Consider the following 115,343-nt stretch of genomic DNA (forward strand, 5'->3'; position numbering starts at 1 on the left):
CAGCTGATAGTATAATTTCGCGACTTCAATAACTTTTCTGAGCTTATCATCCTCCACTTTATTCCCACCCACCCATTCAAGAAATTATGTACATTTCTTGTTTAACTTAATTTCAGACCTTCTAAATATACCTTATTCTACTGAAAAATGCAACGAACTCCCTGCCGGTTCCGCCCAACAGAAATACCCCCGGGTTCCAACGAACGAACCGCCGAGGGCATTCCTGCATCTCATTATTTCCTAGTATGTCCAAACTATAAACTATTTGTCAAAAATATGAAGATGGCTTTTGCGCAGCTTGTCCTTTTCCTCCGCGCTTATTTTATTGTTATTGTTATAAATCGCGCTTTCCCAGTCGCCGTACATCGGATTCGGGAAAACGATCAGTTTATCGCCGAACTGCTGCCGGACTTCGTCGGCCCGCCGGTCTCTATCCTGCTCCGAATTACCGACAAAGCCGTAAAAATCTTTCAGATTATCGCCGAAAAACAAAACGATTTCGTGAGTTTCGGACACTTGGTTAAAGCGGGCTTCCTTCCCCTTCTCCTCCGGCTGCTTCAGCAGCACGTGCCCGGAGACGGCTTGCGGAGCTTGAATGGCTTGCAAATTTTTGACCGTGGCCTCCGTTTGCGCTGCGCTGCGGTCGGATATATAGTAAATGTCGACTCCTTTGCCGTCCGCATAGTTCAGAAATTCAACGACCCCCGGCACGGCCTTCGCTTCCGCCTTGTTCACCCATTCGTCCCATTTGTACGGATGTCCTTTGCCGGAGGCAATTTCCACGGCGTCGAACGGACTGTTGTCCAATACCGTTTCATCCAAATCCAGCACAATCGCGGGCTTTTTGGCCGTGCCTTGTGCCAAGGCCGCATCCAGCTTCCATTTGCCGATATTGTATCCTTGGTAATATAACGCTTTCGCCTCCGCTGCGGACTGGTACCATAACACAGCCATCACCTTTTGTTCGGCGATCGCATTGAACTTCGCTTCCGCCGCACTCTCCGCACCGCTTGCGGATTGCGGCTGTTCTGCGGCCGCAGCTGCAGGCTGCGCCGCTTCTTTCCCGCCGCCCGGGACTGCCTCCGGCGCGCTGCAGGCTGCGAGCGAAGCCGCCATCACCATTGCGGATACGGCGGTTGTCAACGTCTTCCATGATTTTAACGATGTCATCCGGTTCACCCCTCCTAATTTTCACCATACGAATATGGCGATATACTCCGCATTTCGAAACACGATCGCTATTCGGGAAACAACCCGCAGAAGCTCCTGCCGCTTACGAAGCCGGAATGGCGATTTCCTGCCCGGGATAAATGCGGTGCGGATTGGGCAGCTCGTTATATTCGGCCAGCTTTCTCCATTCCATCCCGTATTTCAGGGCAATCGCCGACAAGACGTCGCCCGGCTGTACGATATAGACTTCCCCCGGGGCGGCTGTCGTTGCGGCGGACTCTCGGCCCTCGCCCAAGATCAGCTCATATTTGGCAAAGCCGGAATCGAGCATGCCCGCATACCGGATGTTGGCGCTGCTCTCGGCAAGAGCCCGGGCAGCGGGAGACGATTCGAACACCAGCGTCGGATTGCCCCGGATCGGCGCCAGCGACCAATTTCCGTCGGCCGAAGGGTTGATCGGAGAATTGTTTCTAATATAGTCGATGAGAATTTCCCTGTTTTCATCCGGAGAATCGACCGCAATATTATCGCCGGTCAGCCCAGGGAAGCTTCCGCCTCCGCTCGCCCGGTAATTGTTCGTGGCGACGAGAAACTTTTGATTCGGATCGATCGGCTTGCCGTCATATTGCAGATGAACGATTCTGTGGGCATCGGGGTTGACGAGCTTGCCGCCGGAGCCGTATCTGGCCGGCTGCGTCACGTCGATCTCATACGTAACGCCGTCGATAATATCGAATTTGTAGGCAGGAAAGCTCGCATTGATCAAATCCTGCTCCCCGGCCTTGTCCGGATCGATCTGGTTGAACTGGAGAGCCGACATCTCTAGCCATTCTTTCACTTCCGCACCCGTCATCAGCACCGCCTTGAGCGTGTTCGGATACACATACAGATCGGCCGCATTGTTCACCGCGATCGTCCCTGCCGGAATATCCGTATAATAGTTCGGTCCGCTTCTGCCGCCGGCCTTGAACGGGGCTCCCTCCGACAACACCGGAATGCCGTCCAGCTCGGTGCCCTCGATATGCTTCTCCACGTACCATTTCTGGGCATTCGTCAATATTTGAATGGACGGATCGTCCTGCACGACCGCAAAATAGCTTGTAATCTGCGCCGTAGTCGCTCCGACAGGCCCGCGAATATACGCCAGCGTCGCTTCGTGATCATCTTTCACGGCGTTCGCCACCTCTTCATCCGCATCCGCAAGCGGTACGATTCGCTTATCCTGCGTCTCGTAAATCGCCCGCGTGTGCGACCGGGAGTCCGCGACCCGCCATGTCCCGCCGCTTTTTTGCAGCGTAAGATCAATGATGCCGAGATGATTGCCCCAAAATCCGGGTTCGACGGCGGGAATGCCGTTGATCGTTCCTTTGTCCGCATCGACGCCCGGAATGCCCTGGAAGCTCTCTGACGGGAAGACGGCATGCGCGTGGCCGAATAAAATGACGTCGATGTCCTTCACTTTGCTGAGCAAAAATGAAGCGTTTTCATCCATCCCTTTGCGTTCCTCGCTGCCAAGTCCGGAGTGAGGAATGGCAATAATAAGATCGGCGCCCCCCGCTTTCATCTTCGGCACGAACGTCTCCGCCGACTCAACAATGTCTTTCACGATCACCTTGCCCTGCAAATTCGCTTTGTCCCATTTCACGATTTGCGGCGGCACGAAGCCGATGACGCCTATTTTCAGCCGTTGCTCCCTGCCGCTTTCATCTACGAAGCCTCTATCCAAAATTTGATACGGCGTGAACAAGTTTCGGTCGTTATCCGGATTTTGATCCTGATCGTCTATGTACACGTTCGAGTTCACATAAGGAAAGTTTGCGCCCTTCAAGCTCTTTTGCAAAAAATCCAAGCCGAAATTAAATTCATGATTCCCGATATTGCCCGCATCGTAATTGAGCAAATTCAACGCTTTATATACCGGATGCGTCTCCCCGTCCTGCAGCGGGCGGACGAGCGCGACGTAATCGCCGAGCGGGTTACCCTGGATAATATCCCCGTTGTCGAACAATAGGCTGTTCTTCGCCTCTTCTCTTGCTTTCTTAATATGAGAGGCGGTTTTGACAAATCCGAACTCTTCCGACTGCTGATCCTGGTAATAATCGTAATTCATAAGATGAGTATGAATATCCGATGTTTCCATAATTCTCAATTTCATCTCGGCCTCCGGACCGTCCGCCCGAACCGCGCCGTCCGGATAAGCCCCGCCGCTGAGCAGCAGACCCGAGATCAATAATCCTTTGGCTAACCTGTGCGTTTTTCTCATAGATATCACTCCCATCATTCATTCCATAAAGTAAGAACGGCTCTGCGTAAAGAGGTAAATCAGGGAAATCGGATTCATTTACATAGATTCACACCTCCGGGAAAAAATGTTCATATCATTTATGACTTTATTGCAAGCGTTGTCATATTATCACATAACTTTCATGTCTTCAACCTCATTTTTTAGAAAAACGGCAAAAAAATCGGTTGCTTTTTAAATATCCCCCATGCTACAATTCACGTAATTTCATGAAGGAGTGATACATTTGTTCAAATCAAAAGCTATTTCTACTATCGCTGTAAGCGCAATCATCTCATCTATGCTCGCCGCATCCGCCTTCGCCGATGCTCCGAAATCCCTCTCGCATCTCGACTGGATGCAGCAGAAAGCGATCGTTGAGGGGGATCAAAGCGGCACCTTGGCTTTGGACCGCAATATTACGCTGTCCGAGCTGGCAACCGTCATTGCCCGATTGAAAGGTCAAACCAAGCTGGCGCCCGACGCTTCGATCCGCCATTGGGCGTCCGGAGCGTTATCCTGGGCGAAGCAGCAAGGCATCGTCTCGGCTTCGGATCTGCTCGCGCCCGACGCGCCGTTACCGGCGGCGAACATCGTAGATATCGCCAAGAAGGCCGGCTACAGCCTTTCCTTGCCGCAGAGCGGCTCTTTCGTCACGCGCCAAGACCTCTTGCAGGCTTTAGGGGACGCGGCCACTTTACATATTACGATTGCCCACACCAACGATGTGCACGGGCACATCGACGAGAACAAGTCTTCTAAAGAATTCGGCTATGCCAAAATTGCCACGCTCATTAAACAAATGCGCGCCGAAAATCCGAATTTCTTGCTGATGGATGCGGGAGATACGTTCCAGGGAACGGTTTTCGCCAATTTGTTTAAAGGAGAATCTATCGTACCGATCCTCAATGCTTTGAAATATAACACGCAGGCGGCTGGCAACCACGACTTCGACTTCGGCTACGAGCAGCTTGTAAAGCTGAAAGGCATGGTCGACCATCCGATCATCAGCTCCAACGTATTTAAAAAAGAGGACGGCACCGAGCTGCTGCAGCCTGTCTACTATACCGAAATCGGCGGCAAAACCTTTGCTTTCCTCGGGTTTACGACCGACGAAACGCCAATCGTCACACATCCGGATAACGTAAAAGCGCTTACGTTCAAAAATCCGATCGAAGTAGCCAAGCAGATGGTTCCCGAATTGAAGAAAAAAGTCGACCATGTCGTCGTCGTATGCCATGACGGCATCGAAGTGGACCGGGAAATGGCCCGCGCCGTGCCGGGAATCGATCTCATCATCGGGGGTCATTCTCATACCAGACTTACCGAGCCCGAGCACATCAACGGCACTTATATCGTGCAAGACTGGGAATACGGCAAATCGCTGGGGCGCGCCGATCTCTACTATTTAAACGATGAGCTTGTAGGCTTTACCGGCGGCTTGCTGGAATACGACGAGAAAGTGCAGGCCGATCCCGAGGTTGAGAAGCTGGTGCAAAATGTCGTGAGTCATATCGATAAAGAATTGGATGCCGTCATCGCTAAATCGGAGGTCAAGCTGGAGGGAGAGCGTACGATCGTCAGAACCCAGGAGACGAATCTCGGCAATCTGATTGCGGATGCTTTGCTGGATAAAACGAAGTCCATCGCAGGATATGAAGCGGATGTCGCGCTGATTAACGGAGGAGGCGTCAGGGCGACGGTCAATGCGGGCGACGTCACGAAGAAGAGTCTGTACGACGTTCTGCCTTTCCCTAACACGCTGGTGGTCACGGAGCTTACCGGCAGCGAGCTGCAAGCCGCGATCGAGAACGGCGTATCCAAGGTCGAAATAGCCGAAGGCCGCTTCCCGCAAATTAGCGGCATGTCGTTCGCCTATTCGAAGAATAAGCCTGCCGGACAACGGGTGCTGGAGCTGAAAGTGAACGGGCAGCCGGTCGATCCGAACAAAACTTACAAAGTGGCCACCAACGATTTCATTGTCGCCGGCGGCGACGGCTATTCGATGATGATGGACAAGAAATCGTTCAACACCGGCTTCACCTTGTACGATGTTTTGGAGGAATTTTTCATGAAGCGCGGTACGCTGAGCCCGTCGGTGGAAGAGCGGATCGTTGAAGTGAACGGATAACAAGTTACCAGGAACATCCCCGAAATAAATACCGCTGTCATTTCGCAAAAGGACCGTCCGGCATCTGAAACCAGCTGCCGGACGGTCCTTTCACGTTCCGTCAATCCAAAATCATTTTGGCTAACGCCGCAAGGTCCTGAATATCGATCGCAATGGAATATTTGGTTTGAAAAGTTGTTTTTTATTAGACTCTTAAATTGAAGATCTCCTATATATTTTAAATCTCTTACGGAATCCGCGGCCGCGTGCCGGACAAGGGCTACCCGCCGGTTTGGCCGTTCAATTACAGAGAAAACGGCCCTTGCGGCGCATAAAGACAGAGCGATGAGCGATCGGGCGTATAAAAACATACGAATATTGATGCGAACCGGCGCATACTCGGGTTATTCACAGCAGCGGGCTTAAGGAAGCTAATTTCCGCGTAATGAAGCGGCTTATGCAGTTCGTCCCCGTCTGCGATTCTGTTTTTATCCGTACCGTGAACGAGCCGGGCGCGGCTTGAAGGCCGACGGCCGGCCTATCCACGATAATCGATCTGTTTTTTTATCCGTTGCAGGTGAAATAAACGCTCGTCTTGCAGCCGGCCAAAGCGGCGCGCGCTCATTCTTGTATAAATATGTGGCAGCATCTGCGGGAAATCGGAACATCGGCGAAGGGGTTATAAAAGGAAGGGAACGGCGAAGAGCCCTCTTTGAACACAATTTCAAAAAAGAGAGCTAGTTGTTCGAGCTTATGCAGTTGACGAGGAAATGTTCCAGCTTGAAGCCGTGCGGAACGTCAGGGGCTCGCTTCCATTTCGGCAGCTGTGCGATTCGGGTTAGCATCCACCGCTTAACCGCAGAGGGGCTTTCCTGCCGGAATTTCTTGAGCGCGTACTCTTCGATAACGCGGTATTCGTCCGGATCGGCCTGCATCTTATAGGCATAGGCGCGAATGTCCCCGGCCTCCTGCCGTCCCACCCGCTGTTCAAGCGCCTCGTTGGCGCGGCGGTAAGCCGCCGGACTGTGCACCGGAGCGGATGTGTAATCCCGGTTCAAGATCGGAAGAGCGGTTTTGCACATCGTCCGGAACGATTTCAGATCGAACCGGCTCACGGCGGCGGCGAATTCGTAAGAACGCTTGCCGATCTCATCGCGGCCACGAGGAGCTATAAACGGATACAATCCCGTCTTCCTGGCAATATCCAGATACAGCGCGATCCCTTGATTGCGAACCTCGTCCTTGACGAATTGCAGCAGATCGAGAGGGAAAATCCGATGCTTCCGGTACAAATCCTTTATTTTCAACAGGACATAGCGAATAAACGAATGGCTTTTCTTTTTCATCAAGGTGACCAGCTGAATCAAGGTTCGGCCCTGGTTGTGCTGCTCCAGCTCGCCGATGCCGAGCTTCTCCAACTGCTCCCGAATGAATCGGGTCATCCGGTAGTACGGCCGCTTCGACCGGACGACATCGTGGTAGGAGGCGCCTTTTTCCTTCTTAATAATATAATAGGGATTGATGGAATAGGACGCTTTATAATAGCCGGTGGCGTTCGGCTTGATCGCCGCGCTTGCGGCAAACAGCGGCTGCCCGTCCATGACCGGCCTCCTGCACAGAAGCTCGAGGAGCCCTCTGATTTGATTCAGATTGGTTTTATGAAGCAGCTTGTACAAACCGCCGTCCTTGCCGTCGTTGCGCAGATTTTTTTCCACCGTTTTATCCGGACGGTCGTTTTGCTGCGCCGCGGCCTCCAGATACCATTTTTGCGCGGCCAACGGCAGCTCGCCGAAGGCTTCGGTATATACGGCGGGAGGCAGCAGAAAGTAATACCCGATCGTCCCCGTATCGGGCTGAAGGTATTGGCTCAGCGTATAATGATAGGTGCCTGTAATCTCCTCGCGGACCGGCTCGATGAGCCCCAGGTCGACGAACTTTTGGAAGGAAACGTAGAATTGATCGTTGGTAACGGGGGTTTCGAATAATTCGGCTTGTTTCTGATAAATCCGGTTGCGGTTGCAAAACTCCAAAGCCCCTTTCGTATTAAAGGCGGCCTGAATCGTAATGAACAGCTGGATATCGGATTTCGTAATGTGATGAACGAGGCGGCCCCTGCCGTCGTTGCGGAACCGGAACCGGTCCTTGTTGTAATCGAAGGGCTCTTCTATATGTTTGAAAGCTTCGTAGAAACGGTGGCTGATGACGACCGGATTCGTAGGCTGGAGAAGCGCTTTGCCTTTCAAATTATTAAGAAACATCAGTTTGTTCACGCAGGGCGCCCTCCTTTCCACCGGCCATCCGCTTGGGCGGCGATCTATACGAATTCATAGATTTTTGCTGCTCGTTTTGATATAATAAGAAAAAGACAACAACGAAATAGGCCTCTGAATGTCCAATTTTTTTGGAAATTCAAGAAGCTTGTCTTCTGGAGTTGCGATCCTTATCGTTGGTAGCGAGCGCGGATCGGACTCGAATGTTTCTTGTCTGCTGAGTACTGGTAATACTCAGTCATCACTGGCATGTTGGTAGCATCCAGTTTGAAAGCTTCCATGAAGATGGAGGCTTTTTTTGTTACTTGCAGAGGCGCTGGCATCGTCTTTATAACGTTATGTAGAATAGACGGTTTTCTTTGGTAGTAGACAACTCGCCTATTTCTTTTATCCACATGTGGATAACTTTCTTTTTTCGACAAGAACCATTATATCAACATTGGTAATATGATGTAAGATGCGATAGAGTACGACGATTTTGTAAAAAGAGCCGTTTTTCCGAGGAAAATCTAGGTACGCGTTTTTGGTAAAAACCCCAAACCCCCTCAACTTACGGGATGTAAGCGGTATATCATGCTGCCGGTAAAAATATTTCGAGGTCTGGTACGCATATTTCGTAAAATGAAGCAAACGAATACGCGTTTCAAGTAAAAAGCGATTAATAAGTACGCGATTCTCGTAAAAAACGATAAATTATAAGATGGATAACTTCCCGCGGCAGCTCAAACAGGATACAATTGACATTTTGAGGTACGTTATTTTCGTAAAAAGCCAATTTTGAGTACGCATTTTTCGTAAAAACCGATACTAGACTACGTGAATCGGGTAAAAAGCTATCGGCAAGTACGCTGTATAGGTTAAAAGCCGGGTATTAAGTACGCATATGTTGTAAAAAGCCATGCCGGGTTATCCACAGAAATGGATAATCCCTATTTCTTCAAGCAGGGTGAAAACCGGGCCGAGATACTATGCCGCCACAGTTCTGAAGTAAAAAGAAAAGCCCTGCACGAATGCAGAGCTTCCTTTTTACGTTGCTGGGTACGCGTATTTTGTAAAAAACGTGGCTTATTGGATGAGCGACGGGGTGGATGTTCCCGTAAAGAAGTCGGCTTTTTCCGATTCGGTGACAGGAGTCAGTATAATCTCAAACCCGTTGCCGACCCGCTTGTAGTCGCTGATCAGGATATTGGCTTCCTTAAACTCCTGCAGCGATGCCTCGATTTGCTTGAGGTTGCTGTCGATCCGTTTGGAGCGGAAGCGGATGCGATCCGAAAAAAACGTATATTCGAAATGGCGCTTCATATTGCGGCCTTGCAGGTAGGCGTCCAGCCGCTCCTTCTGAAACGCGTAAATTAAAATTTTGGACAGCCGATTCTCCAAACGATGAATAAAGTGGCTGTAAATTTGCACCGTCTGCTTCGTAATAAACTGCTGATGCAGCGTATCGGAAAATTTGATCTCCGCATAGCGGCGGCCCGTCGCGTCTTCCTTGGAAACGAGGACGTATTCGAATAAATTGTACAGGAACGTCGTGCGCGTCTCTTTATTCGGCCCGGTCGTTCTCCCTTCCAGACTGAACCGGCCGATCTTCTGCAGTCGCTTCGTGATCAGATCGTACGCCTTCTGGCTGGTATTGCCGTAAATGCGCGTGAGCAGCGGCCGCAGATCAAAGGCGATCGTCTTGTCCGTATAAAAGCGCTCGGCCCGGTGCTCCATCACATGCTCGATAATTTCCGAATCGGTCTCGTCGAGCAAAAACATTTTGTCGATCTGCACTTCCTCATTCTCTTCAATCGAAATAAACGAACGCAGGACGCGGTTATCGCTTAATTTGTAATCGTCGTATAAAATCGTCGCTTTTTGCTCGGAATCGAACAGCACGTTGCCCCGCATCTTGGCTTTGCCGTCGGCGAAGATCGGATTTTCGATCAAATCCTTGAACCGGTGCGTAATCCAGTTGCGGGGCGCATTTTTCAGAAAATCGGCGATGATGTAAACAAAGTCGTTCTCGAACGCCTTCTCGATCTGGTACTGCTGCTTCGAATCGAGATACGGATAATCGGTGAGCCGGGTGTCGACGTCGACGGCCCACGCTTCGATTTCCTCCAGACGGGTTTGCACGAACCGGCTTTCGTCTTTAATGTCTTTGAGCATTTCCTTGAAGCCGTCGTCGGCCGATTTGCTTTCCAGAAACTTGAGCAGCACTTCCCGCTCTTCGTGAATGCTGGAGGCGTTCTTGGTCTCCACTTCTTTCTTCAGCTGCTTAAACCAGTTTTTCTTCGTTAATTGCCGCCTTCTATGATAAGTCGATTTAATCTCCAATAAATCAACGACATCGTCATCATTGAAAAATATATTATTCATAATATTGCGCATATAGGTTTCGATAGAAGGACTTGAATCGTATTCGTCTTGAAGCACCAGCTTCAGAAGCTTCTCCTTCGTCTTCTCCCCGATCAGCACCAGGAGCTCGTCAAATATAAATCGAGGAATTTCCTGTATTTTAACGCTCATCCTATTCCCCCCGGTCATGTTCACTATCTTTATTTTATAGGTTCTAGCAAAAATAAACAATGGAAAGGATAGAGAAAACTGTCTCGCTAATGATTATGTCTGGTTATCGCGGCTTCTATTATAATGAAAACAGCTGCTAGAGAGTATGAAGCGATGCAGCAAAGACCGGTTTAGGAGGATGGCAACGATGTGGAATCCCGACGCATTTCTGGAACATATGCTGTGGAGCAAGCGCCCGGCTTATTCATTCGAAGCAAAGACCACGGAGCAGTGGAGCGAATGGAGAGCGGCGCTGAAGGAAGTGCTGCTGCAAAAGCTGGCCGTTCCGGACGGTATGGGGCAAGCGCTCGCTCCCGTCGTTCTGGAGCGGATCGACTGCGGCGATTATATCCGCGAACGCGTTCAGCTGACGACGCTGCCTCACTTAACGATGCCCGCGTACGTATTGAAGCCGAAGCAAGGCGAGGCGCCGTATCCGGCCGTTATCGCCTGTCCCGGCCACGGCTACGGCAGCAAGGAGCTGGTCGGGCTGCTGCCGGACGGAAGCCCGCGGCTGGGCGAGCCGGGCATCTACCAGGACTATCCGGCCGCCTTGGCGCGCAGAGGCTTCATCGTCATCGTGCCCGAAATGCTCGGGCTCGGCGACCGCAGATTGCAGGCCGACCGGGATAAGGAGCCGAAGGACACGTCCTGCTTCCGGCTGGCCTCGCATCTGCTGATGGCCGGATACACGCTCGCCGGCTGCCGCGTGTACGAGATGATGCGCTGCGTCGATTATTTGCGCACCCGGCCGGATACGGATTCCGACCGGGTCGGGTGCATGGGCTTCTCCGGCGGCGGCCTGATTATGGCATTAACCGCCGCCGTGGACGAGCGGATTCGCGCCACCGTGATCAGCGGCTATACGAACACGTACCGCGACAGCATATTGGCCAAGTCCCACTGTGCCGACAATTATATCCCGGGCCTTCTGAGCGCGGCGGAAATGCCGGACTGGTTCGGGCTGATCGCCCCCCGTCCCCTGTTCATCGAATCCGGACTTGAGGACAGCGGATTTCCGGTTGCGGGGGCGCTCAAGGCGATCGAGCGCATTCGGGCGGTTTACGACGTTCTCGGCTGCGGCGACCGGATGGATCAGTATATTCATCCCGGGAAGCACGAGGTGTCCGGAGCCAAGTCGTACGACTGGCTGCAGCGCCATTTGCAGGCATGAGCCGAGACTTCGCTTCGCGGGAGGCCGTTTCCTGCAATCGCTTTCCGAATCAAGCGGGCCAGTAGCGGAGGCGCGACGGCCCCCGGGCCGGAGCACGGCCTTAAGCGGACAGGACGGGGCAAGGCGCGATGCGCTACTCCCCGTTCTGCTCATTCAGCCACATTCCTCTGTATTGTCCCGGCGTCATCCCGGTCGTCTTTTTAAAATAACGGATGAAATTTTGCGGATTATTATATTGCAGCTTCTGGGAAATATCGGCGATTTTCATCTCGGTTTCCATCAGCCATTTCTTGGCGATTTCCATGCGATAGGAAAGCAAATATTCCGTAAAATTGACGTTCAAGCTTTTTTTCAGCGCTCTGCGCAAATAGCTCGAATGGTAGTTCAAGCGGGAAGCGCATTCTTCCAGCGTCAGATCGCGGTCATATTCGGTTTGAATAATGCGGATGACTTCATTGGAGATTTTCTGGTAAGGCGCTTCCTTGCCGCTCTCCTCCGTCTCGATCATCGGAGCGATAATATGCAGATGGAACCATTGTTCAATTTCCTGAACGGTGTTCAGTCTTTGCAGCTGTTCATACAGCGGAACGGCGTTCGTGTCGAGCGAAGCGAAGGTAGCGGCCGCCTGCTCCGGGATGTACAGCAGATCGAGCAGCAGCTTCATCAGCCAGTTTTGCATTTGATTATGCGTCAGCTCGCGGTTGGACAAAATTTGCAGAAACTCCTTTAACAGCGCATGGGCTCTCTTCTCGTCGGCGAACTTCACCGCTTCTACCAGCTGCTTCTCCAGATGCTCCGGGAAAAACACCATCTGCGTCTCCGGTTCCTCGTTCTCGATGAACAGGATCGTCTCCGACTGCTTCGCAATCCGGTATTTCAACGCGTCCAGCCCCTCGGCATAAGCCTTATAGGTTTGCTCATACTCCTTATAGGGGCGGCTGATTCCGGCGCTGACCGGTATGCCGAGATAGGTAAGCACGTTAGCCTGCACCTGCCGGATCGCATTCGACAGAAACTGTTTAAACTCGTCCTGAGAGTCCTCATTGCCGGCAATGACGGTCATCTGCGCCTGCTCCATAACGATCGGGTACAAGCGCCGGTCCGCCGGTATCGTCTCTTCGACAATATTGCTGATCGCATATAGCAGCAGATCGCGGTCAGGCTCCCCGAACCGGGTCCCCTTCAGCGAATCGATCCGGATCGTCACGACGGCGAGCCAGCTCGGGCGGGCGTTATAGCCGAACAGCGACAGCTGCTCCTGAATTTCATGGGACGAGAGCTCGCCTTGGGCCAGCTTGAACATCATAAACGGTCTAAGCTCCATCCGCAGTCTCTTCACATGGCCGGTGACGTGCAAATAGTTTTGCGACATTTTATCGATCCGCCGTTCAATGACGGTAAATTCGTCCTGCGTATCCTGCAGGCCCCCGCCCGTCTCCTCGGGGTCCGTCGCCTTCTGGTATAACGAACGAACCGGCCGGTATAAATTATTCGTTCCCTGCAGCGACAGCATAATAATGGCGGCGATCATGACCGCGCATGCCCAGAGGGTCGCCCAGCCGATAGACTTGGATTCCCGCGTGATGCTGTCGAGCGATACCATGGAAACATACGTCCAGCCGTTATAGGTCGACTTGCGGAAGGTGAAGCCGAACTCCTCCTGCCCGATCGTGCCCGTGCGATAGCCGCTCAGCTCGGAAGACTGCCGCACTTCCTCGAACACCGGCAGGCTGCGCATAGCAAGCTCACGGCCAGCCTCCATATTCGTCTCCATTATGTCCCCCTTATCGTCCAGTACGATCAGGGAACCCAGCTCGCTGCTGCGCGGAATCGTCTTAAACAGCTGCTGGGTAGACATTTGCGTCACCAAATAAGCGGAAGAAGGGAGCGAGTAATTGGGAAAACGTTTTATTAAATAGACAGACGTCGGCCCCGTTTGACCCGGGCCTGTTTTCGGCGCTTGCGTCATCCACTTGATCGGCTTGTCGAGCTCGGCTAACAGCACGGGGTAATCGGGGTCCAGCGCTTCCTCCAGCTTGGCGTAGCCTTTGTTGTTAATGATCCACTGCTGATCCATATTGATCAGCTCGATATCGCGGATGCCCAGCTCGTAAATTTGAATGCGCTGCATCGATTCCAGCAGCTTGTCGACGAGCGGATAGTTTTTGGCGTTAATCGGCGTTTGCAGCACATCGGTAACCGCTTGCGAATTGCCGAGCTGGAAAATGGAGAAATCGATGATTTTTAAGGTGTTCTCCAATTGCGTCTGCGTCTGCAGCAGCAGCTGATCGTTGCCTTTGAGCACCTTGCTTTCAATGAGACTGGACGATTTCATATATGAAAAGATGCCCAGCACCACAACGGGAACGGCGCCGAGCAGCAGGCATAGCATGAACAGTTTTGTCTGATAGCGGGACAGCTTGAGCTTCATCACATTCTCTCATTCCTTCGTGAAGTATCGTCGTTTCTGACCTTCATTATCGCATTAAGCCCCGTAAAATCAAATAATCATTAGGGATACAATTGCGAGATAAAGCCGTTTTGCGCCGCCCTGGCGGTAATTTCCCGCAACGCAGACCAAATACCGCCCGCTCACGATGCGGACGGCACTCGGTTGTTCCCGCCGGTTATTTCTTTTGCGTTTTCTCGTACTCTCCCTTATATTCTTCCATCACTTGGTCGCCGCCGAGCTTTTGCCAGTTCGTCAGCGCCTGCGCGAAGCCGTTCTCGTCCAGCTCGCCCATAATGAACTTGGTTCTCGCGTCCGTGATCACTTGATCGAGCTGCTTGCCCTTTTCCATGTATGTTTTGGACAGGAGCGGCAGCGCCGGATTCGGCACGGCGAATTTCTCATTTTCCTGAATGAGCCGGTTATATTTCTCCACGCTCGGATCGACTTGGCCCGGAAGCGCCTTGCTGCCGTCGAATACCATCATCTGGAACAGCGTATTGTACACTTCATCCGTGTACACCTTCTCGTCGATGCGAACCGCCTTGCCGTTTTCGATTTTGTAATGCTTGCCTTCGATTCCCCAGTTCATCAGATTTTGCACCTTCTCGTCGCCGAGCTTGTCGATGAACGCAAGCACCTTCTTCAATTCCTCTTCGGTCTTGACGCTTGTCTTAGGGATCATGAAGACGCTGTTATACCCGCTGCCTCCTTGCACCTTGACACCCGTCGGACCGCTGATGGAAGCTACCGTATCGAGCTTGGCGTTCGGATTCGCCTTGAACAGGTCGGTGAACCTGGCGTTCAAATCGTCGAGAGCGCCGATATATACTCCGGCTTTGCCTTGATTCACGAGCACCGTGCGGTCTTTGACGACCGGAAAATCGCTGTTGAACAATTTATCCTTATACATTTGCTGCAGCATTTTCATCGTGTCCATATACGGCTTGGTCATAAAGTCCGGCGTCATCTTGCCGTCTTTATATTCCCAAGTATTCGGCGCGCCCATGACGGAGAGGAAATGATAAATTTGCGCGCTGTTCGAATCGAACGAAATGCCGAATGTATCGTTTTTGCCGTTTTTGTCCGGGTCGTTGTACGTAAACGCCTTCAGTACGGTGAGCAGCTCGTCGATCGTTTTGGGCTCGGACAGCCCGAGATTATCCAGCCAGTCCTTGCGGATAATGATGCCGTTGCGGGCCATCGCTCTCCAGCGGTAAATTCCGTATACTTTGCCGTCGATCGACATGTTGTTCAGACGCGTTGTATCCAGCGATTTCAGATTCGGGTATTGGTCCAAATACGGGCCGAGCTCCCAGAATAAACCGGCGCGGGCCGCTTCGACGATCGCCGGATTGCGGTCGTCCTTCACCAGCAGCAGCTGCGGCAGATCGCCCGCTACGGCGATGGATGCGGTCACCTTCTCGCTGTAGCTGGCGCTCGGCACCCAGGTTACCTTCAGGTTGGTGTTCGTATATTCCTGAAGCAGCTTCATCGGCTCGCTGTCCATCTTCGGAGGCTCGGCGGTCAAGTATTGGTTCATCATCGTAATTTCGACCGGAGCGGAAGCCGCCGAAGCATCTTTATCCTTACCGGCGGGCGCGCCGCCGTTGCCGCAAGCGGATGTAACAAGGAGCGATAACGCTCCCGCCGCCGCCAGGCTGACTTTTACCATACGTTTCGTTGTCATTGCTTTAATGACCTCCCGATATTTGGATTTATCTATAGCTTCTAACGGATAACCTCCAGCGTCGCTTCCATCAGCTCTTCGTCCAGCTCGATGCCCAGACCCGGTTTATGCGGGACGAGCACGCAGCCGTCCTTCACCTCGAACGGCTGCTTCAGATAGCGCTCGCGGGTGCTGTTCTTCTCGATATTGTATTCGTAATAGTTGCTGCATTCCGGCGAGCTGGCGGCCAGATGGATCGCTGCGGCGAAGCCGACGCCTTTGGTCGTATTGTGCGGCACGTAATGAATGCCGAAGGCGCGGCATAACGCTGCGGCGCGTTTGGCGCTGGACAAGCCGCCGCATTTGACCGGATCGGCCGCATACAGGTGGCAGGCGCCTTTGCTGATAAAATCGCGGAACGTATATATATTCCAGTCCTGCTCGCCTACGTGAATCGGCACCGGCAGCGTATGCGCAAGCTTCACGTACGTATCGATGTCATAATACGGGCAGGGCTCTTCGAAATGATGAATGTCGTATTGCTTGATCCGCTCGTACAGCTGAACCGCCTGAATGTACGTATAGGAGCTGTTGCCGTCGATCATCAGCTTGCAATCCGGCCCGATCGCTTCGCGCGCCGCCTTCACCTTCAGCTCGTCGTCCTTCAGATCGACCGGCAGTCCCGTGCCGAAGCGCGGTCCGACTTTAATTTTAACCGCTTTCACTTGAAGCCGCTCGATCGCCTCGCGAATTTTGTCCGCTTCCTCCCTGTGCGTCAGATCGCGGCTCATGCTTGAAGCGTACAACGGAATGCGGTCGCGGTACAACCCCCCGAGCAAATTATATACCGGTTGGTTCAAATAGCGCCCCTTCAAATCCCACAGCGCGATTTCGAGCCCGCTGTAGGCCGAAGCCAGCAGCTGCCCCGATATTTTATAATGTTTGCGCAGCACCGCCTCCTCGATTTTCTCCCCCTGGAACGGGTCCATGCCGATGACCTGCGGCTTGATGACGGTGTTCATAATCTGCATCAGAACGTCCGGCCGCATCGGGCTCGACTCACCGAAGCCGTATACGCCTTCGTCGGTGTCGACCTTGATGTAGAACAGCCCCATTTCTTTTTTGTAGCAGGTGATGTTAGTAATTTTCATAAAATCCTCCTTAAGAAAATTCGCTTGCCGCCGTCATGGGCCTTCAGCCCGCCGGGAGCGGCGCCGCCGGCAGGCGAAGCGGCATCAGCCTTTGACCGAGCCGAGCAGGACGCCCTTGGCGAAATGCTTCTGCAAAAACGGATACACGAGCAAAATCGGCACCGTCGAGACGATGATGACGGCCATCTTGATCACTTCGCCCGGCGGGGCGACATAATCGCTGCCCATCTGCTGCGAGTCGCCGATGCCGCCTTGAGACAGGATGACGATTTGCCGCAGCCACACTTGAATCGGCCATTTCGCATTGTCGTTAATGTACAGCACGGCGTTGAAGAAGGTGTTCCAATGGCCGACCGCGTAAAATAGCGAGAAGGTAGCCATCGCAGGCAGCGAGAGCGGCAGCACCACTTTAAATAAGATTTGGTAGTCGCTGCAGCCGTCGATTTTGGCCGCCTCCTCCAGTCCGTCGGGCAGCTGCTGGAAAAAGTTGCGCAAGATGATAAGGTTAAACGCGCTGATCGCTCCCGGCAGGAGCAGCGACCAATAGCTGTTCAGCAAACCCAGCGATTTGACGACGAGAAACGTCGGGATCATCCCTCCGCTGAACAGCATCGTGAATAGGACGAGCAGCATGATCGGACGGCGTCCGACGAACTCGTTTCTGGCCAAAGGGTAGGCGGTAAGCGTCGTGAACAGCAGATTGATCAGCGTCCCCGCCACCGTAATAAACACGGTCACGCCGAGACTCCAGACGATCGTTTTCGTAGAGAAAATGTACTTGTAGCCGTCGAGCGAGAACTTGGTCGGAAACAGCACGACCCCGCGGTTGACCAGCTCTTCCGAAGCCGTGAAGGAGCCCGACAGCACGAACAGAAACGGGATGACGGTAAATAATGCGAATACGATCAGCAAGACGGCGTTGACCAGATCGAAGATGCGCGAGCCCAGAGATGCTCGAACCATCCGTATCGCCTCCTTTTCATGTTAGTAGACTCCTTGCTCGCCGAGCTTCTTGGCCGCTTGGTTGGCCGCAAGCACCAGGCACAGCCCGATCACCGATTTGAACAGCCCGACCGCGGTGCTGAAGCTGAATTGCCCCTGCTGCACGCCGTTGACATAGACATAGGTGTCGAACACTTCGCCGACTTCGCGGTTCGTCGAATTCAGCATCAGGAAGATTTGCTCGAAGCCTGTGTCGAGAAAGCTGCCGAGCCGCAAAATAAACAAAATGACGATCGTGCTGCGGATGGCGGGAAGCGTAATATGCCACAGCTGGCGAAACCGGCTCGCGCCGTCGATTTTGGCCGCCTCGTACAGCGTAGGATCGACGCCTGACAGCGCTGCGAGGAAGATGATCGTTCCCCAGCCGGATTCCTTCCAGATGACTTCGAGAATGATCATCGGCCGGAACCAGTCGTTCGACATCAGGAAGTTGAACTGCGGCATGCCCGCGTCCGCCATCATTTTCGTGAAAATACCGCCTTCCGAAGAGAAGAACGTATAGACGATCCCGACGACGACGACCCAGGAGACGAAATGCGGAATATAGATGGCCGTCTGGATCGAGCGCTTGAACCATTCCAGCCGCAGCTCGTTAAGCATCAGCGCAACCAGAATCGGGATCGGGAAGAAAAATGCGATATTGTACACCGCCAGCACGAATGTGTTCTTAAACAGCAGCCAGAAGACGGGATCGTGGAAAAACCGGTCGAAATGTTTGAATCCTACCCACGGGCTGCTCCAGAAGCCGCGAAACGGCAAATAATCTTTGAAGGCGATCATGACGCCCCACATCGGCAAATATTTGAATAAGGCGAAATAGAGCAGTCCCGGAGCGATCATAATGTACAGATGCCGGCTTTTCAGTATGCGGTTCCACAGCCCCGTGCGTCGGCTTAAGCCGAACCTGGCCGGTTGCGCCGCCTGCGTTTTCAGCATGTTATCCCTCCTTTCCGCTGTACGCCTCGCCCGGCGAAGCCAGCACCTCGTCCAGACGGACGGGACGGTGATCCTGAACCGACCGCCACACGGCTTCGCCGGTACCGATGGAATAGGCTCCGTCCAGCGATCCGGACAAGATCGGATACGAGCGATGCGGATCGGCTCCGAGGAACAGATCCTCCAGCAGCGCCGGGTCCCCGCCTCCGTGGCCGCCCTCGCGGTGCACTACATGTATCGTTTCCTTCGAACCAAACAACGGGAAATAGTCGATCGTCTGCACCGGCACCGGGAACGGCACGCGGCCGGACGAATGATATTCCATCGTTTCGATGCGGCCTTTCGTGCCGTTGATCGCGAGCCGGTATCCTTCGTACGGCAGCGAGAAGTTGACCGAGTAGGACAGCAGTGCGCCGCCGTCGTACTTGACGTTCACCGAATACGTATCCTCGATGTCGATCTCCGAATCGAAAATACAGGCGTCGGGGCGGTACAGGCTGTAAGGCTCCTGACCGGGCTGCGAGCTGACGGCGCCGATATGATCGTCCTGCACATGCACTTCCTTGCTGCGCGTCGACCAGCGCATAAAGTACCGGCAGTCCGGCTTCACCGCACAGGTGCCGCAGTGCCTCCCGTCTTCCTTAAGCGGGTTCAGTTCCCCGCCGGGACCGTAATAATTCAGCGCGCCGAAGGCAAATACTTCGACCGGGCGCCGGCCGATCCACCAATTGACCAGATCGAAATGATGGGAGCTTTTATGAATGGACAGCCCGCCCGAATGCTCGCGCATCCGGTTCCACCGTTTGAAGTAGCTGGAGCCGTGATATGTGTCGATATACCAGTTCAGATCAACGGATGTCACCCGCCCGACCTTGCCCTCCAGCACTAGCTCCTTGATGCGGCTGTGAACGGGCGCATACCGGTAATTGAACGCGACCGTAACCTTGCCTTTACTTCTTCGTTCCGCTTCGAGAATGCGGCGGCAATCCGCTCCGGTCGTCGCCATCGGCTTCTCGGTGATGACATCGAGATCCCGTTCAAGCGCAAGCAGGATGTACTTAACATGCGTATCGTCCCGGCCCGTTACGACAATAACGTCCGGCTTCGCCTGCTCGACCATCGCCGCGAACTCGTCCGGGCCGTATTCCTTCACTTCGGTCAGCTCGGCGAATTTGCTTTTGCATACCTCGAATCGCCTCGGATCGATGTCCAGCAGCCCGACGATTTCGGTTTGGCTGGCAAAGGTTTTCAGCATCGGGCCGATGAACATCTTCATGCTCCGGTTGCTGACTCCGCATATGGCGTATCTTTTTTTCATGGAAGGTAGGCACCTCGTTTCTTGGTTATCTCCTAATGCAAGTGATGCAAGTTGTCCCGGCACTCGGCATCGCGCTTCGCCGGAACTGACTTCATTATTTGCCAACCGGCGATAAAAGGCTACAATCCGCAAAGCGACAATTCGGACGGAGACGTCCCGGAACATCAGCGCAGGACGGCCGTTAGCTGCCGCCGCCATCGGCATAATCCTCAGCGATCCGCGCAATGATCTTTAGCGACACAAGCGAAACAGACCCCCGGCCGCGCCGCTTAAGGCGAAACCGGAGGTCATCTGGCAATCCGTATTCATCATAGGAAGAACTCGGCTGGGAGAGCGCTAATGATTATTTGACGACGGTTAGCATCGCGTTCATTTTCTCTTCGTCGATGTCGATGCCGAGTCCCGGCCCGTTCGGAACGTAAATCCGGCCTTCCCGAACCTGAAATTCCGATTTGACCATTTGTCCCCGCAGATTATGCTTTTCGATCGAATATTCGTAGTAGCTGTTGCATTCCGGCGTGCTGGCCGCCAGGTGCAGCGCCGCCGCAAAGCCGATGCCCCGCGTCGTGTTATGAGGCACATAATGGATGCCGAAAGCACGGCAGAGCACGGAGGCTCGTTTGGCGCTCAGCAGCCCGCCGCATTTGATCGGGTCGGCCGCATACAGATGGCAGGCGCCCCGCGCGATGAAGTCGCGGAACGTAAACAGATTCCAGTCCTGCTCTCCGACGTGAATCGGCATCGGCAGCGTCTGGGCCAGCTTCACGTACGCCTCGATATCGTAGTACGGGCACGGCTCCTCGAAATGATGAATATCGCAGTCTTTGATTTTTTCGTACAGCTGCACGGCTTGAATGTAAGTGTACGAGCTGTTCCCGTCGATCATGAGACGCACCTTCGGACCGATCGCTTCGCGCACGCGTCTCACCTTCTCCGCGTCGTCGTTCAGATCAACCGGCAGCCCCGTGCCGTACCGGGGACCGACCTTGATCTTGACCGCGCCGAATTGATAGGCGGCGATGCCTTCCTTCAGCTTCTCCGTTTCCTGATCGTGCGTCAGGTCGCGGCTCATGCTGGAGCCGTACAGCGGAACGGTCTCCCGGTAAAGACCGCCCAGCAGATTATATAACGGCTGGTTCAAAAATTTGGCGCGCGCGTCCCATAGCGCGATTTCGACGCCGCTGTAGGCGGCCGCCAGCATTTGCCCGGATATTTTATAATGCTTGCGCAGCACCGTCTCCTCGATCTTCTCGATATTGAACGGATCGCAGCCGATGATTTGCGGCTTGATAATTCGCTGAATAATGTCGACCAAAATTTCCGAACGCATCGGGCTGCTCTCGCCGAACCCGGACACGCCTTCGTCCGTATCCACCTTCACATACAGCAGGCCGCTTGCCGCATAACAAGTCAAACCGGTTACTTTCATCGCGATTCCTCCAGTTGTCCGGACATGCCGCCGGATTATTTATTCGGGTCCTTCGCATACTGCTCGTTCAGCTCTTGGGTCACTTTGTCTCCGCCCGCCTTGCTCCAGCTGTCCACAGCGCTTTTCCAGCCGGCTTCGTCCAATTGGCCCATAATGTACTTGACTCTCGCGTCGTTAATCATTTTGTTTAATTCGGCGCTCTTCTGGTTCAGCGTATCGGAAGTGTACGAGGCCGCCGGATTCGGCACCAGATTGTTCGCTACCGCGTTTTTCGCGTCCTTGTACTTCTTCACATACGGATCGATGACGCCTTCCACCGCACGGGAGCCGTCGGACACTTGAAGCGTCTGCTCCAATTGAATCACTTCGGAATTGTACTTATCCTGCTGCTCCTGGGTGCGCGCCGGCTTGCCGTTTTGCATCGTGTAATGAACGCCCTCGAGGCCCCATTCGAAAATATTTTGCCCCGCATCCTCGGAAATTTTATCGAAGTAGGCCAATATTTGCCGCAGCTGCGCTTCGGTTTTCACGCTCGATTTGGGGAAGACGAATTCTCCGGTATAGCCTGTGTCCATCAGGACGCGGACGCCGTTCTTGCCGTTTAACGTCGACGTGACTTCCAGCTCCGCCTTCGGATTGCTCTTGAACAGCTGGGAATGGCGGGTAATCTGATCCGGATCGCCCATTCTCACGCCGTATTGGCCTTTATCCATATTGTCGATGTTCTGCGGGCGGGTAGCCAGCGCAAAATCCTGATTCATCAACTTTTCCTCGTACAGCTTGCGGTAAAAGTTCAGCGTGTCCAGGTAAGCTTGGCTGTAGTAAACCGATTGCAGCTTGCCGTCCTTCACATCCCATTGGTTGCCGCCGCCGAAGGCCGCGAGCAGGAAGTTGAAGCCGCGCAGCGACATTTCCTCGGCGAAGCCGATCGTGTCGTTTTTCCCGTTTTTGTCCGGATCGTTGAGTGTAAACGCTTTAATCGTATTGTACAGCTCATCGATGTTAGTAGGCGCCTTCATCCCCAGATTATCGAGCCAGTCTTTGCGGAAGATAACTCCGTCCCCGACCAGAGCGCGGCTTCTGAAGATCGAATACAGCTTGCCGTCCAGAGAGACGTTCTTGAGCACCTGCTTGTTGAGCGAACGCTCCAAATTCGGATAATCCTTGAGGTAGGGACCGATCTCCCAAAAGTAGCCCGAGCGTATCGCGTTGATGACCGTCTGCGGCCGGCTCTGCAGCAGCACGACCATCGGCAGCGAGCCGGCGGCGATCGTGGCGTTCAGCTTGTCCGTATAGGTCGTTCCCGGCACCCACTGGATTTCCAGCTTCGTATTGGTGTATTTCTCGATTGCCGCAATGACCGGATCGTCGGGACGAGGCGGCTCGGCGACGATGCTCTGGTTCATCATCGTAATCTTGAACGGCTCCTGGGATTTGCCGGTGTCCGCCGCCTTCTCCTGCCCCGCCGATTTGTCCGTCCCTCCGCTGCAGCCGGCAGCAACCATAAGTCCCGCTACGGTCAGCGACAATACCGGCTTGCGCAGTCTGTTCATTTGGCTTGCCATAGTGAATACCCCCTTGAATGAAATGAATGCTTTTTATAGATACCTCCGCTTGGGAGGATGTCTATCCTGCTTCTTCGCTTTTATCCTTTGACCGAGCCGATTAAAGCTCCCTTGGCAAAATGCCGCTGCAAGAACGGATACACGCACAGGATCGGCAGCGTCGATACGACGATGACGGCCATTTTCACAATTTGCGCGGGCGGGACGATATAAGAGCTGTCGAATGCGGTGGAATCGCCGGCGCCTCCTTGCGACAAGATGACGATCTGCCGCAGCCATACTTGGACAGGCCACTTCATATTATCGTTAATGTAGAGCACCGCATGGAAGAACGAGTTCCAGTGGCCGACGGCGTAAAACAGCGTAAAGGTCGCCAGCGCCGGCAGCGACAGCGGGAGGACGATCTGCCACAGGATGCGCAAATCGTTGCAGCCGTCGATCTTGGCCGCCTCCTCCAGCCCTTCGGGCACCTGCTGGAAAAAGTTGCGCATCACGATCAGATTGAAGGCGCTAATCGCGTTCGGCAGCAGCAGCGCCCAGTACGAATCGAGCAGCCCGAGCCACTTGACGATCAGGAAGGTCGGGATCATCCCGCCGCTGAACAGCATCGAGAAGGTGACGAGCAGCATGATCGTTCTGCGTCCGTCCAGATCTTTGCGCGACAGCGGATACGCCATCAGCGTCGTAAACAACAGATTGACGAACGTTCCGGCGACCGTAATGAAGATCGTGACCAGCAAGCTTTTGAATATAATGTTCGAGGAGAAAATATACTGGTAGCCGGCCAGCGAAAATTTGGTCGGAAACAGCAGCAGCGGATGCGCGAGAAACTCCGCCGGGTCCGTCAGCGAGCCCGAAACGATATAAATGAACGGTAGCAGCGTGCACATCGCGACGATAAATAACAGGACGCAATTTAAAGCATCGAACAATCGGCTTCCGAGCGACTTGTCTTTCATGCCTCAACACCTCTCTTGGAACTTGGAATGGACGTTCACGGTTAATAAATGCCTTCTTCGCCAGCTTTTTTGGCCAAATAGTTGGAGCCGACGACCAGCACAATGCCGATCACCGATTTAAACAGGTTCGAGGCGGTCGCATAGCTGAACTGCCCTTGCTGCAGCCCGCTCGTATATACGAAGGTGTCGAACACTTCGCCGACCTCGCGGTTCATCGGATTCAGCATCAGAAAAATTTGCTCGAAGCCGGAATCCATAAAATTGCCTAGCCTCAAGATAAGCAAAATGACGACGGTGCTCTTGATGGCGGGCAGCGTGACGTGAAGCAGCTGCTGCCAGCGGCTCGCTCCGTCCATCCGGGCGGCTTCATAGAGCTGCGGATCGACGCCTGCAAGCGCTGCCAAAAAAAGAATCGTGCCCCAACCGGTTTCCTTCCACATCACTTCGCCGATGACCATCGTCCGGAACCATTCGTTGCTCAGCAGAAAATCGACTTTGCCGATTCCCAACTGCATCAATATATTGTTGATGATGCCGCCTTCCGGCGTAAACAATATATACGCGATCCCGACGACGACGACCCAGGAAATGAAATGCGGAATGTAGATCATCGTCTGAACAAACCGCTTGTACATTTCCGCCCGCAGCTCGTTCAGCATCAGGGCGATCACGATGGGCAGAGGGAAGAAAAACAGCAGATTGTAGACGGCCAAAATGACGGTGTTGCGGAAAATAAGGCCGAACGACGGGTCCGCGAAAAACGCTTTGAAATGAGCGAAGCCTACCCATTCGCTGCCCCAAAAGCCTTCGAACGGCGAGTAATTTTGGAAGGCGATCATCACGCCCCACATCGGCAAATATTTGAATAACAAAAAATAGATCAGCCCGGGCAGCAGCATAAAATAGAGCCAGCGGTTTTTCAGCATCCGCTTCGTTAATGCCGATCTTGCCCGCATCCATTGCGCGCTTTTTACACTTTTTGCAATTTCGCCTTCGCCGTACAACTTCATCCCCCATCTCGTATGATGTGCTTTGTTTTGCAGATGTTGCTTATGCGGATCGGTCTTGCTGTATTTCACGATATCACGGCCCCGGATGGCTTTCCAGAATCTTTAGCCGCACAATCAAAGAACCCCGTATCTTAAGACACCGGGTTCCGTAATAATCCTTATCCAACCGATCGATAATCACTATCCAACCAAACGCGAGGGACGGCTTCAGGGTTCATTTCGGGTCGTTCGCATGCTGCTCGCGGTATTTCCCCGGCGTGATCCCCTCCATTTTGCGGAAATAGCGGATGAAGTTTTGCGAGTTGTGGTAGCGCAGCTTTTCGGCGATATCGGCGATTTTGGCGTCCGTCTCCACCAGCATTCGCTTGGCCATAAGCAGGCGGTAATGCGCCAAGTAATCGCTGAAGTTCATGCCGGCTTCTTGCTTGAGCACCCGGCTGACGTAATTCGGATGGTAGTGCAGCCGGCTTGAGCACTGCTCCAGCGTAAGATCCGTATCGTACTCCGTCTCGATCATCCGGATCAAGTCCGTTGCCAGCTGCCGCTGGCCGGACTGTTTGCGCGTTTCGAAGCAAGGCAGCATCGGCTCGATCATTCTCGTTTTAAACCAGTCCTTAATCTCATCGACTTTATGAAACGTAAATAATTGCTGGAAGAGCATATGTTCTTCTCCGTACACGGTTTGCAGCTGCAAATCCGATTCGTGAAGCAGGCGGATCAGGTCGGCGAATAAACGCAGGAAGGATGCCTGAAAATCGATATAATTGCCCCCCTGCTTCGTAATCTCCATGAAAAATTGTTCCACCAGCGGCTCGATCTTCTCTCTCTCCGCATATTGGATGGCCGCAAGCAGGCTTCGTTCCGTTTCTCCGGGAAACAAAATCGCCTGATGATTGCTTTGCGCCAAATTATCGTAATACAAAATAGGCGTGTTGCCGGACACAAGCCCGTGCTTCAGCGCTTCTTTCGCTTCCGCAAATGCGGGGCCCGCCGCCGCCAGCTGCCCGTAAGGACGGCTGATGCCGATGCTGACGGGGAGGCCGAGATACCGGTGCAGCTCCCGCTCGATGCGCTCCGCCGTCACGGTCAGAAACTGCCTGAACTCGTCCAAATCCGGCTGGTCGGTATGCACTATGACGATCTGATGATTTTGCAAAATGGTCGGCAGCAGGCAGCGTTTCTTCGGAATGATGTCGCTGACCATATTGTTGACGGCGAACTGCAGCAGCTCGCGGTCTTTCTCATCATAACGCGTCTTCTTAAGGGAATCGATCTGCAGCGCCATGACGCTCATCCACTCCAGCTCCAGCGGAGGGTCGTAGACCATCATCGACAGCTTCTCTTTGATCTCCTTCAGCGGAAATTCGCCCTGCACCAGCTTGAGCACGAACAGCTCCTCCAGCTGGCGGATTTGGCCGTTCAATTGCTGCGTCATCCGGCTCTGCACGTCCTGCAGCTGCGTAATGTTCCGATTGATAACGGCGAATTCGTCGCCCTCCCTCGTCAAGCTACGGGGCGTCTCTTGGGAATTCCGGCCGATATCGGCGAAGCAGATTTCGTACAGCCGCTGAATCGGGGAGTACAGCCGCCGGGAATATTGGATGGAGAAAAAGTTTGCCACGAACAATAGGCCCAGGCAGCCGAGCAGCGTCGTCCAGCTTGTCCGCCAAGCCTCCTTGCGGATCTGGTCGTACGGAATGATCGAAACGTACAGCCAATCGTTATAAGCCGATTTCTGGTACTCTACGCCGACCTTGTGGCTGCCGAGCTCGGCCGATACGTTGCCCGCAGCGCCCGACTCCAGATCGAGGCCGTGAATCAGCGTCTGCAGCTCGCCGACCGGATACGGCGATAGTTCGTTTTGCTTGGCAAGCAGACCGTTAGCCAAGTCGAAAATAAAAATTTCGCCGAGCGAATTGTTTTGCGGCAGCATGCGAAACAGCTCATGCGTGGAAATTTCGGCGATAAGCAGCCCGAGCGGACGATCGGAAATGACCGGAATTTTTTTCACCAAATGAATGAAGCGTTCGTTGGAAATGGTCGTCGCGCGGGCCAGACTGCTCTCCTCGACGGCCCAGTACGAATTGCCGGAAATATTGACGTACTGCGTAATCCAGCCGCGGTTTTTGATAGCGTTTACATCTTGCAGTCCGTAGTTGCTCAATATCCAGCCGTTCTGCAAGCCGACCAGAGCCACGTCGTAGAGACCGAAGTCGAAGCGCTGAATCTGATTCAGATTGGAGGCGATCTCCTGCTCGAACTGAAAGTCCGCGGGCGTCAAATTTTGCGTCATCGACTGCATGATTTCCTTATTGTCGACGAGCCGCTGCAGCGACAAATCCACGCCGTGCAGCACCTGCTCTACGCGCAGCCGCGTCTGCTCCACGATATGCCGGTTGCCTTCATTCACCTTGTCCTGAATCGATTGCGAAGATTTGAAATACAGCAAAAAGCCGAGCAATACGATCGGAATCGTGCTTATGCATGTACTAAACAGCAGCAGCTTCGCTTGGTAACTGTTGAGCCGGTACATTTCACACCCCCTGATCCCCAATAATGAGTCTTATTCTAACCGAAAGTTTCCGTTCCGTCATCAACATTTGTTCAGCCGGCCGGTTCGCCGGTATGCGCATTGACGTTAAGAAGGGGGCGTGCTAAGATCAAATTTAACTATTGTTTATTATAATGAACAGGATGGAAAAGGATGGGATATTATGGAGCAAAAATATGCCGTGCCGGCCTTGGATCGGGCTAACGCCGTTCTCCATCTGCTGGCCGCGGAGCCGCTCAAGTGGAAGCTATCGGATTTGTCCCGGCAGCTCGGCATCAGCAAGAGCACGATGTTCTCGCTGCTTGCCTCGCTGGAACGGCTGGAGTGGATCATACGCGACCGCAACGATACGTATGCGCTCGGTCCGGTGATGGGCAGCTTGGGCAGCGCTTATTTCCGGCAGTACGACGTCATTGAAGAATTCCGCAGGCTGGCCGAGCCGGTGATGCGCAAGCTGATGGAATCCGTGCAGCTCGCCCAGCTGGAGGGCAGCGAGGTTCTGTACTTGTCGAAGATCGAAGCCCCTTCTCCGGTCCAGATGGTTTCGGGCCCGGGCGCGCGCTTCCCGGCTCATGCGACGGGACTCGGCAAAGCGCTCATGTCCGGGATGAGCGACGAACAGGTGCGGCAGATTTGGACCGAGGAGAAGCTGCCGCAGGTGACGGCGCATACGATCGCTTCGCGCGAAACGCTGCTCCGGGAGCTGGAGCAAATCCGCCGGCAAGGCTACGCAACCGATATTCAGGAGGGCGTCATGGGATTTTGCTGTGTTGCCGCGCCGGTGCGTCGCCGCGGCTCAGAGGCGATGGTGGCGGTCAGCTGTTCCATGCCGTTGCATCATTGGGAGCAGAAGCGGTCCGAGGCGGCCCAGGCGATCCTGCATCTGGCCGAGCAAATGTCGCAAACAAGGTAAGCCCCGGAAGCCCGCGCTACTTGTTGCTTGCTGTAAACGATAAGACGTCCTTAAGTCCGAAAGCTTCCTTCCGCCGAACCGCGCGGAAGGGGGCTTTTTCTTTTGCGGTTGTCGGTCAAAATAGGATTGACATCCCGCTTCATGTATAGGAAGATAAGATTATACATTATTTAAAACCATGTTCATAATAATGAACTCGATGAGGTGAGTATATGCAATTTGTACGATTTACTCTAGCCGGCGAAACGGATGTGCGCAGCGGAACCGTAGAATCCGGGATCATCCGCGAATTTGCGGGCGATATGTTCGGCGATCTGGCTTATACCGGCCGGCAGTTTGAGCTGAGCAAGGCCATATTGAAGGCGCCGCTCGCTCCCCGTCATATTATCGGCGTCGGCAAAAATTTCGCCGCCGACGATGCGGTCAAGCCCCCGGCTCCCGAGCTGCCCGTGCTGTTCTTCAAGCCGCAGACCAGCGTGATCGGACCGGGCGAAGCGATCGTTCTCCCGCAAGCTCCCGAGCCGGTCAAATACGAAGCCGAGCTGGCCGTCGTCATCGGCAAGACCGCCAGGAACGTCCCGGCCGAACATGCCGGCAGCGTCATCTTCGGGTTTACCGTATCCAACGACATGAGCGCCTCCGGCTATTATCATCCGGATGGGCATTGGACCGTCGGCAAGTCGTTCGATACGTTCTGCCCGCTCGGCCCGGTGATCGAGACGGATTTCGATTACCGCAGCGCGCGCATTCAATCGAACGTGAACGGCGTGCCGAAGCAGAACAGCCCGATCGAGCGAATGATTACGCCCGTCGATCGGCTCATCGCCTTCATCAGCCGGTTTATGACGCTGTCGCCCGGCGACGTCATCCTGACCGGCACGCCCCCGGGGGCCGTAGCGGTTCAAGGCGGCGATGTCGTCGACTGCTTCATCGACGGCATCGGCCATCTGATCAATCCGGTGCAGGCCGCGGATTGACGGGGCTGCGCGAGCGCTTCGGGCGGTCTCCCGCTCCGGTGGGCCGCCCGGTTGCCACTCGGGCCGCCCGCAATCGCCCGAAGCTGCGCCGAAGAGGGTTGTTCTCCAGGAGAACAACCCTCGGCCTTGCTGCTGTAGTTACGCCTCACGGCCGGGAACGGCCCCGGGATTTCCCGCTTACCGGTCGTTTTCCAGCAACTCGATAATCATTTTGAGCGGCTTCAGCGCATCGATATATGCGTACCTGCCTCCGGTATATTCCCCTTTCTGCAGCAGGGGCATCCGGCTGCGCTCCAGCGTCATCACTTTCTCCTTCATTCCTTCAATAATAAAAGCGATATGATGAGGGCCTTCGCCATGCTCATCCAAATATTCCCGCCAAGTGCTGGGATGCTCATCCGGCTCGATCAGCTCAAGCTGGAGCGAGCCCAAGCGAAAAAAGGCCAGCTTGGCTCGCGCCTCCGTGCGCTGCCCCCGGTATTCGGTCTGCGCGGCGTCCGCCGCTGCCGTAAGGCTCCATCCGGGATTGTCCACGCCGAAAAAATCGGCGTATGCTTGCGACGTCTTCTCGATATCTCGGACTACAATACCGATCTGCGCGATCACCTGCGTTCCGAGCAAGTTGGTATCCATTCGCGTCCTCTCCCTAGCGTCAATATGATGAACGAAGCGGCTTCCTTAACTGAAAAGCCGGTCGTTCGAATATTCCGTGTTCCAATGGTCGGTGGAAGCCCACATATCGGGAAAGCCGGGCATCAAGTGATCCTTGATCACTTCATCGTTAATATCGTCGAAGCCGAGCCCTGGCTTGCCGGAAACGCGGATGAATCCGTTCTGAATCACCTTTCCGCCGAAGCCGGTAATGATATCGTCCCACCAGGGAACATCCGGCGCGTTAAATTCGGTAGCGACGAAATTTTCGGTGGCGACGCCCATATGCGCGGTCGCCAGCGCCGCAACGGGCGTTTCGCACATATGCATCGCCATCGCCACATGATACCGCTGCGCCAAATCGCCGATCTTCTTGGTCTCATAGATGCCGGAAGAGCAGATGTCCGGATGAATGATCGGCACCGCCCGGTTTACGATCAGCTCTTCGAAGCTTTCCAGCGTCGACAAATCTTCTCCGGTCGCCAGAGGCGTCGAGGTCAGCATGCTTAGCCGCTTGTACTCTTCCGTATAGGTGCAGGGCAGCATATCTTCGGCCCACAATAAATTGTATTTCTCCAGACGGCGCAATAGACGCGCGGCATCCTCCACATTCAAGTAGCCCAGATGATCTATCGCCAAAGGCATTTTATACCCCAGAACATCGCGCATATGCGCTACTTCTTCTTCGTACCGGTCCAAGCCGCGCTCCGTCATCCGGAACAGCGTATAAGGAGATTGCGTGTTGACCAAGTCGTAGGCGCGGTTGCGCTTCTGAAATTCCGGGCCGTACGGGGTATCCCGGCGGTTTCTAATAAACTCGAAATTGTATTGCGCAGCCTGCCGCAGCTCTTCCACATAACTGCCGGGAGCGGAGATCAATTCCTCCTCGGGGTAAAGCGCCTGCAGGGTCTCGACGCCCAGGACCGCCTTCACCATCGTAAAGCCGCTCTCGTCCGCGAACTGCTTCAAGCGTTTTCCCATCGAATAGCCGTCGCTTCGGAGTCCGGGCGTATTGACCCCAAGATCGCAATAGACGCGCGCGGCATCCCGGAATTTCCCGCCCAGCATCTGGTAGACGGGAACGCCGTAAGCTTTGCCGGCGAGGTCCCATAATGCGATTTCGATGCCGGCGACCCCGCCCGCCTGCCTTCCCGTGCCCATAAACTGCTTGATTCTGCGGAACAGCTTATCTACGTTGCAAGGATTTTCGCCGAGCAGGCGGCCTTTCAGCATCGCTGCATAAGTGCGGCTTCCAAAGTCCCGGAGTTCTCCGATCCCGGTAATTCCCTGGTTCGTATAAATTTTGACGAGCGTGCAATGCATGGGGGCACCTGCCAAATCCACAAATCGCATATCGGTAATTTTGAGTTCGGATGGTTTGGAATAGGTATTGACGTGATGCAGCGTCGATTCGAACTGATCTGACATGTAGTATGCCTCCTGAAATGATTTGAAGAAGTCGCCTTGGGCTCTCACGCCCTGCACTACCGTGCCGGCTGAAACGGGCCCGGAGTCGTCTCCCGCCGATCGTGCCGATTACCGCCCGGCGGTTTCATGCAATTCGGCTGCAGCGGGTTCCGCATGCTCCCAGGTTAAGGATTGTACGGACCGGCTCACCGCGTCCAGCACCAGATTGCACATCCAGCCGTCATAAAAATTAGGCTGCACCTGTTCACCGGCCAGGATGGCGCGGATCAAATCGGCGAATTGGTTGACAAATGTATTCTGATAACCAAGCGGATGGCCCGGAGGCCACCAGGCTTGCATATACGGATGAACCTCTTCCGTCGCCAGGATCGTCCTGTAGCCCTGCGTCTTCGGATCATCCTCCCGGGACCAGAACTCCAATTCGTTCATTCGCTCGAAATGAAACGCCAGCGAGCCCTTGCTTCCGTTGATTTCAATCCGCTCATGGTTTTTCCTTCCGCCGGCCATGCGCGACGCTTCGAAGGTGCCGAGCGCGCCGTTCTTGAATCGGGCGAGGAAGGCCGCAGCGTCATCGACGGTAACGTCTTCCAGCCGATCCGCTTCCTCGTTCTCTTCGCCGTGCGGGGGCTTGTCTCCAAGCGCCTTGGTCCGCCGGGTTACGAAGGTTTTCTCCATGCCGACCACCCTCTCCATATCCCCGACGAGATAGCGGGCCAAATCGATTAAATGGGCATTCAAGTCGCCGTGGGCCCCCGCTCCCGCGATTCGCTTATCCAATCTCCAGCTCATCGGAGCAGCAGGGTCGGATAACCAGTCCTGCAAATATACGCCGCGAAAATGGTAAATATCCCCGAGCTTGCCGTCGTCGATCAGCTTTTTGGCCAGCGCAATCGCCGGAACCCGCCGGTAGTTATGACCGATCATATGAATGACGCCCGCTTGATGGGCCGCCTCCCACATTTGTCTCGCTTCGCCGGCATTCATACCGAGCGGTTTCTCGCACAGCACATGCTTGCCCGCCTTGGCGGCGGCAACGGCGATTTCCTTATGCGACGAGGTGGGGGTAGCGATGCACACGATGTCGATGTCGCTTCTGCCGACGGCTTCGCGCCAGTCCGTCGTATATTCCTGCCAGCCGAATTGCTCGGCGGCTCGCTTGAGCCCGGGCTCATTTCGGCCGGCAATCACTTTTTTGACCGGCTTGACCTCCTGCGGGAAAAAGAAAGCCGCGTTGCCGATCGCATAGCTGTGAGCCTTGCCCATAAAATTGTAGCCGATTAATGCAACGTTCAGTTCACGCACAGTATCCTTCCTTTTGCTTAACGAATTCATAATCAAGCCGATGCGGCTTCGTTGTTCACTATGTGCAGCAGCGCGCCGATATGCCCCAGCGCATAAGCCATTCCGGAATGCCAAGGGGCGCCGCAGGACATTAACGGCGTATGGTCGGGCACGAATACGCCGTCATAGCCGGTTTGCTTGAACAGGCGCAGCGCTCTAAGAATGTCGATATCTCCTTCGTCGATAAACACCTCGCTGTAATGCGGCACTTTCCCTCTGACATTGCGGCAGTGCACGTAGCCGATCTTGTTTTGGGAGCTGTATCGCTCAATCGCCTCGTATACGCTGCTTTCCGTCATCTCCTGTATCGTCCCCATGCAAAACTCCAGCCGGTTGGAGGCGCTGGGCACAAGATCCAGCAGCTTCTGGTACAAGTCAGGCTGATACACGAGCCGCGCCGTGCCCCGCAGCGTCGGCATAGGCGGATCGTCGGGATGGGCGGCCATGACGACGCCGGCCTGCTCGGCGGCGGGAACGATCTCACGCAGGAAATAGGCCAGCCGTTCCCACAGCTGCTCGGCGGAAACATGAACCGGCCCGCGTTCCGCAAGAGCTTGATCGTAAGTCACATTCCAAATTTGCCCATGGGGCAGAGGATTGCCGCTGTAAGCATCGGCCTCTGCGTAGCTGTGAGTCAGCGCCCCGCCTCTGGCCGCGCGCTCCTGAATCCGCCCCCACACTCCGGCCACGCTGAAATTGTAGCCGATCACGGGAATGCCCGCTCGGCCCGCGTTATATACAATTTGCTTCAGGTGTTGAAGCTGCTCCGATTTGCAGGGACCGTCCAGCAGCACATCGTACCAATCCAGCGGATCGAAATTTTCTATGGCATGCAGAATCAGCCCCTCCGCCTCGACCATCGACCTTAGCTCCAGCAGCCCTTCGTAAGACCAGATATATTCCTTGCTCCGGTCTTTGCCGTAATATTCCTCCGCCGTCGTTCCCGGCAGCTCGTACATATTATTGTAGTCGGCCAAATGCGCAACGATATGAGTGCATCCGGCCTGACGGGCAAACCGGAAATTGTCTTTGTTTAACATATGGCGGACTAATCCTAATCCCAGCTTCACGGTTCTCCCCCTCCGCTCTTTTTTCAACACACTTTTAATGGCCACGCCCAAGCTTCCTGAACTATGTTACGGAACTATGTTACGATCCAGCGCAGAACCGGTCCGAGAACGGCAAGCAGCTCTTGATTCAGCAGACCTTCTCTCGTATGAGCGGGAGTGAAGCAGCACACCTTCCCTCCCTCCAGCTCGTGATACCATCCGGCGACGGACTCGCCGTCCCTGGACGACGAACGGAGAAACACATTCGTATTCGCTTCGTCGCACTCGACGAAATAATGCTCATCGAGCAAAGAGAACTCAGCGGATGAGGGAATCCCCAGGCCGTTGCTTGCCGCCTTGTAAGTCACCTCGCTGTGCTCGCGCGGATGAAATAGAAAATGCCCTCTTAACATGCCGATATATTCTTTCACGTTCTCGAAGCTCGCCAGCCCCGAATGCCAGCCGAGCCAGCCGCCGCCCTGCCGCACATACTCCGCAATGCGTCCGGCCGTCTCCGCAGTCATCCAGCGGTTTACTACGGCGCTGCCCGGGTTAAGACGATCTTCCTTGAATAAAATGACCGCAGCCGGCCGTTCAGCCAAGCATTCCTCCAGCTGATCGTATGGCGCGTAGCGAATATGAACCTCATCCAGCAGCCCTTGCAGGCGCAGCGCCGCTTCGAGCGAATCGCGGATCGCCGCCTCTTCATGGAAAACATCCCCGATAATGGCCGTTATACGGACTGTCATAGCTCCCGTCACCCCTCCTTATTCGGTTCGCCGTTTGCCGTTACAGCGGCATCGGCTTCCCTTGATAGTTAATAAACCCGATCTTGCTCGTAATGGATGTTTTTCTATCGACAATATCCATAATGCCTCTGGCCGTCTCCAGCGGATCGCCGGGCGCTTCCGCCCCGCCCATGTCCGTCTTCATCCATCCCGGATGAACGGCGTACGCTTCAATCCCCTTATCTTTCACATAATAACGCAGTCGCTCCGTGAACATATTCAGCGCCGTCTTGGACATGCTGTAGGCGTAGTTGGTGGCAAAAGCATTCAGAATCGTTCCCGCTTCCGAGGAAATATTAATGATCGTCGGGCGATTGCCTTTATAAATAAGGGGCAATAGCTGCTGGATGATGTACATCGGTCCGAACGTATTGACCGTAAAGCTTAAGCGAAGCTGATCGAAATCAAGCTCTTCCAGCGTCTTGTCCCGCTCCAGCAGCACCGCAGCGTTGTTGATTACGGCATCCAGCGAAGGGGTCAGAGCGCTTAGCTCCGCGCAGGCCCTGCGCATCGATCCTTCGTCGGCGGTATCCAATTCAATGCGCCGAATGCGGCCCGGAGCCTCCCGATCCAGCGAATCAAGCGGCGGGCAGGAGTCCGGAGACCGTACGCCGGCATAGACGGTATATCCGCGTTGGATGGCCTCGGCGGTCAGCTGGTAGCCTAACCCCCGGTTGGCGCCGGTAATGAATATGTTTCTCTCCACCGTCATCGTGAATCACTCCGTTTCTTTTTATATGGAACAATATCAGCCTTTGACCGAGCCGTCGGACAATCCTTTGACGAAAAATTTATTGCATAGTATGAAAATCAGCATGACGGGTACCGAAACGACCATCGACGCCCCCATCATCGCTCCCCAATCGATAACGAACTCGCCGCTGAAATTGTTGATCGCAATAGGCAGCGTTCTGACCGTATCGGAGTTGGTCAAGTTCAGCGCGAACAGGAACTCCTCCCATATATTAAGGAAGGCGTATACGCTTACCGCGATCAGACCCGGCAGCGAGACGGGGAGAATGATGCGGACGAGCGCGCCGAGATTGGAGCAGCCGTCGATTTTGGCCGCTTCCTCCAGCTCCTTCGGGATCGTCTGAAAAAACGAGCGAAGCATAATGACCGACATCGGAATCGTGATGGCCAAATCCGCTATGATGAGCGCCAGGTAGGTGTCGATCAGCTGCAGCTTGCTGAATACCATGTACAGCGGAATAATGATGACGACGCCCGGCATCATTTGGCCGTACAGCAAGCCGGAGGAAAGAACCCGCGATCCTCTGAACCGGTATCTGGCAAAGCCGTAACCCGCCAAAACGGCCACCGCTAACGTCAAGGCGGTCGCACATACCGTGACAACGACGCTGTTCAGGAAGGCGCGCGGAATTTGGCTTTCGAACAGAACCCGCGAATAGTTGGCAAAGGTCGGATGCTCCACCATGATGCGGGGAGGGACGGTAAAGTTTTCGGCGGACGTTTTTATCGAAGTAACGAACATCCATAACGCCGGAAACAAGCTGAAAACGATCAGGACCAGCAAAACCAAGTAACTGAGCGCCGCCCGTGTATAAAGGCTTCCCGTATTTTTCCGCATTATCCCTTCTCCCCTCCCCTCATCACATATTTCATGTAGATGACGCTTAATAAAGCCGTGATGATGAACAAGACGACGCTGGCTGCTCCGGCTACGCCGAAGTTGTAATTTTGGAAGGCTGCTTTGTAGATGAACATCGACAGCACTTGGGTGCTGTTGGCAGGCCCGCCGCCCGTCAGCACGAAAATAAAGGTGAAGGCGTTCAGCGTCCAAATAATAAGCAGCAGGACGATCGTATACGAGGTGGAGGCTACATGCGGCACCGTGACGGTAAAAAACTCCCTGATCCCGGTCGCTCCGTCCACTTTGGCCGCATCCTTCAGCTCATTAGGCACCGATTGCAGCGAGGCTTCGATCATCAGCATGACGAGCGGAAACATTTTCCACACGTTGACGATCACCGCCGAGAGCATCGCATAACGCTCGTCGGCAACCCAATTGATCGGCGCCGACGCAATGCCCAGCGTCTTCAGCAAATAGTTGATGTATCCGAAGTCGGGATGGTACAGCCATTTCCATATGTTTACGCTGATGACGCTGGGAAGCACCCAAGGCACCATCAAACAAATGCGAATCAGCCATTTCATTTTGATAAAATCCTGATTAATGAGCACCGCCGCCATAAAGCCGACTGCAAATTGAAAGGTAACGCTGGAAACCGTCCATACGAACGTATGCCCGATCGACGCCAGAAACTCGGCATTGCGAAATAAATCCGCATATTGGGCAAAGCCGACGAACTGCCATGCATCGGTGTAAAGATCGCTCTTGTTAAAGCCCAGCACAAACGTATAAATTAACGGAAATATCATGACGCAGGCGATAGCGAGTACGGCAGGCAAGACAAAAAGCATTCCGGGATTGCTTGTAAATCTAAACATGCGCACGAATATGCACCTCTTCCAGTCCGGTCTGATCTGCTGCAATTACTTGTTGGCAAGAAGTTCGTCGATTGCTTTGGAAGCTTGATTCATCGCCTCTTCAGGCGTTGCTTTTCCGCCTAAAGCCGTTTGCAATTGATCGAATACAATTTGCTTGATTTGATTCCACTGCGGAATTTGCGGCAGCGGCTGAGCGTAAGTCAGAGCGTCGAGCAACGGTTTGACCAGCGGGTCCTGGTATTTGGGGTTGCTGGCCGCCGACTTGCGGGCGGAGAACGTCACGCTGTACTCGGCCGAAATATCCGGTTGAGTGATAAACTGAATGAATTTCCAGGCGGCCTCCTGGTTTTTACTCGCTGCGGGGATGCCGACGGCCCAGCCTCCGAGAATCGTCTTCCGGTCCTTATTCGCAGGAACCATCGTCACGCCCATTTGCGCGTTTGCATTGGCTTGCTTGATCGGATCGAGATCGTAAATCCCGGTCATATACATGCCGACCTTATCGTTCGTGAACAGGTTGCGGTTGGCTACGCCGTCATTTTGCAGCATGCTGTTCGGCACGACCTTATATTTGGTGAACAGCTCCACATACAGCTTCACCATCTCCATGGCGGCCGGTTCGGTCAGCGCCGATTTCGTATTGTCCTTATTTAAGATGCTTCCGCCGTTAGATTGAATCATGTTGAACAGCTGCGTCGTCACGTTGCCTACGTTCGTTCCGGGAAGAGCGATCCCGTAAGCGTCGCCTTTCGTTAATTTTTGAGCCATGTCCAGCACTTGATTCCAATTTTCCGGCCCCTTGGACGAGTCCAGTCCTGCGGCTTCAAACAGTTTTTTGTTAAAAATCAATCCGTGCGTTTCCGCGCGATAAGGCAGCGCATACATTTTATCGTTAACCTTGGTGACCGATACCGCGCCGTCGTAAAAATCGTTCAAATCCACCTGATCTTTCTTGATGTGATCGTCCAACGCCGCCAAGCCGCCGGTCGCAGCAAACGGAGTGACCCAGTCTACGGCCATATTCATCAAGTCGGGGCCGTTCTTTTGCTTCAAAGCGAGCAAATATTTATCCGACATGCCGTTATCGGGGAACTGCTGCACTTTAATTTTGATGTTCGGATATTTCTCTTCGAATTTTTTCACGATGGCCGGCGTATTCGTATTCCATGCCGCATCCCAGAAGGTCAGCTCGACAGGTTTGTCCGCGCCGCCCGCCCCGGCTCCGCCCGAGGAACTGTTCGCTCCCGAACAACCGGCCAATGATGTTCCCAGCAGCATCGCCGCAACGGCCGCAGCGTATGATTTTTTTACATTTGACATGCTAATCGCCCCTTGTATATAGTTTCGGCTTATTCCTTACTTTTGCAGAATTCCCGGCTGAAAGCGGAAGCGGCGCCGCTCGCCTTATAGCGGCATGCGAATGAAAGAGCTTTCACTTTCCGGCAGCCATGCCTGTTTACTTGCCGCTTTGTACTTGCGGACTGTCCGGATGCAGCTGCATAAACTCGATGCGGTTGCCGTCGGGATCTTTCGCCCAGCATTGGTAGTTCAGATCCAGCCCTTGCTTCGGTTCGACATCGAGGGTGACGCCTTTGCTTTTCAAATGAGCGGCGATCTTGTGAATATCGTCCACTTCCAGACATAGATGGTTGTAGCCGATGGTCTGCATATCCACTTCCGTCTTCTTGATCCCGCCGTAAAACAGCTCGATAAACTGCCCGTCTTTCACCTTCAAATATTCGATCCAAGGCTCGTTCGCCGGCGGCTTGCGCAGCTCGAATATTCTGCGGAACCCTAAAATATCGCAATAAAAATGCAAAGACTTCTCCATATCCCTCACCGTGTAAGCGTTGTGCCCAATCCCTTTAATCATACAGCCGTCCTCCTTCAATTTGTTTGGCCCATTGCCATTTTCCTTTTCCCTGGTTCCCCTTGGTTCACGATAGTACTGCGTATATAGAAACGCTAGTTTGGTTAATCTAGCGGGAGAAGGCCGATTGATTCACGTTGTAAACGCGCGTTTATTTTTGTTCAAAAAAAAGATTAAAGCTTTTTGCAGGATTCTCTCTCTACGAGAACGCAGTCTAATGTAGCTATAACACACTGTTCTGCGGTTCCGTTTTCTATCGCGCGAATGACGCTTTGGGTCACTCCTGCGGTTAGCTGGTCGTAATTGACGCGAAATGTCGTTAACGCGGGTTTATAATAAGCGCTTAGCGCCTGATCGTTCATGCCGATGACGGAAATATCGTCGGGCACTTTCAAGGCGCGATCATTAATCGCGCGTATCGCTCCAAAAGCAATGCTGTCGCTGGAAGCGAATATGGCCGTCGGCAGGTCGCTGGAATTGGCAAGTAAATTGGACATGGCCTCGTATCCGCCGGCTTCGTAGTGGCCGTACATAATCCAGGCTTTGTTAATTTCCAGACCGTGATGCTCCATCTGGCTGACGAAGCCTTTGAACTTGAAGTTGGCGGAAGCTTTCTTGAGATCGCCGTTAATAATGCCGATTCGCTTGTGATTCAGCTTCATCAAATAGTCCACCGCTTGCCTCGCTACCTGCTCGTTATTCAAATTATAGACGATCCGGTTAGGCTCGTTGCGGCCGGGGAGCACCTGGTCCAGGACGCCGATGATGAAACCTTCGGCAATCAGCTCCTCAATGACGGGCTCATGATTTTCCGCGCCGATGAAGATACCGGCGGTAATGCTGCCCTGATAAAATACGTCTTTCACATTTTTGACGCTGTCGGGATGCTTAAGATCCCTGACGACCGACGTAAGCACGATATACCCGAAGGCGGACGCGTTCTCGATCACGCTGGTGATCAGCATGTTGGCCGAGCTGTCCTTGGAAAACTGCCACTGATCGATAAAGAACAAGCCGATCGTTTTCGTCTTCTTGCCGGCCAGAGTGCGCGCGGAAATGTTCGGAGTATAGCCGTACTGTTCAATGACCTTCATAACCTTTTCTCTCGTTTTTTGAGGGACATTGGCATAATTATTGATAACCCGGCTTACGGTGCTCCGGGAAACCCCCGCTATTTCCGCGATTTCTTTGCTGTTCAGTTCGATTTTCTTCATTTTTTTAACTACTCCAGTCATGCGATCCGACGTTGTGAACGCGTGTTTATTGTTATATTAGCAAAGCTTTTGCAGGGTGTCAATTTAAAAATTGCTGTGACCATCCATTTCCTCTCGGTTAGGTATCTTCCCTCAACTCCGTTGTTTCTCATGTTCCGAAGGATGGCAAGCAACAAGCCAGCCGGGCTTCCCCGGCTGGCTTGTTTGGTTTGGCAATGCATTTATGCTTGCGCGGCGGCAGGCTTGGATTTGAACGCTCTGCGGTACCGGTGCAATATAGGCTCCGTGTAGCCGTTCGGCTGCTCGTAGCCTTTCAGCACCAGCTCCAGCGCAGCCTGGAATGCCGCGGACTGCTCATAATGATCGGACATCCGGCGGTAAGCGGGATCTCCCGCATTCTGCTCGTCGACGACGCGGGCCATCCGCTTCATCGTTGCGACGATCTGCTCTTCCGTGCAAATGCCGTGATGGAGCCAATTAGCCATATGCTGGCTGGAAATGCGCAACGTGGCTCTGTCTTCCATCAGTCCGATGTTGTTGATGTCCGGCACCTTCGAGCAGCCGATTCCCTGCTCTACCCAGCGGACCACATAGCCTAATATGCCTTGGGCGTTGTTGTCGAGCTCCTGGGCGATCTCCTCCGGCGTCCATTCCCGGCTCTCGCTGACCGGTATCTCCAATATTTGATCGGTGTAGTCTGCGCCTGCCTGCTTCAGCCTGTTCTGCACTTCTCTGACGTCGACTTGATGATAATGCAGCGCATGCAGTACGGCGGCTGTCGGCGAAGGCACCCATGCCGTCGTGCAGCCCGCTTCCAGCTGGCTAATCTTCTGCTTCAGCATTTCCTTCATCAAGTCAGGCATCGCCCACATGCCTTTGCCGATTTGCGCGCGGCCCTGCAAACCGCAGGCGAGGCCGATACTGACGTTCGACTGCTCGTAGCCCTGCAGCCAACGCGACGATTTCATGCTGTTCTTGCGAATCATCGGACCGGCTTCCATCGAAGTGTGCATTTCATCGCCGGTACGGTCGAGGAACCCGGTATTGATAAACACAATTCGATCCTTGACTTCGCGGATGCAAGCTTTCAAATTCAGCGAGGTGCGGCGCTCTTCGTCCATCACTCCGATTTTGATCGTATGGCGTTCCAAGCCGAGCATATCCTCTACGCGGTTCAGCAGCGTATTGGCGAACGCCGCTTCTTCCGACCCGTGCATCTTCGGCTTCACAATATAGATCGAGCCTTTGAGCGAATTGGGGTAAGGGTTGTTTTTCAGCAGATCATGCTTGGCAATCAGGCTGGTAATGACCGCGTCCATAATTCCCTCGGGAACTTCCCGCCCGTCTTGGTCCACAATGGCGTCGATCGTCATCAAATGTCCGACGTTGCGGACAAACAAGAGCGAGCGTCCCGGCAGCTGGAACGTTTCGCCGGCAGGCGAGGTGTAGCTGCGATCGGGATGCAGGGAGCGATGGACGACGGATTCGCCCTTCTTGAAGGTAGCGGTCAGCGTCCCTTTCATCAGGCCCAGCCAGTTGCGGTAGACGGCCGTCTTATCCTCCGCATCGACGGCGGCGACGGAATCCTCGCAGTCCATGATGGTCGTTACGGCCGCTTCCATCACAATATCTTTCACCCCGGCGCCATCGGTTTGGCCGATCGGATGACTGCGGTCGATCTGAATTTCTACATGCAATCCGTTATTTCGGAGCAAGACGGCGGAAGGCGCCTCGGCGTCTCCCAGGTAGCCGACAAACTGGGCCGCATCCTTCAGCCCGGCGGTTTCTCCGCTCGTCAGAGTGACGGACAATTGCCCGCCGCGGATCGCGTAGGACGCCGCTTCCGCATGGGAATGGCCGGCCAGCGGCACCGCTTGGTCCAGAAAAGCTCTGCCGTAAGCGATCACCCGCTGTCCGCGAATCGGGTTATAGGCCCCGCTGCGCCCCGCTCCCTCTTCTTCGCCGATCACATCCGTTCCGTACAGCGCGTCGTACAGGCTGCCCCATCTGGCGTTAGCCGCGTTCAAGGCATAGCGCGCATTGTTGACGGGAACGACCAGCTGCGGTCCGGCCTGGAGCGCAATTTCATCGTCCACATTCCCGGTCGTGATTTGGAAATCTTCGGCTTCCGGCTCCAAATAACCGATATCCCGAAGAAACGATTTATAGGCTGCGGCGTCAAAGGAGGAGCGGTTTTGTTTATGCCATTCGTGAATCGTCTGCTGAAGCTCGTCGCGCCGGCTCAGCAAAGCTTGATTCGCCGGAGCCAGATCGGAGACGATCGATTCGAACTGCCGCCAAAATGATTCCGGGCTCAAGCCGCTTCCCGGAAGAGCCTCTGCTTCAATAAAATCGTGCAGCGCTTGAGCGACTTGCAAGCCGCCTACTCGTACATAAGATTGCATAGGGCATCTCCTTCGTGTTCATTATTATGAACGTTGTTCATATATTTACTTAAGCTTATCTTCCCATACGTTCTTCGAGTTGTCAATCCATGTGGGCATCCTTCGTTTCAACAAGGACTTCAGCTTGCTATACTCGGCTACGCGGAGCTGATCCGGGAGAACGGAGAGAACGATCGTGTTTTTTTGAAAAGGGAATGAATCATACATATCGTGGAGGAAAGCCAGAGGCTTCATGCGCTAGTATCCGACCTGAAGTCTGCTGCCGATTCTGTTGATATCCGGCCGTTCGGGGAAGTGAAAAGCGAGACGGTCGTTATTCCCGATTCTGCAGGCGGTGCCGTCAATCTCCTTGAACATCTTGAATTCGCTGGAAAGTAGCTCCGCCGCCCAGCGTCCAGCCTAATACCGGACGCGGGTTCCCGACGTGAGCAGGCCTGTGTTGGCTACAATGACCTCATCCTGCTCGAACAGCCCCGCTTTGACGGCTGTCGCGTACTCGTTCGAGCCCGCAGTCTCGATTCGGGTCAGTTTCGCATAATACGCATTGCCCAGCGGTCCCGTCTCCGAGGAGATCGTATAGACAAACGCTCCTTTGCTGTCGTAATGGACGGCTTCCTTCGGTACGAGGAGCAGACTTTCTCCTTCCGACTTCCGAATGCTTACTTTGACCTGTTCCCCTCCCTGGAGGAGACCGTCGTCAGCATGGAGCGATACAGTGAGAAGAGAAGTTGGGGCTGTTTTGACGCCGGAAGCAGCGTTAGCGCCGGCGTCGTCAACGGCGCTGCCGACACCCTCTTCGATGGCCGCGACAGTGCCCGCAAGCGGCTGCTTGCCGCTGTCCTCAAGGAAGATCGATTTCAGCGTATCGCCCGCTCGGAACCTGGCCGCAAGCTCGTTCGGTACCGTCAGCTTGATCCGGAAGCCCTTCGACGAATCGGACAGGCGAATGTCGGGCTTACCCGACGGATCGCTCCCTTCTACGGCTCCTACCGCCGTGACAATGCCGTCGACCGGAGCCGTCAGCTCGCGGCCTGCCGCCAGCTTCTTCTGCTGCTTCTCAATTCGCCGCTGCTGGTCGGCGATATCGAGCTGAGTCGTCTCCAGGGCCGAAGCAGCGCTAAGCTTAGCCTCTTCGTCCTCTCCCTTCATCGCCGTTATTACGTTGTACTGCAATTGCGGAAGCGAGAGCTGCAGCTTCTGTAAGACCGATTGCAGTTCCGCAAGCTCATCCTGCGCATCGCTGTCGTCGTATTGAACAAGAGGCTGATCCTTATAGACCGCGTCCCCAACCTTGACGAGCACGTTAAGAACCTTCCAGCCTGCCGGATTCGTCAAGTCTTGTTCCCCCGCCGGACGCACTATCGCGGTGCCTTCGTAGCTGTAATCCAGCGAGCCGGCTGTCGGCGCGCTCGTAATCACCTTAGGCATCGATAAAGCCCGAATCGTGTTGCCTCCCAGCGTGAGCGCGACGAGCAGGGCGACAAACAGGCCCGCCAGCAGCCGTATGTTTCGTTTTCTTACAAGGGAATTTGGTTCCTCCATTGCCATCACATCTGATCTATCCTTTCATTCCCGACAGCTGAATTCCTTCGACGAAATAGGACTCCGCGTACAAGAACACCAGCACCGCCGGCGCCATATAGAGGGCTGAAGCGGCGAAGCCGATCCCCCGTGCGTCCTGGTTGATCTGCGCCAGGTACAGAGATAGCGGCTGCTTGACGGAATCCTCCAGGAAGATAAGCGGCTGCTCGATCATGTTCCAGTTGTCAATGAACAGGAGTACCGTCAGCGCAGCCAGACCGGGCTTGGCCAGCGGTACGATAATCCGCAGAAAAATCGTGAACAGTCCCGCTCCGTCGATCCTGGCCGCCTCGATATAACCGTTTGGAATATGGGCCATAAACTGGCGCATCATGAAAACGCCGAACGCGCCGAAGATGCCCGGCAAAATGATCGCCGATTCATGGTTCATCAGTCCGAGCTTGTCGAGAACCATGTAATTCGGCACGAGCGTCACCTGGAACGGCATCAGCATCGTAATCAGATAGACGAGGAATAGCCCGTCCCTGCCGAAGAAACGCAGCTTGGCGAAAGCGTAAGCGGCGAGCGCTGCGACGACGGTCTGGCCGACGACAATCGGCAACACCAGCGCAGCGGAGTTCCAGAACATCCGAAGATATTGCGGAGACAGGATCAACACTTGCAGATACTGCTCGAAAGACAGCCAATCGGGAAGTATTTTCAAATTGACGAAAGTGTCCGCGCCGCCTTGCGAAGTATTGAGCATTTGGCCGAGAGCATGGTAATTCCGCATGATTTCCTGCTCTGTCATCAGGGAACCGGTTACCGTGAGCACGATCGGAACCAGCATTGCCAGCGAAACGGCTCCGACGATCAGCGTTGCAGCGATCTTGGTAATGAACCTGAATGTAAGCATGACAACCCTCCCGTCACTCCATATTTTCCCGGAACTTGCGTTCGAGGGTTAGCAGCCCAATCGCAAGCGAAGCGATGCAGCAGACCATCAGCGTCGCGGCTGCGGTCAGCTTCTGAATGTCGAGCGAGGCAAACATGTTGTTCATATAATGCTGCATCATATAGAGACGATCGTAAGGATAATCTCCCGCTAACAGGTAGGTCTCCCGGAACACCTTGAACGAATTGACGATCGAGATCAGAATGACGAAGAACAAGGTCGGCGTCAGGTAGACCAGCGTAATGTGGAACAGCTGCCGGATGGGTCCGGCGCCCTCAATGCTCGCCGTCTCGTAATAATCTCGCGGAATTGACTGCAGGCCTGCGAGGAACAGAACCATGTTGTAGCCGATGTTTTTCCAAATGTACATGATCGCGATGATGCCAAGCGACCAGTCCGATTGCATCCAGTCAATTCGCCCGCCTCCAAGACGATGGAGCCACTCGTTCAACGTCCCGTTCCAGTCGAAGAAGATTTGCCAGATCACGACTGTGGAAGCGACGGGAACGACAAGCGGCAGAACGATGGAAGTGCGGAACGCATTGCGCAGATAGAGCTGCGTATTCAGCAGTAAGGCTAGGCCCAGGGACAGCGCAATGAGCAGCGGGACCCCAATACTGGTGAAGATCAGCGTATTGGTTGTTGCCTTGCGAAAAGAGCTGCTGTGCAGCAGCTCCAGGTAGTTGTGCAAACCGACGAATTTGCCGTCGCCGGCGCCGTCCATGAACGATTCGCCAAGGCCGAGCGCGAACGGGATGAGATAAAAGATCGAGAAGCCGACCGCGCTCGGTGCCAGAAACCAGAGAGCCTTGAAGCCGTCCGTACGGAGCAGAAGCCTCAGCCTATTCATTGAGATAAGTCATCGCTTTGTTCTGCAGCAGCTTGGCGACCTCCTCCGCTGATTTCTGGCCGGCAAAATACGCTTTAGACTCCTTGACGATCATCTTTACAACCTTGTCGGATTGATACTCGATCTTATGAACGGCTCCGTTCACGAAGTCCTGCAGCTGGTCGAGCATCGCCGGGTCGACCTTGATGGCTTGTCCATGCAGCGGACCTTCCTCGTAAGCTTTCACGATACCCTCGCTTTTCAGTTTCTGAATTTGCTGCGCATACACCTTCATGTTGATGGGAATGCCGGCTGTCTCCGGAGGCGTCTGGACTTCTTCGGACATCATGAATTTGACGAAGTCCCACGCTTCCGGCTTCACCTTGGAGTTCGCGCTGATGCCGACGGCCCGATAAGTTTTGAAGTAGCCGCCCGCAGCCCCGCCCTCTGCATGAGGCTTCTCGTACAGCTTCATATGCTCTCCCCGTTCGCGCAGGGACACGAGGTAATCCCAAGGCGAATTAATCTGGATATTGTAGAAATAGGCGGGTTCGCGTCCCTGCGAGCTGACAACGCCTTCGTCGAACATGGTCTTCACCTGCTTCATCGCATCCAGAAAGGCGGGCGAATCGAAGCTGGCTTTACGGCCCTCCGCGTCGACGAAGGAGTCATAATTGTCGGTGACTAGATTTGCCAGCAGGTATTCGGGACCGCTGTATACAAGCGCGGGCCGGTGCCCGCCTCGGGCCGCCAGTTGCTTCGCGTCGACGATAAAATCGTTCCACGACCACGACTTGTCGTCGACCGGGACACCGGTCTTGGCAATGGCGTCCGTGTCTCCGGCGAAGCCAATCAGGAAGAACGAAAGCGGCAGACTATAGAGCTTGCCGCCGACCCGGGCGTTGTCCAATATGTTAGCGAAGTAGTCCTCCTTCCGGAAGTCTGAATCCCGATCCATCATTTCGCCCATGTCGGCCAGCAGCTTACGCTTGACGAAGTTGTCCGGGGACAGCACATCCAATTGCAGCAGATCGGGACCTTTGCCCGCCAGCATCTCCGTATCGGTTGTCGACACGTATTTTTCCAAATCCGCCTCGAGCGTCGAGTTGCTCGTATCGACATGCGTCAGCCGGATGGTAATATTCGGATGCAACGCTTCGTATTTCCGCTTCGCTTCCTCAAAGCGCGCATCCTCCCAGAAAGTTGAGAAGACAATCGTCTTCTTCTCGTTCGATGACGGCGGAACTTCGCCTTTGGGCGCTTCAGCGGAGGGAGGGCTCTCTCCCCCGGGCGGCGTACTGTCTTTCGCACCGCCGCTGCTGCATGCCGTCACCGCCAGCATAGAAAGACAGGTCAAGATTATGCTTAGCCTCGATGTTCTCATCTTCAAGTGGTCCACCTTCCTTTAAAGTCGCTCTTTATTCGTTAAGCAGCAGATCAATCTTGTTCCCAATAAGCTTCGCCGCTGCTTCTGCCGACTTCTGGCCGGAGAAGAACGCCTCCGACTGTTTGTCGACGATCCCTTCAATCTTGGACGGCCCTCTCACGGCATTCACGGCTTTGGACAAGTAGCTGCCCATTTGCTCAAGGAAAGCCGGATCGACCTTGACCGTGGAGTCGTCGTAGTCTTTTAACCCGTCGCTCTTGATCTTGTCTGCCTGATGCTCGTATACGCTTCGATTCAATGGAAATCCGGGATTGTCGTCAAACTCGCCGACATAAGACTGCACGCTCTCATCGTTCAGCAGGAACTTGATAAAGTCCCAGGCTACCTCCGGATGAGCGGAATTACCGTTGATACCGAGGGTCCCGAACGGCTTGAAGTAGCCGCCGTCTCCAGCGTTCGCGGGATGCGGCTTGATATACAGCTTCGTATGCTTGTAAGGGGAACGCACGACGGCATCGCGAAGCGAATAGACCTCCATTTGGGAGAAATAAGCGTCCACGTCGCTGCTGTCGACGGCTCGGGAATCCAACTTATTCGTTATCCCGCTCTCAACCGATTTATAGATAAGCTCTTCGTCGCCTAGCGTTGTAACCTTCCGCATCATGTCGGCCAAGGCGTCCGTATCGAAATAAGCGTTCCCGTTCGTGCCGGACACAAGCTGCGCGTAATTTTCGGAGACCATATTGACAAGCAGATTGGACGGCCACTCCGAATAGCTGTACTTGTAAGATCCCTTTTGCTTCAATTGTTTGGCAATATCGATAAAGTCGTTTAACGTCCACTTGCTGTCGTCGAAGGTTACGCCCGCCTTTTCGATCGCATCCGCATCCCCGAACAAGCCCACTAGCGAGAAGTAAAGCGGCATGCCGTACAATTTGCCGCTGTCCTGCGAATGATCCAGGACATTGTCAAAATACTGCTCCCGGTGAAAATTAGGGTCCTGCTTCATCAGCTTGTTCAAATCAACCAGCAACTGGCGCTTTGCATATTGATCGGAAGGCAGCTCGTCGAGCTCGATCACGTCCGGTCCGCTTCCGGCCAGCAAGGCCGCGTTGTTCGTCTTGACGAATTGCTCCCTCTTGTTCAACACGTCGTTCAAATTCTCTCCTGATGTCGAAGAGGCATGAAGCTCGATTTCGATATTCGGATGCAGCTTCTCGTATTTCTTAACGGCTTCCTTCACCTGCTCGCTCAAATAATAAGTGGCAACGACCAGCTTTACACGCTCGTTCGGAACCAGTTGGATCGAAGGAGCGTTATCCTCCGCACGGGGCGGCGTGGAAGCCTGTCCGACCGAATTCGCCTCCGCTCCTCCTGCCGATGTATCCGAAGCCGTTCCCGCCCTGCCATCGTACCCGCCTGCATCGGAGCAAGCGGAGAGCAGCACGCTCAGAACGAGCCCAAGCCATGCTGTTTTTTTCACTTTAACATCTCCCTTCGATTTCAGACTGTCTTCATGTCCGGCATATCTCTAAGCTTAGAACAGACATGTAGCCAATTTGTCTCCCTTTTGTAAACAAATTGTTTCAAGAATCGCTTGCGCGGGGAAACGCTCGCTGAATCCGGATGGATGAACCATCTGCAGCAGTTGTCCGGCTCGACAGCAAGCGCCCCCAGTTGATGACCCGCATGCCGTTATTTCACCCGATCTTTCAGCAAATCGGCATACTTGTATAAAACTTCGGCTTACAATGAATACGATAAGGATCGTGTTGACGAACGGCCAGAAATCATCTAAAGTCGGACGCTCGGATAGAAATAGAAAGGACGCCAGCCAAGATCACGCTAGCGTCCTAATCATTTAAAATTAATACCCTTGCCCGTTTTATCGCTAACCCTTACCCTTTGACCGATCCGAGCATCATGCCCTTGGCAAAATGCTTTTGCAGGAACGGGTAAACGAGCAGAATCGGCACGGTGGAGACGACGATCATCGCCAGCTTCACGGTAACGCCGATCCGGGGCACGTCCTCGCTGAGCGATGAGGCGACCGCATCCGACGTCAGCACGATGAGCAGCTGCCGCAGCAGCACCTGCAAAGTAAAACGGTCGGGATTGGAAATGTACATGACCGCCTGAAAAAACATATTCCACTGAGCCACCGCGTAAAAAAGCGTCAGCGTAGCCAAAATCGGCATGGAAATAGGCACCATAATGCGAAACAGGATGCCGAAATCGTTGGAGCCGTCCATCCGCCCGGAATCCTCCAGCTCCTCCGGCAGCGTGCGGAAGAAGCTGATCAGAATCATCATATTAAACGCATTGATCGCATTGGGAATCATCAGCGACCAGAGCGAGTTCATCATCCCGAGGCTTTTGACCAGCAAATAAGACGGAATAATGCCGCCGTTAAACATCATCGTGAAAAATACGGCGAACGCCATCAGATTCGCCCCGGCCAGCCTTTTCTTCGATATAGGGTAAGCCAGCATAACCGACAGCAGCATGCTGATGAAGGTGCCGAGGACGGTAATGATCACCGTATTCTGAAAAACCTTGACGAAATTCGGCGTGTTGAAGATCGTCTTGAACGCGACCAGCGTCATCTCCTTCGGCCACATCCGGATCGCGCCTTCCATGACAAGATGCGGAGCCGTCACCGAGCTGACGAGCACGCTCCAGAACGGTACAATCATCAGGGCGGCCAATAAGGCCAGCCCCGCGTAGTTGCCTGCGTCGAAGACGACGCCGGCCAGACTGTTTCGCTTCATGCTCTCCCTCCTCCCGCGTTAAAATAAATAATGCTCGCTCGTTTTTTTGGAAATCATGTTGGCCGTAAGGATCAGGACGAATCCGACCGCCGATTTGAAAATGCCGACGGCCGTCGCATAGCTGAAGTTCCCCTGCAGCACGCCAGCCTGATAGACGTACGTATCGAACACTTCCGCCACTTCCTTGACCAGAGGATTGCCCATAATATACAGCTGGTCGAACGAGATGTTCATTACCTGGCCCAACCGCAAAATCAATAAAATGACGATTGTGTTCATGACGCAAGGCAGCGTAATATGAACCGTCTGCTGCCACCGGTTGGCTCCGTCCACTTTGGCCGATTCGTACAAATCGGGGTTAATTCCCGCCAGCGCCGCCAAAAATATAATCGTTCCCCACCCGGCGTCCTTCCAAATGCTTTGGACTGTAATAATGCCCCAGAACAGCGACTTGTCCATCAACAGCTGCAGCTGCGGATAGCCGATGGCATGAACGAGCTTCGTAAGCAGCCCGTCGGAGTTCATCAGCGAAATCGTCATCGAGCAAATCACGACCCAGGAGACGAAATGGGGCAAATAAACGACGGTCTGTATGCTCTTCTTGAACATCGCGGTCCGGATTTCGTTTAACAGCAGAGCCAGCACAATCGGAGCCGGAAAAAAGAATACGATATTCAGCAAGCTGATGACCAGCGTATTGCGCAGGATGAGCCAAAAATCCGGATGCCGGAACAGCCGGGAGAAGTGCTCGAATCCGATCCAATCGCTGTGCATCACCCCTTGGAACGGATTGTAATCCTGAAACGCAATGACAATGCCCCACATCGGAAAATAATGAAATACAACAAAGTACAGCATTCCGGGCAATGCCATTAAATACAAATATTTATCGGCCTTCCATCTTTTCAACGCCATGGTCATTCTTTATGCGCACCCGCCTTCTGTCCAAACGCGGGCGGGTCATGCGGCCCATCGCCGTCTGCCCGCCGCGCCGCGTATATTGGTCACCTTCGTTATTTCGCAGTCATCGCTTCGGCAATTTCCTGAACCACTTTATTTCCTTCGAACCGGCCGTACCACTGCTTCACGACGCCATCCCAATCGCTGACTTTAAGTTGGCCCATAATCGTCTTCACCGTATTGTCTTGAATGAATTTCTCGGCTTCTGTGGAATATTTGGCGTACGTCGGCGAGAAGAGCAGCTGGCTCTCGTCGATCACAAGATACGGTTCGTTCATCTTATGTCCTTTGACAACGAGATTTTGCGCTTCCTTCGTATTTTGCGGGAAAATATACAGCTCATCCGTCGACTGAACCGGAAGCGTGAAGGTGAACGTACGCGGCATATCGCGGTCGAATATTTTGGTATCCGGCTCGATCTTGCCTTCCGCCGTTTTGGTGTAATGAACGCCCTCCACTCCGTAGTTCCAGAAAATGCCGCCTTCTTCGCTCGCCCCGTAATCCAGCCATTCCATAATTTTCTTCATCTTCTTCGGATCGTCCGCCGCTTTCTTCGAGACGAAGATCCCGCCGCGGTCGACGCGTCCCGTAATGCCTCGCTCCCCGTTCGGCCCTTTAATCGCTTCCAGCGGAACGAGCTTGGCGTTCGGGTTCGTCTTCTGGTAATTCGTTTCGAAATCGTAGACGCGCGTCATGAAATTGAACATAATGCCCGCCTGCCCTTTGCGCACGAACTTGGAGTCGGCCGTCGGCCCGTCGGAGACGGCAAAGTCGGGGTCGATGAGACCTTCGGAGAACGCTTTGTTCATCCAGGCCAAATATTGTTTAAAGGCATCCGTCTCGAACCGGGGGACGACTTTATCTCCTTGCTTGACCCAGAAATTTTTGAGGCCGAACGCCTGCGTGATCCCGGTCGCTCCCCGAATCGATATGCCGGCCGCCATATTGCCGAGCTGCAGGCCGTACGTGTCCTGCTTGCCGTTTTTATCCGGATCGTTCTTTGTGAACGCTTTCGCGACTTCGTACAATTCATCCAGCGTCTGCGGCGCCTTCAGCCCCAGGTTATCCAGCCAGTCTTGACGAATCAGCGGAATATCCTGCGAGGCGATCGGATTGCGCACGCTGGACAGCCCATAGATGCTGCCCTGGTATTTGGTAAGGAACAGCGGCTTTTCCTTTTTCAAATTCGGGTATTCGTCGATATATTTGTCGAGCGGCACGATGACGCCGGATTTAATGAGCTTGACGATGAAATCGTCCATATCGGTCCAGGCGAAAGCGTCAGGAATATCGCCGGAGGCCACCGCGACCTTGACCTTCTCTTTGTAAATATCCGGCGTAGCCGCAGTCAAATTCAAGCGAATCCCCAGTCTGTCTTCGATATACTTCAAGGAAGGATTGTCTTCGCGGGCGATGCTCGGCGTGTTCCAGCCGATATAATAAGCGAGGTTCAACGTAACGGGACCGTCGGAAGCGGCGGAAGAACCGCCGGAGGCGCCCGGTTGACTTGCACATGCGGCGGAAAACGCCAGCAAGGCGCTCATCCCCGCGACGGCAAAGACTTTGCGATGTTTGGAACGAATCATGATAATGGTTTACCCCTCTCCATAGCTAATGATGTCATTGATGAAACGGGTGAAGCTGCTCAAGCCGTCGTACGGATGCATCCGGCATATCGCCATTATGCGGCCGGACGAGGCGGCGGGCAATTGACAATTTGCTTTTTTTCCGTTTTTCGGCAAAAGGTACATTTATCAATTTGCGTTTTGGCGCGATTTGCGCGAATTGTTAAGCCGAATGTCCCCTGCTGCTTATTTCCTGACCTTCCCGCCTCATGTATAATGGAACCTGAATACTCGTCGTCGGGAGGGATCTTATGTCTAAAAAGATGCAAATAGCGGTAGCGAATATATTGGTCTCATCCCTTAGCATCGTATTGATCGGATTGCTCGTCTTCAGTCAGGCGTCGGACATTATCCGCGAACAAATTGAAAGCGCTCACTTATCGACTTTAAAAGGAACGCGCGATCATTTCGAAAACTATTTTACCAAACTTAATCAATCGGCCGTCCAAATGGAAAAAATACCCGATTTCGAGCGATGGTCGAATCAGCCCGAAGGGCATAGCGCGAACCATTTCGATGTGCTGTCGCTTGTCCAGCTTCTCGTGCGGGTGCAAGCCTCCCATGATTATGTGGATAACGTCGTCTTGTACGATCCTCGCGACAAAAGTCAAATTTCTTCGCAGCCGACTCTTGGCGATTATAACATGGGATACGTGCCGTTTTTCGATGAATTTGCCGGAATGAACGCCGATTACGCTTTTTTAACGAAAACGACGGACGGCGCGTCGACTTACGTATATATCCGCAAGCTGCCTATTTTTATTAGCGGCCCTTCTTCTTATTTGTTGTTTCATATTAATTCCAAGCTGTTTTACGATTATTTGGGCATTAGCGACGACAATAAATCCCAGCTGGGCACCGCGTTCATTATGGATAAGCAGGGCTCGCCCATCGGCAAGGGAACGTTCGCCGGGCTGGAGGACATGACCCGCACGATCGCCAAGGAGCAGGAAACGTCCCCGTTATCTATGGAGACGCCCCAGACCTTGAACAAGAACGGCATGCTGATCACCTGCGTTCCGTCGCCGATGACCGGGTGGATATTCGGGCTGGCCGTTACGGACAAGCAGTATTTGAGCAAAATCATTACGCTGCGGAATATGACCCTGCTCATTGTCGCAGCTGCCGTGGCATTGGCCGTGCTTGCGGCTGTTGCCAGCAATCATATGTTTTTCCGGGGGTGGAACAAGATCATCCGCCTCATCGACGAATCTTCCGGGGGCAAATCGCCGGCCCAACCGCGGGCGGACAAATTTGAGAAAATTTATTCCCATATGTTCCAGCTCAAAAACCGGCTGCGGGAAATGATCCCCGAAGCCAAGGAAGCCTATGTCCGCAAAGTGCTGGAGACCGGAGTCGTTACGAAGAAAGATTGGACGGAGCAGCTCGGGCTGCCTCTCAGGGAGGACGCTTCCTTTTGCTGTTTTGCCGTGGAGATCGATTATTACAACCAGCTGAAGGAAACGTATTCCGAGTGGGATTTATTTTATTTCGGCTACGGTATCGCCTGCGTCATCCGGGAGGTGCTTGCGGACAGCGGATTTGCCGTGAAGCTGAACGACGGGAAGCTGGCGGGCGTAATCTGTCTTGAAGAACGTGGGGAGAGCTCCTGGCGGGAGCAAACGGACCAGAAGCTGCGAACGATCCATCATTTCATAGCGGAAAATTTCCCGATTACGGTCTCGATTGGCGTCAGCCGGCCGAGGCAGGGCATGCATCAGCTGCATCTGGCTTCGGCGGAGGCGCTGGAAGCGTTGAAGCAAACGTTCGCTTCCGGGACGAATACGGTGCTGTACTACGAGGAGCTGTCAGATATGAAAGGGAGCGCCTTCTCCTTCGACGAATCCCGCCGTATCGAGCATGATTGGATTCAAAGCATCCGCTCGCGCAATAAGGAAGAAGCCCTTCTTGCCTTGAACCGGCTTCGCGCGCTGGCTCTGGAGCAGGATTACCGCAAATTGCAGCATCTGCTGATCGACTTCACGCTGTCGCTGCACCGCAATGTCGGGCCGGAAATGAGCCGGCCGCTGGAGGCGCCTACGCTGAGCAAGCTGCTCGACTTATCGACGCTGGAAGAATGGCTCTCCTGGCTGCGCAATCAAACCGAACGCTTCATCGACCGGCTGTCGGAGGAATACCGGGGACAAATGGAACAGGCGGCTGCCAAAATCAAAAATCATCTGGTCGCCCGCCTGCAGGAAGATATTCGATTGGAGGATTGCTGCAAGCCGCTCGGCATCCCCGTATCCGTAGCGAAGCAGGCTCTAAAGGAAGTGTACGAGACGACCTTCGCGGAGCTGCTGCTGAAGGAACGCATTGAGAAAAGCAAAGAGTGGCTTCGCGAAACCGATATCGGTGTGGAAGAAATTGCCAAAAGACTGTATTACAGCAACGCCCAAAGCTTCACCCGCACCTTCAAGAAAATGACGGGCATGCCTCCGGGACAGTACCGTAAGCTTGCGGAGCACTAAAGGGGGGGTGAAAAAGTCCGCTGCGGCGTCCATTTGATCCTCCAATCTCTGTTGAAATCAGATTCTTTGGATGGTTATTACCTTTTTCTATGGGGAGAATCCGGTTTCAATGGCGAATGCTGACGCTTTTCCAGATTCAAGCGACCCCTCCGCTCCTTTTTTCATCGCACTTTTTTAGACAATGGATTGGCTGCGGCCTAGGTTTTTATCGTGAAAATATCGCCTTCAAACACTGCTCCCCCGAGTATCTTTCTCAGGAGCGGGTAAACGCTCGAACGGCGTGGAAGGGAGCTGCAGGAGCTCTTAGTTTAACGGACACCGGGGAGCTTAAGTCGTCGCAAACAGACGTTTTTTAAACGTAACGGTCATCAATGCACTTACATAGCCCCAAATTGCTTTTTAAGGAAGTTTTCCAACAAATAGCTGCAGCTGCGTCCGTTAGAAATCAAAAGTGGACAATATAGTGTATATAACGGCCGCTGTGTCCGTCCCTCGTAATTAGGGGATAATCTCACGAATGCTCACTCATTCGCAGGATTTCTATTGTATTGGATGTCGGTGAAGTTTGGAATGTAGGGATTCTGGCCCATCTCATTGGCTAATAGGCATGCAGGAACAGAGGCAGCGTTCATAACGCTTCCAGTTTTACCCTATTGTGCACTACTCCACTTTGCCTCTGGAGGTTCACCCTCCCATGACTCAACGGGTCTTCGCCCTTACATTCCTTCGTTACACCTGTCCAAAGGTGTGGAGACCGATAGCGTTTACTTGACGGGTCATTGCCCTGACGGACACAGAATTCGGTTCACTGTGCATCCATGATTTGAAATCCTGCAAATGAGTCAATACTCGTTTCTGCTAGGAGACTTTAGGCTGCAGGGATGGCCGCTTCGTGTGCGGAACGGTATTCTTCTCCTCTTTGAACCATACCGATCGTGATGCGTGCCCATTTTCCAATTAACTTAAAGATTGATGCCTGCTTCTTCATCCCCTTCGCTACGTTGTGTTCATGCCATCGCTTGAAATCTTCATTGTATCGAACGAGATTGAGCACGCCCAGGAACAAATATTTACGCAGCATGCTGTCTCCGCGCTTGGAAAGCTTGATTTGTCCTTTGAACTTGCCGGAGGTGCACTCTGCCAGATTCAGACCGGCCCGCCTGAGCAACTGCCGACCATGCGAGTACAAGCGAAGGTCGCCTGCACAACCCAGGAGGGCTGCAAGGGTAATCGTCCCCAGCCCGCGAATACTTTGCAATTGCTGCGCCAACGGCATGTCACCCACGAGGGCCTCTATTTCCCGCTGGATTTCATCGAGTCTCTGAAGGGACTGTTTATACGCATCCAACAACCGCTTGATATCTCGACGCGCTTCTTCCGGCACTCGCTTGTCACCGATGCTGCGTGCGGCCAAAGATAACAGCTCCAGCGCCTTCGCTCTCCCGCTAACGCCTGAGGCCCGTTTCATGCCTTGTTCTTTCCAGCCTGCAATGACCTGCTCTACCGTTAGCCCTTGAAGGTCACCAGGTAGCGCAAACGCGCCGAGCGTCGCCAGCGCACGAGGGACGGTCCAATCTTTGAATACCAGTCTGAACTCAGGGAAGTACAAATCGATCCACCGGACGATGCGGTTACCTAAACGTGTGGCATCCTTCGACCAGAACTCGCGGTCGCTCATGATGGTTTTGATCCGTTCAAAGGCAGTCCCTCGGGGAAGGTAGTCCGTGTAGAAGCCCCGGCTCACCACATCAGCAATGGTGAGTGCATCTTTTGGATCGTTTTTGGAAGGACTGTTGTCCCGATTTTCCTTGTTGCGGTGCGTCGTGACGGGGTTGACCAGCACGACGTCAACGCTCTGCTCGAGCAGCCAGTTGGCAAGATTGAACCAATAGTGCCCCGTGGGCTCCATGCCGACGAGAAGCGAAGACAAGCCGTGTTTAGCTTGTGCTTCTTGAATCCACCGGAGAAATCGTTTAAACCCCTCCCGTGAGTTGGGAAACGACAGGTGACGTGAAGTCAGAGAGCGACCGCGAAAATCCGTCAATTGGGCTACGTGGCTATCTTTCGCGATGTCGACTCCCACCACCGCATGGTGTGGGGTTATACGGTCGATTCGTTGATTTATAGTGGCATTTCGGTTAAACTTCATAATAAGACGCCTCCTGATGGGTTTTTAGGGCCTTGACCCGTGACACCCCCATCATACGAGGCGTCCCTGTTTTTGTCCAAGGCCAAATATTAGCCTCTACAGGAATGTTTACTTCCGATCGCTTTAAATAGGAAATCGGGGACAAAGGCGACCGCTTATGCTGTTCCAACTCTCTGTCGACTCTCCGGCCACTTATTCACCGGAGCACTAAATCCAGGCCGCGCCGCCCCGGCTACTTAATGTCGATATTGTACAAGTCTTTGGTGAACACCCACTTGTCTTTATTTTGCCGGTACCACTCCTGATACCACAGCTCGACCTTGCTGCCGTTCCCTTGTTCCCAGGCTTTTCTGGCATCCTGGACCGCTTGCTCCGCAGAGTAGCCGTCCCCGCTTAAGATCGCCCGGTTCCAAATGTCCTGAATCGCCTTCTCGTTGTCCGAATTAATAAACTCGATCTCATTAGGCAGCGCAGGCATGTACCGGTCCAGGGTAAAGCCGGCATAAGGGCGCTGCGGACTTATATACAATTCGAATGCCCGGTTTAGCAGCTCGTAGACTTCCTTATCGAAAGGCTGCGACAGATCAAGATCCTGCTTGTATTTCTCGTATTCGGTCATATGATATTGCGCGCCGAGAGTCCGAAAATCGCCGAGCCAGGACACTTCCTTGTCGTATTTCGCTTTATCCAATGTCACGGGGACCCCGTTCTCCATCCGGTAATGCACGCCTTCGATGCCGAATTTGAAGGTCTTCTCCGACGTTTCCTTGCTCATAAAATCGATATATTTCATGACGCCGGCCGGGTCCTGCGCCTGCGCGTTAATGACGCCGCTCATTTGAAAAGGCGGGTTGAACTGCGCGCTGAACTGGCCGAACGGACTCCTCGGCAAAGCGATAGGAATAATTCGGGCTTTCGGATCGTTTTGCCGAAGCAGGGCGTAGAAATCGTAAATTTGCTTGGCGTTGCCGGCGAACGCATACAGTCCGAGCTTGCCTTTGACGAAATCCTGATCCGCTTTTTTTCCGTTCTTGTCCGTCAAATAATCTCTGTCGATCGCGCCGGCGTCAAACAGCCGCTTTTTGAATTGCAGCGCCGCTTGGGCCCGCTGCCAGTCGTGAACGATCTGCCCGTCTTCCAACACCCAATTCAAGTTTTGGAACATGCTGTTAATAATGTCGGGGGCAAAGCCGCTCATGTTGATGCCGTACGTATCCTGTTTGCCGTTGCCGTCGGGGTCCTGCAGCGCGAACGCTTTGGCGACGTCCAGCAGCTCGTCGGTCGTTTGCGGCACGTTCAGATTCAGATTATGCAGCCAATCTTCGCGGATAAACAAAAAGGTAAACGGGAAATATCCCTGCACGCGGCCGAAGGCGTACATCTTCCCGTCCGGCTGGGTCGCCAATTTCTTGAGCATAGGGAATTTGCCCAGCAGCTCCTTGTATTCCTGGCTGTGCTCCGCGATCAGATCGTCGATCGGCATAATTTGCTTCTGGTTGTACAGCTTGTTAATAAACCGTGTGTCGTATTCTTGAATCAGGTCCGGCGCTTCGCCCGTAGCCAGCAGCATATTGTACTTGGGGACGGATTCTCCCCGAGGGATGGCTATGTATTTCACGTCGATTCCCGAGTGCTGCTGGACCCAGTCCACCCACATGTTGCCGGTCGCCGTGCCCATACCCTCCGGAATATTGCCCCGTTCATACATGGACACGCTAATATGATGTTCAGCCCCGCTATTCCCGTCCCCCGGAGCGGCCGGCGAGCCGGAGAAGGAGCAGCCGGATAGCAGCATCGCAGCGGACAGCGCGCACAGGGCGGTCGTTTGTTTCTTGATGGACGGCATGTAAGAAGTCACCTCCCGAACATTGTATCACAGAGCCGCGGTACCGGGCTTTCGTTTGCTTGTCTTCTCTATAGCGGAATATTATGGGAAACAAAAAGGCAAAGGAACCGTTCCAGGACATTCATTCGCCTGGAAGCGCGGTGGTATGCGCGGCCTGCGACCACATCTTCACCGGGCTTCAAAAAACGGTTCCCTTGAACTTCAATTGGCTTATAGCAGCACGTTCACCTTCAAATACCGGTTCGGATTACGCTCGATGTCGACCATCGCGTCGACGGCTTCGTCCATGCTGACGACCTTGGTCAGCAGCTTGCGGACGTCGACTTTGCCGGTATAGATCAAATCGACCGCTTCCGCAAATTCCCCGACGCTTGTCCGCGAGCCGACGATGTCCACTTCCTTCTTCGTTATGACATCCGTCGGAAGCGACGTTTCCTGCTTGGGCCAGCCGGTCAACGCAATTCTGCCTGCATGGGAGACCAGATCGAGCGTCATGCGGACGGCCGGGTTGGCACCGGACGCTTCCAGCACGACCTCGGCCATTCTGCCCTTGGTAATGGCGGCAACCTCTCTCACGGCATCTTCTCGCGAGGAGCTAATGACATGGGGTACGCCGAACTGCCGCGCTTGCTCCAGCCGCTCCTGCAATATATCGATGACGATCGGAACGGCTCCGTAATGGATGGCCGCGAGGGCGGCCAGCAAGCCGATGGCGCCCGCGCCGATGATGGCGATATGCTCGCCCCGGGCGAGCCGGCTCCGGTGCAGTCCATGAAGCGCAATCGTCAGCGGCTCGGCCATGCACATGATATCCCACGGCATATCGTCCGGCGCTTTAACCAGCATATGGGCCGGATGGCAGAAGTATTCGACCATGCCGCCGTCCGTATGCACGCCCAGCACCTGCAAATGCTCGCAGCAGTTCGTGCGGTTCAGGCTGCATGGATAGCACTTGCCGCAGTACAAATACGGGTCGACAATGACTTTGTCCCCCGGACGGATACCTTGCTCGTTGGGAGGGATGGAGATGACTTCCCCGGCAATTTCATGGCCGATGGTGCGGGGATAGCTTACTAGCGGATTCGTCCCCCGGTACGCGTTAATATCGGAGCCGCATATCCCCGCCGATTTCACTTTAATTAGCGCCTCGTTTTCCTTGGGAACGGGCTTGTCCAATTCAATAAGCTTGAGCTGTAACGGCTCTGCGATATGAATTCCTTTCATCGCGCTTCTCCTTCTTTCCTCATGATTTCAAGCTGATTAAGCGAAGGACGGGGGCTTTGCCGATCCCGGTATCCTTCAGTCGGTATTCATAGGACCAGCCGTCATTTTCGGTCCGCCATGCGTTAGGATCGAAATACACTTCCTTCTCGTCGCAGTTATGCACGGTTCCGAACGTATTGACCCGGTTGCCGTAGCTTTTTATCTCGATCCGGTGCGTCCCTGCGGCGTTAATGTTCAATTGGAGCGTGTAAGGGGCAAAGACGATCTCCCCTACCGCTTCCCCGTCCACGTACACCTCCAGCAGAGGAGCGCGATACTTCGACAGCTGCAGCTCGTAAATTCCCGCTTCCAGCTCCAGCTCCATGCCATACACCGCATTCCCGCCGTAGAACGGCATTCCCTGGCGGGTCAGCGAACCGAAATAATAGCGGCTCGGCGGCGGGACGATCTTGGCGGCGGAGCCCAGCGCCTCGACGTGAAACGCTCCAAGCAGATAGCACGCCTCCACATTGGTCTTCGGCTCGAAGGGCATGCGCAGCAGAATCGTATTCGTTCCTTGCCGCAGCGGCGGAAGAGCGCACTTCCGAATCGACCGGTCGACGTAATAGCCTTGCGGCTGCTTCTCAATCCGCTCGCCGTTAAGGCAAATTTCGGTCGATTCGATATTTTCCAGCGCAAGGCAGGTTCCTTCGTAAGCGAGCTCCGACTCGAACGTAAACTTCAGCTGCAGTACAGGCGCTTCCTCCGGAGCCGTCGTGCTGCGAACCGCCCACGGCTGAGCCCAAGCCGCCTTTCTCAGCGGATAACCGAGCTGCCGGCGGCAATGATTGTCCAATTTCAAAATGTCTTCCTTCTCCTGCCACGGCCCGTCGTCCAGCCGGTATTCCGCCATATCCAGCAGCAGCACGTTGTCTTCTTCCAGACGGATATCGACCGGAGTCTGGAACAGATGCCGCTCGTACACATAGGCTTGAGGCTGTGCCGGGGTGATCCGCGTCCCGGTCTCAGGCTGCGCCAGAGCGGCCGCCTGCTCCGGCACCAGATGCAGCAGCAGGCTGTCATGGCTAAGCAGCTTCCTCTTCAAGATGGTGTTGCCGTCCCGGTAGGAGACTTCCGGCAGGCTCTTCTCCCCGGTGAGCGTGTCCAGCAGCTCCGCCCGCCACAAGCCGCGGATCGTGACGACAATTTGATCTTCAAGTACCAGATCCGGATTGTCCTCCGCTTTGCCGTTTGCGATCAACAGCCACCGCTGTTCTCCTTCAGCCCGCAGCTGGTATATATATTTGTCCGACCGTTCGCCGTCCCAATTTTTTTTATGGTTCGGCTTTTTCAGAAATTTCGGTCCGTCATAGCGGATATCGAGCATCCGGTACCGTTCCAGCGCCTGCAGCACCTCATATTTATTAAAAGCAATGCTTGTGCATGCTTCGGCGAGATGCCGGGGCTCATCGTCCGGGACGGCGTCGACATACCGCGGCGCCTCTCCTATAAACATAATCTCTTTGCCCCGCGCTTTCAAGCTTCGCAAAAAGTCCAGCGTCGTACCGCGGAGCGTAACGCAGCCCGGAACGAGGATCACGTCGTATTCCATCGCCCCCAGCTTCCCGTCCGATTCCAATGAGGGGATTAACGATTCGGCGATATAGTCGAAATCCAGCAGTCCGAACAGCAGCCATTCGGTAATGTTCTTGAAATTCGTCTCCAGCTGCTCGCGGATCAGGTTCGTCTGATTGTTCGGCCCGTAATAGAGCCAGTACGATTCGACGGGATGAATGACGCCGATGCGGACCAAAGCCCGGCCTCTCGTCATGACCGTATTGATTCTGGCGAAATGATCCTCGATCAAGCCGTATTTGCGGTACCACGGCGATTGCTCTCCGATGGACGCCGGGTAATCCCGCTTCGCTTCTCCGCCCATGCTCATCCAGGTCAGATGATGCACCCGGGTCGTTACCCCGAGAGCGGCCATCCAATCTCCCTGCAATTTATGCTTGCGGAAGTCGAAATCCCAATTCGTCACGCCGTACAGCTCGCTCAGCACTCCGCCGCGGCCGTACTGCCGGGCGATGCTCTGCGCCTGCTTGGCCGTGCTGTATTCCCGCTGATCGCAGAGCATGTCAATCCCGGGCAGATGGAAGCTGCGCAGGCTGCGCATCGCTTCTCCGAGCGCCTTCGTCTGCGAATGCAGCGTCGGCTCCTCCATCATATGCCCGCACAGCATGATGCCGTGGTCCTCGCACCAGCGGCCGATCTGGTCGGCGAACGCTTCGGCGAACCGTTCGGCCAGATGGTTGTGATACCGGTAGCGGACCCGGGAGACCTGCCCGTCCTTTGGCTCCCACAGCAGCTCGGGCAGTCGAGCGATCAGGCTCTCGCCGTATTCGCCCTGGAAGTTCTGTTCAAAGTCGCCGGTAAACGGCAGGATGACGTCCTGCATCGCGCCGGCATATCCGAGAAATTGCTTGTGCGGAAACTGCGGCTCATCGGTAAACATCGCCGGGATCGTCCGGCCGAACTCCACGCCCACTTCTTGATAATACCGCTCATGGGTCACCTCGATGAAACGGCTGATCGCTTCCTTGCTCAGCGTATCGACATAAGCCTGGTTATTGAACCACGGACTGTCCTGCCCGTGCTCCAAATAGACGTACCAGATCGTCTCTCCGTCCGCCGCTTCCGCGTCCTCTTGGCATTCGGCGTAGCCGTCCAGATAGCCTTCGGCGTCCAGACGGACGCGAAACGCCGTCAGCAGCGTTCCTTGACCGTTCGCGGACACCGCCGCGCAGGAGTCGAAGTTGCTCGGCTTCGCCTCTCCTTCCCGCTGCTTAAAGGGAGTAACTACCAAATATTTGCTCCTGTACTCCGGATTTTCGGTAACGAAGCCGCCCCCGTAGCCGGAAGGCCAGCGATCCTCGTCATACAGCCAGCACAGCAGCCCCTGCTCCTTCGCCTGCTCGACGCACAGCTTGACCATATCCATATATTCCCTGCCCAAGTACTCCGTTTCCAGACCCACTCGCGTATGGATATGAAAGCCGCCCATCCCCATCGCAGCGAACTGCTTAATTTGCTCTGTAATCGTCTCCTTCTCCAGCTTCGTGTTCCAGGCCCAGAACGGCGCGCCGCGAAACTCGGACGTCGGATGTTGAAATAAGCTCATATCGAACGGTTCATTCTTGTATAGCATATCGGTGTCCCCCTAGCCTTTGACGGCTCCTGCGGTAATTGATTGTACGAACGCCTTTTGCGCCAGCAAGTAGATGACGATAAACACCATCGCGCTCACGGTCAAAGCGGCAAATACCGGCGTATAACCGAGAATGGACGTTTTATCGTTTAACGTGGAAATGCCTACGGACAACGTATATTTTTTCACGTCGCTGATCGAGATAAGCGCCCACATAAATTCGTTCCAGGCGCTCATGCCGCCGAGCACCGTTAACGTGCTCAAGATCGGCTTGGCCAGCGGCACGATCATTTTGACAAGAATTTGCGCCGTGTTGCAGCCGTCGATTCGCGCCGATTCGATGACTTCGTCGGGAATATTGTTGAAATAATTCGTGATCAGAATAAGCCCGAGCGGGGCGAAGCCCTGAAAATACGGGAAGACGATGGCGGCCAGGCTGTTCTGGATGTGCAGATCGAGAATCAGCAAATACATCGGCAGCAAAATAATCGGCGTAGGGATTAACAGGTTGACCAGAATAAGCCCGTATAGAAATTTTTTGAACTTCATCTTCATTTTGGCGAAGGCAAACCCGGCCAGCGTAATGAATACGAGATCGACGACCAGCGTAGCCGCCGTATTGCGCACCGTATTGAAGAAATACGTAGCCAAATTGCCTTTTTGAAACGCGGTCCGGAAATTCGTGAAATCGAGTCCCGACGGCAGCGACCAGATGCTCGTCAGAAATTCGCGCTCCGACTTGAACGATTGCAGAATCGCCCACAGTAACGGATATAACGACACGCAGGCGTACAGAAAGACGATCACGAAGATGATGGAATTGACGATTTTTTTGCGGCTTTTCACTTTTGCGCGCCCTCCTTTCGTCTGAGCAGCTGCGAAAAGATCATAATAGCGACCATCACGATCATCATAATAATCGAAGCCGCCGTAGCCGTCCCGAAGTTTTGCGTAGAGAACGCTTTGCGGTATACATAGGAGGTGATAACCTCCGACGCGCCGCCGGGTCCTCCCTGCGTCATGACCCATACCATATCGAAGGCTCTCAGATCGTTCGTCACCGTCAGCAATAATAACGTGGCGAACGTGGGCATCAAATAAGGGATGATCACATAGCGCAGCTTCTGCATGGACGTCGCTCCGTCCATCTCGGCCGCCTCCAGAAAATCGTTCGGCATCGTCATCACATTGGCGTACATAATCAGCATGTTGAACGGAATCGTATGCCAAATCCAGGTCATCATAATCGCCGGCAGCGCCGTATGCTCGTTGGACAGCCACGGCTGTGCCCAGTCTCCCAGTCCAATTAGCTCCAGCAATTGATTCAGCGGGCCGATCGACGGGTCGTAGATGATTCTCCAGATGCTTCCGATAACGACCATCGAGATCAAATACGGGATGAACAAGGCGGTGCTGAAAAACCGCTTCAGCGGAATCCCTCTATACAGCACGTAAGCCAGCAAAAAACCGATGCCGATCGATAGTACGGCATCCGCTCCGATTAATTGGAACGTATTCCAGAAGGCCGAATAAAACTTGGGGTCTTGCAGCACGGCTGCGTAATTGCCGAAGCCCACATATTCGTTTAAATCGCCAATACCGTTATATTTGTACGTGCTGATCCGCAGCGCGTTGACAAACGGGGTATACAGGAAGACGCAGAACACGATAAGCGTAGGAAGAATCAGCAGATAAGCCGGAACGCTTTCCCTGATCTCCGCCCAAAAGCCCTGCTTGGATTTCACCATGAGAACAACACCTTTCTAAACACAAGGGCCCGTAAAATAAAAGGCGACAGGCGTCTCGTATCCGATCCCCGTCGCCTTTCTGAGAAGTTTACTTCGCTCTTGTTTCTTCGTAAATTTTTTGCAGCTGGCTGCAGACGTAATCCAGATCGTATTTGCCCATCAAATAGTTAGGGAGCAGATCGGTCTTGAACGCCGTGCTGATTTGCGTATTGATCGTCGTCGGCACCAGAATGTCCGGACTGAAGCCGGCGGCCGCCGCATTGGTGAAGCCCGATAAAAACTGGGCCAGCTGAGGATCGCTCTCCAGATTGTTCAAGCCCGAATTCGAATACTTCAATGCATCGACTTGGGAGAAATGCGTCTTGGACGTAATGAATTTGAGCAGCTTCACCGCTTCTTCCGGATATTTGGTCGACGCGCTCACGGCGAAGACGTTGCTGGACCCGCCCAGCGAACGGCTCGGCAGGCCGGCAATGCCCGGCAGCGAGTAAGTGGCGAGCGACATATCCTTAGGCGCATTGTTCATAATGTACTCCAGCTTGTCCGGAGCGATCAGGAATTGGCCGAGCTTGCGCTGCACGAACATTTGCTGCATCGTTTGCAGCTCCGCCGTGATTCCGTTTTGCGGGAAATATCCTTTGTCCCACAAATCTTTGAACGCGGTCAAGCCTTTCTTGACGCTGTCGCTGGAGAACGTCATCGTCTTGTCCTCGAACGCATTCGGATTTTTCGTCAATTCATCGCGCGTATATTGATCCCAGAACAATCTCGGATACCAGTCGATCCAGTTGTTATGCATCGAGAGCGGCGTATAGCCCGCCTGCTTCAGCGCCTCGTTGTTCGACATGAATTGATCCCACGTCGTCGGCGGCTTCAAGCCCAATTTATCGAAAATCGTTTTGTCGTACAGCACGGCGATCGTCGTCATCGTGAACGGAACGCCGTAATCGTACGTCTCGCGCTCCCCTAACCCTTTCTTCACGACATTGCGGGCATTATCGAGCAGCGCAGGCACGAAGGTTTCCTCCCAAGTCTTGTCCCCTTCGTAGTTTTTCCCTTTCAGCTCCTTGGTCAAATCCATCGCCAGCCCCTGCTTGATCTGGTCCGTATAAAACCCGGATTGCGTCCAGAATACGTCGGGAATCTCCCCCGCCGCCGCCAGAGCAGCGAACTTCGCCGAATAATCCGCCGTAGGGACGTATTCGTAGCTGATTTTGATCCCCGGATTTTGCTGCTCGAATAATTTCACCGAGTCTTCCCCGACCAGCGGGTTGGTGGATAAGAGACGCAGCGTCACGGTCTTATCCCCCTTATCCGCTCCCTGCTTCGCGCCGTCCCCGCTGCCGCAGCCTGCCGCTACGGAGCCGAATAAACCTAAAGATACGATTAAAGGCAACACTTTCTTGTTCATCTATTCTGTTCTTCCTCTCGTCTATAATATTTGGATTTGGGTAAAACGGTTCGTTTGCTTAATGCTCCCCTTGTTCTGCTCGCTTTCTCTTGCGTTCTCTTGCGATGCTTGTCCTCGCTTTCGTATGATTTGTTCTTCTCGTGGCTGCCGCGATGTCATTTACCTTAAGCCAAACGGCCGGCCGGCTCAATAAACACCTTTTGCTTAGGAGCACAGTTTTTGCCGGAAAGCCTTGCGGGCCGCGGACTTATCAAAAATTGTGGCGTGTGCAAAATCGGTTGCAGGCAGCAGACATCCCTTTTTATGAAAAAAAAGAAACCGCCCCTTGGACCAAATGGCGGCTGGCGCTTCCATCGGCTTAAGGAACGGCTTCTATGGGTTGGGTAGCATATCGGACGGCGTATCACTGGACTTCAATGACAAAATCGGATGACGTATCTCCATGGGAATGTTTGCCGTCATCTGATCTCCAATAGGCAAAAATTCCGTAGTAATATATGCCTGGCTGCTTAGGGGCTTGAAAATAACCGTCTTTTAACGGAATATCAACCGGTTTCTCATCTTGTGATTGCGTAACCTTAATGTTCGAGGGTTCTTCTTTGTAATTGAATGACACCTTAATGTTCGATTCCGGAGCCACAACCGTTGGCTGCTGCCCTTTTAACACCGATTTTGGCCCCCCATAGTCCGCACATCCTAATTTCCCCCAACAATAGCTGCTTTGTTTTACGGGGATCAGGGTTTTGCCCGCCATTACTTTGGGAAGGGGCGGTGTTTTTTCGGAACATCCTGCTGTTATGATAAGGAACAATACTGTGCAAATCATTATGGCTATCGTCTGTTTTTTCAAGCAATCCGCCTCCATGTTTCATTAGACGCGGAAAATGCAGGATTTGTTTACCGGCAAGCTAAAAAATTTACATCATTTTGCGATAATCGCCGGCGGATACTTTCTCCAGCTTCTTAAACACCCGGCTGAACGAATAATAATGCGTATATCCGACCTTTGCGGCAATGTCCTGCAGAGAATCGTTCGTACTTCGCAGCAGCATCTTCGCCTGCTCGACCCGTATGCGGGCCAGGAAATCGACGAAGTTTTGGTCGAATTCTTCCTTGAACAGCCTGCTTAAGTAACTCGGATTCATATGGAAGGTGTCGCCAAGCAGCGATAAGGACAAGTCCGGGTTGCCGTAGTTGGCTTCAATATACGCTCTAACGTCGTGAACGACGCTGCGCTGGTTTTGGCTGCTGCGGAAGACATGCAGCTGTCCGGCCGCCTTGACCAGAATCGCTTTAAAAATCTCATGAATGTCGTCGATCGTTTCGAACGTGTCCGCCGCCTGATTCAGCTCCAGAATCGGGTCTTCCCCTTCGCGCGGCAGTCCGCTGATGTCCTTATATATTTGGTAAATCAAATAATGCAGCAGGTTGGCGATTTCGGTTCTGCTATACCGGTTCGCCCGCAAGGTTTCGACCAGTTCGTCGAAGATTGTCTCCCATTTGCGGTCGCCTTCCCGGAAGGCCAGACCGATGGAGCGGATTACGAGAAGATGGTCGAATACTTCCCTTTGCTCTTTCATATCGATATCTTCAAACCGGATCACTGTATTGCTGCCGAAAACCGGCTTGTAATCCAGCGCTTCCAACGCTTTCTTGAAGGAAACGTGAAGCTGCTCGGCGTCCTTGATCGCGTCAGTAACGCCCAAGGTGACCGTAAATTTCAAATTTTGCCCGATCCAGGTCCGAATATGATCCCAGCAGCCGGGCAGGGCGGACTCCCGGTCGTCCGGAAGAAAGCAGATCAGGCCGAGGCGCTGCGGAGCAATCCACTCCATCCAGCAGTCCGCGCCGGCATCCTGCATAATTTCTTTCACCGCGCTCCCTAGAGCAAACCCCAACAACCCCTGATCGCGCTCGTTGTACATCGCGCAAAACTCGCTGTAGTCGTCAATCTCCACGACGAACGCGGACAGCATCGCAGCGTCTTCGATCCGGCCCAGCTCCTGCAGCGCCGCGCCCCAACGGGTTTTATCGTGGGCAGGGTCCGTCTTGAGCAGCTCCTGGAACAGCATCCGGCGCCGAAACGCCAAATTTTGCTTATAATGCTCCTGCGATTTGTTCGACTCCTTAATCAATTTGTCGAGCGCCGATTGAATAAAATGAAAATCGTGGCTTCGTCCCTTTTTGCCGAACGTCTTGTGGACGTAATCATGAATTTGGTGCGTAATGTCCTCAATCGGCTTCGAATGCTTCAGCGAGATAAAGACGATCGCCAGCGTTCCCAAGATGATCGCGCACAGCCCGAACACCAGCCACCACATCGAAAAGGCCGAAGTCCACTCCAGCAGCCCCGTCTCCTTAATGCTCGTGCCGACCGTCCAGCCCAAATAGCCGGACCCGATCAGCGACATGTCCTGTCCGCCGGAACCGAAGACCCGCTGTCCCTGGCTGTCGTACAAGTTGATATGGCTGATGTCCGCATGGGTCATTTCGTCGAGCATGCTTTTCACGGACTGCACGTTTACGTTAATGACGATAAATCCTTTTTCCGCTGTAAATAGAGGAAACGGTTTCACGAGGGAGAAAACCTCGACCGGCTTGTCGTATTCCAGCTCGCGATATTCCCGCTTGTTCGTCCACCCCTTCGGGAAACCGCCCTGCTGCAGCTCGCGAATAAACGCCTCGTCGCCGTAGGAGTCCGCTTTCGTCGATATATCGGAGCTTAGTACGGTCTGATCCTCGATATTGTATAAATAAACGGAATGAATCCATTTGTTGTTGATGACGATATTGTTGAAGGCGTCGGACACTTTGTTGGCGTAATAATACTTTTTGACCTTATCCGTCGTGTATAAATATTCCTTCAAATTGTCATTCTGATCGATCTCTTTAATCATCGTTCCGTCTATCGTTTTCAACGACTGCTCAAGAATCGAAACGACATGATTGGCGAACGCCACATTCGTTTTTAACGTCTGCTTCTGCGAAGATTCGTTGATCATAAAGATCGATATAAGAAAAATGACGGCGATCACGATGTAAAAAATCGGCAAATAAGAAAAAAGCATTTTCAAGAACCAACGATTGTTTATCAACACTTTCCCCTGCTTTCAATGACGGTCATCTCTGTCTCTTTCTCTATCGTTATGTACACGTATTTTTACTATATGCCAACGTTTGCCGCCGAAACAATGCTCATTTTTTTACAACGCTCAATTTTTGAGGTTAAGGGGGAAATGGACCCGCAGCGACGGGGACCTTTGAATCTGGAAGAGCGGCCGCATCTCCAACGCCGCATAGTTTTATCGCGGTTCACGGTTCGTTAACGCCCGCCCGGAATCGTTCCTTCCCGCGCTACTTCGCCTTTCGATAATATAACGGCGCGTAGCCCGTAATGGACTTGAACACTCTGCCGAAATGCGTCACGCTGCCGAAGCCGACCTTTTTGGAGATTAGGCTGACCTTCATCGAGGATTGCTCCAGCAGCTTCTTCGCTTCCTTAATCCGGACGCTGTTCAAATATTCCACGAACGTAAAGCCGGTCGCTTCTTTAAAAAAACGGCTTAAATAATACGGGCTGACGTAGAACTGCTCCGCCAGCAGATGAAGCGACAGCTCCTGCATATAATGGTTGTTAATATAGCGGACAACCTCGGAGATTCTTTCGTGCATCGGACTTGGAGATTCCGGCGGCTCCATGCTGTTCTGTTTGACATGCCGGCAGCAAATGACGAGCAGCTGAAGCACCAAAGTGAGCGCGTACATCTCGAAGCCCGGCTTCCGGTCCCGAATCTCCTGCATGATACGGGCAGCAAGCGCCTCGACGGCGATACGATCCTGCAGGGAGCATTGAACGACGATGTATTCCTGCTCAAACAACGGCTGCAAAATGTCCGTATGCGAACCGTTGGCAAGGCGCATGTCGCTCTCGTGAATATTCACGATCAGCCGCTCGTGCGCGGGCGTTTCGGCGTTGGTAGTGCGATGCAGTATATTCGGCGAGATGATGATCACGTCCCCTTCCTTCATCACCATCGTCCTGTCTTTAATAAAAAACTCCCGTTCGCCGGACAGCAAATAGTAGATTTCGTACGTACTGTGAAAATGACTGGCAGGCATATGATGACTTAGCGCTTTGCGATAAGATATCGAAAAGGTTCCTTCAGCGTTATTGAATTGAAAATTGCTCATCGGCGGTCCGCCTTCCGTGTAATTTCTAATTTCTATTGTACGCATTTGTGCATCCACTGCAAGATATAAGAAGAAATGAAGGATTTCCGCAAAAAATGTACATTATTTCTGTGCTACTATAGGCTTAAGTACACGAAGGAGGAATTAATACGATGAGTTCTGCACCAGCGAACACGGAGACATGGACCCCCATTCAATGGGCCGAGAAGGCTTGCGAGGCATTAATGGCCAAATTCGAGCCGGAATTGCTTCCGCCGGACCGGTTCCACTATCATCAAGGGGTTTTTCTATCCGGTATGGAAAAAACATGGAGAGAAACCAGGAACGATAAATATTACGATTATATCAAACGGTGGGTAGACAGCCAGGTTCTCGCCGACGGCAGCATCAAGAAATACCATCCCGACGAGCTGGACGATATTCAGCCCGGCGTGCTCCTTTATAACTTGCTTGAGCAAACGGGGGACGAGCGGTATAAGAAAGCTTTGTACACGCTGGTGCCGCTGCTAAAATCCTGGAAGACAAACCCTTCCGGCGGCTTCTGGCATAAAGATCGCTATCCGAATCAAATGTGGCTGGACGGCTTGTACATGGCCGGGCCGATTGCCGTTCAGTTCGGCAAGACGTTCGGCGAAAGCGAATACTTCGATATGATGACGTTCCAGGCCATTCTGATGGAAAAGCATACCAAGGACTCTGAAACCGGTCTGCTGTACCACGGATGGGACGAAACGAAGGAAGTCAAATGGGCCGATCCCGAGACGGGCCGCGCTCCGGAGTTCTGGGGCCGCGCGATCGGCTGGTACCCTGTCGCTCTGCTGGAAATGTTCGAATACCTTCCTGAGGATCATAAAGACAAAGCCGCGCTGGTCGCCATTCTCCAGGATTTGCTGATCTCCTTGACGAAATTCCAGGACGAAGCTACCGGCTTATGGTATCAGGTGGTCGACAAAGGGGATCGTCCGGACAACTGGCTGGAAAGCTCCTGCACCGCCCTGTACGTTCAAGCTATCGCCAAGGCGGTACGTCTCGGCTATCTGGACGCCAAGTATATGCCATATGCCTGGAAAGGTTATCAAGGCGTGATCGATACGCTGAAGTTCGACGACAACGGCAACGTCGTTATCGGCAACATCTGCATCGGCACGGGGATCGGCGATTACGCTCACTATATCGCCCGTCCTACGAGCGAGAACGATCTGCACGGCGCAGGCGCCTTTATTCTCATGTGCGTGGAAATGAGTCTGGCGCAGCCGGCGGCGGCGCAATAACGCGGCACCGTCTATACTTATGGGATCAACCCAAAAAGGCCGAATCGGAGCTTCCTTCTGCTCCTGCATTCGGCCTTTTGTTGATTTATGGTTATTCGCCCAGCTTCCGGCTCGCCCGCTCCAAAGCGTTCAAGGCAAAATCCAGATCGGCTCTCGTATGCCCGGCCGTCACGATGAACCGGACGCGTCCCTTGTCCATGGCGACCGTAGGATACACGATGCCTTGAGCGAACACGCCCTCCTCCAGCAGCAGATCGGAGAATCGCATCGTCTTCGCCGGATTGCCGATAATGACCGGGATGATCGGGGTTTCGCTCGCGCCCGTGTCGAATCCGAGAGCTTGCACACCGGCGCGGAAGTACGCCGCATTGTCCCACAGCTTCGCAATAAGCTCCCCGCTTTGCCGGAGCACCCGAACGGCGGCGAGGCAAGAAGCCGCGACGGCGGGAGTTTGCGACGTGCTGAACAGAAAAGGCCGCGCTTTGTGGATCAAATAATTTTTTAGCACCTGCTCGCAGGCAACATAGCCTCCGACGACGCCGACCGCCTTGGACAGCGTGCCGATTTGGATATGAACCCGCCCGTTCAACCCGAAATGATCGGTCGTTCCTTTACCGTTGGTGCCGAGCACGCCGCTGGCATGGGCGTCATCCACATAGACGAAAGCGTCGTAGGCTTCGGCCAGCTCGACGATCGCGGGCAGCGGCGCAATATCCCCGTCCATGCTGAACACGCCGTCGGTCACGATGACGCGCTTCTTGTACCCGCCGCTTTGCTTCAATATTGCCTCCAGTTGATCCATATCTTTATGCGCGTATATTTTCCGATCGGATTTGGTCAGACGAATGCCGTCGATAATGCTGGCGTGATTCAACTCGTCGCTGATGACGACGTCGTCCGGACCGAGAATTGAGGCGAGCACTCCCTGGTTCGCGGTAAACCCGGATTGAAACACCAGCGCCGCCTCCGTTCCTTTGAACGCCGCGAGCTCCCGCTCCAGCTCGTCATGGATGCGAAGCGTCCCGGTGATCGTCCGCACCGAACCGCTGCCTGCGCCGTATTCGCGGATCGCGGCTATCGCGGCCTCCTTCAACCCGGGATGACCGGTGAGTCCCAAATAATTGTTGGACGACATCTGCAGCACCCGCCGCCCGTTCAGCGTCATCCAGGTATCGGAGCCGCTGTCCCACACCGTTAAGGGGCGGTAGCGCCCCTCCTTCTTCAAATTCTCCAGCTCTTCATACAATGAGTTCCAGTCCGCCATGAGTATGCTCCTCTCCTTCGTTATGCTCCGCAGCCGTTTCGTTGTCGTGCGTGAACACAATTTTTCCGCATTGTCCCGAGGCCATCAATTCAAACGCTGCCTTATAATCATGCAGCGAAAACCGGTGGGTAATTAACGGCGTCAGATCGATTCGGCCCTGCTCCAGCAGCCCTTTGACCTGGTACCAGGTCTGATACATGCGCCGTCCGGTAATGCCTTCGATCCGCAGCCCTTTGAAAATAATATGAGAGGACAAGTCCAGCGATACTTCGCGGGTCGGAATGCCGAGCAGCGACACGCGCGCCGCCGGAGCCGCCGCTTCGAATCCTTGGCGAATGGCGTCCGGATGACCGGACATTTCCAATAGGACCTCGGCGCCTTCTCCCCCGGTATGCTCCCTTATCGCTTCGGCCAGCGGAACTTGCCCGTTGTTAATTACGGCGTCCGCGCCTATTCGGCGCGCCAGCTCCAGCCGGTACGGATTGACGTCCGCCGCGATGACGGCTCCCGCTCCGCAAGCTTTGGCGACGGCGACGGCCATCAGGCCGATCGGTCCCGCGCCGATGACGGCGACCGACTTGCCGGCAATATCTCCGGCCAGCACCGTCTGCACGGCGTTGCCTAACGGGTCCTGCAGGCAAGCGAGCTCGAACGGCATGTCCTTGGCGTTATGGATAATGTTGGACGCTTTCACAATCGCGTAATCGGCAAAACAACCGGGAGCCGTAATACCGAAGCTTTTCGTATTCGGACACACATGAGCGTTGCCTGTCCGGCATGCCTTGCAAACGCCGCATACGATGTGCCCTTCGCCGGAAACCGTATCGCCGGGCCGGACATGAACCACATCCGAGCCGACGGCCTCCACGATCCCGGCGAATTCGTGACCGAATACATTCGGGGTGACGACCGTCTTCTCCGCCCAAGCGTCCCAGCGGTAAATATGCACATCGGTTCCGCAGATGGAAGTGGCTTTAATCTTCACCAGCACTTCGTCGCGCCCGCAGCGGGGTACAGGAACCTCCTTCAGGACAGCGCCGGGCCCGCGGACCTCCTTCACTAATCCAATCATGGTCGCACTCATCGCGATCACCCGCCCTAAAATGGTTGTTATATTGTACGTTTGTACAAAATAAAATACGTTAATATAATATATTATACATTTGTATTAGATAATGTACAGACATTTGCCGTCTCGATCAGGAAATTTTTTTCGGAATCGCCGGTAAACACCATTTCTTTAGATCCGGGGATGTAAACCGCCATCTTGAGAGACTTTCAATAGATACGTTCAGACTAAATGGGCAGCATCTGTGAAGATGATCACAACATCACTTTTCCAATCACGCCAAACGTTTCATTTGGTAAACCGGTAGCCCCCCCAAATTGTCTCAACATAAGGCCGATTGAATGGATCAAATTCTATTTTTTGACGCAGCTTTATTCATCATATCCGGCAAATAAAAAATATTATTAAATCAACTAGGGAATATATATTTTCGGTTACGACAATACTATCGTCGACCCCCTAATAATCATGAACGATGCAAGTATGGCAAGAATACGTTCTTGCATCATTCCACGAATCGATTCCTTGATGGATGCCGCGCCATGATTTTAAGATAAGGATATGAACGCATGATGAATGTAACATTACCAATAAGGCTCGCCACTTCTATCAAAATGAGGCGACATCAGTACAACTGACATCGCCTCCGGAAGGTTATTTACAAAGATTTTTGCTGCTGGAATTCTCGCACCTTCAATTTGCGGTATTGCAGAAGCATAACATACCTCCAAGGAACGAGCATGCCAAAAGCGAGAAGGAAGAAGAGGGCGCCCGTTTGCGGGATCGAAATATATTGTTCGATATAGCTATGCAGCGCTATTCGCAATACAAGCAGCCCCATTAGTACGAAAATGAACGATTTGGATCGTTTGATGAAGACTTCGCCGCCCTGAACCTCCAGTTTCGAGCTACGGATCAGAGGATAAGAAAATAACAGCAGTCCCGCCAAAAACGCAAGCAAAGCCCACATAGCGGGTATCCGGAAGGCGGGTACGGTAAACATGAGAAAGCCGATGCTCATGCCAATCGTAGGCATTGCTATTTTTACCGCTGAGACTGGTTTGCGACTCGCTCGCGTACGGACGAATATTGCTAGCAATGCCATTCCAATCATGCTAATGCTGGATATAGCTTGCAAATTAAGCGCGCCGAACTGAAGCATAACATGTTCCTCCTTTTCTGAGTAAGCATTGGAATTGTTTTATTTAATAATGCTCAAAGCGACACCAATCAGATATGGAATTAACCACAATCCCCAAACCATTAAGCTGAACTTATGAAATTGCTGGATTTGCTTTTCGCTTTTTCTCCACAATACAATTGCTGCCCATATCGCATGAATAAGCATCAAAATCAGAGCAGCCGCTCCAGTTATTCCGTGTAAATTTATTTCCCTGCTTGTATTTAACTGTTGCATAAAGCTAGTACCAATACCGTCAAACAACAAACCTGAAAAAAAGTAAACTAAATGTTTTGGTTTTAATCGACCAGAAAGTTTTTCTCCCCAAACACCGATTGTGTAAGCAACTAATGCTAAGTTAATAAAAATTACTGCCATTGCCAACATTGTATAATTCCTCCCAATTATTTTTTATATTCATTGGTAATTTAGCGATAATTATTGTTACATAAAGAATCACCTCTTTATTTATGTTCATTTATAAATTCTTGATTAGTCATGAATGATTAATATGTCCTTGATTATAGATCATCAATTCAGATTAGTCAATTATGATTATAAGGTAATATTAGGCTTGTTTCTTTACAAAAAAACCGGGTATTGCGCAAAACCTCGCAAACCCGGTAAAGTAAGGCTAAATTTCTACTCGTTTTTTAATTTTTCAATGACAAGAAGTAACCAGTTCCTTTCGGCTTGTTTACAGACGAGATGGTGTTCTATTGATAAGTCTATCCCTTGGGAAAATGAATGTTTAGGAGCCTTTTGCAATTCCTCGATTTGTTCGGTTAAGCCATTTAAGCGAAACATAAGGCAATCAATCGTCTCCTCTTTGGGCAGATGATCTAAAAACATAAGTCCAATATCGCCCTTAAAGGGGGTGTTATCTTGTTCAGACAAGTTCTCACGAAGAAGCCTCTCAAATTCCTGGTCTCCACGCGGTGTAATGGAATAAACTTTTCGTGGAGGACGATTGCCTTCTTGTTCCTCGTGCACACTAATAAATCCGGCTGCCTTTAGCCTTTCTAATATGGCATAAGCCGTTGCTTTTTTCATAGTGGTAATACGACTCAAGTTTTTATCAATAAATTCATTAATTTGATAACCATGCAGGCTTTGCGACTTTAATATTCCAAGTAATAGCAGCGCTCTTTCGTCCATATGTTACTACTCCTTAACATGTTCATTTTTACGATAGTTTAACCAATCCGTACCAGATTAGTCAATATAGATTATTCATATATTAAACGATGAACAACAAATAAATGGAATGTTACAAAAGTCTAGAGTCCTTCTCGGACTAGCAAGAGTAGAACGAGGTCATAAACAATTTCCCATTTTCACTGGTACTACCCCTATATCATATTTTGGTATACTATTCTAGAGGTGAACATATGTCTCGAGCAGTAGACAGCAATAAATAATGCGGTGTTCGAATATCATGTTGTGTTCTGCCCCAAGTTTCGGCTACACGAATTTGAAGCCAATCAGCATAAGGAACTCGTTGAACCAAGAAGCCCCTGGCTTTAGTCAAATCATTAGGAGAGAACCGTCCATGGAACAGGATCAAATTCATAAAAAAATCGGCCGCAACCTGCAAAGCATCCGCAAAGCGAGATCGCTCAGTTTGGATCAGGTCGCCGAGCTGACGGGAGTCAGCAAAGCGATGATCGGCCAAATCGAGCGCGGCGATTCCAATCCGACCATTTCAATACTGTGGAAAATCGTAAACGGGCTCCACATTTCGTTCACTTCCCTGATCGAGGAAGAGGAGACCAAGGTGACTCATATCCGTTTCGAAGAGCTGGAGCCGTTCTCGGAGGACGACGGACGATACCGCGCCTTCCCGCTCATCCCGTTCGACCAGCACAAGCAGTTCGAAATATATACCGTTGAGCTGGATGCGGGATGCGGACACGAATCCGAGCCGCATAACGAAGGCGTCGAGGAATATATTCTGATGTCCCAAGGGGAGCTTCGGCTCGATATCCAGCAGGATACGTACCGGCTCCAGGCGGGGGACGCACTCCACTTTACCGCCGATAAGCCGCATACGTATACGAATCTCTCGGACGGCAAGACGGTGTATCACACGATCATTTTTTATCCGAAGTCTTAAAAAGCCCGGTGAAAAAAGAGCGGAGGGGCCATTTGAATCTGGAAAAGCGTAAGCGTTCGCCTTTGAAACCACATCGCGATCAAGAAAAAAGCCGCAGGCCGGCTCCCGTGTTGCGAAGCCTGCCTGCAGCTTATTATCCTCTTATGCGGCGGAGGATGACGCCGTTATACAGAATAAAGGAGAGTGAAGCACTCCCATGGATGAAACCAGCACAAGCAAGCGAGTGTCAGCCCCTCTGCTGCTCGATACGGCCAAGGCGCTCTCCAGCGAGCTGCGTCTGCGGATATTGCAAGCGCTTAGCGAAAAGCCGATGAGCGTCTCCGAGCTGACGAAAGTGCTTGGCGTCGCCCAGCCGACGATATCGATCAACGTGCAGATGCTGGAGGAGGTCGGGCTGATCGAAACCGCTCAAAAGCTGGGGAGAGGCAAAATCTGCTCGCGAACCTGCGATTCGTTGATCCTCGATTTGCCGGTGGTGCCGAGCGAATCGCTGAAAGTAAAGGAAGTTCATATGCCGGTTGGCATGTACACCTCATTTCGGGTGAACGCACCGTGCGGTCTGGTCAATAATGAAGGCGTCATCGGCAATGTGGACGAGCCCTCCTCGTTTTATATGCCCGAGCGCGCCGAAGCGCTTCTGATCTGGTTCAGCGAGGCCGGCTACGTCGAATATTCGTTTCCGTACGTAGCCTCCAGCGACCCGCTGGTCCGCGAATTGAAGGTGAGCGCGGAAGTTTGCTCCGAGACTTGCGGCTACAATGAAGACTGGCCTTCCGACATTACCGTATCGATCAACGGGATGGAGCTCGGCACCTTCACCAGTCCCGGCGATTTCGGCGCTACGAAAGGCCGGCTTACCCCGGTATGGTGGAAGGGCGGAACCCAATACGGCCTGCTTACGGAATGGAGCGTCAATGAAACCGCGGCTTATGTCAACGGAGTGCCCAGCGCTCATGTAACGATGAACGATCTGCATTTAAGTCCGGACCGGCCGATTGTCGTCAGATTTGAAGTCAAGCCGGATGCCCGTCACCGCGGCGGACTTAACTTGTTCGGCAAGCGCTTCGGCAACGTGCCGCAGGACATTAAGCTCGTCTTCTCGCGGTAATGCGAATCCGCTCCGGCCGCTCAGTACAAGCTCCCTGCTTGCCCGCTTCCCGAGCTTAAGCGAGCAGCTTCTTCATCAGCGCATTGGCGGCTTCCTTGCGCAGCTCCGCCAGCACGGCCGCATATTCGGGGCGATCGGCCACATTGTCGAATTCGTTCGGGTCCGTTATGAGATCGAACAATTCGTAATGCTCCCGTCCGTGCTTCACGACGTGAATGTATTTGCATCTCCCGTCGCTGACCGCCAGGAAGCCTTCCCCCTCGCTCATAATATAGCGGTACCCGCCGAGCCCTTCGGATTCTTGGAAGTCGCGGCCGTCCGTCGGAATCGGCGGAGCGCCCGCCGTCTTCAGGCAGGTTGCCATGATGCCGGTGAGCATGACCATGGCCTGACTCGCGAGATGGCGGCGTTTGCCGGGGTACTGCACCAGCAGCGGCACGTTCAGCACATCCTCGTAACCGCAATCGCCCTTCCCCCATAAGCCGTGATTGCCCAGCATCTCGCCGTGGTCGGCGGTGAAAATAATTAGGACATCACCCCCCCATCTTCGCCGCGCCGCTTCCATGACGCGTCCGACCTGATCGTCGATGAGGGCGACGTTGGCATAATAGCTTTTGCGCAGCTGCCGCCAATAGTCCGCGGAGTAGTTTTTTTGCGCATGATCGGGCGCCGGGCCCGAGCCGTCGCAAATGCCGCGGCCGTCCCCATGGAAGCTTAGATGATGAATCCGGGACGGGTCGTCGAATTCCCCGGCCTTGCCGACCATCGCTTTATCCTTGCCCATATCGACTCTATCGAAGTAGGAGGCCGGAGGATCGAACGGATAGTGGGGGCCGCTGAACGATACCCAGCAAAACAGCGGTTCTTCCTCCGCATATCCGTCAATATATTCCGCCGCCTTGCGGCCGACCCAGCTGTCGGGATGCCACTCTGCGGGACCCGGAAAAGGAAATACTTTCGCTTTGCTCCGGTCCCACGTATCCCTCCGGTACGCTTCCAAGTAACCCGCCGCATCCAATTCTTTGGCGTAATCGTCATAAAACCATACGGACACCTGCTTATCGTCCTGCAGATCCAGATGATCGATGCCCAGAGACACGTAATAATCCCGGAACTGCTCGTAGGGAAGCGTTCGGTCCGCTCTCGTTTCGTTGTAAGGGACTGGAGAAAAATGGCATTTGCCGTGAACGGACGTAGCGTATCCGCTTCTTTTCAGCTCCTGGAACAGATTCGGGATGCCCGTGCTCAGCTCGCATTTGCGGAAGTTGCTGTAGGCGCCGCTATTATGCGGCAATTGCCCGGTCAGTATGGCGCAGCGCGACGGCAAGCACCAAGGGCTCGCCGCATAGGCCCGCTGGAACTGAATGGCTTCCCCGGCCAGCGCGTCCAGATGCGGAGTTGCCACCGCTTCGCCGCCGTAGCAGCCGAGCGCGTCTTTCCTTAGCTCGTCGGCGGTAATTAACAAAATATGAGGCCGTTTCGAAGACATCGTTATTCATCTCCATCATTCCGTAGTCATTGCATTGGCATTCCTTTCATCCAGCCTGCCGGCGATCAGCCGCCCGAGGAACGGATGTGAGTCCGCCAGCTCCCGCCGCAGCAGCCCGCGCATATGCGCCAGCTCCCCCGCTCTCGCCCGGTCGCCGGCGATATTCACATTCTCGTAAGGGTCCTCCGTCAGATCGTACAGCTCTTCCTCGTCCATGTACCGGAAGATGTACTTATGCGTATCGGTCCGCACGGAGACGTTCACGCTGTCCTTCCCGATCCTGAACTGCCGGGGGCTGACCCGCTCTCCGCCGACGATAGCTCCTTCATCTCCCCCCAGCTTGAAGGTTTCCGCCACTACATAGTCGCGGTGGCGGCCGGTCTTCCCTTGCAGCACAGGCTCGAACGATCGGCCTTCATGCCGCTGCTTGACGGCGACCCCGGAGAGATCGGCCAAGGTAGGGAGCAGGTCGATGAGAGAGACGAGCGCGGCGCTTTCTGAAGGCGCCGAAGCTTCGGAAGCTCCGGCGTTCGCTATGATCAACGGCACGCGCAGCGCCTCCTCATAATGCAGCGGGAAGCCTTTTTTCACGATGCCGTGCGCGCCCATCATATCGCCGTGATCGGATACGAACACGATGATGGTATTGTCAAACAAGCCGTTACGCTTCAGGTGGCCGACAATCTCCCCGACCTGCTTGTCGATCAAGGCGCACAGTCCCCAATAGTGAGCGATGAATCCGCGCCACTCGCTTTCGTCCAGCCCTTGCATTTCTTTGAAATAAGGCGAGTTCAGCACTTCCCGCGGTTTTCCCTCGATGCCCTTGAGAAAGTTTTCCGGCAGCGTCACGTCTTCCGGCCTAACCAGCTTATCGTACGGGGACGGAACGATCATCGGAAAATGCGGCGCATTATACGAGCATACCGCGAAAAAAGGCTGCTCCTCCGGCCGGCGGTCCATCGCTTGCAGAAACTGCCGGGTTTGCCACGTTTCCAGAAAATGCTCCTCCTTGATTTCCGCCGTGCCGTAAGGCGCGCGTCCGGGCTGCTTCAGCTTCTCCAGATCGGCGTGAGTCAAATTCTCGATATGCGTGTCATGAAGAACGTAGCCTTCGCTGCGGGCATATTCCCGGTATTCCTCGATAAACCTGCCGCGGTCCCGCCCGTCGATCACCGCCGGAATGGCGCTGATATCGTCAAAGTGAAACCGGTCCGGCGTCGTCCCGGGCACATGCCATTTCCCGGTATAGATCGTGTGGAAGCCGGCTTCCTTGAAGTTTTTCACCAAGCCCTCGTCCCGCAAGTCTTCGCGAATGCTCCGCCAATTTCCGGTCACTTCGTGCCCGTGAGGCATGAGGCCGGTCCATAAGCTGGCTCTTGCCGGGCAGCATAGCGGATACGCGGTATAACAGCGGTCGAGGGACGTTCCCCGCGCGGCCAGCGCATCGATATTCGGGGTAACCGACGCGGCGTTGCCGTGGCAGCCCAGCGTATCCCAGCTTTGCTCGTCGCTCATAATGATGACTATATTTTTGCGGCTTTCCGTCATGAATGGCACCTCCCCCTTATTTTTAAAACGTTTTCGGCGAGAGCTTCCCTGCAATAATGTCCCGCAGCTGCTCCAGCGGCACCTTCGGCTTGCGGTCATAAGTGAGCAGTCCGTTAATTTCCTGCTCCACGTCCGTCAGCTGCGTGTAGCAAAAGCCCTGCACGACGGGGGAAGCCAGCATCGGCTCGACCACGGCCTTCAGCTTGCCGACGAAGTCCTCGTCGCTGTTCGCGCCGGAGTATCCCCAGCCTTCCCAGTCGCTTTTTTTGAACGAAATGCCGCCGAACTCGCTCACCAGGATCGGCTGCCCCTCATAGGCCATACCGCCGGCAAACGTCCGCTTGCTGTGATTGCGCACCCCGTTCACAGCCGATTCGGCGGTGCTGTAGCGTTCCTCAAGCACTTGCCGCGACGGCTCGTAATCATGAATGGTGCATAGATCCGTCTTCATATGCTCCCAGCCGTCGTTCGATACAACGAGACGGGTCCGGTCGAGCGACCGCGTCAAATGATACATGGCCAAGGCGTGCTGCTGCTGAGATTCGTTGTCTTTAATATTCCAGACTCCCCAGCTTTCGTTCAGAGGAACCCAGGCGACGATGCAGGGATGGTTATAATCCCGCTCTATCGCCTCCTGCCATTCGCGGGTAAACCGCCTGACGTATGGTTCCGAATATTGATACGCGTTGGCAGCTTCTCCCCATACGAGCAGGCCGAGCCGGTCGCACCAGTAATGATAGCGGGGGTCCTCCATCTTCTGATGCTTGCGCGCGCCGTTAAAGCCCATTTCCTTCGTCAGCTCGACATCGCGCCGAATCGCTTCATCGGACGGCGGCGTCAAATTTCCGTCGGGAAAATACCCCTGATCGAGCACCAGTCTCATATAATAAAATCGGTTGTTCAGCATCAGCTTGCCGTTCTCGACCGAAATTTTGCGCATGCCGAAGTAGCTGGTCACCTCGTCCACCGGCCGTTCGTTCTTAAGCAGCGTGAATTTAATATCGTACAGATTCGGAGTTTCCGGGGTCCACAGATGGCAGCGCCGGAAGCCCTGGTAATGCGGCAGCACGAGCGAACGGGTTTCTTCCGCTTCCTTAAGCGAATAAACATCTTCGGCGACCGGCTCGCCCTTGAAGCTGATTTCGACTTTAAGCTTGAGGTCGTCCTGCACGTTATGCCCTGCCACGACCGGGCGGATTTGGAGCAGGCCGTTATCGATATCCGGCGTCATCCGCACTTGGGCCAAATGCACGGCATCGACCGCTTCCATCCATACCGTCTGCCATATGCCCGTCGTGCGGGTGTAAAAGATGCCTTTCGACTTCGGCTCCCAGTACTGCTTGCCCCGCGGCAGCGACAAGTTGCGGCTGTAATCCTCGGCCAGCACGACGACCGTGTTCGTTCCGTCCGGATGCAGGGAATCGGTAATATCGGCCGAGAACGGCGTATGCCCGCCTTCGTGCACGGCGGCGTGCTCGCCGTTGACCCATACGCTCGCCCGGTAGTCTACGGCGCCAAAATGAAGCAGCACCCTCCGGCCGGTCCATTCCGCCGGAACCTGGAACGTTCGCCGATACCAGACGGTATCGTGAAAGCCGGGCTCGCCGATGCCGCTCAGCTTGCTTTCAAACGAAAACGGCACCTGTATCGTTCGTGAGAAAGCGGCGGCGCCCAGATGCCATTTCTGCTTCCGTCCGATCCTTTCGTCGTCGAATTCAAATTCCCATTGCCCGTTTAAGTGGGCCCAGTCGCTGCGAATAAACTGCGGCCTGGGATGCTCGGTTCTCATCGGTTGTGACAATTTAACTCTCTCCCTTGGATATGAATGTCTTATGCGCTTCCTTATACTTGTTGTCGATGAGCTCGGCGGCTTCGCTGAGCCTGCGCTCGTTGTCCTCTCCGCTCAGCTGCAGCGTATGCGGGGCTATGCGCCGGGCAACGGGTCCGCCTCCCCCGGTCGATTCCGTCAAATATTGAAGGTCGCTCAGATTGGAACGCCAGGCGAGCAGCGCTTCCAGCAATTCGTCCTTGATTTCCCGGTATGCGGGGTGGCCGAACAGATCGCTGCGTTCGGACGGATCATTCAGCCGATCGTACAATCGTCCTTCCCGCTCATCGAAGTAATACTCCAACTTCCAATATTTGGTTGATATTGCCGCCGAACGGTACAGTGTGCCGACCCCGCAGCGGCGCGGCGACGGCTTCCCGTCGCTTAACGGCCGGAACAAATCATGGCCCTGAACGTACCGGCTGGAAGCGCCGGCCGCCCCCAATACGGTCGCCGTAATGTCCGTCCATACGGCAAAGTCTCTCGTTTCCCCCGTCGGCAGCGTGCCCGGCATGCTCATGATGAAGGGGACGCGCCAGCTCGCGTCATAATAATTATGCTTGTCGCTGAACCCGTGATCGTACAGCTGCTCCCCGTGATCGGAGGTGAAGATAATGAGCGTCGACCGGCGAAGCCCGCTGGCGTCGAGATAATCGAGCAGTCTGCCGATTTGCGCGTCCGTATATGCGGCCAAGCCGTAATATAACCGGCGTTCTTCGTCGATATGCCGCTGCGTTTCCGGGGACTGCAGCGCAGCCTCCATCTCCCGTTCCCGGCCCAGAAATCCCAGAAGACGTTTCGTCTGGATCGGCAGCGCCTCAATATCTCCGGGCCGGTAGTCGATAGGCGGCAGCGGCTTGTCGCGGTACAGATGCGCCCATGCTCCCGGAGGGTCCAGCGGCGAATGGGGGCTTAGCAGCGAGCAGAAGGCGAAGAACGGCCCCCCGCCCTCTTGCCTGACTTTTTCCAGCTCTTCGATCGTCCGGTCGACCAAAAACGCCTCCATATGCAGCTCTTCGGGTCTGGATTGGGGGCCGTCGCTTTTTCTGGGGATGCCGTGCGGTTCCAAGAACCGGGCATAGCTGTCCGAGCCGGAGCCGGAGTTTTTCTCTCCTTCGACCGTATGGACGATATCGAAGGAGCTTGGCAGCGGCCCGAAATGGGTTTTGCCGATCATTAGGTTCGTATAGCCTTCCTGCTTCAGCGCATCCGGCAGCGTTTGGAACATTTCCCGGCGCTTGATTCCGTTCTCGATACAGCCGTGCACCGGCGTATGCAGCCCCGTGATCAAGCTGCTGCGCGCCGGCGAGCACACCGGAGACGCCGTATAAGCTTCTTCGAACAGCACGCCCTCTTGCGCCAACCTGTCCAAGTGCGGCGACACGGCGTAAGGACTGCCCATGCAGCCCAGCGTATCGCAGCGCTGCGTATCTGTCGTAATGAGTAAAATATTAGGCTTCTCAGCCGTTTGCCGGTTCATCGTGCATCCCCCCCTGGCCTACAAATGACAAATGGCCGTACGCTTCGGTTTAATCCCATGTAATTTCTTGCGTGCGCAGCAAATACTCCGTTTTGGTTACTTCCATATACTCCGTCCAAGGAATGACTCCCGTACGCCGGGCCCACTGCTCATGCCGGTCCGCAAGCTCCCGAACCTTCTCGGGGTATTGATCGGACAGATCGTTTAACTCGATCCGGTCTTCTTCGATATTGTACAGCTCCCACTTTTCCTCGTGCGGCCCCCGATCGCCGCGGAAGCCCCAGGCCGCCGTAAATTGCCAATCCATTTTGCAGCGGGACAGCAGCTTCCATTTCCCTTGGCGCACGGCCCTATTCCCTTCATGCTCCCAGAACATATACTCGTGGCCTTCCCGTTCGTTCCCTTCGAAAATCGGCAGCAGGCTTTTGCCTTCCAGCGGAATGATCTCGTTGCCGTTATAAGTTTCGGGATATGAAATTCCGGCCGCATCCAGACATGTAGCCATAATATCCATCAAATGCCCGAATTGATGCGTAATCGCGCCCTGCTGCTTGATTTTTTCCGGCCATCTGGCGATAAACGGCGTCGAAATGCCGCCTTCGTTAACCATATGCTTGTATAGGCGGAAAGGCGTCGTGCTGACATTGGCCCACGGGAGGTGATAAGCGATGAACGAATCGGCCGTGCCCGGCGTCTTGTCGCTTCGAAGACCGATCCCTTCCGCGCAGGCGCCGTTGTCCGACAAAAACATCACCAGCGTATTGTCCTCAATGTGCAGCTCCTTGAGCTTCTCCAGCACTTTGCCGACCCCTTGATCCATCCGGTCGATCATGGCGGCGTACACGGCCATTTTCAGATCCCAAGCCTCTTTATTCTCCACCGTATCCCAAGCGGGGGCCCCGCTGTCGCGTTCGGTCAGCGGGCTGCTTTTCTCATCCAGCATGCCCATGTCGGTCAGGCGCTCGTATCGTTCCTTACGGAGCTGATCCCAGCCTTTCATGTAAGCGCCCTTATACTTGGCAATATCCTCTTCGGGAGCCTGCAGCGGCCAATGCGGAGCCGTATACGCCAGATATAGGAAGAACGGCTTCTCCTGCTGCCCGTATTCGTCAATATAGTCGACGGCGCTGTCGCTAAACCAGTCCGTCGTGTAAAAATCGTCATCCGGAGGCTGAAACGGAAGATTGCGCTTGATCAAGGTTTTTATAGGCTCCGGCTTGAAGTAATTGCTGGCGCCGTCAAGCAGCCCCGTATAGCTGTCGAACCCTCGATTATAAGGTCTTTGCTGCTCTTGCTTGCCGAGATGCCACTTGCCGACCATGAGGGAGTTGTATTGATCCCCCAAAGCTTCCGCTATCGTGACGCATTGCCGGTGAATCGTTCCCGTATACGCCGGATTGCCGATATCTTCTTCCATAAATCCGAGTCCCGCCTGATGCGGGAAAAGTCCGGTCATGATGGACGCTCGCGTAGGGCAGCAGCGGGGCGTATTGTAAAATTGCGAAAAGCGCACGCCTTCCCCGGCCAGTCGATCGAGATTCGGCGTATGGATCTCCGAGCCGTAGCATCCTATATCGGAGAATCCCATATCATCGACCAGAATCAAAATGATGTTCGGCTGCTTAGTCATTGGATCGCCTCCATTGTTGGCTTATTTTTTGTTCAAATACCGGTCGTAAGCGGTTTGGGAGATGTTCACCGCTTCGTCGATTCCCAGCTTTTTGAGCTGATTGACGTAATTGTCGAAGTTGCCGAGCGGTTCCGCGCCGAGGATGAATTTCAATACCATCTCGTCGCTGTACGTGTTCACCTCGGTTATTATTTTGGATCGCTTGTCGTTCTCCTCCGCGGTCAGGCGAATCGGCGGCAGCTGCAGCGCACTGTCGACGTCGGGATCGTCGGCCCATTTTTGCCGGATCGCCGCCGAGTCCGGACTTTTGGCCAAATTCGGATTGGCCGCAACGTCGGTGAACATCAGTTTGGGCGCAAAATGAACACGAAGAATATAATTGGCGTTTTCCGTGCCGAACTTCGGATTGTTCAGAATATAATCCGTATACTTCGGCTTGCCGTCTACCATCGTATAGGTTTTGCCTTCAATCCCATAGTTGTACAGCATGGCTCCTTCCTGCGTAAAAGCGTAATTAAGCCAGCGGACGGCTTCTACTTTATGCTTGGAGGAGGTTGTGATCACGGTCTCTTGCCCTTGGTTCGGCACAGGCCAGTCGCTCGGCTGATAATGAATCCGATCTCCCAGCTTTAGCCTTGGATAAGGCGCCGGAACGTAGTTCTGCTTCAGCTGCTTGCCGCGGTTATAGGTGCCTACGACCGCATCGACGAATGTGGCGGCTTTGCCGCTGTCGAACAGAGCCTGCGCCTGAGCTGCTTTTAACCCGGCAAAATCTTTGTTGATGTAGCCTTCCTTGTACCATTTGTTCATCAGCGTCAGGTATTCTTTGAACTGCGGCTGAGTTTGCGCGAAGGCGACGGTTTTGCCGTCTTTCAGGTAGAAACCGGGAACGATGCCTAGCGGGCCCATAAATTGCTCTTCCAACCCGTTAGGGACGGGAATATAAGGAGCGATGCCCTTGCTGTCCTTGATCGCCTTAAAAAACTTCTCGTACTCGTCAATCGTTTTCGGCACGTCCATCGAGACCGATTTCAGCATGTCCTCGCGGAACATAATCCGGCGAAACGGCGCATCCTGCTCCGGCTTGATCATATAGATGGCGGGAAATTTGCCGTCGTCGGTCGTGACTTCGCGCTTCGTTTCGGCGTCGGACGTAGCGAGCTTATAGTAATCGGGCGCGTACTTCTCAAGATAAGGAGTCAGGTCCTCGAACACGCCGTCCCGTACCCCTTTCTCCTCTCCGCCGACATAACGCCCCGCTCCGGTGATGATGTCGGGCAGCTCGCCGGAAGCGATCATCAGGTTGAACGCCTCCTTCTCCTGCCCTTGAGCCGGATGAATGAACTCGATATGGATGCCGGTGCGCTTTTCCAGCTCCTGGTACACTTCGTTTTGCCCGTAATCGGTAATAAACTGCGATGCGTTCGAGCTCATCGGCGTCCATACTTTTAAGGTGATCGGCGTCTTGACGATAGGCAGCCCGCTTTCATTCATGTTGGCCGAAGCGGCGGGCTCTCCCGCAGCGCTTCCCGGCGAACTGTCCCCGTTGCAGCCGGCGAGGGCGGACGCAAGCATTAGGAATGCCGTCCCCCATGCCAATGATTTGCGATGGAACCGAAGTCTCATAGCTCTTCCCCACTTTTCCTATATTTTAATAAATCGCTTTGAACGCTACCCTTTTAAGGAGCCGAGCATGACGCCCTTCATAAAATACTTTTGACAGAAAGGATAAATAAACAGGATCGGCACCGTTGCCACAATAATGGTGCAGTACTTAATAACCAGATAGACCAGCGCTTGATCGTCATCCGAAACCGAGGCGCCTTCCAGCAGATTTCCCCCGGCCGAGTTGGCGATCAATATTTCTCTCAGCAGCAGCTGCAGCGGGAATAAGCCCCGGTCGCGGAGATAGATCATGGCGTTAAACCAGGAGTTCCAGTGGCCGACGGCATAGAACAGCACCATGACCGCAAGCGTTGCCTTCGTTACCGGGAGAATGATGCGGAATAAAATGACAAAGTCATTGGCTCCGTCGATTTTGGCCGATTCCTCCAGGCTGTCGGGAATGGCGTTAAAGGCCGTTCTCATCACGATCAAGTTCCACGTTGCGATAATTCCGGGGATGATCAGGGCCAGCCGGCTATCGTACATCCCCAGATTTTTGACAAGAAGGAAGTGCGGGATCAGCCCTCCGCCGAAATACATCGTGAACACGATCATGATCATCATCGGCTTTTTCAGCATCAAGTTTTTGCGCGACAGCACGTAAGCACCGATAGCCGTTAACAGTACATTCAGGCAGGTGCCTACAACGACATAGATGATCGTGTTCATGTAACCGATAATAATATTAGGATTGTTGAATACGATTTCATATCCGACTACGGAGAAGCCGAGCGGCTTCAGCAATATGCCGGTATGCTTCGCCAGCTCAGCCGGCTCGCTGAAGGAAGCGAACAAGACGTACAGCAGCGGATACAGGCTGACCAATCCGAACAAAACGAGCAAAATGTGGTTGAACGAATCAAAAATCGTTTCCCCGATCGTTTTTTTGAAAATCACTTTTTTCCCTCCTTTACCATAAGCTTTCTTTGACAAATCGGCGGCTCACATAGTTGGCGGCAAGCAAAATGATGAAGTTAATCGATGAATTGAACAACCCCACTGCCGCGCCGAAGCTGTAATTCGCCTCCTGCAGCCCGCGCCTGTAAACATAAGAAGCGATAACGTCGGCGGTCTCATAGGTTAACGGATTGTACAGCAGGATGATCTTCTCGAAGCCTTCGCTCATAATATGACCGAGCCGCATAATCAATAAGATGGTGATGGTCGGAACGAGCGCCGGCAGCGTAATATGCATCGCCTTGCGCAGCCGGCTCGCTCCGTCCATCTCCGCAGCCTCATAAAGACTCGGATCGACGGAGGATAAAGCCGCCAAGTAGATGATGCTGCCCCAGCCCACCTCCTGCCAAATCCCGCTGGAGATGAAGATCGTGCGAAACCATTCCTTCTGCATGAGCAGATTGGTGCGTTCGCCGCCCAGAGCATGGACGAGATCATTGATCACCCCGCTGCTCGCCGTAAAATCAACGAGCATCCCGCAGACGACCACGAGCGAAATAAAATGCGGCATGTAGCTCACGGTTTGAACGGTCCGTTTAAAGATGTGGCTGCGGATCTCGTTCAGCAGCAGCGCCAGCAGGATCGGCGCGGGAAAGCCGAATAAAATTTGATAAACATTGAGTAAAAAGGTGTTCTTGATGACGCGAAACGCATAAGGGCTCGTAAGAAACTCATTGATATGTTTGAGCCCGACCCAATGGCTGCCCAGGATGCCCTTGAAAGCATTGAAATCCTGGAAAGCGATTACAAGTCCCGCCATAGGCACGTAATGAAACAGAATATAGAACACGATGATCGGACAAGCCATAATATACACGTACTTGTTCATGATCAGGTCCTTGCGGAGCCTGCTTGCGAACGTCTTGCTTGGCGCTCTGGCCGTCGTTGTTGCCAAGTCCATATTGCTTCCCCTTTCCGTTTCGTTGTGTCGTTAGGTCCGCCAACCGCCTTGATTGTATGCCTGCTAAGGCGTTTGTTCAATTTGCCATTCATTTTGGCGTTATGCTATTCTCGCGAGAAACGATGGACGGTCTGTTATTTCTTATTTTCATACCGGTCGTAAGCGGCTTGGGAGATTCTCACCGCTTCGTCTAATCCCAGCTTTTTGAGCTGACTGACATAATTGTCGAAGTTGCTGAGCGGCTCCGCGCCGAGGATAAATTTCAATACCATCTCATCGCTGTACGTGTCCACCTCGGTCATTATTTTGGAACGCTTGTCGTTCTCCTCCGAGGTCAGACGGATCGGCGGCAGCTGCAGCGCGCTATCGGCGTTGGGATCGTCGGCCCATTTTTGCCGGATCGCCGCCGAGTCCGGACTTTTGGCCAAATTCGGGTTGGCTATATCCGAGAAGGCCAGTTTCGGTGCGAAGTGCACGCGCAGAATATAGTTGGCATTCTCCGTTCCGTATTTCGGGTGATTCAAAATATAATCCGTATATTTCGGTTTTCCGTCCACCATCGTATAGGTCTTGCCTTCAATCCCGTAGTTGTACAGCATGGCTCCTTCTTGCGTATAAGCGTAATTGAGCCAGCGGATCGCCTCCGTTTTATATTTGGAGGAAGTTGCGATTACGGTCTCTTGACCGTTGCCGGCCAGCGGCCAAGTCTTCGGCTGGTAATGAATCTGTTCCCCTGCCTTTAACCTGGGATAAGGGGCCGAAACGTAATTTTGCTTCAGCTGTTTTCCGCGGTTGTAGCTGCCCACGACCGCCTCGACGAGCGTGGCGGCTTTACCGCTGTCGAACAGCGCTTGCGTCTGGGTCGCCTTTAACCCGGCAAAATCCTTGTTAATGTAGCCTTCCTTGTACCATCTGTTCATCAGCGCGAGGTATTCCTTGAACTGGGGCTGAGCCTGCCCGAAAGCTACCGTCTTGGCGTCCTTCAAATAAAAGCCCGGAATGATGCCATACGGTCCCATAAATTGCTCCTCCAGACCGTTAGTCACCGGAATATAAGGAGCAATCCCTTTGCTGTCCTTGATCGCCTTAAAAAACTTCTCGTACTCGTCAATCGTTTTCGGCACGTCCATGGAGACCGATTGCAGCATATCCTCGCGGAACATGATCCGGCGAAACGGCGCATCCTGCTCCGGCTTGATCATATAGAAGGCGGGAAATTTGCCGTCGTCGGTCGTCACCTCGCGCTTCGTTTCGGCGTCGGACGTGACGAGCTTATAGTAATCCGGCGCGTATTTCTGAAGGTACGGAGTCAGATCCTCGAACACGCCGTCCCGTACCCCCTTCTCCTCCCCGCCTACATATCTTCCCGCCCCTGTAATGATGTCGGGCAGCTCGCCGGAAGCGATCATCAGGTTGAACGCCTCCTTCTCCTGCCCTTGGGCCGGATGAATAAATTGGATATGGATGCCGGTGCGTTTTTCCAATTCCTGGTACACTTCATTTTGTCCGTAATCGGTAATAAATTGCGACGCGTTCGGACTCATCGGAGTCCATACTTTTAGTGTGATCGGCGTTTTGACGATAGGCAGGCCGCTTTCGTTCATGTTGGCCGAAGCGGCGGGCTCTCCCGCAGCGCTTCCCGGCGAACTGTCCTCATTGCAGCCGGCGAGGGCGGACGCAAGCAGCAGGAATGCCGTCCCCCACGCCAATGATTTACGATGAAACCGAACTCTCATAACCATCACTCCCCTTAAGTTTTCAAAGCATGGCGATTGTTAACCCTTCCCGGTAATTTGCCGGTATTGTCCCGGCGTAACCCCTTCCATCGCTTTAAACTTACGCACAAAACTTGGTGTATTGAGATAACCGACATCGGTTACGATCTCCTGGATGAGTTTGTCTGTGTATTGCAATTGAAGCTTTACTTCGTTCATGCGAAGATTGGACAAGTAATCCACGAAGTTAACGCCGGTTTCATCCTTTATAAACCGACTCACAAACGAGGTTGAAAGGCCGAATTGCCCCGCTATATGTTCCAGAGACAGACTGCTGTCTTTAAAATGCTCGTTGATGTAAAAAATGATCTTATTTTTCAATTCGACGTTCTCTTTTTCTTTTTGAAGATTTACCTGCGAACAAAACAATAGGGTGATCGATTCCATACATTTCTGAAATTCCTGGAGCGAGTTGAATTTGATCAGCTCTTTAATGTCCACGGAAAAATTCCGGAAATTCATTTGGTTCATGGCTTTCAGAATATGATTCACAATGTCGAAGCACAGGCACTTGACCATATAGTACGAGATAGTCCCCGCTTCCAATTGTTCAATCAGCGCCCTAAGCGTTTCCAAGGCTACCGCCTGATCCCCCTGCTTCAAGCTTTGAATGTACAGCGCCTGTTCCTTCATCGGATACCAGTTGATCTGCTCCTGCGCATTTTCAATATCGTCAAAAAAATGAACGGCTTTCTTATTATTGATCTGGTTGTCGAACAACACGGCGGACGCTTCCAGATAAGAGGCGTTTAACTGTTCGATGCTCCGATATATTTTCCCTATGCCGACAATCATTTGGAGACCGAGGTTTTCCTTGGCTTGCTGGACCAGATTGCCCGCTATATCCTGTTGTTTGCTTTTTACATCCGCCGGATATTCCTGCAGGACGATAATGACGGCAACGTAATTTCCGTTGACGACTTCAACGCCGTATCCTCTGCCTCCATTAAAATACACATTCTCCAAGAGAGCTATAATGTGACCCAGCTCAGGACCTTCGGTATCATCCGGGTGCGTGGAAAGAACCATGCAATAATAGGCGCTTCCGTCCAATATCAGGTTGGAGCATTTAATTAAATAATCCCGTTCGCCGGGATCGATCTTCTTTCCCCCGAGCAAGGTTAACAAACACTGGTCCTTCACTAACGGTCTTTGCGCATTCATTTGCATAAGCATATCCTTATTCTTCTGTAAAGCGCTTTCAAAAGTGAGTCGTATAATTTCAAATTCGTTTTTTCCTTTGATATCCTGATCCGACTCTTCGTATCCCGATTTTGTAAACTGGGACAGCAGCACTTTGATCGGCTTGTAATTTTTCAGCGAGAACAAGAGCGCTCCGACGAATCCCGCAGCCAGGAGAATAAAAATAATACCGACGATCAGGGTGCTGTTGGTATTCACGCTTTTATAGAAGAAAGAATCCGGCATCGCTATAATATAGCTCCAATCCGTCTCTTCCGAGACCATGCGGGTCGCAATCAAATTCATGCCGCCGGACGTCACGTTAAAAATACCGGTTCCTTTAAAGGTTCTGAGCTGCTCTTCCAAACTGGTCATATCGAGGCTGCCCATTTGATGATTTAATGAAACGAGAGACCGGTAATACGGGTCGTAAATAAAGACAGCGCCTTCAAAATTGCCGAGAATGTTCTGGAATTTGGAGAAAAATTCGGTTTCTTTGACGGTGAATAATACGGATGCTTGAGGGATCGTTTCTAATAACGGAACCGGATACAGAAATGCCAGCATATTGCTATCGTCAGGCATGTCGGACCCTTTGGTTTCAACTCGAAACGACTTAGGGGCGCTAACCGAGTTGAGCTCCTTGAAGACGCTGGCTCCCGCCCAGTTGTAGTTCTTTTTGACGTTATTTTCAAACGACTGGTAATCGTATTGGCCCGATGTCAAATAAACTTTCGTATCGCCCCGGTAATAAAACATGATTTCGTCTATGAAGGGATAGTGGTCTTTATACGCCATAAGCTGAGGGGCGATCATGCTGTGCCGGTCCCCTTTTTCGTCCGGCGCAGCAGTATACGGGTCCGCATACATATCCGCTTGGCTTGAAATATGATAAATAATTTCTCTTAGCGATTTAAGCTCCAAGTCAATTTGGTTCCTGACCTGGGTCAGCTTCGCCAAATTCGCCTCCGAAACCTCCCTCTGATAGCTCACCACATTGAAGTAATAGACGATTCCCCCCAAAATAAACAGCGGTACGGCCAAAATAACGATATACGAAATAAACAGCTTGCGAAACATACTTTTTTGACGAGCCAAGAGCCCTGCCCCCTTACCGGCATGCGGGATGATGTCGCAACCTTCCCGGCGTACCATGCCAGCCGTATAATTAGATAAGTTCCATTCCTGCCCGATTTGGTGCATCTTTATCTAATCCTTGATTTATCTGCTCCGTAACCTGATTGTATAGGCTGCGCGCCCTTTGTTTCAATTTGCCATTCTTCACCGGCTATGCGAGATTTGCAAAACGGCTTCCCCGGCCGCAGCAAAGCCCGTCAGAGCCGCCTCGGTTTATCATATTATATTTTTATAATGTTTATTGTAATAATAATATGTTTGATGCGGCAAGTAAATAAGCCGAAATGCCGACTGGAGAAGCGGTTAAGACAAAAAAATACAGACCGATGGGTACCATCAGCCTGTATCGTAATTTTACTCGGTTTTATTTTACTTCGGCGTCGTTATTCATTAGCTGAGCTGCGGCGCGGGCCCGGGAAGCGGTCTTGCGGGCGATCTCGGCGCTGAGTCCGGTGTGAGCCGCCGGGTCGAGCAGCTTGCGCAGCTCTTCCTTGCTTAGATGTTCGTTGACCCTCGGGTCGGCGGTCAGCACATCGGAGAAGGTCGTCGATGCTCCGCTTCGCGCCACCTGATAGGCGGCGTCATGAACTACCTCATGCGCGGTTTGCCGGCCGATCGTCTGCGCCAGCGTCATCATCACCGCTTCGGCGTTAATGAGACCTCCGGTCAGCTCCAGATTCGCTCTCATCCGTTCCGGATAAATTTCGAGATCGGTCATCACCTTGCGGATCGCCCTCAGTATATCGCCGGTCAAGATGGAGCTCTGTTCCACCGCATGCTGCATCATGGCCGACCGGGTGCCGTCCACTTCATGCGATTGGATCATCGCTTCCAGCGCCGTAGGAACCAAGGCTCTGATCCGGGCCGATTTGATGACGACTTCCATGCATTTTTTGGCATTTCTCTTTTGCGGCATCGTCGAGCTTCCGACATCCCCCTTGGGCAAGCTCTCGCTGACTTCGCCAAACTCCGCGGACATCAACCGCGACACTTCTTCCGCCATCGAGGCCAACGTGGCCGCCATCATGCCCAGCAGAAGCACATACTCGGCGAAATGGTCCACGATATTTCTCGCCGGCACCTTCATCGGAGTCAGCTCCAGCCGCCGGGCCACGCCTTCTTGAACCGCCGGTCCCCGTTCGCCCATGCTGGCAAACGTACCCGCCGCGCCGCCTGTCATGGATGTAAACAGACGCGGCTTGAGCTGCTCCAGACGTTCCGCATGCCGTATCATCACATCGGTCCAGGTCGCCACCTTAAAGCCGAGAGTGATCGGTACCGCCTGCTGCCAATGCGTTCGCCCGGCCATAACCGTATCGGCGGTTCGTTCGCCCAAACCGGCCAACGCTTCGATGACGCCGCGCAGCTCTTCCGTCAACAGGCGAACGGCGTCGCGAATGCCAAGCACATCGCCCGTCTGCTCAATATTTTGCGTCGTGGCGCCCCAATGAACGTATTCGCCTTCAGGCTCTCCGACGGCGCGGGACAGCTCGGTAACGAGCGGCATCATAAAGTGGCCGGTGACCGCCTGTCCGGCTTCAAGACGCTGCAAATCGATGAGCTCCACCTTCGCGGCTTCGGCGATTTTATCGCCGGCAGCCGGCGGGATGATCCCCAGCTCCGCCTGTGTCAACGCCAGCGCCGCTTCGACGTCCAGGTAACGCTGCAGGCGCGACCGCAGGGAAAACAGTTCGTGCATGTCCAGTTCCACATGATCGCCCATGATGCGATTCCTCCAGCCTTGTTCTTCGTTATGCCTATGTTTACTTTATTCCTTTATTGTGCTTGTACCAATCGGTCGCTTCTTGAATGACTTGATCTCCGCCGCGTTTTTTCCAGTCTTCTACGAACTTGTCGAAGCTATCCAGAGAATCGCGTCCGGTAATGATTTTGGCGGCCGTTTCCATCCACAGGCCGGTGTATTGAAGCTCAGGCTTAACCGTCAATGTCGGAGGAATCGGCATGTCCAAGCCGTCGTTAACCCTTCCTTCGCTTGTAGCGATTTTCAACGCTTCGCCGACAAGCTGCCCGTTTTCGCGATTTTTCATAAATTCCTGATCATGAATATTGCTTGGCCCGATTAACCGCAGCCATTGAAGATGCATCTGCTCTCTGTCGGCATCGGCTTTCGTGCTTAAGCGCTTGTAGGTGATCTTGCCGTTCTCCATCGTAAAATCGTCGCCTTCGAGTCCGTAATTCAAAAACTTTTGGGCGTCGTCGGACAAAAACCATTCCAGGAATTTCAGCACATATTCCGGATGTTTATTGGTTTTCGGAATGACCCATGTCGAGAGCGGATCGACGACTGAACCGATCAGGTTGCCGCCTTTTCCGTCCGGTCCCGTAGGCGCGGGAATGTTGATAAACTCGATCGGCGGAGTGAGGATTTTGTAGCTTGTCGCCGTCTTATCCGGATATTCAGCCGCATGAATCCACATGCCGACCCGCTGCGTGCTTTCGATTTTGGCTCCCCAATCTGCAGCCGTGTTGACGAATATTTCATTATCGATCAGCTTTTCCTGATACATTTGCTGATGAAGCTTCAGCGCGTCCTTCATTTCCGGACGAATGAAATTAGGAACGAGCTGGTTATTGACATATTTCCACCCTTCCGGGCTAACGTCGTAAGCCCCGAAGAACACATAGCCAAAGTCGAAATTTTTCCGGCCGATAAACGGAATTTCATCCTGCTTGCCGTTGCCGTTAGGGTCCTTGTCTCTAAAGGCGCGCAGCACGTTCAAATATTCGTCGACGGTCTTCGGAGCCTGCAAGCCGAGCTTGTCGAGCCAATCTTTGCGGATGTAGACGATACGGTTGTTCGGCGTCGGCGCTTCGCGGGGGATGGCGTAAATTTTGCCGTCCTTGCTTACAAGCGACGAATCCCACAGCTCCTTGCTAATCTTCGTTTTCAAGCCGGGTGCATATTTATCGATTAAATCGTTCAATTCATAGAACGCGCCGTTGTTTAACGCTCCGGCCACTTCGGGGGAAGTGATGCCGTTTACGGCCTGGATCGCATCGGGAAGCTCGCCCGAGGCGAACATCAGGTTCAGCTTTTTGGAATAATCCCCCTGGGAGATCGTTTCGATGCGCACATCGGTTTTCGGGAGCTCTCTCAGCTTTTTCACATATTTATCATCATTAATGTTAGGCGAAGATTGAATATACGGCATATTGCGGTCGCTCATAACAAGCTTGACGGTCGGCGGAGTCCCGTCGTTCGCTTTCGCAGCCGAATGATCATCCTTACCGGCGCATCCTGCGAGCAGGCCTCCGGTTAAAGATAAACTAGTTAACGTAATTATCACTTTCTTTTTCATTGCGATCCCCCTCAATATACATGCAAACCATATGGATACTAGCCTTTCACCGAACCGATCATGGCGCCCTTGACAAAATGTTTTTGAATGAACGGGTAAATCAGCATGACAGGAACGGTTGCCACGATAATCGACGCCATCTTGATGCCTTCCGTCGACGAGAAGGTCGTAAGGATATCTCCGGCGTTATCCTGCTCAAATAATTGCCTTAATTTCACTTGCAGCGGGAACAAGCTCGCATCGCGCAAGTACATCATCGCCGCGTAATAACCGTTCCAGTTGCTGACCGCGTAGAACAAGCCTATCGTTGTCATCACCGGCATGGACAAGGGAAGCACGATGCTCCAGAAGGTGCGGTATTCATGACATCCGTCCATGCGCGCCGCTTCTATTAATCCATCGGGAATATTTTGAAAAAACGAGATCATAATCAAAAGATTAAAGCCGCTAATAAGCGACGGAATCATGACGGCCCATAACGTGTTCAGCATGCCCAGCGATTTGACCAGCAAATAGGAAGGAATGATCGGCGCCGTAAAAATCATAGTAAACAAAACGATCAGCACGATCGCCGACCTTCCCTTTAAATCCCGGCGGGCTAACCCGTAAGCCATCAGCGACGTAAAGATCAGGTTTAGCGAAGTGCCTACTACGGTAATGTACACGGTGATGCCGAACGATTTCCAAAATCCGAAATTTTGGATTACGGCACTGTAATTCTCAAGAGTAAAATTGACCGGCACGACCGTAACCAATCCTTGCAAAATGGCATTCCCGCCGCTAAAGGACCCGGCCAAAATATTCAAAAAAGGGATCAGCACCGTCAATGAAGCAAGCACAAGAATCGAATAATTCAATACTTCAAACGATCGCTGAGACAGACTGGCTTTTCTCACAACCTCCATCCTCCTAATAGATCGAATCTCCCGTTGTTTTTTTACTGATGGCATTGGCTCCCAGAATCAGAATCAGTCCGACTACCGACTTGAACAATCCGATCGCCGTAGTATAGCTATATTGACCTCCCAGCAAGCCCACCTCGTAAATATAAGTGTCCAGGATGTCGCCGGTTTCCCTCACGAGCGGGTTCAATAAAACGTAGATTTGCTCGAATCCGAGATCCAGCATATGCCCGATCTTCAGCAGCAGCAAAACCATAATGGTCGGCATAATGGCGGGAATCGTGACGCTAAACACTTGCCGCAGCTTTCCCGCTCCGTCGACCTCCGCCGCCTCGTACAACTCGGGATTCACCCCGGTCAGCGCCGCCAAGTACACGATGGTTCCCCAGCCCGCTTCCTTCCAAACGCCGGAGATGACCACAATGCTGCGGAAATATTCCGGCTGCTGCATAAAAAATACGCTGTCCGATCCGAATGAATTCAATACGTGGTTGACCAGCCCCCGATCGGGCGACAGCAGAGTCATGACCATGCCTCCCAGGATGACCCACGATAAAAAATGCGGCACATACAAGATCGTCTGCATAAATCGCTTCATGGCAACCTTGCGCACTTCGTTCAGCAGCAGCGCCAGAATTAACGGCGCAGGAAAGCCGAAGATTAACTGGTACATGCTGATGAGCAGCGTATTGCGGAGCACGCGGTAAAACTCAGGGTAGCTAAACAGCCGTACAAAATGCTCGAGTCCAACAAACTTACTTCCGAGTATGCCCCCGAAAGGGGTATAGTTCTGAAAGGCGATAATACTGCCAGCCAGTGGGATATATTTAAAAATGACAAAAAATAGTAAGCCCGGCACAATCATGGAGTAAATTTGCCAATTTTTTATAACGTACGAACTTTTCAGCGCCTGCTGCTTTGCCGGTCGGGCGGACACGGCAGCGTTCGCATCGTGACCTTTACTCATCGTTCATCCTCCTTCCTCTTATTTAACGTTATTGTAAACGTCGGCAAGAGGAAGGTACATGTGTTTTGCGAGGCTCCGGTTGTCAATTTTTCGCCGATTGGTCGTCCGGATGGATAGGTTGCAGGCTTAAGCTTGCCCGGTAATCTTTCGGCGAATATCCGTAATATTTTTTAAACGTTTTCGTGAAATGGGCATAATCGGCATAGCCGCATTGGAAGGCGACCTCAAACATTTTGCGCGACGAATCCGCCAGCAGCGCCTTGGCCCGCTCCATCCGAAGCTTGGTTACATATTGGGTGAAATTAATGCCTACCGACTGTTTGATGCATTCGCTCGTATAGGATACGGATAAGTTCAACTGATCGGCGACCAGCTGCAGCGATAAATTTTCGTTATAGATGTTCTCTTGAATATACGTTAACGCCTTCTTCATGGTCAGCGCCATTCCATGGCTTCGTACGTTCGCCATCTGCAGCATCCATTCGCTCAGCCGGCGGCGGACCCGAACTTTCCATTCGTCAATCGATTCTTCTTCCGGCAGCGTGATGCCGGCTTGAATGGCTCCTCCCAGATCGGGGGAAACCGCTAGCAGCTCATTGCGGGAAAACGCTAACAAATCGGCGTAAAACGTTTGGTGAACTTCCCGATGGTCGCCGTAACATCGGGCAATATATTCGTGAACCTCGTCAAGAAGCGCAAGAATGGCCGCGCCGTCCATATCCCGCAGCAGCCGGGACAGCCGCTCTCCCTGCTGCCTGCAATACCAGAGCGACTCCTGACGCCGTTCGCGCAGCATCGTCCGGCGCTCATGCTTGGCGTGGATCTGCTCCAGCATGTCGACTAACCGGTCCGGTACAATGGGCTTTAACAAATAATCGGTCACTCCGTATCGGATCGCTCTTTGCGCATATTCGAATTCGCCGTAGCCGGTCAATATGATGACATCCGTTTCATTCCCCGCTTCGCGCAGAGCGGCGATCAGATTCAAACCGTCCATCACCGGCATGCGGATATCGGTAATGAGCAAATCCGCCGGGTTGGCCTTCATCCAGCGTGTCCCGGCCGTTCGTAAACGCGCCGATGACTTCCGCCAATCCCGTTCTTTCCATAATGACCTTCAAGCTTTTCTTAATCATCGTTTCATCGTCGGCGATAATCGCTCTCAGCATCCCGTATTCTCTCCTTCGCATTTGGGCAAACGAACTTCAATCCATGTACCTTCTTGATCCGACTTGACAATGTGCAGCCCGTAAGGAGCGCCGAAGCGCAAGCGTAAGCGCTGATGGACGTTCCACAAGCCGACATGTCCGGATGAATTCGCCCGATCCGGCTCTTGGCCGGGCCAATCGGATTCGCTCTCTTTCGCGGAAGCGAACATCCGGTTTAGCCCGTCCATCACATCGGGCTCCATCCCGCCCCCTTGTCCATAATCAGCAGCCGGTAGCCTTCCGGGGCGGGCTCCCCTGAGATGCCGATAAACTCGGGATAGCGTTCATGCTTATCGTAACCGTGGCGAAACGCATTTTCGACCAGAGGCTGGATCGTCAGGCGCAGCGTTTGAATATGCCGCAAGTCGGCCCGGTTGAATTGAAACTCGACGGTCAGCTCTTCAAACCGCTCTTTCTGAATGTCCAGATAAGTTTGGATATGCGCCATTTCCTCATCCAAGGAAACTTCCTCGCTTCCGCTTGTAATACTGTAGCGAAACAACGCGGCAAGAGAAGTCGCCATTCGGCTGATCGGCATCATATTTTCCAAAATGGCGTATGAATTAATGACTTCCAGCGTGTTATACAGAAAGTGGGGATTGATTTGCGCCTGCATCGATTTGAGCATCGTCTCCCGCTGCTTGATGACAAGCTCCTTCTCCCGGAGCTCGGAAGCGTGGACTTCATTGATCAATCGCTGCAGCTGCTCGACCATCTGGTTGAAGCTTTCGTATAATTCGTACAGCTCATCCTGCTTTCCCTGGGCGACATGCGCCCGGACGAACATCTCGCCGCTGCCCGCCCGCTTCATCAATCTGCGCATATTCGAAAGCGCGTTGGTAAGCCGGAGCGAGAATCCCCCCACGACCAGCAGCGCAATCAAAGAGACGGCCATAAAGACGATGATCGTAACGTTGCGCAGCGAGAACAAATCTCCGGTTAATTCGGCCAGCGGCACCTCCGATATTAACGTCCATTCGGTCAATGGCGACCGTTCGAACACGACGAGCTTTTTCACTCCGGAATCTTCTACAATAAGGGAGCCTTGCTCCTGATTTTTAATGTGCTCGTAATACCAATCGGGTACGGGGCCGCCGATAAGGCTTTGGTCGGGGTGAAGCACAATCGTATCCTCTGCATTCGCAATCCAGGTTAATCCCGTTTGACTGGAGCCGACGCTGCTGATTAAGGCCGATATATCCTTGATGCGAAGATCGATAAGCAGCAATCCTTTGGTGTTCTTTACCGTAAATGCTCTGCTAATGGTGAGAATCGGGCTTTGATTTTCCCAATGGACGCTGTTGTAGCTTACGGTTCGCACGTCCTTCGGTTCGAGCTTGACGATGTCGCGGTTTTTCCAGTAATCCATCGTCGACGACAGATTGGACACCGACATGCCGCTATCGGAATAAATGGAAAATCCGTAAATTTCCTTTTTGCCATATATTACCTGATCGATCACTTGATTCTGAATCTGTGCGGTAATGATATACCTTTGGTATTCGTCGTCCGGGGAAAGCTTCATAAAAGCTTCAATAAGCGGATGCGTAATATAAGGAAGCGTGCTGCGCTCCAAATCGTTGAAATAATAATTCAGATATCGATCCGTCTGCTGAATCGATTTCTGAGCGGACGCAACGGCATTGTCTTCAATGACCTGGGTGGAGCGATGATACCACATGGAGCCGAACAAAATAAAGGGGAGCAGGAAGAAGAAAGTAAACAGAAGAATAAATTTGGCACGTATAGAGCTAAATTTGAGCATAAGCAGATTCATGCGCGCTCCACCTCAATAAAAGATTGTCGAATGTCGATAAGCATTACACATTTTATCACACTCCGATTTTTACAGGTAGCTTGTTTTTGTGGTAAAAAAAAGCGTACTTAGCCGCGGGGCTGCGTACGCTTCATTGCTCGTTATTTTTTGTACTGCGCTTTATACCCTTCATTATAAATCTGAATGTATCGCGCCAGATTCATGCTGTCAAGCGTCTTCACATAAGTATCCCATTCCTTGTCGACGGATACGTCGCCGATAATAAACCGCGTCGTCATCTCCTTGACATAATCTTTGATCGTCTTCTCCAGATCGCTAAGCTCCGAGGACTGCAGATCGTCGAAGAAAATGGGCGGAACGGTCTGTTCTTGCTTCGATTTATACGGCTCGTAGTTTTTCTGGGTTTCCTCGTATAGAACGCGCGGAATTTCATTCGGGCCCGCGGCCAGCCCCTCGAACATTTCGCGGGAGAAATGATACGGCGTCGTCTGCATCCAGCTGTTGTTCTGCTGCGTGCCGAAAGCGATCAACCGTATCCAGGCGGCCGGCTTGCCGTTCAGCCCGGTCTCGTTATTGGCCGTCTTCCTCCAGCCTACGCCTTCAGGACCGATGTTGGCCGCCATGCCGATCTCCTGGTTGAAGAGCGCGTCCGCCCAGCGAAAGGCAAGCTCCGGATTTTTCGCCGCTTTCGTAATGAGCAGCCCGCCGCCGTTGAAGCCGTAATACCGATAAGGCGATTGCCGCAAGCCGTCGGGTCCTTGCAGCGGGGGCACCGTCTTGTAATGGAGCCATCGCGTGCCCGCTATATTGGAGAACGCTTGAGGGGTGGAGGACGAGATGACGCCGACCCGTTCGTCCCCGTTCTCGACCAGCGCTTTCATTTGATCGTTATTCATGGTGAACGATTCCGGAGCGATGAGCCCTTGGGCATACAGCTTGTTCAAATATTGCAGCCCCTGCTTATAGGCCGGTTTATTAAAGTTGACGTCAATCTCGCCCTTGTCGCCAAAGATCAGCTGATTGGCGTTGTAATCGTTAAGAATAAAGGAATTCAGCAGGAAGCTGTCGACGCCGGTCAGCTTATCCTGCACGCCGCCGATCATCGGAATTTCATCCGCTTTGCCGTTGCCGTTAGGGTCTTGCTCCTTAAACGCCTTCAGCACCTTCTCAAAATCGTCCGTCGTCTTCGGCATCTCCAGATTCAGCTTCTTCAGCCACTCCGTATTGATCCACATTTTTTGCGGCAGCATCGTATGCGGATTGCGGTCAATCGTGCTCAGCGAGTAAATCTGTCCGTCCGGCGCGGTCGTTGCCTGCTTGATTTCGGGATATTTCTCGAATATTTGCTTCGTTTCCACGCCGAACTGATCGATCAGCTTGTTGAGCGGGAGGAAGATGCCCTGCTGTCCGTAAACCATCTGCTGGGCGGGAGAGACGCCGAACCCGACGATGACGTCCGGAAGATCGTTTGCGGCCAGCACGAGATTCAGCTTCTCCTGTCTCTCTTGAGGCGTAGCGAATTGCCACTCCACTTTGATATTGGTTTTCTCCTCGAACCATTTGGTAAATTCGTTGGTTGTATAGTCCTGCACGTAAGGACTTTTTACCGCCAGCACTTTCAGCGTCGTCTTCTCCTTGGCGATCGGAAACGTTCCTGCCGCCGCGCTCGGCTCGGCAGGCGCTTCGGCGGCTTGGCGCGTATCGGCGCCGGCTTCTTCCCCGGAGCCCCCGCTGCAGCCGGCCGCCAGCAACAGCATGGATATGGAAATAAATGCAAACTTTTTCATAGTGACCCTCCCTGCATTTTCTTTACCCTTTTAAAGCGCCGATCATGACGCCTCTGACAAAATAGCGTTGGACAAACGGATATACCAGCATCAGCGGAGCCGTAGCTACGACAATTAACGAATATTTCAGCAGATCGGACAACCCGGCGAGCTCCGCCATCTGTTTGGAGTCGCCCATCATGTCCGCGGTGACTTGGCTGCGAATCAAGATTTCGCGCAGAACGAGCTGCAGCGGATACAGCTTGGGATTTTTCATGTACATCAATGCGTTGAAATATTGATTCCAATGCTCGACGCCGTAGTATAGAGCGATCACCGCGACGATCGGTCCCGAAAGCGGCAGCACGACCTTCCATAAAAAGAGCAAATCGTTGCAGCCGTCCATTTGCGCCGCTTCCAGCAGCTCGTCGGGAATCGTCGCGTTGAAATACGTTCTCGTAATGACCATGTTCCAAATGCTTACGGCCGTCGGCAGCAGCAGCGCCCAAGGGGTGTCGAGCAAATTCAGGTCCTTCACCAGCAAGTAGGTCGGGATTAACCCGCCGTTGAAAAACATCGTGAAAGCAAACAGTCCCATAAACCAGCCTCTGCCCTTAAGATCCCGCCGGGACAGCGGGTAAGCGGCCATGATCGTCAGCACCACGTTAATGAACGTTCCGGCAACCGTATACCCGATCGAAACGGCGATCGACCTGAGCACCGCCGGATCGCGAAATACGGCTTGATATCCTTCCAGACTGAAGCCTATCGGCAGGAGGAGCACCTTCCCGGAAGCGACGGCTTCCTTGGCGCTGAAGGAGGAGCTGACGACGAAGACGACAGGATATAAGACGATCAGCAGAATCAGAATCATGACGGCATAATTGGCCGCGTTAAACAGGCGGTCGCCGCCCGAATCTTTGATGTTCCCCTGTTCCATATGCATCGCCTCCTACCACAGGCTCGATTGGCCGAATTTTTTGGATAGCTGGTTGACCGACATGACGAGGATGAAAGCGATCACATTTTTGAACAGCCCGATCGCCGAAGCGTATGAAAAGTTAGGCACCATCGATTTCAAGCCGGTATTGTACACGTACGTATCGATAATTTCCGAGCTTCGCGTATTGAGCGGGTTTTGCATAAGCAGCACTTTTTCGAAGCCCAGATCGAATATGCGCCCGACGTTGAGAATTAGCAAAATGACGGCGATCGGCATAATGCCCGGCAAATCGATATGCCAAATGCGGCGCAGCTTGGAAGCACCGTCCATCAGCGCGGCTTCGTGCAGCGCAGGGTCGATCCCGGCCAGCGCCGCAAGAAAGATGATGCAGGAGAAGCCGGTATGCTGCCAGACGTCCGACCATACGTACACCGATTTGAACCAGGCGGCATCCCCCATTACATTCGGCATCTGGAATCCGAGCCATTCGCCGAAGGCGGCCATCGGACCGGTTCTGGGCGACAGAAACTGCATGATCAGCCCTACCATAACGACTACGGAAATGAAATGGGGCGCGTACGTAATCAGCTGCATCAGCTTGCGGAATTTTACATTCGCAATATAATGAAGCCCGAGCGCGAACAGAATAGGGAACGGGAATGTGACCGTCAAATGATAGACGCTGAGCAGCAGCGTGTTTTTCATAATGCGCCAGAAATCGTACGAGTTAAAAAAACGGATAAAATGGTTAAACCCTATCCACGGGCTATCCCAGATGCCTTTGGTGATCGAATAGTTTTTGAAGGCGATCTGCGCTCCGTACATCGGGGCGTAACGAAACAATATCAAGTAAAAAAGCGGAAGAATCAGCAAAAGATACAGCTGCCAGCCTCTAAGCACTTGTCGTGAAATTCGGGCTTTGTTAGTCGGGATCACTCGTCGGAATCACTCCTTACTCGGGAAATCCGCTGCTGCGGCATGTTGACGTCCGGCCGGGACAGCTTTACTATACAAAGCGGGCCGTTCACCCGTAAATAGGAACGTTTTGCAGCATCTGCAGCAATTGATATGAAGCGATGTGCAGCTGCGAAGCATACGTCAATTTTTGTCCGCTTCCCATTTTTCGCTGTTCCGGAAGGCCATGGCGCTGATCCCGACGGATCGTTTGAAGGCGCGCCCGAACGTGCTGGAGGAGCTGTAGCCGACGCTGACCGCGATTTCTCTTACAGGCAGACCGGTTTGCAGCAGCAATCGTTTGGAATGCTCGATCCGGAGGTTTTCGGTAAATTCAATAAAGTTGATCCCTATCCTTTCCTTGAACAGCCTCGACAGATGCGCCTCTGTTACGTCATAGCGATCCGCCAGCAGGGCAAGCGACAGCTGCGGGTCCGAATAACCGGATTTCACCTGCTCCAAGATGTCGAGGAACCATTGCTGCTGGTGGTCGGCGCGCTGCCGGGCGGCGGCCTCGCACATCGATTCCAGTTTGACCTTGAGCTGCAAGAAATGCGCTTCGATGCTCTCCGCATTATCGGCGGGTTCGTTCAACTCCTCCGCAGCTTGCTGCCCTGCGGGGGATTCGCCGATTTCCGGAAATATTTTGAAGCTGCTGGCCAGCAGATCGAAATAAAACACCTTGAGCATATATACGGGGAGGCTCCGCTGCACGAAATTATGCTGATACAGCTCCTCCAGCAGCGATTGCAGCTGCTCCGTGCGGCCTGTTCTGACGAGGTTGATCAAGCGCGTTTCCATGCTCTCCGGGTAATAGCAGCTTCCCGTATTCGGCGGCAGCTCCCGGAACCAGACGATGCGGCCATCCGTGCTGCGCGCTAACGCCTGCTGAGCCTCCGAGAACGACCGGGCTATGTCCATTCGGCTCGCATATGCGTTTCCGGCCGAGATCACGGCCATAATGCCGCATTCCTGGCGAAGCCTGAGCTGCAGCTGCTCCAGCAGCCGATTAGCCTGCTGGTATATAAGCCCGGCATCTTCCATGTCGAATTGCATCAGCAGCGCGAGCTTGTCATCATCCACGTCATGAGTAAACAGGTTGTCCGCATCCGATTCATGAGCCAGCTCCCGGGCCAACCGCTTATTGCGGTTCAGCGCCTCAATATCGGCGGTACGGTAAACGGCCGCCCGCTTCGGGAACGTCACCAGGGCGACCAGGCAGCTTGACCCGACCCACGCGATTCGCGCATGTTCTCTGACCGCTTCCATATCCGCCTCCGACTGAAACTGGCCGCGCAGCAGCCTTTCGAAAAAAGCGGTTCTTAAGAAAGGAAGCTGCCGCTCCATGCTGTCCTGAAGCTCCCTTTGGCTGGCGAGCAGCAGGGCAACGCTCTGATGGATCATGCCGAAGGCTCCCTGGCGCTTCGGGGCCGTCAAGCCGACACTGCCCGAAGCCAGCGTCTGGAGGATCGAGCGGACCGGCTTGCTGCTTCTGTAAGCCATATAGACTCCGATCAGGCAGCTCAGCAGCATAAATAGTAAAAATACGGTCGTCGTCATTTCTTTCATATACGTTATTTTCTTCAGGGCGATTTTGGCCGGCTGAGCCGCTACATACGACCAGCCGTTATAGGATGATGTGGCGTAGGTGACAACCATGTCGTCCTGCCCGACCGAACGGTTCATCACGCCGCTGCTGGCCGGCAGCGGGAGGCGCTGCTCGGGCAGCTGGGCGCCCGGCCCGACGACGCTTGTCAGCAGGTTCCCCTTCTCGTCGGCAATATAGGCCCATCCGCGGTCCGTTCGGAAGCCGTTGAACAGCTTGGTAATTTCGCTATTATGAATCAGCACGAGAACCGTCCCGTTCGGACGGTTGGCATAACCGAATGACCGCATATAGGTCAGCAGCGTTTCTCCGTCCTGCCGTATTACCGGCTCGGCGGGCGTCATATCCCGGTAATGGTACGATTGAACCAGCGATTGCAAATAATGTTCCGGTCTTTCCGGATACCGTACATACTCGGCGAAATCCTCCAGCCTTGCGGTGTAATCGTTGTTCAAGACAAGACCGTTGTTTTTGAACAATATGTAATAGCCGGCAATCAGCTCGTTGGGGCTGTAATAATCCTGAAGCTTGTTTCGCGCTTCAATGGTGCGGTACAAATTCGATGAACTGAAAGGCTCGGCGATTTGCTGCAGTCTCACCACCTTGGGGTCTTCGGTGACGCGCCGAATGAACGTATCGATCGCTTCCCAGCGCTTATCGAGCACATTCATCCCCTGCTCCAGCAGCAAACGGTTGGAGGTCTCCACCTCTTCCCCCAATAGATCCGCCGTGCGGATATACAGCCACACCACGACCATCAGCGACATCGTTAGGACGATAAGCAGCGGGAGTATAAAGCGGATCATCAACAAAGATTCCATCTTCAGGCGCCGTTCTTTGTTCAATATCGTCTCCCCCTTTAATCGAATGGAGCATTGCGGCGCTCCTAAGCGGCATCGCCGGGTTTCTGAACAAAATGCACTCCTTCGTCCGTCGCAAGGAGTGCATTTCGCATTGTGCCCGTTTCCTGCTTACCAAGGAGCGAGTCTTTCCGGGAGCGGATCTGCGGTTTGAGCGATCCGGCGGCACAGCCGTTCCATCATCCGTAATTTCTCGCTGGCATGGGCGGAGGAGTGCCATACATTCGTCGTTTCGCCGGGATCGGCGATAAGATCGTACAGCTCCCCGTCGTCCTGCGAATCGTAGAGCACGAGCTTATGCGTATGATCGCGCACCATCAAGCTGTAGCCGCCGGAGAAATTCCCTCTCTTCGTTTCATACGTTTCGCAGTAGATGTCGTCCCGGTGTTCTTCCGTCTCGCCCTTCAGCAGTCCCATGAGAGACGCGCCCTGCATTCCCGGGTAAACCGCCTCCCCGGCCGCTTCCAGGAAGGTGGGCGCCAGATCGACCAGCTCGACAAAGCTGCGGACGCGAACGCCCTGGCGGAAATGCCCGGGCCATGACACGATCAGCGGAACATGCACGGACGGCTCGTAAAAATGCGGCCCCTTCAAATAGACGCCGTGGTCGCCGAGCAATTCGCCGTGGTCGGACATAAACACGACGATCGTATTGTCGAGCTGTCCGGTTCGTGCCAGGGCGTCCGTCATTTTGCCGACCTGTTCGTCGATCAGATCGATCATCGCCCAGTAGGCTGCCGTCACATAGCGGCGATCCTGCTCGCTCATCCGGTCAAACGGATACAGGTTCCGGTTGCCGTACGCTCCTTGATGGTCCCTGCGCTGATAGCTTGTTTTCGTATCCAGCTCGCCCTCCGTATAGTTCGGCTGCGGGATTCGGTCAAGCATATCAAGATACTTGTTCAAATGGCTCTCGGGAGGATCGAACGGATGATGCGGCGCAAATATATTGACCGAGAACAGCCAGGGCCGCTCTCTTCCTTCATGCGCTTCAATAAACTGAATTGCCTTCTCGGCGCACCAAGCGGCTTGATGATCCTCGGCATCGGGGCCGCAAACGACATGCTCGCATGCTTCGACCGCCCTTGCCGCATACGATTTCCCTTTGGCTTTCAGCCAATGGCTGTACTCGTTGCTGGCCCATTGATCCGCAGGATGATGCGACCAGTGGAACATATCGTATCCGTCGTCGATGCGCCGCTCGGTTCCATGGCATACGCTCGGGTGGCATGCGCTCAAATGGAGCTTCCCGGCCAGGCCGCAGCTGTACCCTGCGTCATGCAGCAGCTTCGTGACAAGCCGCTCCCGTTCCGGGATATTTTGGCCGTTCTTGCGCAGCCCCGTCGTTTTGGGATACCTTCCCGTCAAAAAACTGCCCCGGCTGGGCGCGCATACCGTTGAGTTACAATAGGCCCGCTCGAACAGCACCCCGTTCGCCGCCAACCGGTCGATGTTAGGCGTATCCACGTACGAATTGCCGTAGCAGCCTAATGTGTCGAATCGCTGTTGATCCGTACAAATCCACAAAATATTCGGTTTCGTCATGCTTTTCAGCTCCTGACTGTGTGAAATTGGTTTGACCGCCGCTGCCGCTGTGGTAAACGCTTTCATTTCTGCTGTATTCGGCTCTCCCTACAGCTCCTTCAAGCCTTGAGAGGGCGGAATTTCCCCGCCGACTTCCTTCAGCCAGCTTTTTATCGACTCATGCTGCTTTTTCAGCTGGTTCGGCTGCCGATCGGCGACATTGAGCGATTCCGTCTCGTCTTTCTCCAAATTATACAGCTCGGCGGAGCGATCGTCCAAATATTCAATCAGCTTCCAGTCGCCCGCGCGATGGGCCACCGAAGACCTGCCGCCCAAAAAATGCTCCTTGTTCAGCGGATAGTGCCAGTAAAACTGCCGTTCCGCTTGTCCGGACGGCGGCGTCTCTCCCTTCAGCCAAGAAACGATGGATACCCCATCCAATAGATGACTCTCGGGAGGCTTGTAACCGATAATTTCCGCAAACGTCGGGTAAAAATCCAAATTAATGGTCGGCCCATGGCAGACCAGCCCGCCGCGCACGATTTCGGGCCAGGAAACGACCAGCGGTACCCGCAGACCGCCCTCGTAGGTCATCGATTTGCCTCCGCGCAAATGGCCGTTCACCGTAATATTAGCCTCGCCGCCGTTATCGCTTGTAAAGACGATGAGGGTGTTCCGGTCCAGACCGAGCTCTTCCAAGGTTCGCCGGATCATCCCGACGCCGTCGTCGATAGTTCTGAGCATAGCGGCCAGCACCGGATTGTCCCGTTTCGTCCGGTTTAACGGCTCGCCCAGCTGCTCGCGCGCGCTTTCCTTCCGGACAAAATAGTCGACATCCTCCGGTTTCCCGGCCAAATCCGTATGTACGGCATAATGACTAAGATATAAGAAGAACGGCGCGTTATGATTCCGTTTAATAAACTGAACGGCCTCGTAATTCATCCGGTCCACCAAATATTCATTGTCGCCGAGCACCGGCTCGATCGAAGGATCGACCCGATTGTACGGATGGAAATAGCTGCCCCCGGCAATGCCGACTTGCTCCGAGAGAATAACTTCTTCGAAGCCGTATTGATCCGGGCCGTGCTTAACCCCCTGCTCGCCGTAACCGGACAGATGCCATTTCCCTATAATCCCGGTATGATAGGACGCCTGCCGGAACATTTGGGCCATCGTCACCATATGCGGGTCTAACCGAAACTCCGTATCGTCCGGAAGCTCGTGATCGGCAAAGGAAGCAAGCTCCGGATTCAGAGGAAGATACCACTCGCTGTCCGGCCTCAAATAGTCCGTGATTCCGTTGCGCGGCGGCACTTGCCCCGTGAGCAGCCCGGCGCGGGACGGACTGCAGACAGGGGCGCTGGCATAAGCGGCCGGAAAGCGTACGCCTTGCTTCGCCAGCGCATCGATATGAGGCGTTTCATTGTACGTGTTGCCGTAGCAGCCAAGCTCGCCCCAGCCCAAATCGTCAACCAATATGAAAATGACATTCGGTTTGCCGTTACTCTTGTTTTCGAGCTCCATCCCTGTACGAACTCCCTTTCTGTTTTAAAAAGTTGGGGTGCCACGCTTTCAAATCCTCACCCATTCTAAAGCATAAAGCAGCCCGCGCTCTTACGTAAATAAGCGATTGTTGATATCGGTGTGCATTAGATGATATCGCGGATTTGCTTCGTTTGCACAGTGTGCATTTTTTGCGCCGGCGCCCGTCCCGCCCCAAATAGGAAAAGGAGAGCATCTTCGCAGATGCTCTCCCCGGTTCCGGCTCGTCATTTAGCGAATCCCGCTAACGCCGGCGCTTAGCAAGGTTCTCTTCAGTTCCTCCTTCAGTTCTTCCGATACCGCCTTTCCCGATCGAACCAATTCGTAAGAAGCTCGGCAAGCGTTCCAAGCCTTAGGTTGATTCGGAATTTTCATGGAGCCGATAAATTGGATAAACTCGCGCACCCCGGCATCGTTTAAATTGCCGCCCAGCCTCTTGACGGCGCCCTGAATCTTTGCAGGCTTAACAAATTGATGATAAATCCTGAAGCAATTCAAAACGATAATGACCACCAGTAACAGAATCCACCAAATGGGCAAATGATGCATGGAAACAATCCCTCCATCGGTTTAATAGGATAGTTGGTAACGAAACGCTACATTTCGTCCATATACTCTTTTTTGAAGATCAGCGTTTCCTCGCCGGTTTCTCTATGCGTCGTTTGATCTTCGGTTCGAGTGACTTCAATGTCGTATACAACCTTGCAATACAGTACAGGAGCGACATCGGGATAAGACTCCAGCTTCTCCATCGGCATTCCTACCCCTTCCATTAATCTGCCGTCGAAGTATTCATCCGGCGGCGACCAGTACGGCGTTTGATCGTCAAAGCGGTTATCTTTGGATATATACACTTTCACATCTTTCCAGGCAACTTTTTCGCCGAGAACCAGAGGGTACAGTATATAATGGGAGTGGGTGTGCGTGCCGTCGGCTTTCGGCCGCAAGGTTGCTCTGTATTCCCATCTCTTTCCCGTGACGTATACAAACTTGGTGCCGGAAGGATGCTTTTCCTGATGAATAACCGCGCCGTCGGCGGCTGTTTTCGGATACCTGACATCGGGCTGCCACTTGGGTAAAGACGCGGACGCGGCTGCCCTTGCTTGCTGCGCTTCCGCTTCTTCTATGCTTAATTTCGTCCTGACGTCCTCAAGCGTCATGATCGGCGATGCCGAATTAATATGGGATACGGTTAGTTCCATATGGATATTTCGCGCATTGCCGTTTACTGCGGAATTGGAATCTACAACCATTCCGCTCAAATATCCCGTATCCTTGCTGAGAACGATTTGAAAGTTGGCTTCAGCGCTCATTTGATTTTGTTTTCCGGTCGCGCCGACGAACGAGCTGCTTACCGACGGGGTTTTTCCGGTAATGGTCACATGCTGTTGATCCTCGTTTACCGCAAGGTCCTGCAATCCGTCCAATTGGATCGTTTGCCGCAAATCGAACGCCGGCTTATCCAAATGAACATTGGTTTGAACCGGGTCGAACCGGGTTTCGCTCTTCTTGCTCCATTGATCGTAGGGAAACGTATTATACGTTTCTGCCATACCGTTGCTGAATCGCATCAGCGATTGTTTGCCCTTACCCGCATCCATATAAATGGACATCTCTTGTTTATCGATATGTTGAATCATGATTTGCTCTGTCGTCGGCCCCGATGAGCCTTTCGCACGCACAGTCGCCTCGAAGCTGGTCACACGGCTCATCTTGTCCGCGGCTTGCTTCAGCAGCGTTTCGGCACGATCTTTCTCGCTCATCCCGCTTACCGCCAATGCCGGCGTATCGGCCGCTTGCTCGCCGGTACAGGCGCTGAGCAGGCTGACCGGGCCGATCGTCATTAGCAGCAGCAAGGCGGTTGTCTTCAGCCTGAGCACCAAGTATCCCCTCGCCCTATCATTTATTTTGACAAAATCTGTACATTTATGCGCAAGTTCAGTATGCTAAAAGTACCATTACACAATCATTACAATGTAGTACAAAAGTCGCTGGCACGAGGGGATCGCATTTGACGCAAATGTTTAATATCGACAGAAACCGCACACCAATTTATTACGAATATCGGCGTTCGGAGGCGGCCACCGAGGAAGTCGTCATTTTATTGCATGGAAACGGTCTGAATTCGCAGTCGTGGTTTCAAATTACGGATGGCTTGGCGGAGAACTACCATCTCCTGCTGCCGGATTTCCCGGGGTATGGCCGAAGTCCGTCCCAAACGAAGCTTCCTTCGTGGGAGGAGCTGTGCGAGGATTTAATAGCGCTGACCAGATATCTGGGACTGGAGCGGTATCATCTTATCGGACATGATTTGGGAGGCAATCTTGCGGTCATTTTTGCCAACCGGTTTCCCCATCTTGTCCGCACGGTTTGTTTGATTTCAACCCCTTGTTTTTTTCCGGTTGAGGAAACCCGTACCTATATCCAATTCAGGAAGAACCTTGTGCAAAAATTCGGCAAAGAGAAGCTGATCTCGCATGTGCTGCCTAACATTACGCTGCACAATCATACCGCTCAAGCATGGGGAGTCGTCTACAGCGGGCTCAGGGCATGCTCGTTGGACATGCATTTTCACTGCTGCCATTTGGTTGTGGACACCGATTGGATTTCCGAGCTCAAACGATTAAGCATGCCGGCGCTCGTGATGTCCGGCGAGAACGACTCGTTATTTACGCCGTACAGCTCATTGGTTGCCAGCGGGTTTATTCCCCGTTCGGAATACGTCAACATTCTTGATGCGTCCAACATGGTTTTTATCGACCAGCCGCAGGAAACGTTAAGGCATATAAGGCGCTTTTTAACGAAGTCCTACGGTTTCGCGGCCGAATCAAGCGATGAATTGAAACAGATCCATAAGAAAATGAAGGAAAGGTTCGCGCAGTTTCCTTTTCCACAGCCCGCTCCCGTTCTTATGATGAAATTTCTAGGTGAATTTTCCATCCGTATCAATGAGCTGCCGATGGAATACGGTTGGAACCAACGATTCGCTAAGACGCTGATTTTGTATTTAACCTTCTACAGAAAAGTATCGCGCGATCAGCTGCTTGACGATCTGTGGCCGGACAAAAACCTGCTCAGCGCTCAAAACCAGCTGCGGGTCAGTCTAAATTACTTGAAAACATTGTTCTCACAGCACGGCTGTCCTTCTATCATTACATCGGACCGTGAATATATCTCCTTGGAGGCCGACGTGCATTGCGATATTTATGAGCTGCACCGGGTACTAATGAACGACCGCATCGAAGAAAACCGGGACCGTCTGGAAGACGCCCTGTTTCGTTATGCCGAAGTGATTCGCAGCCATCATTATTTAATCGGCTATTCCGACGATTGGTCGGTGCGGTTAAAGGAGCAGATTGCCGCCCGTATGCAGCTGTCGGCTGAGCGTTTAAGC

Annotated in this window: 86 protein-coding genes (2 of these 86 cut by a window edge); 9 read left to right on the plus strand and 77 right to left on the minus strand. The window is 53.4% G+C overall.

The annotated features are described in order from the left end of the window. The 3 genes from SK3146_RS07645 to SK3146_RS07655 form a co-directional block, all read right to left on the minus strand. Window positions 1-57, minus strand: partial view of a DNA-binding transcriptional repressor DeoR gene (locus SK3146_RS07645; protein WP_249864518.1) — the beginning only. Its footprint begins 900 nt before the window's first position; only the first 57 of its 957 coding nucleotides appear in the window; its start codon is at window positions 55-57; its stop codon lies beyond the left edge, outside the window. Window positions 58-261: 204 nt separating this feature from the next. Next, entirely contained in the window at window positions 262-1,170 is a 909-nt protein-coding gene (locus SK3146_RS07650; RefSeq protein ID WP_349655197.1) for a 5'-nucleotidase, lipoprotein e(P4) family, read from the minus strand. Window positions 1,171-1,273: 103 nt separating this feature from the next. Then, a complete protein-coding gene (locus SK3146_RS07655; protein ID WP_249864519.1) occupies window positions 1,274-3,433 on the minus strand; it encodes a bifunctional 2',3'-cyclic-nucleotide 2'-phosphodiesterase/3'-nucleotidase in 2,160 nt (719 codons plus the stop codon). A 265-nt stretch (window positions 3,434-3,698) separates the two neighbouring features. On the opposite strand from SK3146_RS07655, the gene SK3146_RS07660 reads away from it, so the two are divergent. After that, entirely contained in the window at window positions 3,699-5,582 is a 1,884-nt protein-coding gene (locus tag SK3146_RS07660) for a bifunctional metallophosphatase/5'-nucleotidase (protein WP_249864520.1), read from the plus strand. A 716-nt stretch (window positions 5,583-6,298) separates the two neighbouring features. Here the strand turns inward: SK3146_RS07660 and SK3146_RS07665 are convergent. Further along, window positions 6,299-7,831, minus strand: a complete 1,533-nt coding sequence (locus tag SK3146_RS07665) for a hypothetical protein (RefSeq protein WP_249864521.1) — start codon at window positions 7,829-7,831, stop codon at window positions 6,299-6,301. A 1,065-nt stretch (window positions 7,832-8,896) separates the two neighbouring features. Beyond that, the gene (locus SK3146_RS07670) at window positions 8,897-10,345 is read right to left on the minus strand and encodes a hypothetical protein (RefSeq protein ID WP_249864522.1); all 1,449 of its coding nucleotides are present in this window, start codon (window positions 10,343-10,345) and stop codon (window positions 8,897-8,899) included. A gap of 178 nt (window positions 10,346-10,523) precedes the next feature. Here SK3146_RS07670 and SK3146_RS07675 point away from each other — a divergent pair, with 178 nt between their 5' ends. After that, a complete protein-coding gene (locus tag SK3146_RS07675) occupies window positions 10,524-11,558 on the plus strand; it encodes a dienelactone hydrolase family protein (protein ID WP_249864523.1) in 1,035 nt (344 codons plus the stop codon). A 133-nt stretch (window positions 11,559-11,691) separates the two neighbouring features. On the opposite strand, the gene SK3146_RS07680 is transcribed toward SK3146_RS07675, so the two are convergent. From SK3146_RS07680 to SK3146_RS07730, 11 genes are all read right to left on the minus strand, one after another. Further along, window positions 11,692-13,989: a helix-turn-helix domain-containing protein gene (locus tag SK3146_RS07680; protein ID WP_249864524.1), complete on the minus strand. Its 2,298-nt coding sequence runs from the start codon at window positions 13,987-13,989 to the stop codon at window positions 11,692-11,694. A gap of 196 nt (window positions 13,990-14,185) precedes the next feature. Beyond that, window positions 14,186-15,697 (minus strand): extracellular solute-binding protein, encoded by a 1,512-nt coding sequence (locus SK3146_RS07685; protein ID WP_249864525.1) that lies wholly within the window; start codon window positions 15,695-15,697, stop codon window positions 14,186-14,188. 41 nt (window positions 15,698-15,738) lie between these two features. Then, the gene (locus tag SK3146_RS07690) at window positions 15,739-16,827 is read right to left on the minus strand and encodes a mandelate racemase/muconate lactonizing enzyme family protein (protein WP_249864526.1); all 1,089 of its coding nucleotides are present in this window, start codon (window positions 16,825-16,827) and stop codon (window positions 15,739-15,741) included. Between the two features lie 84 nt (window positions 16,828-16,911). Next, window positions 16,912-17,790 carry a carbohydrate ABC transporter permease gene (locus SK3146_RS07695; RefSeq protein WP_249864527.1) on the minus strand — a complete coding sequence of 293 codons (879 nt, stop codon included), beginning with the start codon at window positions 17,788-17,790 and terminating at the stop codon, window positions 16,912-16,914. 21 nt (window positions 17,791-17,811) lie between these two features. Continuing rightward, window positions 17,812-18,765 carry an ABC transporter permease gene (locus SK3146_RS07700; protein WP_249864528.1) on the minus strand — a complete coding sequence of 318 codons (954 nt, stop codon included), beginning with the start codon at window positions 18,763-18,765 and terminating at the stop codon, window positions 17,812-17,814. A gap of 1 nt (window position 18,766) precedes the next feature. Then, entirely contained in the window at window positions 18,767-20,083 is a 1,317-nt protein-coding gene (locus SK3146_RS07705) for a Gfo/Idh/MocA family protein (protein ID WP_249864529.1), read from the minus strand. A gap of 343 nt (window positions 20,084-20,426) precedes the next feature. Continuing rightward, window positions 20,427-21,512: a mandelate racemase/muconate lactonizing enzyme family protein gene (locus tag SK3146_RS07710; protein WP_249864530.1), complete on the minus strand. Its 1,086-nt coding sequence runs from the start codon at window positions 21,510-21,512 to the stop codon at window positions 20,427-20,429. Between the two features lie 35 nt (window positions 21,513-21,547). Continuing rightward, window positions 21,548-23,077: an extracellular solute-binding protein gene (locus SK3146_RS07715; RefSeq protein WP_249864531.1), complete on the minus strand. Its 1,530-nt coding sequence runs from the start codon at window positions 23,075-23,077 to the stop codon at window positions 21,548-21,550. 80 nt (window positions 23,078-23,157) lie between these two features. Beyond that, a complete protein-coding gene (locus SK3146_RS07720; protein WP_249864532.1) occupies window positions 23,158-24,036 on the minus strand; it encodes a carbohydrate ABC transporter permease in 879 nt (292 codons plus the stop codon). A gap of 41 nt (window positions 24,037-24,077) precedes the next feature. Next, entirely contained in the window at window positions 24,078-24,992 is a 915-nt protein-coding gene (locus SK3146_RS07725; RefSeq protein ID WP_249866219.1) for an ABC transporter permease, read from the minus strand. Between the two features lie 268 nt (window positions 24,993-25,260). Further along, window positions 25,261-27,579, minus strand: a complete 2,319-nt coding sequence (locus SK3146_RS07730) for a helix-turn-helix domain-containing protein (RefSeq protein ID WP_249864533.1) — start codon at window positions 27,577-27,579, stop codon at window positions 25,261-25,263. A 181-nt stretch (window positions 27,580-27,760) separates the two neighbouring features. On the opposite strand from SK3146_RS07730, the gene SK3146_RS07735 reads away from it, so the two are divergent. Next, window positions 27,761-28,510, plus strand: a complete 750-nt coding sequence (locus SK3146_RS07735; protein WP_249864534.1) for an IclR family transcriptional regulator — start codon at window positions 27,761-27,763, stop codon at window positions 28,508-28,510. 212 nt (window positions 28,511-28,722) lie between these two features. Beyond that, window positions 28,723-29,487: a fumarylacetoacetate hydrolase family protein gene (locus SK3146_RS07740; protein ID WP_249864535.1), complete on the plus strand. Its 765-nt coding sequence runs from the start codon at window positions 28,723-28,725 to the stop codon at window positions 29,485-29,487. Window positions 29,488-29,664: 177 nt separating this feature from the next. On the opposite strand, the gene SK3146_RS07745 is transcribed toward SK3146_RS07740, so the two are convergent. The 20 genes from SK3146_RS07745 to SK3146_RS07840 form a co-directional block, all read right to left on the minus strand. Further along, window positions 29,665-30,120: a VOC family protein gene (locus SK3146_RS07745; RefSeq protein WP_249864536.1), complete on the minus strand. Its 456-nt coding sequence runs from the start codon at window positions 30,118-30,120 to the stop codon at window positions 29,665-29,667. A gap of 45 nt (window positions 30,121-30,165) precedes the next feature. After that, the gene (locus tag SK3146_RS07750; protein ID WP_249864537.1) at window positions 30,166-31,566 is read right to left on the minus strand and encodes a mandelate racemase/muconate lactonizing enzyme family protein; all 1,401 of its coding nucleotides are present in this window, start codon (window positions 31,564-31,566) and stop codon (window positions 30,166-30,168) included. Window positions 31,567-31,674: 108 nt separating this feature from the next. Next, window positions 31,675-32,868: a Gfo/Idh/MocA family protein gene (locus SK3146_RS07755; protein ID WP_249864538.1), complete on the minus strand. Its 1,194-nt coding sequence runs from the start codon at window positions 32,866-32,868 to the stop codon at window positions 31,675-31,677. 32 nt (window positions 32,869-32,900) lie between these two features. After that, complete coding sequence (locus SK3146_RS07760; RefSeq protein ID WP_249864539.1) at window positions 32,901-33,977, minus strand: mannonate dehydratase; 1,077 nt, start codon at window positions 33,975-33,977, stop codon at window positions 32,901-32,903. A 74-nt stretch (window positions 33,978-34,051) separates the two neighbouring features. Further along, window positions 34,052-34,705, minus strand: a complete 654-nt coding sequence (locus SK3146_RS07765; protein WP_249864540.1) for a ThuA domain-containing protein — start codon at window positions 34,703-34,705, stop codon at window positions 34,052-34,054. Between the two features lie 40 nt (window positions 34,706-34,745). Continuing rightward, window positions 34,746-35,456: an SDR family oxidoreductase gene (locus SK3146_RS07770; protein WP_249864541.1), complete on the minus strand. Its 711-nt coding sequence runs from the start codon at window positions 35,454-35,456 to the stop codon at window positions 34,746-34,748. Window positions 35,457-35,492: 36 nt separating this feature from the next. Beyond that, entirely contained in the window at window positions 35,493-36,287 is a 795-nt protein-coding gene (locus SK3146_RS07775; RefSeq protein WP_249864542.1) for a carbohydrate ABC transporter permease, read from the minus strand. Between the two features lie 47 nt (window positions 36,288-36,334). Beyond that, a complete protein-coding gene (locus SK3146_RS07780; RefSeq protein ID WP_249864543.1) occupies window positions 36,335-37,216 on the minus strand; it encodes a carbohydrate ABC transporter permease in 882 nt (293 codons plus the stop codon). A 45-nt stretch (window positions 37,217-37,261) separates the two neighbouring features. Continuing rightward, entirely contained in the window at window positions 37,262-38,536 is a 1,275-nt protein-coding gene (locus SK3146_RS07785) for an ABC transporter substrate-binding protein (RefSeq protein WP_249864544.1), read from the minus strand. Between the two features lie 136 nt (window positions 38,537-38,672). Next, complete coding sequence (locus SK3146_RS07790; protein ID WP_249864545.1) at window positions 38,673-39,089, minus strand: VOC family protein; 417 nt, start codon at window positions 39,087-39,089, stop codon at window positions 38,673-38,675. A gap of 170 nt (window positions 39,090-39,259) precedes the next feature. Then, entirely contained in the window at window positions 39,260-40,300 is a 1,041-nt protein-coding gene (locus SK3146_RS07795) for a LacI family DNA-binding transcriptional regulator (protein ID WP_249864546.1), read from the minus strand. A gap of 221 nt (window positions 40,301-40,521) precedes the next feature. Then, on the minus strand, window positions 40,522-42,705 hold the full coding sequence (locus tag SK3146_RS07800; protein ID WP_249864547.1) for a malate synthase G: 2,184 nt from the start codon (window positions 42,703-42,705) through the stop codon (window positions 40,522-40,524). Between the two features lie 399 nt (window positions 42,706-43,104). Further along, window positions 43,105-44,247: an efflux RND transporter periplasmic adaptor subunit gene (locus SK3146_RS07805; protein WP_249864548.1), complete on the minus strand. Its 1,143-nt coding sequence runs from the start codon at window positions 44,245-44,247 to the stop codon at window positions 43,105-43,107. 16 nt (window positions 44,248-44,263) lie between these two features. Further along, a complete protein-coding gene (locus SK3146_RS07810; RefSeq protein WP_249864549.1) occupies window positions 44,264-45,142 on the minus strand; it encodes a carbohydrate ABC transporter permease in 879 nt (292 codons plus the stop codon). Between the two features lie 13 nt (window positions 45,143-45,155). Next, window positions 45,156-46,031: a carbohydrate ABC transporter permease gene (locus tag SK3146_RS07815; protein ID WP_249864550.1), complete on the minus strand. Its 876-nt coding sequence runs from the start codon at window positions 46,029-46,031 to the stop codon at window positions 45,156-45,158. Continuing rightward, on the minus strand, window positions 46,024-47,394 hold the full coding sequence (locus SK3146_RS07820) for an ABC transporter substrate-binding protein (RefSeq protein ID WP_249864551.1): 1,371 nt from the start codon (window positions 47,392-47,394) through the stop codon (window positions 46,024-46,026). The genes SK3146_RS07815 and SK3146_RS07820 overlap by 8 nt, the downstream gene beginning before the upstream one ends. Window positions 47,395-47,428: 34 nt before the next feature. Continuing rightward, complete coding sequence (locus SK3146_RS07825) at window positions 47,429-48,880, minus strand: ABC transporter substrate-binding protein (RefSeq protein WP_249864552.1); 1,452 nt, start codon at window positions 48,878-48,880, stop codon at window positions 47,429-47,431. 415 nt (window positions 48,881-49,295) lie between these two features. Then, window positions 49,296-50,168, minus strand: a complete 873-nt coding sequence (locus tag SK3146_RS07830) for a carbohydrate ABC transporter permease (RefSeq protein ID WP_249864553.1) — start codon at window positions 50,166-50,168, stop codon at window positions 49,296-49,298. An 18-nt stretch (window positions 50,169-50,186) separates the two neighbouring features. Continuing rightward, entirely contained in the window at window positions 50,187-51,077 is an 891-nt protein-coding gene (locus SK3146_RS07835; protein ID WP_249864554.1) for an ABC transporter permease, read from the minus strand. A 104-nt stretch (window positions 51,078-51,181) separates the two neighbouring features. After that, window positions 51,182-52,714: an extracellular solute-binding protein gene (locus SK3146_RS07840; RefSeq protein WP_249864555.1), complete on the minus strand. Its 1,533-nt coding sequence runs from the start codon at window positions 52,712-52,714 to the stop codon at window positions 51,182-51,184. A gap of 290 nt (window positions 52,715-53,004) precedes the next feature. On the opposite strand from SK3146_RS07840, the gene SK3146_RS07845 reads away from it, so the two are divergent. Continuing rightward, the gene (locus SK3146_RS07845; protein WP_249864556.1) at window positions 53,005-55,224 is read left to right on the plus strand and encodes a helix-turn-helix domain-containing protein; all 2,220 of its coding nucleotides are present in this window, start codon (window positions 53,005-53,007) and stop codon (window positions 55,222-55,224) included. Between the two features lie 868 nt (window positions 55,225-56,092). Here SK3146_RS07845 and SK3146_RS07850 read toward each other — a convergent pair. The 10 genes from SK3146_RS07850 to SK3146_RS07895 form a co-directional block, all read right to left on the minus strand. Further along, complete coding sequence (locus SK3146_RS07850) at window positions 56,093-57,373, minus strand: IS110 family RNA-guided transposase (protein ID WP_249860577.1); 1,281 nt, start codon at window positions 57,371-57,373, stop codon at window positions 56,093-56,095. Window positions 57,374-57,605: 232 nt separating this feature from the next. Continuing rightward, window positions 57,606-59,219, minus strand: a complete 1,614-nt coding sequence (locus tag SK3146_RS07855) for an extracellular solute-binding protein (protein ID WP_249864557.1) — start codon at window positions 59,217-59,219, stop codon at window positions 57,606-57,608. Between the two features lie 210 nt (window positions 59,220-59,429). Then, window positions 59,430-60,443 (minus strand): alcohol dehydrogenase catalytic domain-containing protein, encoded by a 1,014-nt coding sequence (locus tag SK3146_RS07860; protein ID WP_249864558.1) that lies wholly within the window; start codon window positions 60,441-60,443, stop codon window positions 59,430-59,432. Window positions 60,444-60,462: 19 nt separating this feature from the next. Further along, window positions 60,463-63,630: a carbohydrate-binding protein gene (locus tag SK3146_RS07865; protein ID WP_249864559.1), complete on the minus strand. Its 3,168-nt coding sequence runs from the start codon at window positions 63,628-63,630 to the stop codon at window positions 60,463-60,465. 12 nt (window positions 63,631-63,642) lie between these two features. After that, entirely contained in the window at window positions 63,643-64,476 is an 834-nt protein-coding gene (locus tag SK3146_RS07870; RefSeq protein WP_249864560.1) for a carbohydrate ABC transporter permease, read from the minus strand. Next, on the minus strand, window positions 64,473-65,378 hold the full coding sequence (locus SK3146_RS07875; RefSeq protein WP_249864561.1) for a carbohydrate ABC transporter permease: 906 nt from the start codon (window positions 65,376-65,378) through the stop codon (window positions 64,473-64,475). Before SK3146_RS07875 ends, SK3146_RS07870 begins: the two co-directional genes overlap by 4 nt. Window positions 65,379-65,466: 88 nt before the next feature. After that, a complete protein-coding gene (locus SK3146_RS07880) occupies window positions 65,467-66,789 on the minus strand; it encodes an ABC transporter substrate-binding protein (protein ID WP_249864562.1) in 1,323 nt (440 codons plus the stop codon). A 403-nt stretch (window positions 66,790-67,192) separates the two neighbouring features. Continuing rightward, complete coding sequence (locus SK3146_RS07885) at window positions 67,193-67,639, minus strand: hypothetical protein (protein ID WP_249864563.1); 447 nt, start codon at window positions 67,637-67,639, stop codon at window positions 67,193-67,195. Between the two features lie 67 nt (window positions 67,640-67,706). After that, window positions 67,707-69,857: a helix-turn-helix domain-containing protein gene (locus SK3146_RS07890; RefSeq protein ID WP_249866220.1), complete on the minus strand. Its 2,151-nt coding sequence runs from the start codon at window positions 69,855-69,857 to the stop codon at window positions 67,707-67,709. Between the two features lie 286 nt (window positions 69,858-70,143). Next, on the minus strand, window positions 70,144-70,980 hold the full coding sequence (locus SK3146_RS07895; protein WP_249864564.1) for an AraC family transcriptional regulator: 837 nt from the start codon (window positions 70,978-70,980) through the stop codon (window positions 70,144-70,146). A gap of 152 nt (window positions 70,981-71,132) precedes the next feature. Between SK3146_RS07895 and SK3146_RS07900 the strand changes: the two genes are divergently transcribed. Next, window positions 71,133-72,251, plus strand: coding sequence for a glycoside hydrolase family 88/105 protein (locus SK3146_RS07900; RefSeq protein WP_249864565.1), 1,119 nt, complete (start codon window positions 71,133-71,135; stop codon window positions 72,249-72,251). Between the two features lie 91 nt (window positions 72,252-72,342). Here the strand turns inward: SK3146_RS07900 and SK3146_RS07905 are convergent, their stop codons facing one another. The 5 genes from SK3146_RS07905 to SK3146_RS07925 form a co-directional block, all read right to left on the minus strand. Next, window positions 72,343-73,515: a glycine C-acetyltransferase gene (locus SK3146_RS07905; protein ID WP_249864566.1), complete on the minus strand. Its 1,173-nt coding sequence runs from the start codon at window positions 73,513-73,515 to the stop codon at window positions 72,343-72,345. Then, window positions 73,490-74,599, minus strand: coding sequence for an L-threonine 3-dehydrogenase (gene tdh / locus SK3146_RS07910; RefSeq protein WP_249864567.1), 1,110 nt, complete (start codon window positions 74,597-74,599; stop codon window positions 73,490-73,492). The genes SK3146_RS07905 and tdh overlap by 26 nt, the downstream gene beginning before the upstream one ends. 643 nt (window positions 74,600-75,242) lie before the next feature. Further along, the gene (locus SK3146_RS07915; RefSeq protein WP_249864568.1) at window positions 75,243-75,746 is read right to left on the minus strand and encodes a CcdC family protein; all 504 of its coding nucleotides are present in this window, start codon (window positions 75,744-75,746) and stop codon (window positions 75,243-75,245) included. Between the two features lie 39 nt (window positions 75,747-75,785). Then, on the minus strand, window positions 75,786-76,151 hold the full coding sequence (locus SK3146_RS07920; RefSeq protein ID WP_249864569.1) for an HsmA family protein: 366 nt from the start codon (window positions 76,149-76,151) through the stop codon (window positions 75,786-75,788). 255 nt (window positions 76,152-76,406) lie between these two features. Further along, entirely contained in the window at window positions 76,407-76,922 is a 516-nt protein-coding gene (locus SK3146_RS07925) for a PadR family transcriptional regulator (protein WP_249864570.1), read from the minus strand. Between the two features lie 394 nt (window positions 76,923-77,316). Between SK3146_RS07925 and SK3146_RS07930 the strand changes: the two genes are divergently transcribed. Both SK3146_RS07930 and SK3146_RS07935 read left to right on the plus strand, forming a co-directional pair. Next, window positions 77,317-77,880 (plus strand): helix-turn-helix domain-containing protein, encoded by a 564-nt coding sequence (locus tag SK3146_RS07930; RefSeq protein ID WP_249864571.1) that lies wholly within the window; start codon window positions 77,317-77,319, stop codon window positions 77,878-77,880. Window positions 77,881-78,076: 196 nt separating this feature from the next. Then, entirely contained in the window at window positions 78,077-78,988 is a 912-nt protein-coding gene (locus SK3146_RS07935) for an ArsR/SmtB family transcription factor (protein WP_249864572.1), read from the plus strand. 55 nt (window positions 78,989-79,043) lie between these two features. Here SK3146_RS07935 and SK3146_RS07940 read toward each other — a convergent pair whose 3' ends face one another. From SK3146_RS07940 to SK3146_RS08065, 26 genes are all read right to left on the minus strand, one after another. After that, complete coding sequence (locus SK3146_RS07940) at window positions 79,044-80,477, minus strand: sulfatase-like hydrolase/transferase (RefSeq protein WP_249864573.1); 1,434 nt, start codon at window positions 80,475-80,477, stop codon at window positions 79,044-79,046. A gap of 15 nt (window positions 80,478-80,492) precedes the next feature. Continuing rightward, window positions 80,493-82,025: a sulfatase-like hydrolase/transferase gene (locus SK3146_RS07945; RefSeq protein WP_249864574.1), complete on the minus strand. Its 1,533-nt coding sequence runs from the start codon at window positions 82,023-82,025 to the stop codon at window positions 80,493-80,495. 22 nt (window positions 82,026-82,047) lie between these two features. Next, the gene (locus tag SK3146_RS07950) at window positions 82,048-83,814 is read right to left on the minus strand and encodes a glycoside hydrolase family 2 protein (protein WP_249864575.1); all 1,767 of its coding nucleotides are present in this window, start codon (window positions 83,812-83,814) and stop codon (window positions 82,048-82,050) included. Between the two features lie 13 nt (window positions 83,815-83,827). Beyond that, entirely contained in the window at window positions 83,828-85,333 is a 1,506-nt protein-coding gene (locus SK3146_RS07955; protein ID WP_249864576.1) for a sulfatase family protein, read from the minus strand. A gap of 49 nt (window positions 85,334-85,382) precedes the next feature. Beyond that, the gene (locus tag SK3146_RS07960; RefSeq protein ID WP_249864577.1) at window positions 85,383-86,963 is read right to left on the minus strand and encodes an arylsulfatase; all 1,581 of its coding nucleotides are present in this window, start codon (window positions 86,961-86,963) and stop codon (window positions 85,383-85,385) included. A 21-nt stretch (window positions 86,964-86,984) separates the two neighbouring features. Next, the gene (locus tag SK3146_RS07965; RefSeq protein ID WP_249864578.1) at window positions 86,985-88,589 is read right to left on the minus strand and encodes an extracellular solute-binding protein; all 1,605 of its coding nucleotides are present in this window, start codon (window positions 88,587-88,589) and stop codon (window positions 86,985-86,987) included. A 45-nt stretch (window positions 88,590-88,634) separates the two neighbouring features. Further along, a complete protein-coding gene (locus tag SK3146_RS07970) occupies window positions 88,635-89,525 on the minus strand; it encodes a carbohydrate ABC transporter permease (RefSeq protein WP_249864579.1) in 891 nt (296 codons plus the stop codon). A gap of 13 nt (window positions 89,526-89,538) precedes the next feature. Beyond that, window positions 89,539-90,486 (minus strand): ABC transporter permease, encoded by a 948-nt coding sequence (locus tag SK3146_RS07975; RefSeq protein WP_249864580.1) that lies wholly within the window; start codon window positions 90,484-90,486, stop codon window positions 89,539-89,541. Between the two features lie 134 nt (window positions 90,487-90,620). Then, window positions 90,621-92,222, minus strand: a complete 1,602-nt coding sequence (locus SK3146_RS07980; RefSeq protein WP_249864581.1) for an extracellular solute-binding protein — start codon at window positions 92,220-92,222, stop codon at window positions 90,621-90,623. A gap of 39 nt (window positions 92,223-92,261) precedes the next feature. Then, window positions 92,262-94,541 (minus strand): helix-turn-helix domain-containing protein, encoded by a 2,280-nt coding sequence (locus SK3146_RS07985; RefSeq protein ID WP_249864582.1) that lies wholly within the window; start codon window positions 94,539-94,541, stop codon window positions 92,262-92,264. 403 nt (window positions 94,542-94,944) lie between these two features. Then, entirely contained in the window at window positions 94,945-96,303 is a 1,359-nt protein-coding gene (locus SK3146_RS07990) for a class-II fumarase/aspartase family protein (RefSeq protein WP_249864583.1), read from the minus strand. Between the two features lie 40 nt (window positions 96,304-96,343). Next, window positions 96,344-97,900 carry an extracellular solute-binding protein gene (locus tag SK3146_RS07995; RefSeq protein ID WP_249864584.1) on the minus strand — a complete coding sequence of 519 codons (1,557 nt, stop codon included), beginning with the start codon at window positions 97,898-97,900 and terminating at the stop codon, window positions 96,344-96,346. Window positions 97,901-97,938: 38 nt separating this feature from the next. After that, the gene (locus tag SK3146_RS08000) at window positions 97,939-98,805 is read right to left on the minus strand and encodes a carbohydrate ABC transporter permease (protein WP_249864585.1); all 867 of its coding nucleotides are present in this window, start codon (window positions 98,803-98,805) and stop codon (window positions 97,939-97,941) included. A 4-nt stretch (window positions 98,806-98,809) separates the two neighbouring features. Beyond that, window positions 98,810-99,769 (minus strand): ABC transporter permease, encoded by a 960-nt coding sequence (locus SK3146_RS08005; RefSeq protein WP_249864586.1) that lies wholly within the window; start codon window positions 99,767-99,769, stop codon window positions 98,810-98,812. Window positions 99,770-99,851: 82 nt separating this feature from the next. Beyond that, the gene (locus tag SK3146_RS08010) at window positions 99,852-100,817 is read right to left on the minus strand and encodes a helix-turn-helix domain-containing protein (protein ID WP_249864587.1); all 966 of its coding nucleotides are present in this window, start codon (window positions 100,815-100,817) and stop codon (window positions 99,852-99,854) included. Beyond that, complete coding sequence (locus SK3146_RS08015; RefSeq protein ID WP_249864588.1) at window positions 100,720-100,938, minus strand: hypothetical protein; 219 nt, start codon at window positions 100,936-100,938, stop codon at window positions 100,720-100,722. The genes SK3146_RS08010 and SK3146_RS08015 overlap by 98 nt, the downstream gene beginning before the upstream one ends. Further along, window positions 100,932-101,180: an ATP-binding protein gene (locus SK3146_RS08020; protein ID WP_249864589.1), complete on the minus strand. Its 249-nt coding sequence runs from the start codon at window positions 101,178-101,180 to the stop codon at window positions 100,932-100,934. Before SK3146_RS08020 ends, SK3146_RS08015 begins: the two co-directional genes overlap by 7 nt. Then, complete coding sequence (locus SK3146_RS08025; protein WP_249864590.1) at window positions 101,165-102,754, minus strand: sensor histidine kinase; 1,590 nt, start codon at window positions 102,752-102,754, stop codon at window positions 101,165-101,167. Before SK3146_RS08025 ends, SK3146_RS08020 begins: the two co-directional genes overlap by 16 nt. Window positions 102,755-102,894: 140 nt before the next feature. Further along, window positions 102,895-104,541 carry an extracellular solute-binding protein gene (locus tag SK3146_RS08030; protein WP_249864591.1) on the minus strand — a complete coding sequence of 549 codons (1,647 nt, stop codon included), beginning with the start codon at window positions 104,539-104,541 and terminating at the stop codon, window positions 102,895-102,897. 22 nt (window positions 104,542-104,563) lie between these two features. Then, entirely contained in the window at window positions 104,564-105,460 is an 897-nt protein-coding gene (locus tag SK3146_RS08035) for a carbohydrate ABC transporter permease (RefSeq protein ID WP_249864592.1), read from the minus strand. A gap of 12 nt (window positions 105,461-105,472) precedes the next feature. After that, window positions 105,473-106,288 carry an ABC transporter permease gene (locus SK3146_RS08040; protein ID WP_249866221.1) on the minus strand — a complete coding sequence of 272 codons (816 nt, stop codon included), beginning with the start codon at window positions 106,286-106,288 and terminating at the stop codon, window positions 105,473-105,475. Between the two features lie 273 nt (window positions 106,289-106,561). After that, window positions 106,562-108,868 carry a helix-turn-helix domain-containing protein gene (locus SK3146_RS08045; RefSeq protein ID WP_249864593.1) on the minus strand — a complete coding sequence of 769 codons (2,307 nt, stop codon included), beginning with the start codon at window positions 108,866-108,868 and terminating at the stop codon, window positions 106,562-106,564. A gap of 126 nt (window positions 108,869-108,994) precedes the next feature. Beyond that, the gene (locus SK3146_RS08050) at window positions 108,995-110,428 is read right to left on the minus strand and encodes a sulfatase family protein (protein ID WP_249864594.1); all 1,434 of its coding nucleotides are present in this window, start codon (window positions 110,426-110,428) and stop codon (window positions 108,995-108,997) included. A gap of 87 nt (window positions 110,429-110,515) precedes the next feature. After that, window positions 110,516-111,931, minus strand: a complete 1,416-nt coding sequence (locus tag SK3146_RS08055) for a sulfatase (RefSeq protein ID WP_249864595.1) — start codon at window positions 111,929-111,931, stop codon at window positions 110,516-110,518. A 249-nt stretch (window positions 111,932-112,180) separates the two neighbouring features. Then, a complete protein-coding gene (locus tag SK3146_RS08060; RefSeq protein ID WP_249864596.1) occupies window positions 112,181-112,498 on the minus strand; it encodes a hypothetical protein in 318 nt (105 codons plus the stop codon). Between the two features lie 47 nt (window positions 112,499-112,545). Then, the gene (locus tag SK3146_RS08065) at window positions 112,546-113,829 is read right to left on the minus strand and encodes a hypothetical protein (RefSeq protein ID WP_249864597.1); all 1,284 of its coding nucleotides are present in this window, start codon (window positions 113,827-113,829) and stop codon (window positions 112,546-112,548) included. 140 nt (window positions 113,830-113,969) lie between these two features. On the opposite strand from SK3146_RS08065, the gene SK3146_RS08070 reads away from it, so the two are divergent. Further along, window positions 113,970-115,343: the 5' portion of an alpha/beta hydrolase gene (locus tag SK3146_RS08070; protein ID WP_249866222.1), read on the plus strand. It continues 60 nt past the right edge of the window; only the first 1,374 of its 1,434 coding nucleotides appear in the window; it begins with the start codon at window positions 113,970-113,972; the stop codon falls past the right edge of the window.

The organism is Paenibacillus konkukensis (genome assembly GCF_023523925.1).
Taxonomy (GTDB): domain Bacteria; phylum Bacillota; class Bacilli; order Paenibacillales; family NBRC-103111; genus Paenibacillus_S; species Paenibacillus_S doosanensis.

Excerpts from the sequence above, each read along its gene's own strand:
- SK3146_RS08000 (WP_249864585.1), bottom strand. The coding sequence starts at position 98,805 with ATGGAGGTTGTGAGAAAAGCCAGTCTGTCTCAGCGATCGTTTGAAGTA.
- SK3146_RS07945 (WP_249864574.1), bottom strand. The coding sequence starts at position 82,025 with ATGACGGAAAGCCGCAAAAATATAGTCATCATTATGAGCGACGAGCAA.
- SK3146_RS07940 (WP_249864573.1), bottom strand. The coding sequence starts at position 80,477 with ATGTCTTCGAAACGGCCTCATATTTTGTTAATTACCGCCGACGAGCTA.
- SK3146_RS07650 (WP_349655197.1), bottom strand. The coding sequence starts at position 1,170 with ATGACATCGTTAAAATCATGGAAGACGTTGACAACCGCCGTATCCGCA.
- SK3146_RS07805 (WP_249864548.1), bottom strand. The coding sequence starts at position 44,247 with ATGGAGGAACCAAATTCCCTTGTAAGAAAACGAAACATACGGCTGCTG.
- SK3146_RS07990 (WP_249864583.1), bottom strand. The coding sequence starts at position 96,303 with ATGGGCGATCATGTGGAACTGGACATGCACGAACTGTTTTCCCTGCGG.
- SK3146_RS07725 (WP_249866219.1), bottom strand. The coding sequence starts at position 24,992 with ATGCGGGCAAGATCGGCATTAACGAAGCGGATGCTGAAAAACCGCTGG.
- SK3146_RS07690 (WP_249864526.1), bottom strand. The coding sequence starts at position 16,827 with ATGAAAATTACTAACATCACCTGCTACAAAAAAGAAATGGGGCTGTTC.
- SK3146_RS07685 (WP_249864525.1), bottom strand. The coding sequence starts at position 15,697 with ATGACAACGAAACGTATGGTAAAAGTCAGCCTGGCGGCGGCGGGAGCG.
- SK3146_RS07950 (WP_249864575.1), bottom strand. The coding sequence starts at position 83,814 with ATGAGAACCGAGCATCCCAGGCCGCAGTTTATTCGCAGCGACTGGGCC.
- SK3146_RS07730 (WP_249864533.1), bottom strand. The coding sequence starts at position 27,579 with ATGTACCGGCTCAACAGTTACCAAGCGAAGCTGCTGCTGTTTAGTACA.
- SK3146_RS07705 (WP_249864529.1), bottom strand. The coding sequence starts at position 20,083 with ATGAAAAAAAGATACGCCATATGCGGAGTCAGCAACCGGAGCATGAAG.
- SK3146_RS07780 (WP_249864543.1), bottom strand. The coding sequence starts at position 37,216 with ATGTTTAGATTTACAAGCAATCCCGGAATGCTTTTTGTCTTGCCTGCC.
- SK3146_RS07720 (WP_249864532.1), bottom strand. The coding sequence starts at position 24,036 with ATGAAAGACAAGTCGCTCGGAAGCCGATTGTTCGATGCTTTAAATTGC.
- SK3146_RS07840 (WP_249864555.1), bottom strand. The coding sequence starts at position 52,714 with ATGATTCGTTCCAAACATCGCAAAGTCTTTGCCGTCGCGGGGATGAGC.
- SK3146_RS07710 (WP_249864530.1), bottom strand. The coding sequence starts at position 21,512 with ATGAAAGTAACCGGTTTGACTTGTTATGCGGCAAGCGGCCTGCTGTAT.
- SK3146_RS07815 (WP_249864550.1), bottom strand. The coding sequence starts at position 46,031 with ATGAATAGGCTGAGGCTTCTGCTCCGTACGGACGGCTTCAAGGCTCTC.
- SK3146_RS07965 (WP_249864578.1), bottom strand. The coding sequence starts at position 88,589 with ATGAGACTTCGGTTCCATCGCAAATCATTGGCATGGGGGACGGCATTC.
- SK3146_RS07735 (WP_249864534.1), top strand. The coding sequence starts at position 27,761 with ATGGAGCAAAAATATGCCGTGCCGGCCTTGGATCGGGCTAACGCCGTT.
- SK3146_RS07680 (WP_249864524.1), bottom strand. The coding sequence starts at position 13,989 with ATGAAGCTCAAGCTGTCCCGCTATCAGACAAAACTGTTCATGCTATGC.
- SK3146_RS07795 (WP_249864546.1), bottom strand. The coding sequence starts at position 40,300 with ATGAAGAAAATCGAACTGAACAGCAAAGAAATCGCGGAAATAGCGGGG.
- SK3146_RS07960 (WP_249864577.1), bottom strand. The coding sequence starts at position 86,963 with ATGACTAAGCAGCCGAACATCATTTTGATTCTGGTCGATGATATGGGA.
- SK3146_RS07800 (WP_249864547.1), bottom strand. The coding sequence starts at position 42,705 with ATGCAATCTTATGTACGAGTAGGCGGCTTGCAAGTCGCTCAAGCGCTG.
- SK3146_RS08050 (WP_249864594.1), bottom strand. The coding sequence starts at position 110,428 with ATGACGAAACCGAATATTTTGTGGATTTGTACGGATCAACAGCGATTC.
- SK3146_RS08015 (WP_249864588.1), bottom strand. The coding sequence starts at position 100,938 with ATGCTGAGAGCGATTATCGCCGACGATGAAACGATGATTAAGAAAAGC.
- SK3146_RS08035 (WP_249864592.1), bottom strand. The coding sequence starts at position 105,460 with ATGGAACAGGGGAACATCAAAGATTCGGGCGGCGACCGCCTGTTTAAC.
- SK3146_RS08030 (WP_249864591.1), bottom strand. The coding sequence starts at position 104,541 with ATGAAAAAGTTTGCATTTATTTCCATATCCATGCTGTTGCTGGCGGCC.
- SK3146_RS07715 (WP_249864531.1), bottom strand. The coding sequence starts at position 23,077 with ATGGCAAGCCAAATGAACAGACTGCGCAAGCCGGTATTGTCGCTGACC.
- SK3146_RS07745 (WP_249864536.1), bottom strand. The coding sequence starts at position 30,120 with ATGGATACCAACTTGCTCGGAACGCAGGTGATCGCGCAGATCGGTATT.
- SK3146_RS07740 (WP_249864535.1), top strand. The coding sequence starts at position 28,723 with ATGCAATTTGTACGATTTACTCTAGCCGGCGAAACGGATGTGCGCAGC.
- SK3146_RS07670 (WP_249864522.1), bottom strand. The coding sequence starts at position 10,345 with ATGAGCGTTAAAATACAGGAAATTCCTCGATTTATATTTGACGAGCTC.
- SK3146_RS07995 (WP_249864584.1), bottom strand. The coding sequence starts at position 97,900 with ATGAAAAAGAAAGTGATAATTACGTTAACTAGTTTATCTTTAACCGGA.
- SK3146_RS07850 (WP_249860577.1), bottom strand. The coding sequence starts at position 57,373 with ATGAAGTTTAACCGAAATGCCACTATAAATCAACGAATCGACCGTATA.
- SK3146_RS07830 (WP_249864553.1), bottom strand. The coding sequence starts at position 50,168 with ATGAAGCGAAACAGTCTGGCCGGCGTCGTCTTCGACGCAGGCAACTAC.
- SK3146_RS07655 (WP_249864519.1), bottom strand. The coding sequence starts at position 3,433 with ATGAGAAAAACGCACAGGTTAGCCAAAGGATTATTGATCTCGGGTCTG.
- SK3146_RS07920 (WP_249864569.1), bottom strand. The coding sequence starts at position 76,151 with ATGTTGGCAATGGCAGTAATTTTTATTAACTTAGCATTAGTTGCTTAC.
- SK3146_RS07955 (WP_249864576.1), bottom strand. The coding sequence starts at position 85,333 with ATGAACCGGCAAACGGCTGAGAAGCCTAATATTTTACTCATTACGACA.
- SK3146_RS07750 (WP_249864537.1), bottom strand. The coding sequence starts at position 31,566 with ATGTCAGATCAGTTCGAATCGACGCTGCATCACGTCAATACCTATTCC.
- SK3146_RS07845 (WP_249864556.1), top strand. The coding sequence starts at position 53,005 with ATGTCTAAAAAGATGCAAATAGCGGTAGCGAATATATTGGTCTCATCC.
- SK3146_RS07790 (WP_249864545.1), bottom strand. The coding sequence starts at position 39,089 with ATGATTAAAGGGATTGGGCACAACGCTTACACGGTGAGGGATATGGAG.
- tdh (WP_249864567.1), bottom strand. The coding sequence starts at position 74,599 with ATGAGTGCGACCATGATTGGATTAGTGAAGGAGGTCCGCGGGCCCGGC.
- SK3146_RS07820 (WP_249864551.1), bottom strand. The coding sequence starts at position 47,394 with ATGAGAACATCGAGGCTAAGCATAATCTTGACCTGTCTTTCTATGCTG.
- SK3146_RS08005 (WP_249864586.1), bottom strand. The coding sequence starts at position 99,769 with ATGAGTAAAGGTCACGATGCGAACGCTGCCGTGTCCGCCCGACCGGCA.
- SK3146_RS07675 (WP_249864523.1), top strand. The coding sequence starts at position 10,524 with ATGGCAACGATGTGGAATCCCGACGCATTTCTGGAACATATGCTGTGG.
- SK3146_RS07810 (WP_249864549.1), bottom strand. The coding sequence starts at position 45,142 with ATGCTTACATTCAGGTTCATTACCAAGATCGCTGCAACGCTGATCGTC.
- SK3146_RS08040 (WP_249866221.1), bottom strand. The coding sequence starts at position 106,288 with ATGTACGGAGCGCAGATCGCCTTCAAAAACTATTCGATCACCAAAGGC.
- SK3146_RS07980 (WP_249864581.1), bottom strand. The coding sequence starts at position 92,222 with ATGAGAGTTCGGTTTCATCGTAAATCATTGGCGTGGGGGACGGCATTC.
- SK3146_RS08020 (WP_249864589.1), bottom strand. The coding sequence starts at position 101,180 with ATGGAGCCCGATGTGATGGACGGGCTAAACCGGATGTTCGCTTCCGCG.
- SK3146_RS07900 (WP_249864565.1), top strand. The coding sequence starts at position 71,133 with ATGAGTTCTGCACCAGCGAACACGGAGACATGGACCCCCATTCAATGG.
- SK3146_RS07915 (WP_249864568.1), bottom strand. The coding sequence starts at position 75,746 with ATGCTTCAGTTCGGCGCGCTTAATTTGCAAGCTATATCCAGCATTAGC.
- SK3146_RS08010 (WP_249864587.1), bottom strand. The coding sequence starts at position 100,817 with ATGAAGGCCAACCCGGCGGATTTGCTCATTACCGATATCCGCATGCCG.
- SK3146_RS08055 (WP_249864595.1), bottom strand. The coding sequence starts at position 111,931 with ATGGAGCTCGAAAACAAGAGTAACGGCAAACCGAATGTCATTTTCATA.
- SK3146_RS07935 (WP_249864572.1), top strand. The coding sequence starts at position 78,077 with ATGGATGAAACCAGCACAAGCAAGCGAGTGTCAGCCCCTCTGCTGCTC.
- SK3146_RS07770 (WP_249864541.1), bottom strand. The coding sequence starts at position 35,456 with ATGACGGTGGAGAGAAACATATTCATTACCGGCGCCAACCGGGGGTTA.
- SK3146_RS07890 (WP_249866220.1), bottom strand. The coding sequence starts at position 69,857 with ATGCTTTTTTCTTATTTGCCGATTTTTTACATCGTGATCGCCGTCATT.
- SK3146_RS07855 (WP_249864557.1), bottom strand. The coding sequence starts at position 59,219 with ATGCCGTCCATCAAGAAACAAACGACCGCCCTGTGCGCGCTGTCCGCT.
- SK3146_RS07875 (WP_249864561.1), bottom strand. The coding sequence starts at position 65,378 with ATGGTGAAATCCAAGCAGGGCTTTTGGGCGGAGATCAGGGAAAGCGTT.
- SK3146_RS07895 (WP_249864564.1), bottom strand. The coding sequence starts at position 70,980 with ATGAGCAATTTTCAATTCAATAACGCTGAAGGAACCTTTTCGATATCT.
- SK3146_RS07975 (WP_249864580.1), bottom strand. The coding sequence starts at position 90,486 with ATGGACTTGGCAACAACGACGGCCAGAGCGCCAAGCAAGACGTTCGCA.
- SK3146_RS07930 (WP_249864571.1), top strand. The coding sequence starts at position 77,317 with ATGGAACAGGATCAAATTCATAAAAAAATCGGCCGCAACCTGCAAAGC.
- SK3146_RS07695 (WP_249864527.1), bottom strand. The coding sequence starts at position 17,790 with ATGGTTCGAGCATCTCTGGGCTCGCGCATCTTCGATCTGGTCAACGCC.
- SK3146_RS07880 (WP_249864562.1), bottom strand. The coding sequence starts at position 66,789 with ATGAACAAGAAAGTGTTGCCTTTAATCGTATCTTTAGGTTTATTCGGC.
- SK3146_RS07925 (WP_249864570.1), bottom strand. The coding sequence starts at position 76,922 with ATGGACGAAAGAGCGCTGCTATTACTTGGAATATTAAAGTCGCAAAGC.
- SK3146_RS07765 (WP_249864540.1), bottom strand. The coding sequence starts at position 34,705 with ATGACAGTCCGTATAACGGCCATTATCGGGGATGTTTTCCATGAAGAG.
- SK3146_RS07865 (WP_249864559.1), bottom strand. The coding sequence starts at position 63,630 with ATGCTATACAAGAATGAACCGTTCGATATGAGCTTATTTCAACATCCG.
- SK3146_RS07860 (WP_249864558.1), bottom strand. The coding sequence starts at position 60,443 with ATGAAAGGAATTCATATCGCAGAGCCGTTACAGCTCAAGCTTATTGAA.
- SK3146_RS08025 (WP_249864590.1), bottom strand. The coding sequence starts at position 102,754 with ATGAATCTGCTTATGCTCAAATTTAGCTCTATACGTGCCAAATTTATT.
- SK3146_RS07785 (WP_249864544.1), bottom strand. The coding sequence starts at position 38,536 with ATGTCAAATGTAAAAAAATCATACGCTGCGGCCGTTGCGGCGATGCTG.
- SK3146_RS07905 (WP_249864566.1), bottom strand. The coding sequence starts at position 73,515 with ATGGCGGACTGGAACTCATTGTATGAAGAGCTGGAGAATTTGAAGAAG.
- SK3146_RS07700 (WP_249864528.1), bottom strand. The coding sequence starts at position 18,765 with ATGCTGAAAACGCAGGCGGCGCAACCGGCCAGGTTCGGCTTAAGCCGA.
- SK3146_RS08060 (WP_249864596.1), bottom strand. The coding sequence starts at position 112,498 with ATGCATCATTTGCCCATTTGGTGGATTCTGTTACTGGTGGTCATTATC.